Source organism: Micromonospora sp. NPDC048868, from assembly GCF_043198195.1.
Classification (GTDB): Bacteria; Actinomycetota; Actinomycetes; order Mycobacteriales; family Micromonosporaceae; genus Micromonospora; species Micromonospora reichwaldensis.
Map to the genome: position 1 here is coordinate 112,612 of NZ_JBICUN010000006.1, position 114,408 is coordinate 227,019.

The window sequence follows — 114,408 nt, forward strand, 5'->3', positions numbered from 1 at the left end:
GCGCGCCCCCCAACGCCCGGGAACGCGACGCCGTGGCCGCGTTCGGCGACGCGCTCGCCGCCGCGCTGCACGACGCCGCGACCCACCGCGAGCTGCGCCTGGTCACCGCCCGCTCGTCGTACGAGGCGGTGCACGACCAGCTCACCGGGCTGGTGAACCGGTCGGCCCTGCTCAGCAAGGGCGACCAGGCGCTGCGCCAGCTCGCCCACGACCACCCGGTGGCGCTGCTGCTGCTCGACATCGACCAGTTCAAGGAGGTCAACGACACCCTCGGGCACGCGGCCGGCGACCAGCTGCTGCGGTTGACCGCCAACCGGCTGGGCGCCCTCGCCCGCCCCGGGGACCTGCTCGCCCGCCTCGGCGGCGACGAGTTCGCGCTGCTGCTGACGTCGGTCCCGGTGATCGGCGACCGGGCCGCCCCGATGGCGTACGCGCTGCGGCAGGCCCGCGAGATCGCCGAGCGGCTCGCCGCGCCGACCGAGGTGGCCGGGGTGCGGATGTCCGTCGAGGTCTCCGTCGGGGTGGTGGTCGCCGACGCCGGCACCGCCGACCTGACCGAGCTGCTGCGCCGGGCCGACATCGCCATGTACCAGGCCAAGGAGGGCGGCGGCAGCGTCGCCGCGTACGACTTCGCCCGGGACGCCGCCAGCACCGACCAGCTGGCCCTGCTGGCGGAGCTGCGCGAGGCGCTGAAGACCGACGACCAGCTCGTGCTGGCGTTGCAGCCGGCGGTCGACCTGACCACCGGCGCCCCGACGGGGGTGGAGGCGCTGATCCGCTGGCGGCACCCGCGCCGGGGCTGGCTCGGGCCGCACGACTTCATCCGCCCGGTGGAGAACAGCGAGCAGCTCGGCACCTTCACCCGCTACGTGCTGGACAAGGCGCTCGCCGTCGCCGCCGGCTGGGCCCGCGACGGGCTCGACGTGCCGATCTCGGTCAACCTGTCGGCGCGCAGCCTGCTCGACCCCCGCCTGCCCACCGAGATCGCCGACGCCCTGCGCCGGCACCAGGTGCCGGCGGACCGGCTGGTCCTGGAGATCACCGAGACGGTGGTGATGAGCGAGCTGGAGGTCATCGACGAGGTGCTCGCCACGCTGCGGTCGATGGGCGTGCAGCTCGCCGTCGACGACTTCGGTACGGGCTTCTCGTCGCTGACGTTCCTCACCCGGATCGCGGTGGACGAGCTGAAGGTGGACCGTTCCTTCGTGATCCGGATGGCCGACTCCCCGGAGGCGGCGGCGATCGTACGGACCACCGTCGGCCTCGCCCACGAGCTGGGGCTGCGGGTGGTCGCCGAGGGCGTGGAGACCGCCGAGCAGCGCCTCGCGCTGGCCGAGCTGGGCTGCACGGCCGCCCAGGGCTACCACTTCTTCAAGCCGATGCCGGCCGACAAGATCGGGGCGGTCCTCGGCACCCTGCTCGACGAGGCCCGTCCCAACGTCTTCCCGCTGCGCGCCGACGGGGCCTCCTGACCCGAGCCCGCCGCACGGCCCGGGGAGGACTGGTCCACGTCGGAGCGCGGGCGGGCGCGTCACCGGGTGGTTATGGTCGTCGGGTGAACCGACTCGCTGACGCCACGAGCCCGTACCTGCTCCAGCACGCCGACAACCCGGTCGACTGGTGGCCCTGGTGCGACGAGGCGTTCGCCGAGGCGAAGCGCCGGGACGTGCCGGTGCTCATCTCGGTCGGCTACGCCGCCTGTCACTGGTGCCACGTGATGGCCCACGAGTCGTTCGAGAACGAGCAGGTCGGCGCCCTGATGAACGACGACTTCGTCTGCGTGAAGGTGGACCGCGAGGAACGCCCCGACGTCGACGCCGTCTACATGACCGCCACCCAGGCGATGACCGGGCAGGGCGGGTGGCCGATGACCGTCTTCGCCACGCCCGACGGCACCCCGTTCTTCTGCGGCACCTACTTTCCCCGGGCGAACTTCGTCCGGCTGCTCCAGTCGGTCGCCGCAGCCTGGCGGGACCAGCGCGACGCCGTCGTCCAGCAGGGCGCCGCCGTGGTCGAGGCGATCGGCGGCGCGCAGGCCGTGGGCGGGCCCACCGCGCCGCTGGACGCCGCGCTGCTCGACGCCGCGGCCGACCAGCTCGCCAAGGAGTACGACGAGGTGAACGGCGGTTTCGGCGGTGCGCCGAAGTTCCCGCCGCACATGAACCTGCTCTTCCTGCTGCGGCACCACCAGCGCACCGGCTCGCCGCGCAGCCTGGAGATCGCCCGGCACACCTGCGAGGCGATGGCCCGGGGCGGCATCTACGACCAGCTCGCCGGCGGCTTCGCCCGCTACTCGGTCGACGGGCACTGGACGGTGCCGCACTTCGAGAAGATGCTCTACGACAACGCGCTGCTGCTGCGGGCGTACACCCAGCTCTGGCGCCTGACCGGCGATCCGCTGGCCCGCCGCGTCGCGCAGGACACCGCCTGGTTCCTCGCCGACGAGCTGAATATGCCGCGCGGCGGGTTCGCCTCGGCGCTGGACGCCGACACCGAGGGCGTCGAGGGGGCGACCTACGCCTGGACGCCGACCCAGCTCGTCGAGGTGCTGGGGGAGGAGGACGGCCGTTGGGCCACCGACCTCTTCGCCGTCACCGAGGCCGGCAGCTTCGAGCACGGCACCAGCGTGCTGCGGCTCGCCCGGGACGTGGACGACGCGGACCCGGCGGTGCGACAGCGCTGGCAGGACGTCGTCGGCCGGCTGCTCGAGGCGCGCCGGGCACGGCCGCAGCCCGCCCGGGACGACAAGGTCGTGGCCGCCTGGAACGGGCTGGCCATCACCGCGATCGCCGAGTTCAACCGGATGGCCGACACGCTCGGTCCGGCGGGCCCCGACGAGGGGTCGCAGACGCTGGAGAGCGTCGCCGACGGCACCTACGGCGCGATGCGCGACGCCGCCGAGTACCTGGCGAAGGTGCACATCGTCGACGGGCGGTTGCGCCGCGTCTCCCGCGACGGGGTGGTCGGCGATCCCGCCGGGGTACTGGAGGACTATGGCTGCGTCGCCGAGGCGTTCTGCGCGATGCACCAGCTCACCGGCGAGGGGCGCTGGCTGGAACTGGCCGGTGGACTGCTCGACGTCGCGCTGGAGCGGTTCGCCGCGCCGGGCGGCGCCTTCTACGACACCGCCGACGACGCGGAACGCCTGGTCAGCCGACCGGCCGACCCCACCGACAACGCCACCCCGTCGGGGCGCTCGGCGATCGTCGCGGCGCTTGTCGCGTACGCGGCGCTGACCGGGGAGACCCGCTACCGGGAGGCCGCCGAGGCCGCCCTGTCGACCGTGGCGCCCATCGTCGGCCGGCACGCCCGGTTCACCGGCTACGCGGCCACCGTCGGCGAGGCGCTGCTCTCCGGGCCGTACGAGATCGCGGTGGTCACCGACGAGCCGGCCGGGGACCCGCTGGTCGCGGCGGCACACCGGCACGCCCCGCCCGGCGCGGTGATCGTGGCGGGCCGCCCGGGCCAGCCCGGGGTGCCGCTGCTCGCCGACCGGCCGATGGTCGACGGGCGGCCCACCGCGTACGCCTGCCGGGGTTTCGTCTGTGAGCGCCCGGTGACGACGGTGGACGACCTGGTCGGCCAGCTCGGCCGGCGCTGACGCCTCCGGTCCGTGCGGGTGCTCACGGCCAGAGTTGCTCGCGTTCCCAGCCCGTGCCGGTGCGGCGGTAGCGCAGCCGGACGTGCCGGCGCTGCGCGTCCGCCTGCCAGAACTCGACGCTGTGCGGCGCGACCGCGTAGACGGTGTGCGTCTCGGCGACCAGATCGGGATCGGCGGCCAGCCGCTTCCGGATCCGGGCCAGCTCGCGGTCCAACTCGGCGCGCTCGGTGAGCACGTCGCTCTGCCGGCCGGCCAGTCCGGCCATCCGTGACCCGTCGGGCCGTGCCAGGAAGTCGGCCCGGGAGACGTCGGGGTCCGCCGGGGAGGCGATTCCCCGCACCCGGACCTGGCGGCCCTGCTCGCGCCAGTGGAAGCTGAGCGCGGTCCGGGGGTTCCCGGCGAGCTGACGGCCCTTGGCGCTGGCCGAACTGGTGGCGAAGTGCCAGCCGGCCTCGTCGAGGTCCTTAAGGATCAGCACCCGGACGTCCGGCATGCCGTCGGCGTCGACGGTGGAAACGGTCATCGCGTGCGGCTCGTCGACGCCCGTGTCGATCGCAGCGGCCATCCACTCGACGAAGAGGGCCAGCGGCTCGGCCGGGGCGGCGGCAGGATCGAACGACGGCATGTCGTGCGCGAGCACCGGCAGGCCACGGAGCAGACTGCGAATCGTCATGCCATGATCCTTTCAGCAGCGGCGGTGGGTGTTCGATGCGCCATCCGGCGGCGCAGGTGGCGGGGCGTCCCGATAGGCTGGCGCCGCTATGGATTCCCGTACCGGTCTGCCCGTTGTCGGCATGGTGGGCGGTGGCCAGCTGGCCCGGATGACCCACCAGTCCGCGATCGCCCTCGGCCAGTCGCTGCGCGTGCTCGCGCTGGCCCCCGACGACGGCGCCGCGCTGGTCGCCGCCGACGTCCAGTACGGCGACCACACCGACCTCGCCGCGCTGCGCACCTTCGCCAAGGCCTGCGACGTGGTCACCTTCGACCACGAGCACGTCCCCACCGAGCACATCCGCACGTTGGCCGCCGAGGGCGTGAAGCTCTTCCCGCCGGCCGACGCGCTGCTGCACGCCCAGGACAAGCGGGTCATGCGGGAGCGGCTCGGCGAGCTGGGCGCGCCGAACCCGGCGTGGCGAGGAGTCGCCGAGCCCGCCGACCTGGTGGCGTTCGGCGACGAGATCGGCTGGCCGGTCGTGCTCAAGGCGGCCCGCGGCGGGTACGACGGCCGGGGCGTGTGGATGGTCGACGACGCGGCGCAGGCCGGGGAGCTGGCCACGACCCTGCTGGCCGGCGGCACCCGGCTGATCGTCGAGGAGCGGGTGCCGCTGCGCCGGGAGCTCGCCGTGCAGGTGGCGCGCTCGCCGTTCGGGCAGGTCGCCGCGTACCCGGTGGTCGAGACGGTGCAGCGCGACGGCATCTGCGTCGAGGTGCTCGCCCCCGCACCGGGCCTGCCGGAGGAGCTGGCGGTCGCCGCCCAGGAGCTCGCCATCGACCTGGCCACCGCGCTCGGCGTGGTCGGCCTGCTCGCCGTGGAGCTGTTCGAGGTCGCCGACCCGGCCGCGCCCGGGGGCAGCCGGATCGTCGTGAACGAGCTGGCGATGCGGCCGCACAACTCGGGGCACTGGACCATCGAGGGCGCACGCACGTCGCAGTTCGAGCAGCACCTGCGGGCGGTGCTCGACTACCCGATGGGCGACACCTCGCTGGCCGCTCCCGTGGTGGTGATGGCGAACGTCCTCGGTGGCGAGCCGGGCGGCATGTCGATCGACGAGCGGCTGCACCACCTCTTCGCGGCCGAGCCGGGCGCCAAGGTGCACCTCTACGGCAAGCAGGTGCGGCCCGGCCGCAAGATCGGGCACGTCACGGTGCTCGGTGACGACCTGGACGACGTACGGACGCGGGCCGCGCGAGCCGCCCGCTGGTTGCGGGAGGGGCGGGCGTGAGCGTCGTTGGGCTGATCATGGGCAGCGACTCGGACTGGCCGACGATGAAGGCCGCCGCCGAGGTGCTGGACGAGTTCGAGGTGCCGTACGAGGTCGAGGTCGTCTCGGCGCACCGTACGCCGATCAAGATGATCGACTACGGGCGCGCCGCAGCCGACCGGGGACTGAAGGTCATCATCGCCGGGGCGGGTGGCGCCGCCGCCCTGCCCGGGATGGTCGCCTCGGTCACCCCGCTGCCCGTGATCGGCGTCCCGGTGCCGTTGAAGCACCTCGACGGGATGGACTCGCTGCTCTCCATCGTGCAGATGCCGGCCGGCGTGCCGGTGGCCACCGTGTCGATCGGCAACGCCCGCAACGCCGGGCTGCTCGCCGTCCGCATCCTGGCCGCCGCCGACCGCGCCCTGCTCGACCGGATGTCGGCCTACCAGGCCGACCTGGAGCAGTTGGTCGCCGAGAAGGACGCGGCCCTGCGCGCCTCCCTCGCCTGACGTTTCCGCGTCGGCCGGACTCTGGGGCTCGTCGCTGTGGGTGACGGATGCCGGGGTTGCGCAGGGTTACGGTGACGGCTCGGGGTGTCAACCCCTTCTTCGCCCCTTTGCTCTGCATACCTCCGCGCACCAGCGTCCTGAACTGGCGTTTTCGCAAAGCCGCAGTGGTTGACGCCTCAAGCATTCGCTACGCGCGGTGACTGTTGCATCAATGGGTGCAGAGCAAAGGGGAGACGGGGCATACGCCCGGTCGAGCCGAGAAGTCACGCTACGTGTTCTCCGGATCGGTGATCCAACGGTCGGCCTCTCGACGGTGCCAACCAGCAGTGGCAACTGACCGCCGGGGGACGGGCCCCGCCGGTCTCATCGCATGCCGCGCAGGGCCGTCTGGAGCCGTTCCTGGGCCCGGCGCCGGCGCTCGTTGCTCGCGCCGAGCGCCAGCAGCAGGATGCCGACGGGGATCAGGGCCAGCCACGGGCCCAGGCTGAACAGCGCGTGCACCGCCGCGATCGCCGTCACGGCGGCGCCCACGATCACCGGCGCCTGCTGCTGGCTCATCGACCCGAAGACGAGGACGGCCACGGCGCCGAGCAGCAGCAGCACCTGGCGCAGCGTGCTGGAGTCGGTGGCCAGCACGATCGCCAGGGTCGGCACGAACGCGGCGACCAGCGCGGGCCCGTACGCGACCCAGCTGCTCAGGTCGGGCCGGTGCCGCAACTCCAGCACGCCGACGAGCAGGGCGAGCGCCGCGAAGGGCAGCGTGTAGGCCTCCGGCAGCGCCACGTCGGCCACCCGCATCAGGATCCACCACGCGGCGATCTCGCAGACCACCACCGCCCAGAACAGGATGCGCCGCTCCACCGGCCGGCGGCCCGGTCGGGTCGCCGCCACGCCCAGCACCGCACCCCAGGCGGCCAGCAGCGCCGCGATGTGCCGGGGCGAGTCGAAGGCCAACGCCAGGGCGATCAGGGCGGCGGCGTACCCGCTCCACTCGACGGTGGCCGCCTCCCGCTGGGCCTCGGGGCGACGCAGCCGGGGCAGGGTCGCGGCGAACACCTGGAGGGCCGCGCCGACCGCCAGTACGCCGAACGCGGACCAGACGGCCGCGAGGCCGGCCACCAGGCCGGCGGTGAGCACGAAGAGCTGCGCCATCAGCGAGGCGAACAGCCAGCCGAGGATGCGCGCCCGCTGGGTGGTGCCAAAGATCGCGGCCACCGCGCCGACGCCGACCGCGCCGCCCAGGGTGAACAGGGTCAGCTCCCGCGTCGCCAGGCCGCCGACCAGGCCCGCGCTCCCGGCGGCCAGGCCGATGGCGAAGACGAGCACCCTGGCCAGCCGCAGTGAGCGGGCCCGCTCGGCCAGCGGCGGGGGCGGGGTGAGCGCCAGGCCCAGCATCGAGATGGTGAACACGGACAGCGCCGCCAGGGTGCTCGCCGGCCAGCCGTTGCCGAGCGAGACCGGGGTGATCAGCAGGGTGACGGCGGCACCGGGCAGCACCACCGGCACGGCCCGGGAGCGCCGCCCGCCGCTGAAGCCGGTGGCGGCCAGCGCGGCGGTCGCGGTCAGCAGCAGCGCGGTCAGCACGTGGGTCGCGTCGACCGCGTCGGGTGGCGGGGTGAGCAGCTCCGGCGGCGGCCCCTGCCACACCCGGCCCAGACTGCGGTGCGGGTCGACCAGGGCGACGACCAGGGACGGCGCGATCGACACCAGCGCCAGGGCGGTGGGCAGCGCGGCGGCGGCGAGCGCACCGGCGGCGGGGCTGACCCGCCAGCGGCGCCGCGTGCCGTCGTCCGGCAGCCGCCGCAGCGCGCCGTCCAGCAGCACCGACCAGCGCCGGACCGGCTGGGCCGCGCCGACCGGCGGTTCCGTCGCGCCCCGCACCAGCTCGGCGAGCACCCCGAGCAGGGCCGCCGCGGCGGCGTAGACGCCGACGGGCATGCCGGCGGGGACGGCGGCCAGGGCGCTCACCGTGGCGCCGCCGACCACCGCCGCGCTGGCCCAGGGCAGGTACTGCGGGATCCGTCGCCGGGCGGCGGCCACCGCCGCCAGGCCCAGGCTCGACGCGGCCAACGCGGCGGTGAGCAGCACCTCCGGCGGGCGCCCGAACTCGGCCGCCAGCGCCGCGACGGCGCCCGGGAACGCGAGCAGTGCGGCACCGGCCGCGGCGCCCCCGATCTGGGCGAGGTGCGGCGGCATCCCCTCGGTCTCGATGTCCTCCACCAGCGGCACGGCCAGCGACCGGGCCAGCGCCGCCACCACGATGCCGATCAGCGCGATGCTGCCCAGCGCCAGCGCGGTGGTCCACGGCCGGACCAGTCCCGCCCCGGCGGCGTGCAGGGCGACGACACCGGCCACGACCGCCCGGGACAGGCCAGCGCGGGGGTCGACCGCGGCCACGGCGGCGGCCCCGAAGACGGTGGCGACCATGCCGCCGACCAGGACGGGCGACCACCACGGCAGGTCGAAGGCGGCCGGCGCGCCGATCGTGGCGAGCACGGCCGCCGCGCCCGACACGTCGTACTTCCACGGTGGCGGCAGCAGGACGGCGGCGGCGACGCCGAGCAGGGCCAGCGCGACCGGGGCCTGCCACATCGACCCACCGGTCGGCCCGGCCGGCCAACCGGTCAGGTCACCGGCCCAGATCGGGCCCGGGGTGGCGAGCACCCCCAGGCCGCCCCGCAGCGCGCTCCAGCCGGCCAGCAGCCCGATCAGCACGCCGCCGACGGCGAGGCCGACGATCGGCCCCCGTCGCCACTCCTCCGGCATGGCCCGGGCGGCCACGGCCACCACCAGCACCAGCGCGGCGGCGACGGCGAGCTGCCCGCCGGGGGCGAGTACGGCCGCGATCCGGGCCAGGGTGGCGATCAGGGCGGCGGTCACCGCCGCGGCGGCCAGGTCGGAGCCGTCCAGGGTGAGATCGGAGCGCCGGCCGGCGTCGATGGGACCGGCGAACACCACCATCGCGGCGGCGACGAGCAGCAGGCCGCCGACCCAGGCGTCGGCGGCGGTGGCGCCCGGGGCCCCGAACGCGGCGGCGGTGACCGTGACCGCGCCGAGGGCGGTGCCCACCGCCAGCGGCGTCGGGATGCGACGCTGGGAGACCTGCACGATGGCGGCGTGCCCGAGGGTGACGCAGACCGCCAGGAAGCTGGCCGCGAGCACCGGGACGGTGACCTCGCGCAGGCTCGCCGGGGTCGGCGTCGGGTCGACCGGCACGGTCGCGGCGACGAAGGCGGCCACCGCGCCCGGCAGCGCGAACGCCGCGCCCCCGGCGGCCCACGCGGATACGGTGTCGGCCGCCGCCGGGGCGAGCCGCATCCGGGGCGCCACGGCGACCAGGACTCCGGCGGCGAACAGGGTGAGCAGGACCGCGGTGGTCAGCGCCGGCCGGGCCAGTCCCGCGCCCGCGCCGAACAGGCCGACGCCGGCGGCGGTCGCCGCGTGCGCCAGCGCCGCGCGTTCGGTGCGGGCGGAGAGCCCGACCACCCCGATGCCGACCGCCGTCAGCACCATCGGCCAGGGCGCCACCGCCCAGCCGAGACCGAACGACGCCGGTACGGCGAGCGCGGTCAGCGCCGCGCCGACCACGGCGAACTCCCGGCGGATCTCGGGCGGCAGGGCCAGCACCGCGGCGACGGTCAGCAGGAAGGCGCTCGCGGCGAGCTGCCAGGCCGCCGGTCCCACGGCTGCCGACAGCTCGGCCGGGTAGCGGCCCAGGTCGGCCGCCCAGGCCGGCAGCGCGGCCCGGACGGGGGCGACCCCGGCGCGCAGGGCGCCCCCGGCGACCACCACCCCGCTGACGGTGAGCGCCACCGCCGAGGCGAGCTGCGGCCCGCGTCGGGCCGCCTCCGGCACCGCCCGCACGGCCAGCCCGGTCAGCGTGATGACCGCCGTGATCAGCAGCAGCGCCCGCCCGGGGAACGCCACCGAGGCGATCCGGCTCAGCGCGCCGATCACGGCGAGGGTGAAGATCCCGGCGCCGAGGTCGGGCAGCGGCGGCCGGCGCAGCACCAGCGTCCCGGCCAGCCCCACCGCGGCGGCCAGCAGCAGCACCACGCCGGTCCCGGTGGCGGCCGGCACGGTGCTCGCGCGGAGCAGGGCGGAGACGGCGTACGCGAGGGCGAGGGCGACCGCCACCCCGTGCAGCACCCAGGTCAGCTCGCGCAGCCACGGCACCGGGCGGGCGGCCGGCACCCGTTCCTGCGCCGGCAGCCCGCCGTCGACCACCTCGCCGGCCTCCTCGGGCGCCCCCTCGGGCCGGCTGTCGGCGCGGCGCTGCCGGGGCGTCGCCGGGGACCCGGCGGGTGTCGCCGAGGGCCCGGGCAGGTCCCGGCGGACCGGCCGCTCCACGGTGACCGCGGACCGGGCCAGCCAGAGGTCGAGCAGGGCCACCGCAGTCAGCACGAGGGCCCAGCCGGCCGGGCCGGTGATCCGGTCGGATGCCAGCAGCGGCAGCACCGGCTGCGCGGCCAGCACCGTGGCGAACCGGGGCGCGCGCAGCCCCGTCCAGCCGGCGTAGCCGAAGGAGACGCCGGCGGTGACGGCGAAGATGACGCCGGCGAAGATCGCGCCCGAGGCGCCACCGTTGCCGATTTGGTCCACCGCCCACAGCGCGTAGCCGGCGAGCGGCACCAGGAGCAGGCCGACCGCCGAGATGGTCTCGGCGGTCGAGGTGAGCCCGCGTCGGGCCAGCACCGGCGGGGCGAGCAGCATCAGCACCGTCGCGAGGAGCAGGATGCCCAGCCGGGCCAGCGCGTCCATCGAGCTGGTGGCCACGGCGGCGAAGACCACGGCGGCGACCCCGAGCAGCAGCGCGCCGAGCCCGAGGGGGATGTTCTGCACCTCGCGGGAGGACGCCTCCGGCGGGTGCTCCGGGTCGTCGGCGTCGAGCCAGGTGGCGGTCGACGGCGGGGGCGGCGGCGGGTCCTCGGGGCCGGCCGGGGTGCCCTGCCGGGGGACCCGGGGCGGGGCGCCGGTGGCGGCCGTGGGCGGCCGGCGGCCCGGCCTGCGGCGCAGCACCCGACGGGGGCGGGTGGCCTGCTTGAGACGTTCCTCACCGGCGTGGGCGAGGATGTCCCGCTGGAAGAGCGCGGCCTGCATCTTGGCGGCGATCTGCCGCTGCTCGCTGGCGATGGCGGCCTCGCGGGCCTTCATCTCCGCGATCGAGCGCTCGATCTCCGCCAGGTGCTCGACCCACTGTGGCTGGTGCGCACCGCAGTGCGGGCAGCTGGCGGCCGGTTTGATCTCCCGGCCGCACGAGGAGCACTGAAAGCTCGCCACGACACCCCTCCACCCGCACTGTGGACTCCCACCTTGGCAGCATGCCCAATGTGGGCGCGGATTTCGACAGTTGTCGGCGGGTCCGGGGCAAAGATCGTCCACGCGTACGGCGAACGGCCGGTCGCGGAGCGTGCTCCGCGACCGGCCGTCGGTCGTCGATCGTCAGGGGCGGCCCATGCCGCGGTACTCCCAGCCGGCCTGCGTCCACAGTGCCGAATCCAGGCAGTTGCGGCCGTCGACCACCTTGCGTCCGGCGGCCAGCTCGCCGAGGGCCACCGGGTCGGCGTTGCGGAAGTCGGCCCACTCGGTGAGTACGCAGACCAGGTCCGCCCCGGTCACGGCCTCGTTGATGCCGGGCTCGTAGACCAGCTCGGGTGCCACGGCGCGCGCCCGCTCCATGCCCTGCGGGTCGTAGACGTGCACGTCGGCGCCCGCCTTGCGCAGCAGCGAGGCGACGGAGAGCGCCGGCGCGTCGCGTACGTCGTCGGTGTTGGGCTTGAAGGTCGCGCCGAGCACGGCCACGCGCGTGCCGGAGAGGTCCGGACCGGCGGGCCCGGAGCGGCGGCCGAGCAGCTCGGCGGCGAGCTGGACCACCCGGGTCCGGCGGCGCAGGTTGATCAGGTCGACCTCGTGCAAAAAGCGCAGCGCCTCCCCGGCGCCCAGCTCCTGGGCGCGGGCCTGGAACGCGCGGATGTCCTTGGGCAGGCAGGCGCCGCCGAAGCCGAGCCCGGCCTGGAGGAACCGGTTGCCGATGCGCGGGTCGAAGCCGATGGCCCGGGCGAGGTGGGTGACGTCGCCGCCGGAGGCCTCGCAGACCTCGGCCATCGCGTTGATGAAGGAGATCTTGGTGGCGAGGAAGGCGTTCGCGGCGACCTTGACCAGCTCGGCGGTGGCGAAGTCGGTGACCACCAGCGGCACCTCGCGGTCCTCGGTGGCGGCCAGGTCGAAGACGCCCTTGTGGGCGGCGTAGAGCATGCCGTTGGCCCACTCGCTCTTGACGCCGACGACGATCCGGTTGGGCCGCAGCACGTCGTCGACGGCGAAGCCCTCCTGGAGGAACTCGGGGCTCCACGCCACCTCGACGCCCAGGTCGGCGGGGCTGTGCTTGCTGACCAGCTGCTCCACCCACTCGGCGGTGCCGACCGGCACTGTCGACTTGCCGACGATCAGCGCCTTGCGGGTCAGGTGCTGGGCCAGGCTGGTGACCGACGCCTCGACGTACGACAGGTCGGCGCCCATCCCGTCGGCGCGCTGCGGCGTGCCGACGCAGATGAAGTGCACGTCACCGAAGTCGGCGACCTCGGAGATGTCCGTGCTGAACCGCAGCCGCCCGGCCGCCAGGTTGCGCTTGAGCAGCTCGTCGAGCCCGGGCTCGTGGATCGGCACCTCGCCCGCGTTGAGCATGGCGATCTTGTCGGCGTCGACGTCGAAGCCGAGGACCTCGTAGCCGAGTTCCGCGTAGCAGATGGCGTAGGTCGCGCCGAGATAGCCGGTGCCCAGGAAGGTCACCCGCGGTCGCTGCGCGCCGGAGGGGGGCGTCACCGCGGCGATGGCGGGCATCGGCTGGGTGTTGGGGTACGGGATCGTCACGCCTGTCTTCTCCGCTCGCGCTGGCGTCGCGTCGTCGCGTCGCGTTCTGCTGCGGCGCCTGGGCGGGCACCGGAGGGACTCTAACGTCTGCCTGTTCCTTCGTCGCTGGGCGGCGTCGGCGCTCCGCCACGTCCAAGGCTACGCGGCGGTAACATGACCCCGAACCGGGCCGCTATCCTTCAGTCTGCGCCGTCGGCGGTCAGGAGACGCTACAGACTGCGCATGATAGCGGTGAAGGGGAGGGGCCGACATGGCCGCAGAGCAGTCGTTCGACGTCTACCGGTTGCCCGAGGAACACGAGGCGATCCGGGAGGCGGTCCGTGAGGTCTGTGCGGCCAAGGTGGCGCCGCACGCCGCCGAGGCGGACGAGACCGGCGAGTTCCCGAAGGCGTCATACGACGCGCTGCGGGCCGCCGACTTCCACGCACCGCACGTCCCCGTCGAGTACGGCGGCGCGGGCGCGGACGCCCTGGCCACGGCCATCGTGATCGAGGAGGTGGCGCGGGCCTGCGCCTCGTCCTCGCTGATCCCGGCGGTCAACAAGCTCGGCACCATGCCGCTGCTGCTGGCCGGTTCCGAGGAGCTCAAGCAGCGCTACCTGACCCCGGTGGCGGCGGGCGAGGCGATGTTCTCGTACTGCCTCTCCGAGCCGGAGGCCGGCAGCGACGCGGCGTCGATGACCACCCGCGCGGTGCGTGACGGCGATCACTGGGTGCTCAACGGCGTGAAGCGCTGGATCACCAACGCCGGGGTGTCGGAGTTCTACACCGTCTTCGCGGTCACCGATCCGTCGGCCCGCTCCCGGGGCATCTCCGCCTTCGTGGTCGAGAAGTCCGACGCCGGGGTCAGCTTCGGCGCACCGGAGAAGAAGCTCGGCGTCAAGGGCTCGCCGACCCGCGAGGTCTACCTGGACAACGTCCGGATCCCCGCGGACCGCATGATCGGCGCCGAGGGCACCGGCTTCGGCACCGCGATGAAGACCCTGGACCACACCCGGGTCACCATCGCCGCGCAGGCCATCGGCATCGCCCAGGGCGCGCTCGACTACGCCAAGGGGTACGTCCAGGAGCGCAAGCAGTTCGGCAAGGCGGTCGCCGAGTTCCAGGGCGTGCAGTTCATGCTCGCCGACATGGGTATGAAGCTGGAGGCGGCCCGGCAGTTGACGTACGCCGCGGCCGGCAAGTCCGAGCGGGGCGACGCCGACCTGACCTACTTCGGCGCGGCGGCCAAGTGCTTCGCCTCGGACGCGGCCATGGAGATCACCACCGACGCCGTGCAGCTGCTCGGCGGCTACGGCTACACGCGGGACTACCCGGTCGAGCGGATGATGCGGGACGCCAAGATCACGCAGATCTACGAGGGCACCAACCAGGTGCAGCGCATCGTGATGGCCCGTCAGCTCCTGAAGGGCCTGGCCTAGCGGGTCAGTACACCTAGCGGAGCTTCCACAGCGTGTAGCGGAACTCGACCCGGGCCGAGGCGGCGGACGGGGATCGCTGCACGGTGAGCATTGCCAGGTTCTCCTCCTGGGTGCGTACGCACACGTCGCGGCCCTGGCTGAGCAGCTCGCGCAGGTTGGTGTAGAGGCCGTCGACGTACTCCTCGGAGGCGAGGCAGCGGTCGACGGCGGCCTCGCCGGGCGTGTCGAGCACCGCCACCCGGGCCGGCCCCAGCGCGATCAGGCGGCTGGCGTCGTGGGAGAGGGCGAGGTCCATGCCCGGTAGGTTGCCCACGCCGTCGATGTCGTAGTCGGCGGTGTCCCCGGTCTCCAGGTCCAGGGTGCGCCAGTCCGCCAGCCGGACGCCGCTCCCGCTGCGGGCCGGCGCCCAGGTGCCGGTGCTCGTGTCGACCGGTTCGTCGGGTCCGTCGCCGCGCCGCACGACGGTGCTGACGCCCAGGTAGAGCAGGATCGCCACCGCAGCCACGGCCGCGGCGGAGAGGAACTGCGGGAGCCGGCGGGCGCGCTCCGGCCGCGAGGTGCCGGGGGCGCGCGCCGTGGACAGCGCCTGCTCGGTGGACGGGGCCCGCTCGGTGGACGCCGGGGCAGTGGTCCGCGTGTCTCCCTGGCCGTCGGCGACCCGGGGCGTACCGCCGACGGCCCGCGCCAGTGCCACCGCGAAGCCGGCGGCGTTCGCGGCGGCCCGGTGCTGCCAGCCCGCCGTGTCGGCGCGGCGCTTGCCGCCGTCGGCGGCGTCGCTGACGCCGCGGATCGTGATGACCTGGTGGAAGTCCGAGCGGTGGGCGGCCTCGGCCACGCCGGCGCTCTCCATGTCGATGGCGGTCGCGTCGCTGTAGTGCCGGGCGATCAGCCGGGCGACCGGGGCCTCCCGCGAGTCGAGCACCACGTCGCCGGAGACGATCGGCTTGAAGTGCACCCGGGGTGCGGGCGCGTCGCCGCACCACCCGCCGTCCCGGGCCACGGCGCGGGCGAGCTGTTCCAGGCCGTGCGAGACCGGCCAGCCCCGTGGCCGGGGCCGGAACCGCCTGGCCTCCTGCCGGCCGCCCTGGTAGGCATGGATCCGGGTGGCGACGACCACGTCGCCGAGCACCGCGTCGGAGGTGAGCCCACCGGCGACGCCGACGAGCAGGAGCGCCCGGGGCCGGAACCCGCGGATCGCCCGGCCGGCGAGCGCGGCCGCCGCGAGGTTTCCCTCGCCGACCAGCGCCAGCGCGACTGTCGTACGCGGCGCGGGGCCCCGTCCGGGCAGGTCGCCGAGGGTGTAGTGGGTGCCGTCGGAGTCGACGCGCGGCCGGGCGTCAACCAGGTGGGCGAGGAGCGCGTCGTGTTCGAGGCCGAGGGCCGTGAGGAACACCACGTCCACGCCGTGCCCGCCGGGGGAGTCGGGGCGCGACGGCATGACCCTGAAGATACAAGCTAGTCGCTGTCTGTGGTGATCCTCGCCCGGAGCATCGGCGGGTAGAGGGCCGTCGCGGGGCCACGCCGGTACACCGCCGCCGGTCGACCCGTCGCTGGCTGCCGCTTCTGGCCGGTCGGCACGACGAAGCCCTCGGTGCCGGTGACCTTCCGGTTGAAGTTGCGCGGGTCGAGGGGCATCCCCCACACCGTCTCGTAGACCCGGCGCAGCTCGCCGATTGTGAAGGTCTCCCCGCACAGGGCAGTGGCCAGGGTCGTGTACTCCAGCTTGCCGCGGACCCGTTCGAGCCCCGCCCGGAGGATCTCGTCGTGGTCGAAGGCGAGCTGTGCCGGCGTGACCGTGACCACGTCGACCGGTTCCCACCGGGCGTGCCGGGCGTCGGTGCCGGCGACCGGTGCCGGCAGGCTGGGCGCGATGGCCAGGTAGGCGACGGTGACCACCCGGCCGCGCGGGTCCCGGTCCGGCTCGCTGTAGGTGCCGAGCTGTTCGAGGTGCAGGCGGTCCGCGTCCAGGCCGGTCTCCTCCAGCAGCTCCCGTCTGGCGGCGTCGCGCAGGCTCTCCCGGTCGCGCAGGAAGCCGCCGGGTAGCGCCAGCCGCCCCCGGTGCGGCTCGTTTCCCCGCTCCACCAGCAGGACGTGCAGGGCGCCGTGGCGAACGGTCATGATCACCAGGTCGACGGTGATCTGGAGGGTCGCGTGCCGACGGTCGACGCGGGGCGCGATGTCCGGGCCGGCGGGTGCCATGGCCGCAGCCTAGCAAGAAAATGTCAGATTGACGCGAACTGTCGCCTCGCTTATCGTCGGTCTGACATGAAGTCACCCTTCGGTGAGCGGAGGCGGACGTGGAGATCCGGCTGCTCGGCCCGGTGGAGGCGTGCTGCGGCGGCGTCCGGCTCGAACTCGGGCCCCGCCAACAGCGTTTCCTGCTCGCGGTGCTCGCCCTGGAGACGAACCGGCTGGTCCCGACGGACCGGCTGATCGACCTCACCTGGCCCGCCGGGCCGCCGCGAACCGCCCGGCACGCGGTGCAGGTGAGCGTCTCCCGCCTGCGCGCGGCCCCGACCGGCGGATCGGTCGAGGTGCTGAGCCGCGCGGACGGCTACCTGCTCGCCGCGCACCCGCACCTCGTCGACGCCCACCTGTTCCGGGCCCTGGTGCGGCAGGCGCACACCACCCCCGGCGGCGAGGCCCGGGCCCGGCTCCTGCGCCGGGCGCTGTCGCTGTGGCGGGGCCCGGCGCTGGCCGGAACGGGGCCGCCGGAGACGGTCGACGGGCTGGTGCGCGGGCTGACCGAGGAACGGCTGACCGCCCAGGAGGAACGCATGGACGCGGAGCTGGACGCCGGCAACCACATCCAGGTGCTGGGTGGCCTGCTGGAACTGGTGGCACGACACCCGTACCGGCAGCGCTTCGTGGCGCAACTGATGATCGCCCAGCACCGATGCGGGCTCACGGCGGACGCGCTGGCCACGTACCGGCGGACCCGGTCGGCGCTGGCGCGCGAGATGGGGCTCGACCCCGGTGTCCGGCTGCGCCGGCTCGAACAGGCCATCCTGCGCGGCGACCCGGAACTGGAACCCGCCACCCGCACAGCCGCCGTGCGGTAGGCCCTTCCTTACACCACCGCCCCCAACTCGTCGCGCTGGTACAGCCGGCGCGCCTCGGCCCGCCGCAGCTTGCCCGAGGTGGTCTTCGGCAGCCGACGCGGCGGCACGGCGCACACGTCCGCCGGGGTGACGCCGACCCGGTCGACGACGGCGGCCCGCACCGCGTGGCACAGCACCTCCGGCCGGGCGTCCGTGGTCTCCACCGCCACGACCAGGCGCTCGCCGCCCGGGGACGGTACGCCGAACGCGGCCACCCCGCCGGCCCGGACACCCGGCACCACCGCCGCCGCGGCCTCCACGTCGGCGGGATGGACGTTGCGTCCGGCCACGATGACCAGGTCCTTCTCCCGCCCACAGACCACCAGCTCGCCGTCGACGAGATAGCCCAGGTCACCGGTGCGCAGCCAGTCGCCGGGAGCCGCCGCCGGCTCACCCCAGTACCGCCCGACCACCGACGGCCCGGCGACCTCGACGTGGCCCACCCGGCGCTCGCCGAGCTCGGCGCCCGTACGCCGGTCCACGATCCGCACCGACGCCCCCGGAACCGGGCGGCCGAGGCGGACCAGCGCCCGCTGCCGGCCGCCCCCGGGCGCGGGCACGGCGACTCCCTGCTCCGCCAGCACGTCCGGATCCACCCGGTCCACCCGCAGCCCTCGCCCCCGGGGCGGGCAGGTCACGGCGAGGGTGGACTCGGCCAGCCCGTAAGCGGGCGTGAACACGCGCGGATCGAGACCGTGCAGCGCGGCCTCGTCCAGGAACGCGGCCACGGTCGACGCGTCGACCGGTTCGCCCCCCGACACCAGGTGCCGCAGCGAACCGAGATCCGTCTCCGGCGACCGGCGCAGCAGCCGGGTCAGTAGTCCGTACGCGAAGTTCGGTCCGCCGGACCAGGTCGGCCGGTAGGTCCGTACGGCGGCCAGCCACACCGCCGGCTGGCGGACGAACGCCGCCGGTGAGATCAGCACCGCGGCGCAGCCACACGTCATCGTCATCGTCAGCGCGCCGACCAGACCCATGTCGTGGTAGAGCGGCAACCAGCTCAGCAGCGGCCCCGGGTGGTCCCGCTCGTGGCCGGTGGCGTGCCGGATGGCCGTCAGGTTGGCCGCCAGGTGCGCGTGGCTGACGGGCACGCCGCGCGGCTGCCGGGTGGAGCCGCTCGTGTACTGCACGACGGCCAGATCGGCGGGGTCCGGACGGGTCACGGCCGCCGGTGCCGCGTCGGCCGCCCGGCGGATCAGGGTCGCCAGCGAGACCAGCGGCGTACCGGGTGGGACGGCTCCGGGAGGCAGCTCGTCGGCGGCCACCACGAGATGGAACCCGGCGTCCGCCGCCACGGCCCGGGTCAGCTCGTGCCGGCCGGGCCCGCCCCTCGGTGGCAGGGGCAGCACGGTCACCGCGCCGCCGATCAGCCACACCGCCTGGAGCGCCGCGACCAGCTCGACCCCGGTGTCCGCCAGCAGTCCCACCCGGCAGCCCGCGCCCAGCCCGTCCCGGCGCAGCACCCCGGCGATCCGGCGAGCCGACAGGTGCACCTCCGCCCAGGTCCGCCGCGTCGTCTCCCCGTTCGCGGCGAGCACGGTCAGGGTGCCGTCGCCGGGGCGGTCCACGATCGAGTCGACCACAGTCCTCATGCCCCGCACGCTGCCCGAGGCCGGTCAGCGGCGGATCAGAGGCGGCTCTGACAGTGGTGTGAGGCGGCGCTGACCGGCCGGGGCCAGCGTCTGCGGTGCACTCCGGGAGAAGGGACGCAGCAGATGACGGTCGACACCCTCGTTACCAACCGCCGGGAGGCGTACCGCGAACAGCTCGCTGACCTGCTCGACCGCGACGTCGCGGAACTCGCCGACGGCGCCCGACTGGCCGACCAGCTGCACCTCGACAGCCTGGCGATGATGAGCCTGCTGGCCTGGCTCGACGAACACGGCGTGGCGCTCGACGCCGGCCACCCGCCGGCCAGCGTGGGGGACGTGCTCACCCTGGTCGAGCGGGCCACCGGCTTTCCCGGCCTGTCGATCCAGGTCGTTGACGCGCGGGCGGCCGCCGCTGTCGGCGCGACGGCACCGGGACCGCCGCGCCCGCGACCGGCGGCCGACCCGCTGGTGCCGGTGCTCGCGGACCGGCTCGTCCGGCTGACCGCTGTCGTACCCGACGACATCGGCTTCCTCTACTCGCTGGCGACGACGCCGGAGACCTGCTTCCGGTGGCGTTACCGGGGCGCGCCGCCGTCGCTCGACCGGTTCGTCGAGGACCTGTGGCGGCAGGTGCTCGTGCAGTTCGTCGCGCGCCGCGCCGAGGACGGCCAGCCGATCGGCCAGGTCGTCGCCTACGCCGCCGACCCGGCCATGCGTCACCTCTACGTCGGTGCCGTCTTCCACCCGGGGCACACCGGGGCGGGGCTGGCCGCCCGGTCAGTCGAGCGTTTCGTGCGCTACCTGTTCCACACGTTCCCGCTGCACAAGATCTATTTCGAGGTTCCCGGCTTCAACTGGCCTCAGGTGAGCAGCGGCCAGGACCGGTTCTTCCGGGTGGAGGGCATGCTGCGCGACCACGACTACCACGCGGGCCGTCACTGGGACCAGTACCTCTGCGCCGTCTACCGCGACGAGCCCGGCGCCCCGGGCTCGTGACCGTGTCACCGGCAACACCGCACCACGCATAGCCCGGCACCATCCGTCAACAGATCGGAGCCCACCATGCACACCCAGTCCCGCCGTCGGACCCTGCTCGCCCTGGCCGGGGCGACCACCGGCCTCGCCGCCCTGCTCGCCCCGACGGCCGCGCACGCCGCACCCGCCCCCGAGCCGGTCGCCCCCGAGCGGACCGCGCCCGAGCGGGTCGCCCCGCAGCCCGGAGCGGCCGACGGTGACCTGGTGGCCACCGCCGCCGTCTGCCAGAGCTGGACGGACTACGTCACCGGGCCCGGCACCCCGTTCAACGTCGCCATCCCGAGCACCACCCGCAACGGCAACCAGCCGGGCTGCATCCTGGCCCAGGGCCACTCCACCGACGGCGTCTACAAACTCCAGGACGCGTTGATCCGCTGCTACGGCCAGAGCATCGGCAAGGACGGCATCTACGGCGCGCAGACCGCCGCAGCCGTACGGAACGCGCAGCGCATCCACGGGCTCAGCGCGGACGGCGTCTACGGGCCGAACACCCGGGCCGCGATGATCTGGCCGAAGTACTACAACGGGAACTTCAACCACTGCTGACGGGGGTAGGCCTCGGGCCCCCGCCCCGCCAGGGCGGGGGCCCGAGGTCCGTGCGGTCAACGCAGGTCGGTGGTGGTCTCCTCCGGTCGGTTGGTGCCACGCGGCGGCGCCGACCACGGCGATTCGCCAGCGGTGCGGCGCGGCAGCGGCTCCGTCGGCGTCGGGTCCGGGTAGCCGAGGCTCGGCGGGGCGGTGTCCCGGTCGGTCGGCTCGGCCGGCGGCCAGTCCGTCAGCGTGAAGTCGTTGCGCTCCGGCCCCTCGGCGGGCGCCGGCGTCGGCTCGACCGCCGGTCGGGGCCAGCGCCGCCAGCGCTGCCCGCTGAAGGTGGCCACGACCAGCAGCAGGCCGATCAGGAAGAGCGTGCCGTTCTCCACCGGCAGGTGCAGCGGCAGGGGGTCGCCGAAGACCTTCCAGCCGTCCGGGATGCGGTCCCGCACCTCGAAGGGCGCGACGAACATCGCCACGTACGGGGTGGCGAGCAGCAGCCCGGCCACGAGCGGGCCGAGCGGTGACGTGCGCAGCGTGCCGAGCAGGCCGAGCAGGACCCCGCCGACGGCGAGGTAGACGGCGGGCTCGATGAGATTGGCCGAGTTCGACGTGCCGATCTCGACCCAACGGTCGACGGTGCCCGCCGACCCGTCCTGCCCGAGGGTGACCAGCACCCACGTGACGGGCGCCACCACCAACCCCGCGAGGAAGCTCCAGAGATGTCGCATCCGCGCACCGTACCGTTTCCGACATGACCGAGCACCCCTCCACCGCGCCGGCCGGCAAGCCGACCTCCTACTCCCGGGTCACCCTGAGCCGGATCATGACCGCGGTCGACGTCAACCTCTACGGCACCGTGCACGGCGGGGTGCTCATGAAGTTCATCGACGACGTGGCGGGGGCCGCCGCGGCCCGGCACAGCGGCGGTACGGCGGTCACCGCGGCGATCGACGAGATCGTCTTCACCGAGGCGGTCCGGGTCGGTGACCTGCTGCACGCGCACGCCCAGGTGAACTGGACGGGGCAGACCTCGATGGAGGTCGGCGTCCGGGTGGTGGCCGAGCGGTGGGACTCGGCCGAGGACGAGCCGGTGCGGGTGGCCACGGCGTACCTCGTCTTCGTGGGCGTCGACCTCGGCGGCGCGCCACGGGCGGTCCGGCCGGTGCTGCCGGAGGGCCCGGAGGACGAGCGCCGGTTCCGGGAGGCGGAGATCCGCCGCGCCCACCGGCTGGCCCGCCGTCGCGCCATCCAGGCCCACCGCGCCGGCTGACCGGGTGTCAGGAAGGGCACCTTCCGCTACGAAAAACGTCAGGAAGGTGCCCTTCCTGACGCGGCACACACAGCACGGCGGTAGGGCATGTGGGCTCGGCACGTGCGCCGACGGAGGTCGGGTGCGGAGAATGGCGCTCTGAGGTAGGGCAAGATGGCGCCACGGCCCACTTCACAGTGTCGTGCGGGGCCAGGGAAGGGTGGAGCTGTGGGTGACGTGCTGTGGACGCCGCCGGCGGACGTACGCGAGCGGTCCCGGATCGGAAGCTACCTGCGCTGGCTGCGTGAGCACCGGGGGCTGGACTTCGCCGACTACGACGAGTTGTGGCGCTGGTCGGTCACGGACCTGGACGCGTTCTGGCGGTCGGTCTGGGACCACTTCGAGGTGGTCGCGCACACCCCGCCGACCGCCACGCTGAGCGGCCGGGGGATGCCCGGGACCAGGTGGTTCCCCGGCGCCACCCTCAACTACGCCGAGAACGTGCTGCGGATGCCGGGCCTGGCCGACGACGACCCGGTGGTCATCGCGCACGGCCAGACGCGGGCGCCGGTCACCCTCACCGCCGCCGAGCTGCGCGAGCAGGTCCGCCGGGTGGCCGCCGGGCTGCGCCGGCTCGGCGTCACCGCCGGCGACCGGGTCGCCGCCTACGCGCCCAACATCCCCGAGACGTACGTGCTGCTGCTCGCCACGAGCAGCCTGGGCGCGATCTTCTCCTCCTGCGCGCCGGAGTTCGGCACCCGCAGCGTCACCGACCGGTGGCAGCAGATCGAGCCGAAGGTCCTCGTCGCGGTGGACGGCTACCGCTACGGCGACAAGCCGGTCGACCGGCGCGGCGAGGTGGCCGCGATCCGGGCCGCCCTGCCGTCGGTGAAGCACACCGTCGGCATCGCCTACCTCGACCCGGCCGGGGACCCGGCCACCGCGCCGTCCGGCGACGCTCCGGACCGGCCGGCGGGCGCGTTCGAGGGCGCGCTGGCCTGGTCGGAGCTGGCCGCCGACACCGACGAGCCGCTGACCTTCACGCCGGTCCCCTTCGACCACCCGCTCTACGTGCTCTACTCCTCCGGCACCACGGGGCTGCCGAAGCCGATCGTGCACGGCCACGGCGGCATCCTGCTGGAGCACCTGAAGATGCTCGCCCTGCACCACGACCTGGGCCCGGCGGACCGGTTCTTCTGGTTCACCACCACCGGCTGGATGATGTGGAACTTCCTGGTCTCCGGGCCGGCGGTGGGTGCGGCGATCGTGCTCTTCGACGGCAACCCGGGCCACCCCGACCTGGGCGCCCTGTGGCGGCTGGCCGGGGAGACCGGCACCACGTACTTCGGCACGTCCGCGCCGTTCCTGCTGGCCTGCCGCAAGGCCGGGCTGGTGCCGAAGGAGACCGCCGACCTCTCCGCGCTGCGCGGGGTCGGCTCGACCGGCGCGCCGCTGCCCGCCGAGGGCTTCACCTGGGTGTACGAGACGGTCGGCGACGACCTCCAACTCCAGTCGCTCTCCGGCGGCACGGACGTCTGCACCGGCTTCGTCGGCGGCGTGCCGCTGCTGGCGGTGCACGCGGGTGAGATCACCTGCCGGGCGCTCGGCGCCAAGGTGGAGGCCCGTTCGGCCGACGGCACGCCAGTCGTCGGCGAGCTGGGCGAGCTGGTGATCACCGAGCCGATGCCGAGCATGCCGGTCGGCTTCTGGAACGACGCGGACGGCACCCGCTACCGCGAGGCGTACTTCGACCTCTACCCGGGCGTCTGGCGGCACGGCGACTGGATCACCATCAACGACCGGGGCGGCTGCGTGATCACGGGCCGCTCCGACGCCACCCTGAACCGGGGCGGCGTGCGGCTCGGCACCGCCGAGTTCTACTCGGTGGTCGAGGGGCTCGACGAGGTCGTCGACTCGGTGGTCGTGCACCTGGAGGACGACGAGGGCGGCGCCGGTGAGCTGCTGCTGTTCGTGGTGCTCGCCGAGGGCCTGGAGCTGGACGACGCGATGCGGAAGAAGATCTGCCGCGAGCTGCGTACGGCGCTGTCGCCCCGGCACGTCCCGGACGAGATCCACCAGGTGCGGGCCGTGCCGCGCACCCTGTCGGCCAAGAAGCTGGAGGTGCCGGTGAAGAAGATCCTCACGGGCACCCCGGTGGACTCGGCGGCGGCCAGGGGCGCCCTGGCCAACCCGGAGTCCCTCACGGCCTTCGCCACCCTCGCCCAGACCCGCACCCCCCGCCCCTGACCCGCACCCCTCCCACCCACTCCTCCCGCCCCTGACCGGCCGCGCGTGGCCGTCAGGGGAGGGGGCGGGTCACCCGTTCCGTGGTGGTGCGGGTGGGGAGGGTGGACGGGTCCAGGTTGGCGCAGAGGACCGTGGTGGCGGTGGCCGTCAACGGGGCGAGCAGCCAGTCGACCGGATCGGGATACCTCCCCGTGTCGATCAGGACCCGGTCGCCGGACGCGATGCCCAGTTCCGTGGCGCGGGCGGTCGCGCGGCCCAGCAGCGCCGCCTCGCCCGGGCCGCCGGGGGCGTACGGGCTGAAGTGGTCGCCGTGGGCGCGTACCTCCGACACGTAGTCGGCGAAGCCGGGCGGCACCTGGCGCATCGGCAGGGCGAACGGGTCGAGGGCGAGGACGTACCGCTCGCCCGCCGACCAGGCGTCCGCCTCGGCCACCCGGGTCGCGGCGGTGAAGAGCACGTCCACGTCGCCCGGCGTGTCGGCGACGGTCAGCCCCGCCGACCAGCAGCCGAGCAGCACCGCGGCGGTCTGCCAGTGCGGGGGCAGCGACACCCCGGCGACGTCGCCGGGGCCCACGGCCACCTCGTCGACGAGCAGGTTGGCCGTCTTGGCCACCCAGTTCGCCAGCGTGGCTCCGGAGAGCTCGGTCCGTTCGCCCGTGGCGTCGTCGTACCAGGTCAGCAGCGGTCGGGTCGGGTCGGTCGCGATCGCGTCGGCGAAGACCCGGGCAATGTTGTCGGCCATCGGCGCGAACGATACGCCCCCGGTGGCCGTAGTCGATGACAGCGAGAAGTCGGCGTACCGTCGGGTCGCAGTCAGCGTCCGCGCCGGGCTCCGGCGTAGGCTTGCCGGAGTGTTGTTCCCCACAGTTCCGTCAGTTCAAGGAGTCGCCCCGTGACCGCCGGCCGCCCGCCCCGCGTGCTCATCGACGCCACGAGTGTCCCCGTCGACCGTGGTGGTGTCGGTCGATACGTCGACGGCCTGCTCGGCGCCCTCGGCAAGGTGTGCGGATCGGGGGTGGAGTTGGCCGTCGTCTGCCTGCGTACCGACCTGGAGCGCTACACTCGGATGCTGCCCGGTGCGGAGATCGTCCCGGCCCCGGCGGCCGTCGCGCACCGCCCCGCCCGGCTCGCCTGGGAGCAGACCGGCCTGCCGCTGCTCGCCCAGCAGGTGGGCGCGCAGGTGCTGCACTCGCCCTTCTACACCTGTCCGCTGCGCGCCGGCTGCCCCGTCACGGTGACCGTGCACGACGCGACGTTCTTCACCGAGCCGGAGCACTACGACAAGTCGCGGCGCACCTTCTTCCGCAGCGCGATCAAGACGTCGCTGCGCCGCGCCAACCGGGTGATCGTGCCGAGCAAGGCCACCCGGGACGAGCTGATCCGGCTGCTCGACGCGGACCCCACCCGGATCGACGTGGCCTACCACGGCGTCGACCACGCGGCCTTCCACGCGCCCAGCGACGAGGAGAAGGCCCGGGTCCGGGCCCGGCTGGGGCTCGGCGGCACCAATTACGTGGCCTTCCTCGGGGCCAAGGAGCCGCGCAAGAACGTGCCGAACCTGATCCGCGGCTGGGCCCGCGCGGTGGCCGAGCGGGCGGATCCGCCGGCCCTGGTGATCGCCGGCGGCCAGGGGCACGACGACGACATCGACCGTGCGGTGGCGGAGGTCCCGTCGCACCTGCGGCTGCTCCGCCCCGGCTATCTCCGCTACGCGGACCTGCCCGGCTTCCTCGGCGGGGCGCTGGTGGCCGCCTACCCGTCCTACGGGGAGGGTTTCGGCCTGCCGATCCTGGAGGCGATGGCGTGCGCCGCCCCGGTGCTCACCACGCCCCGGCTGTCGCTGCCGGAGGTGGGCGGCGACGCGGTCGCGTACACCAGCGAGGCGCCCGACCAGATCGCCACGGACCTGGCCGCGCTGCTCGACGACGAGCAGCGGCGGTTGTCCCTGGCCAAGGCCGGGTTCGACCGGGCCAAGGAGTTCACCTGGGAGTCCAGCGCCGAGGTGCACATCGCCGCCTGGAGCCGGGCCCGGGCCTGACCGCCCTGGCGGGCGGCGCGAGAATGCGTCCCCGGTCAGGCGAATCGGGCATGATGTGCGGGTGATCTACGCCGTGATCCCGGCGGGTGGCAGTGGCACGAGATTGTGGCCACTGTCCCGCGCCGGCCATCCCAAGTTCCTCCACCCGCTGACCGGCTCCGCCGCCTCGCTGCTCCAGGCGACGGTGGACCGGCTGGGTCCGCTGACCACCGCCGAACGCACCCTGGTGGTCACCGGGACCGCGCACGTGACGGCGGTGGCGCGCCAGCTCGCCGGGCTGCCGGAAGAGAACATCCTGGTCGAGCCCTCGCCCCGGGACTCGTGCGCGGCGATCGCCCTGGCCGCCGCGGTCATCGCGCGGCGCGACCCGGAGGCGGTGATGGGTTCCTTCGCCGCGGACCACCTGATCGGTGACCCGGAGCGCTGGCGGGAGGTCGTCCGGGAGGCGGTACGCGGCGCCGAGCAGGGCCTGCTGATGACGGTCGGCATCACCCCGACCCGGGCCGAGACCGGCTACGGCTACCTCCAGACCGGCGACCCGGTCGACGGTGGCCCGCTGCGGCCGGTGGCCGAGTTCAAGGAGAAGCCGAGCGCCGAGGTGGCCGAGGCGTACCTCCGCTCCGGGCGGCACCTCTGGAACGCCAGCATGTTCGTCTGGCGGGTCGACGTGTTCCTCGCCGAGCTGGCCCGCCAGCAGCCCGCCCTGCACGCCGGGATCGTTGCGATCGCCGAGGCGTGGGGCACCGAGGAGCAGGACGACGTGCTCGGCACGGTCTGGCCGACGCTGCCGAAGATCTCCGTCGACTACGCGGTGATGGAGGGCGCGGCGACCGCCGGCCGGGTGGCGACCGTGCCGGGCGACTTCGGCTGGAACGACGTCGGCGACTTCCACACCCTGGGCGAGGTGCTGCCCGCCGACGCGGACGGCAACGTGGTGCTCGGTGCCGACGCCAAGCCGGGGGTGCTGCTGCGGGACAGCGCCGGACTGGTGGTGGTGCCCCACTCCGGGCGGCTGGTGGCTGCCGTCGGCGTGCGCGACCTGGTCATCGTCGACACCCCGGACGCGCTGCTGGTCTGCCCCCGCGACCGGGCGCAGGACGTGAAGAAGGTCGTCGACGAGCTCAAGGAACGGGGCGAAGAGGGGCTCGTCTGAGCGTCGCCAGGGCTGGGGCGACCAGGTGCGCCGTCCCGCCGGCCAGCGGCTCCGGCAGCCGGTCCGGCGGGAACCAGCCCAGCGCCTCGGACTCCTCGCTGACCCGCTCCACGGCCCCGGCCGGGGCGAGCACGGCGAAGCGCACGTCGTAATGCAGCGAGCCGCCCTGGCAGCTCACGGGGTGGATGTCGACGTCGATCGGGACGGGGTCGATCCGCAGGCCGGCGATGCCGGACTCCTCGCCGGCCTCGCGCAGGGCGGCGGCGGCGAGGGTCCGGTCGGCCGGCTCGCAGTGGCCGCCGAGCTGCACCCACCGCCGGAACTTGCCGTGCAGGCAGAGCAGCACCCGCGACCCGGTGGCGTCGAGCACCAGCGCGCTCGCCGTGACGTGCCCGGGCCGGTGCGCCCGGCTCATCGCCACCGGCCCGGCGGCCAGCAGCGCGACCGTACGGTCGCGGGCTTCGGCGGCGGCCGGGCCGGTCGGCTCCCACCGGCTCAGCGTCGCGACGGCGTCGGCGTGCAGGGCCGCGTACACCTCGGCGTGCCGCGCCTCGTCCGGCTCGGCGGGCGCGGCCGCGTGCGGCTCCGCGTCCGACGGTCGGGAGGCGGCGGTGGGGAAGTCGGCCATGTCGACACTGTACGAGCCGACGCTTCGTACCCTGGCGCGGTGACCCTGCGACTGTTGGAGTTCGTCGTGGCCGGCAACGAGGCCAGCGACCTGCTGCCGGTTCGCTCCGTGCCGCTGCTGCGGGCGCACGGTGCCCGGCGGGGCTTCTGGACCGTGCTCGACGAGGGGCCGGTGGAGCACTGCCTGGCCCTGCTGCTGGAGCTGGACGACGGCCGCTGGGTCGCCCACCACGTGGCCGCCGACGCCGGGGCCGAGAACGGCCGCACGGAGGACGGCGAGGCGCTCGCCCACCACGACGGCTGGGTGTACGTCTTCGGGTCCCACTTCGGTTCGAAGGCGGGGCCGCTGCGCCCGCGACGCGCCTTCGTGGCCCGGTTCCGCGAGGACGACGCGGCGGCGGGCCCCCTGCCGGTGCAGGTGGTCCGCAACCGGTTCCGGCTGCACCGGGCGGTCAACGACGCCCTGCTCGCGGCGGCGTTCACCCCGTTGCCGCCGGGCGAGCGGGTGCGGGCCCGGTTCATCGGGGAGACCGTCGCCCGGGGCACCGCCCGGTCGAAGGGCTGGGTCAGCCGGCTCGTCCCCGACGACCTGCCGCTGAACGTGGAGGCGGCGGCCTTCACGCCGGCCGGCGGGGTCCTGCTCGGACTGCGGTTCCCGGTCACCGCCGACGGCGAGCCGATCCTGGTCGAGCTGACCGGTGTGCCGGAGATGTTCGACCCGGCGCCCAGCTGGCCACGGGCGGCAGGGGCGTACGTCCTGACGGGGGTGACGCCGCCCGGCGCGCTGGCCGGCTTCCGGGCGATCACGCCCACGGACGACGGCGGCTACGCGGCGATCGTCGGGTCGATCGACGCGCTGGGCAAGGGTTCGGTGCTGCTCGACGACCATCCGGCCGGCGGCGAGGTCACCTCCCGGCACGTGCGGTTTCCCGCACCCGGCGACAAGCATCTGGTCCCCGGCGAGCTGGTGGCGGACCTGGCGCCGTTCCACCACGTGGAGGGGGTGGCCGAGTGGGACGGGCAGAGCTTCTACGTCACCGACGAGGACCATCGGGTGGCGCTCTGGGTCGCCTGAGCTGTGGTGGACCGGCGGCCGGACGACACCTCCGCGGAACACGGCCGCAGACCCTCGTGGTGCCGCCCGGTCGCCGGTCTCTCCCCGTCCCCCGGGTGCCCGTTTCCAGGCGCGTCGGGTGACGTGCCCGCCCCCGTGTACGGGCAGTGAGAGCATGCCGAACGGCCCCCGGAGGCGTCGAGGTCTTTCAGTCCACGCTTAAAGACGGAGATAAGTGCCGGCCAGGTACAGTGCAAACGGTTGCCAGGCATCCCCTCTGCCGGGCGACGCGGGAGCCGTCCATGCTGAAGATCTACTTTTCCGCCGAGGACATCCTCCGGACCCGGGTGGCTCCGGCGGCGGATCCGGTGTGGGAGCTGGTTCTCAGCCTGCACCTGCTGCCCGGCCGTGGCCGGGATCCGCTGCTGGCGGGCTGGCGGCGTAGCGTCACGCAGGGGCTGCGCGAGGTCAGTGACTCGGCGGGGCTGCGCCTCCTGCTGACGCTCAACCCGCCCCGCGGCTACTTCCCCGACTTCCTCACCCCGTACGAGAGCGTGTCGGGGTTCGACGCCGGCATGGAGGCGGTCCGCAGCACCCCCACGGCCCTGCTGCAACGCGACCTGGCGCTGCTCGCCGCCAACAGTGCCCTGCCCGTCGGCGCCGGGGCGCTGGCCCGGGGGGAGCCGGACATCCTGCGCGGTCTGACCGGCGCCATGGAGCGCTACCGGGGCCTGGCGATCGACCCGTACTGGACCCGGATCCAGGCCGCGGTGGAGGCCGACCGGGCCCGGCGGGCCCGCGCCCTGCTCGACGGCGGGGTGGAGGGGCTGCTGGCCAGCATGCGGCCCGCCATGCGCTGGGAGGACGGCGTGCTGGAGATCCGCGACTACCCGCACAGCCGGGAGCTGCACCTGGGCGGGCGCGGCCTGCTGCTGGTGCCGTCGTTCTTCTGCGCGGCCACGCCGGTCGCCCTCCTCGATCCGGCGCTGCGCCCGGTCCTCGTCTATCCGGTGGACCGGCTCGGCGGCCTGCTGACGGCCTCCGGCGAGGGCGGCGGCCCCGGTGCGTCGGATCCGGGGCGGGAGGCGTTGGCGGCGCTGCTCGGCCGGACCCGGGCCGCAGTGCTGGCGGCCAGCGACGACGGCTGCACCACCGGCGAGGTGGCCCGCCGGCTCAACATCTCGGCCGCCGCCGCGAGCCAGCACACCACCGTGCTGCGCAACGCCGGCCTGCTGGTCAGCCAGCGCGACCGCAACACCGTCCTGCACACCCTGACCCCGTTGGGGCGGGCGATGCTCAACTCCTGAGCGCGCCCGGTGCCGTCAGCCGGGTCCCGGTCGAGGGACGGCTTCCTGTCCGCCGGGGTGCCCTCAGAGGGCGAGCGCGGCGCTGGCGGTGGTGCCCGGGGGCGGGGGGAGCAGCAGGGAGGCGACACCCTCGGCCGCCAGGGCGGCGCGGAGGCGTTGCAGGTCGGCGCCGAAGCGGACCAGGTCGACCGGGCCGGCCGGGGTGGCCGGGGAACCGAGCACCAGCGTCGTCGCCTCCGCCGGCCAGCCGGGCACCCGGGAGGTCAGCCCGGCGCGGGCCTCCTCGTCGGAGACCAGGCTGAAGACCGTCCCGGGCGCGACCACGCCCGCGACCGTGCCGATCGCCCGGCGTACGGCCTCCGGGTCGGGCGGGCTCGGGTTGGGGCCGTCCGGCAGGGTGGCGGCGGCGGCCAGCCCGGCGGCCCTCGCCTCGGCGGTGCCCAGCGAGAAGAGGTCCATCGACGCGTCCCGGACCAGCGCCGACGCGCCGACGCCGTCGTCGGGCCGGGGCGCGGTGAGGTAGCCGCGCACCACCGCGACGGGCATCTGGTCACACTTGCCCTTGATCAGCTCGCCCGCGCCGGCCAGCTCGTCCACCACCGCCATCTGGGTGAGCTGGAGCTCGTTGCCGTACGGGTCGACCTCGCCCCGGTGGTCGCGGATCGCGTCCATCCCGGCGACGCCGAGCGCCACGTCGGTGAGCCCGTTGCGCCAGGGCCGGCCCATCGTGTCGCTGACGATCACCGCGACGTCCACGCCGTGGCGCTCGTGCAGGGCGGCGCGCAGCGCCCGGGCGGAGGCGTCCGGGTCCTCGGGGAGCAGCACCAGCCGGGTCTTGTCGACGTTCGAGGCGTCGATGCCGGCCGACGCCATCACGAAGCCGTGGTGGGTCTGCACGATCCGGGTCGCGCCCCGGGTGGCCACCACCCGCGCCGTCTCGGCGGCCAGCACCTCGTCCCGCGCGGCGAGCCGCTCGGGCCCGTCCGCCGGGACGTCGACGAGGCGCCCCTCCGCCTTCGAGACGATCTTGCTGGTCACCACCAGCACGTCGCCGTCGCGCAACCAGGGCGCGGCGGTGGCGATCAGGGCCGCCAGGTCGTCGCCCTCGGACACGTGGCCGATGCCCGGCACCGGCAGGATCTCAAGCCTCACGTCAGCTCCAGCGCGGCGCGGACCATGGCCGCCGTCGCCGCCTCGTCGGTCATCCGCAGCGGTGCCGCGCGGACCGTCACCTCCGGCACCACCGTGCCGGCGTCCTCCTCGGCGACCAGCCAGCCGTCGAGCAGCCCGCCGGCCGACCGGCCGCCGTAGAGCCGGCCCACGCCGGCCGCGCTGCACTCCACCCCGAGCACCGCCAGGCAGCGGTCGGCCATGCCGCGCACCGGCGCGCCGCCGATGATCGGCGACACGCCGACCACCGGCACGGGGCCGTCGGAGACCGCCTCGCGCAGCCCGGGCACGGCCAGGATCGGGGCGACGCTCACGACCGGGTTGCTCGGCGCGATCAGCACCACGTCGGCCCCGGCGACGGCCTCCAGCACGCCGGGCGCCGGCCGGGCGGCCTCCGCGCCGACGAAGACGAACCGGTGGGTGGGGACGTCGCCGCGGTGGCGTACCCACCACTCCTGGAAGTGGATCGCCCGCTGGCCGCCGTCGAGATCCACCACCACGTGCGTCTCCAGCCGGTCGTCGGTCGCCGGCAGCATGCGTACGCCGGGCTGCCAGCGGGCGGCGAGCGCCTCGGTGACGGCGTGCAGCGGGTAGCCGGCGTTGACCATCGTGGTCCGCACCAGGTGGGTGGCGATGTCCTTGTCGCCGAGCCCGAACCAGCTCGGCTCGGCGCCGTACGCGGCCAGTTCCTGCTTGACCGTCCAGCTCTCGCCGACGCGCCCCCAGCCCCGCTCCGGATCCGCGCCGCCACCCAGCGTGTACATCACGCTGTCCAGGTCGGGGCAGACCTTGAGCCCGTGCAGGAGCAGATCGTCGCCGACGTTGACCACGGCGGTCACCTCGGCACCGACCTCGCGGGCGTACGCCCGCACGCCGACCAGGAAGCGAGCACCTCCGATGCCGCCCGTCAGAACCACGATGCGCATGCGCCCATCCTCGCGTACGGGCCGCCTCCGGTCCGCGCGTGGGCCGGGAGACTAGGCTCACGTCGGCAACTGTCCGCATTCGCCCCGAGGGGGATCCCGTGACCAGCCCCGCCGAGCCCGCGTCCACCGACGCGACGCAGGCCAGCCAACTGACCAAGCCGCTGCGTGAACTCGCCGCGTTCGTGCTCCTCGGCGCGAACGCCGTGTTCCTCTTCGTCGGCCTGATCCGGCTGGTGACGCCCACCGAGTACAGCACGATCGGCGGGCGGGCGGGCAGCGCCTTCTTCGCCTTCGTCGGCGTGGAGTCGGTGTTCCTGCCGCTGCTGGCCGTGCTGCTCGCCACGCACGTGAAGCCCCCGGTGCCGAAGGCGAAGCTGATCACCCAGGTCGCCCTGGGCGAGTACGCCGTCAGCGCGCTGTTCGGCGGGCTGACCTTCCTCTTCTGGACGGTCGACCGGCTGGCCGAGGGCGAGATCCTCGACGCCTTCCTGGGCCTGCTGAGCCGCGTGGCCTGGCTGGCGCTGTTCGCCGTCGCCGCGTACGTCGTGTTCAAGGTCTGGCGCACCCTCTACTACGTGCCGAAGCCGAAGCCGCAGCCCGGCGTGTACGGCCAGCCGCAGCCCGGCTGGCCCCAGCAGCAGGGCGGCTACCCCGCCCCGGGCCAGCAGGCCCCGGGTCAGCAGGTTCCCGGTCAGCAGGTTCCCGGTCAGCAGGTTCCCGGGCAGCAGGGCGGCTGGCAGGCGCCGGGCCCCTACGGCGCCCCGTACGGTCAGCAGCCCGCGCCGTACGCCGGCGGCCCGCAGCCGGGCTCGCCGTTCGCCCCGGCCCCGCAGTCGGCGCCCCCGGCCCCGCAGTCCGCGCCCCCGTTCGGCCAGCCGCAGAGCGCCCCGCCGTTCGGCCAGCCGCCCTCGGCCGACCCCACGCAGGCGATCCCGCGCCAGCCCGTCGAGCCGGCGGAGCCCACCCAGGCGATTCCGCGTCCCGCCGCCGACGAGACCGACCGGACCCAGCACATCAACCCCGGCGAGAGCCCCGACGCCCCGCGCTGACCGCGACCCCGCCCCACCCGAGAGCCCCGACGCCCCGCACGGCTCCCCGTGCGGGGCGCTCGCCGTCCCACCCCGACTGCCCCCTCCCACCCCAACTGGGCGTGGGTAGGAGTGCGCTGGGTCACCGTGTGGGCCGGGTGGGTGAGGTGGGACGGGGCGGATGAGCGCCTAGGCTGGGCGGATGGTTGATCGCACCGTGCCCGGCCCGACCGATGCGAGCGTGCGGCGGGCACTGCACCGGGCCGCGAGTGGGCGGGCGCTCGACGTCGACGAGGCCGCCGCGCTGCTGGCCGCCCGGGGCGGGGCGCTGGACGAACTGCTCGACGTGGCGGGCGCCGTGCGCGACGCCGGGCTGCGCGAGGCCGGGCGGCCGGGCGTGGTCACGTACTCGAAGAAGGTCTTCATTCCTCTCACCCGGCTGTGCCGGGACCGGTGCCACTACTGCACCTTCGCGACCGTGCCGCACCGGCTGCCGGCGGCCTTCCTCGACCGGGACGAGGTCCTCGCCATCGCGCGGGCGGGCGCGGCGCAGGGCTGCAAGGAGGCCCTGTTCACGCTCGGCGACCGGCCGGAGGAGCGCTGGCCGGCGGCCCGGCAGTGGCTGGACGAGCGCGGCTACGACTCGACCCTCGACTACCTGCGCGCCTGCGCGGTGGCGGTGCTGGAGGAGACCGGGCTGCTGCCGCACCTGAACCCGGGCGTGCTCTCCTGGTCGGAGTTGCAGCGGCTCAAGCCCGTCGCGCCCAGCATGGGGATGATGCTGGAGACCACGGCGACGCGGCTGTGGTCGGAGCCGGGCGGCCCGCACTTCGGCTCCCCGGACAAGGAGCCGGCGGTACGGCTGCGGGTGCTCGACGACGCGGGCCGGGTCGGCGTGCCGTTCACCACCGGCATCCTGATCGGCATCGGCGAGACGCCCGCCGAGCGGGTCGACGCGATCTTCGCGATCCGCCGGGCGCACCGCGAGTACGGCCACCTCCAGGAGGTGATCGTGCAGAACTTCCGCGCGAAGCCGGACACGGCGATGCGCGGGATGCCCGACGCGGAGCTGCACGACCTGGCCGCCACGGTGGCGGTGGCCCGGGTGCTGCTCGGGCCGAAGGCCCGGATCCAGGCCCCGCCGAACCTCATCGCGGGCGAGTACGACCTGCTGCTGCGCGCCGGCATCGACGACTGGGGCGGGGTCTCGCCGCTGACGCCGGACCACGTGAACCCGGAGCGTCCCTGGCCGCAGATCGACGAGCTGGCCCGGCACACGGAGAAGTCCGGCTTCACCCTGCGCGAGCGGCTGACGATCTACCCCGAGTACGTGCGGGCCGGCGACCCGTGGCTGGATCCGCGCCTGCTGCCGCACGTCGGCGCGCTGGCCGACCCGGCGACGGGGCTGGCCGTGGAGGAGGCCCGACCGGTGGGCCGGCCCTGGCAGGAGCCCGACGAGACGTACGGCGGCCGGACCGACCTGCACGCCACCATCGACACCACCGGGCGCACCGGCGACCGGCGCGGCGACTTCGACCACGTCTACGGCGACTGGTCGGAGGTGGCCGGCAAGGTCACCGCCGGGGTCGGGGGCGGGACCGACGGCGACCTGCGGGCGGGGCTGCGGCTGGCGGCCGACGACCCGGCGGCGCTGCTGGAGCCCCGGCACGCCGACGCCGCGCTGGCGCTGTTCGCCGCCGACGGGCCGGCGCTCGACGAGCTGTGCCGGCTCGCCGACGACGTCCGCCGGGCGGCGGTCGGCGACGACGTGACGTACGTGGTCAACCGCAACATCAACTTCAGCAACGTCTGCTACGTCGGCTGCCGCTTCTGCGCCTTCGCCCAGCGGGAGCGCGACGCCGACGCGTACCGCCTCTCCGTCGACCAGGTCGCCGACCGGGCCGAGGAGGCGTGGGCGGCCGGCGCCAGCGAGGTCTGCCTCCAGGGCGGGATCGACCCGAAGCTGCCGGTGACCGTCTACGCCGACCTGGTCCGGGCGATCAAGGCGCGGGTGCCGGGGATGCACGTGCACGCATTCTCGCCGATGGAGATCGTCACCGCCGCCGCAAAGGCCGGCGTGTCGGTGCGGGAGTGGCTGACCGGGCTGCGTGAGGCCGGGCTGGACACCATCCCGGGCACCGCCGCCGAGATCCTCGACGACGACGTGCGCTGGGTGCTCACCAAGGGCAAACTGCCGGCCGCCGCCTGGGTCGACGTGGTCGGCACGGCCCACGAGCTCGGCATCCGGTCCAGCTCCACCATGATGTACGGCCACGTGGACCACCCCGGACAGTGGCTCGCGCACTTCCGGGTGCTGGCCGGGCTGCAGGACCGTACGGGCGGGTTCACCGAGTTCGTGGCGCTGCCGTTCGTGCACACGAACGCGCCGATCTACCTGGCCGGCATCGCCCGCCCGGGGCCGACGTGGCGGGAGAACCGGGTCGTGCACGCGATGGCCCGGCTGCTGCTGCACGGCCGGATCGACAACATCCAGTGCTCGTGGGTGAAGCTCGGCGACGAGGGCACGGCGGCGATGCTGCGGGGCGGCTGCAACGACCTGGGCGGCACGCTGATGGAGGAGACGATCTCCCGGATGGCCGGCTCCGGCAACGGCTCGGCCCGTACCGAGGAGCAGTTGATCGCCATCGCGACGGCCGCCGGACGGCCGGCCCGCAGGCGCACGACGGCGTACGGCAGCCCTCGTCCATAGCGGACGTCGTGCGGCACGCCGCCGGCCTGACTCGTCCGCCTCGCCTGTACCGCCTGGTGGGACGAACGGCCATCGGTGGGTGGGATTTCTGTCGCAAGTGGAGGGACGGCCGGATCCGTCCGGCACAGCAGCGTGTCGGCGGCCCGCCGCGATCCGCGGTACGCGGTCGCCCCGCCGCGCCGCGTCCACATCGTGGGCTCAGCGCCGTCGACGTTCCCGGCTCGACGGGCGGTCCGGGCCAACTCGGGTTAACCTGTGCCCCACCAAGATCAACGAATCGTGGTTGGTCACTTCCGAGGGTCCTCATCGGCCTTCCCAGTCGGGTCGGCGGGGAGGCGCCACGGGAGAAAACTCGGGCAACTCGCCGGAGAGGGCGTTACTCGGCCGGGGTCTGAATCGATAGGGCAGGTTGCGAGGCCGGGTGGCCGGGTGGCCGTCCGGAGTGTTGTCGGGAGGACGACTCCATTATCAAGTTCGGCTTGACGGCGCACGCATTACACGCGTGTAATTTGAATGGGGTTGTTCGCACGGAACGCAACAAATCGGGACCGTACGGACAAGCACGCCTTCCGCGTGGGGGGTTGCAGCGGCGATGACGCCGGTGCGCGACAAGGAGGCATCTGATGGACGGCCAGCTTGAGGTGGCCGACCTGCTCGGAAACGCGCCGGAGTGGCAGGAGCGGGCGCTTTGCTCCCAGACCGATCCGGAGGCGTTCTTTCCCGAGAAGGGCGGCTCGACCCGCGAGGCGAAGCGGATCTGCTCGCGCTGCGAGGTGAAGACGGAGTGCCTCGAATACGCTCTCGGCCACGACGAGCGGTTCGGGATCTGGGGCGGGCTCTCCGAGCGGGAGCGGCGCAAGCTCAAGCGGCGGGTCGCCTGAGCGTTGCCGGGCCGGGGCGGTGGGGGCCGCCCGGCTCAGGCCAACTCGTCGGGGTCCACCCCGAGCAGATTGGCCACCTGTTCGATGATCACGTCGTGCACGAGATCCGCGAGGTCCTCGCGATCCATTGCACGGAACTCCAGCGGCCGGCGGTAGAGCACGATCCGCGGGGGCACCTCCTGCCGGCCGGGGCGACCCGGCAGCAGCCGGGCGAGCGGCACCTCGCCGTCCTCCAGCACATCGGAGTCGTAGACGTTGAGGTCCGGCGGAACGTCCTCCACAGCGAACTCGACCCCGGCCAGTTCCTTGGCGAACCGCCGTTCGAGGGTCTCGACCGTGTCCAGCACCAGGTCGTCGAAGATCTCCGCCTTCGTACGCGCCAACGGCACCGTCGCCGGCACCAGCCGCCCGCGCAGGCCGCGCCCGTGCCGGTCGCGGTGGGCGCGCCGGCCGGGGCCGGGGCGGCGGTGTTCCGGGCTCGTCATGAGGAAAGGTTAGCGCCCGCACCGACCTGGCCTGCGGCAGCGCCGCTGGCGCGGCGCGGCGCGGTCGACATCCACCGGGTGGCGCCCGCCCGCCCGGCGGCCGGCCGGGGCGCAACCGGCCGAATTGTGATCACCGTGACGGGCGTGTCGCAACGCGAAGCAGTGCGCCGGACCCGGTAATGGAGATACCCTGCCGCCGTGAGGTCACCACGGCGCTGCTCCCGTAACGGCTGCCCCCGGCAAGCGGTCGCCACGCTGACCTATGTCTACAACGAGTCGACAGCGGTGGTCGGCCCCCTGGCGGCGTTCGCCGAGCCGCACACGTACGACCTCTGTGAACCGCACGCCCGGAGCCTGACGGCGCCGCGCGGCTGGGACGTGGTCCGGCACGAGGGTGAGTTCGAGCCCCCGCCGCCCACCACCGACGATCTGGTCGCCCTCGCCGAGGCCGTCCGCGAGGCCGCCCGCCCGGTGGCTCCGCGCCCGCCCGAGGACGACCAGACGGTCAACTCGACCCCCCAGACGGGCCGCCGGGGCCACCTCCGCGTCATCCCCCCGAACCACTGACCCGCCGCTCGGCACCCACCTCCTCCGCCTCGATGCGTCCGGCCGCAGCCGGAGATCGCGGCGGAAGCCGTGGGCGCCGGGGAGGGAACTCCGTGGACCTAGCGGTTTGCCCGGGGCCCGAGGGGCACGCCGGGCACTGTCGAGCTGAATCGTCTACGACATCGCGGCGCTCCGCTGAGGGCTGAGTCGTTCGCGACATCAGTTCGACAGCGCAGGCGAGGTGGTCGGGCGCGGCCGGCACGCGGCCCATCCGAGGTGCGATCCCGCTCGGTCTGGTGCCTGGCCCGACGCTGCGGCGGGGCATGTCCAGGGCCTTTTCCGGGCGGTCGTCGGCCACCTCGGATGCGCGAAACAGATCCCGCCGCGACACGCCGGCAGCGCCACGACAAGGGCACGCAGCGTGGCTACCGTGCGCCCCAGTGTGATCGCGGGCGCGGGAGGTCGGACGGTGAACGAGGTACTTCGGGTGGCGATGGCCGAGAAGGGCGAGACCGCCGAGTCGCTGGCGGAGAAGGTGGGCGTCGACCCGAAGACGGCGGGGCGGTGGCTCGCCTCGGGGCGGATCCCGCACCCCAGGACCCGGATCGCCGTCGCCGAGGTCCTCGGGCGCGACGCCGCCGAGCTGTGGCCCGAGCCGTTCCGCCGCCGCGACCTGCCATGGTTCCGTCCGTGGGCCGAGCTGGAGCAGGACGCCGTCTCGATCAGGTCCTACCAGCCATCGCTGGTGCCGGGCCTGCTCCAGACCGAGGGGTATCCCCGCCGGGACGCCGTGGCACACCGGTCTCGCCGGGCCGTTCGTGCTGATCCGCCTCCCCGACGGTGCCGAGACGGCCTATGTGGACAACCAGCTTCGCGGTCAGGTGGTGACCGAGAGTGCCGACGTTGCTAGCCTGGGCGCGAGATGGGAGAGCGTCGCGGGCGAGGCGCTGCCGCGACGGCAGTCGATCGAGCTGATCGGGGAAGTGGCGACGACATGGACATGACCGACGCCCGCTGGCGCACCGCGACCCGCAGCAGCAACAACGGTGGCGACTGCGTCGAGGTGGCCGACAACCTGCCCGGTCGGGTGCTCGTGCGGGACAGCAAGGACCGCGCCGGGGGCGTGCTCGCCTTCGCGCCGGACGCCTGGCGGGCGTTCGTCGGGTCGGCCGGCCGGCGCGGGCGCGCCGGCTGATCGGGGCGGTGCCCCAGGCGTACGCCTGCCGGCGCAGCGTGCGGCGGACGGACGCCGCACCGGCGGGACAGGGCCGCCACCGCGACGGTCCGCACCGCTGCCGCGACGGTCCGCACCGCTGCCGCGGTCGAGCGGGATGTGGTCGCGTCATCGCCCTTCGCGCACGCTGACACCCGCCGTCCGTCGTCGCCGTCGGCCCATGCCAATATCTGTCGTTCACCGCACCTGACGTTCCGTCGGCGCGCCACTCCCACCTGCCCGCCGACGATGACCCAGAGGAGTCGTCACATGCGAACTCCCCTCCGGCCCCTCACCCGGCGTGGGCTGCTGACCGGCGCCCTCGGCTCGGCGGCACTGCTGGCGGCGGGCGGCTCCCTGGCCGGCTGCGGCACCACGGCCGCCACCCAGACGGAGGCCGGCTGCGTCAGCGAGGACCTGTCCGGCACCGAGAAGACGCTCACGTTCTCCAACTGGCCGCAGTACATGGACGTGGACGACGCCGACACCGCCAAGCGGCCCACCCTGGACGCGTTCGTCAAGAAGAGCGGCATCCGGGTCACCTACACCGAGGACATCAACGACAACAGGGAGTTCTTCGGCAAGGTGCAGCACCAGCTCGCGGGGTGCCAGCCCACCGGGCGGGACATCATGGTCCTCAGCGACTGGCTCGCGGCGCGGATGGTCCGGCTCGGCTGGGTCCAGAAGCTGGACAAGTCGAAGCTGCCCAACGTCCAGGCCAACCTGCTGCCCTCGCTGCGCAACCGGCCCTTCGACCCCGCGGACCACGTCGCCGTCCCGTGGCAGTCCGGCCTGGCCGGCCTCGCCTACAACGGCCGGGTCGCCAAGGAGATCCGTACGGTCGACGAGCTGCTCACCCGCCCCGACCTCCGGGGCAGGGTGACCGCGCTGGCCGAGATGAACGACACCATGGGCCTGCTGCTCCAGTCGAACGGCCACGATCCGGCGTACTTCAGCGACGCCCAGTTCGACGAAGCGCTCGCCAAGCTGAAGAAGGCCGTGGACTCGGGCCAGATCCGCCGGTTCACCGGCAACGACTACGCACCGGCACTCGCCAAGGGCGACATCGCCGCCTGCATCGGCTGGTCCGGCGACGTCATCCAGCTCGGCTTGGAGGATGACAAGATCAAATTTGTGGTGCCCGAGTCCGGGGCGATGCTCTTTTCGGACAACATGCTGGTGCCGAACAGGGCCACCCACAAGGGCAACGCCGAGCAACTTATCGACTACTACTACCAACCGGCGGTGGCCGCCCGGCTCGCGGCGTACGTCAACTACATCTGCCCCGTCCAGGGCGCGCAGGCCGAGATGGAGAAGATCGACCCAGAGCTGGCCGCCAACCCGCTCATCTTCCCCGATGACGCCATGTTCGCCAGGACGGCGGTCTTCATGGCGCTGGACGAGAAGCAGGAACGCGAGTACGAGAGCAAGTTCCAGCGGGTCATCGGGGCGTGAGCGGGATGGGTGCGACGACTGCGGGACGCGGGACCCCGGCCGGCGACCTGCGGCTGGCGCACCTCACCAAGCGGTTCGGCGGCGTCACCGCGGTGGACGACCTCAGCCTGACCGTCCCGCAGGGCTCGTTCTTCGCACTGCTCGGCCCGTCCGGCTGCGGCAAGACCACCACGCTGCGGATGATCGCCGGCCTGGAGGAGCCAACCGGCGGGCAGGTGCTGCTGGGCGAACGGGACGTCACCCGGCTGCGCCCGTACAAGCGGCCGGTGAACACCGTCTTCCAGAGCTACGCGCTCTTCCCGCACCTGGACGTCTTCGAGAACGTGGCGTTCGGCCTGCGCCGGCGGGGCATCCGCTCCGTCGACGACGAGGTCATGGGCATGCTCGCGCTGGTGCAGCTCGACGACCACGGCCACCGCCGGCCCGCCGAGCTCTCCGGCGGGCAGCAGCAGCGGGTCGCGCTGGCCCGCGCCCTCGTCAACCGCCCGCAGGTGCTGCTGCTGGACGAGCCGCTCGGCGCCCTCGACCTGAAGCTGCGCCGGCGGATGCAGCTCGAACTCAAGCGGATCCAGACCGAGGTCGGCATCACGTTCGTGCACGTCACCCACGACCAGGAGGAGGCCATGACGATGGCCGACACCGTCGCGGTGCTGAACGCCGGGCGGATCGAGCAGCTCGGCGCCCCCGCCGACCTCTACGAGTACCCGGCCACGGCGTTCGTGGCGAACTTCCTCGGCCAGTCCAACCTGCTCGCCGGCGAGGCGGCCGGCGCGGCCGGGGACGAGGTGGCGGTGTCGGCGCACGGCCGTCGCTTCTCGGTGCCCGCCGGCCGTGCGCGGGTCGACCGGGGGCCGGTCCACCTGGGCGTACGCCCGGAAAAGCTGCACCTGGTCGACTCCGTCGACCAGGTCCCCGCCGGATGCCAGCACGTCACCGGGATCGTCACCGACGCCTCCTACGTGGGGGTGAGCACCCAGTACCTGCTGCGCACCGGCTGGGGCGGCGAGCTGACCGCGTTCGTGGCCAACAGCGGCACGGCCCGTCCGCTGCCGGTGGGCGCGGAGGCGGCGGCGTACTGGGAGCCACGGCACGCCTTCCTGCTGCCCCGGGAAGCCGGTGGGCAGGACCGGAGCGCTCCGGCGCGGGACGAGCCGGTCGGCGCACCCTCGTGAGCGCTCCCGCGCGCCTGCCCGCCGGTGCCGCCCAGCCGGCGGCTCCCGGGCCACCCCGCCCGCCCGGGCGGCACCCGCTCCTGCCCTACCTGCTGCTGCTGCCCGCGGCGGCGTGGCTGCTCGTCTTCTTCGCGGTGCCGCTGCTCCAACTCGCCGCCGCCAGCCTCTACGACCCCGCCGGCTCGCTCGCCACCGGGTACGCCATGACGTGGGCCTTCGGCAACTACCCGGACGCGCTCGCCGCGTACTGGCCGCAGTTCGGGCGGTCCTTCGGCTACGCGGGCGCCGCGCTGGTGCTGGCGCTGCTGGCCGGCTACCCCCTCGCGTACGCCATCGCGCGCAAGGCCGGTCGGTGGAGGAACCTGCTGCTGGTCTGCGTGGTCGCGCCGATGTTCACCAGCTTCCTGGTGCGCACGCTGGCGTGGAAGACCATCCTGTCGGACAACGGCTGGCTCGTCGGGCTGCTGCGCGACGTGCACCTGCTCGCCCCCGACGGCCGGCTGCTGGCCACCCCCGTCGCGGTGGTGCTCGGCCTGACGTACAACTTCCTGCCCTTCCTGGTGCTGCCCCTCTACGCGAGCCTGGAGCGGCTGGACCCCCGGCTGCTGGAGGCGGCCGGCGACCTCTACGCCGGCCCGCTGCGGACCTTCCACCGGGTCACCCTGCCGCTGTCCATGCCCGGCCTGGTCGCCGGCACGCTGCTGTTCTTCATCCCGGCCAGCGGCGACTACATCAACGCCGAACTGCTCGGCACCCCCAACGAGTACATGATCGGCAACGTCATCGACTCGGCGTTCCTGGTCCGGCTGGACTACCCGCAGGGCGCGGCGCTGTCGTTCCTCCTGATGGCGGCGATCCTCGCGGTGGTCTTCGGCTACCTGCGCCGGACGGGTCCGGAGACGGTCCTGTGAGTGCGAGGAGTGCAGCGCAGCGGAGCCCCGCAGTCGCGAACGAGAGGTTGGCACTGTGAGTGCGCGGATCTCCCGCTGGCTGGCCGATCGTTGGGTGGCGGGCGTGGCGCTGCTGGTGCTCGGCTACCTGCTCCTGCCGATCGCCGTGGTCGCCGCGCTCTCCTTCAACCGCCCCTCCAGCCGCCTGTCGTACGACTTCGACGAGTTCACCCTCGACAACTGGCGCAACCCGTGCGCCACCTCCGACATGTGCGACGCGGTGGTGCGCAGCGTCCAGATCGGCTTCATCGCGACCGTGGTCGCCACGGTGCTCGGCACCCTGATGGCGTTCGCGCTGGCGCGGCACCGCTTCCGTGGCCGTTCCGCGATCGACGTGCTGATCTTCCTGCCGATGGCCACCCCCGAACTGGTGATGGGCACCTCGCTGCTGGCCCTCTTCGTCTCCGCCGGGGTGCCGCAGGGCTTCTGGACCGTCGTCGTCGCGCACGTCATGTTCTGCCTGTCGTTCGTGGTGGTCACCGTCAGGGCGCGGCTGGCCGGAATGGACCCCCGGCTGGAGGAGGCCGCGATGGACCTCTACGCGAGCGAGTGGCAGACCTTCCGGCGGGTCACCCTGCCGCTGGCGCTGCCCGGCATCGTGGCCGCCGCGCTGCTCGCGTTCTCGCTCTCCTTCGACGACTTCATCGTCACGAACTTCAACGCCGGCACCACCGTCACGTTCCCCATGTACGTCTGGGGCGCCGCCCAGCGGGGCATCCCGCCGCAGGTCAACGTCATCGGCACCGCCATGTTCCTGCTCGCGCTGCTCCTGGTGCTCCCCGGCACCCTACGAACGCGGAGAGCCCCTCGCCGCCCGTGAACGGTGGCGAGGGGCCCTTCGGTGCGGCCGTGCCTGGAGCTGACGGTCCCTAGAGGGTCAGGGTCCAGCCGTCGATGTAGCCGGTGTCGCCGGAGGCGGCGTCCTGGACGCGCAGGTTCCAGGTGCCGTTACGGGTCTCCGTGGAGAGGTTGACCGTGTAGGTCTGGTTGATGTTGTCGGCGGAGCCGCCGGTGCGGTTGTGCAGGGTGTAGGCGCTGCCGTCGGGGGCGACCAGGCTGACGACGAGGTCACCGACGTAGGTGTGCACGATCTGCACGGCGACCTTGCTGGTCGACGAGGCGGTACCGGTGCAGCCGGCGATCGCGATGCTGCTGGTGACCGTCGCGTTGTCGTTGACGGTGACGTTGTTGGCGTTGGTGCCGGTGCAGTTCGTCGTGCCGGAGCCGCCCAGGTTGAGCGTCCAGCTGTTCACGTAGCCGGTGTCGCCGCTGGCGGCGTCCTGGACCCGCAGCTTCCAGGTGCCGTTGGCGACCTCGGAGGAGAGGTTGACCGTGTAGGTCTGGTTGATGTTGTCGGCGGATCCGCCGGTGCGGTTGTGCAGGGTGTAGGCGCTGCCGTCGGGGGCGACGAGGCTGACGGCGAGGTCACCGATGTAGGTGTGCACGATCTGCACGGCGACGGTGCTGGCGGAGCCTGCGGTGCCGGTGCAGCCCGCGATGGTGATGGTGCTCTCCACCGTGGCGTTGTCGCTGATCGTCACGTCGGTGCCGTTGGTCTGGGTGCAGCCGGTGGGCGGCGGGGGCGGCGGGGGCGTGGTGCCGCCGTCGCCGACGTACAGCAGCTTGTTGGGCGAGCCGGTGCCGGGGCTGGTCACCGCGTTGCTGGTGGCGTCGGCGACGAGCTTGTCGCGTACCTGCTGCGGGGTGAACGTCGGGTTGGCGGCGAGCACGAGCGCGGCGGCGCCGACCACGTGCGGGGTCGCCATCGAGGTGCCGCTGATGCTGTTCGTGGCCGTGTTGCTGGTGTGCCAGGCCGAGGTGATCGAGCTGCCGGGCGCGAAGATGTCCAGGCAGGTGCCGATGTTGGAGAACGACGAGCGGGCGTCGGTGTTGGTGGTCGAGCCGACGGTGATGCCGGCGAGGAGGCTGGCCGGCGAGCTGTTGCAGGCGTTCGCGCCGTAGTCGTTGCCGGCCGCCAGGCCGTAGGTGACGCCGTCGGCGATGGAGCGGGCCACCGCGTCGTTGAGGGCCTGGCTGAAGCCGCCGCCGAGGCTCATGTTCGCCACCGCGAGCTGGCCGGCGGCGTGGTCGCCGGTCACCCAGTCGACGCCCTGGATGACGCCGGCGTCGGTGCCGCTGCCCTCGCAGTCGAGCACCCGGACACCGACCAGCGTGACGCCCTTGGCCACCCCGTAGGCGGTGCCGCCGACCGTGCCGGCCACGTGCGTGCCGTGCCCGTTGCAGTCGTCCGCGCTGCCGCCATCGATGGAGTCGAAGCCGGTGACGGCACGACCGCCGAAGTCGCTGTGGCCGAACCGGATGCCGGTGTCGATGATGTACGCCTTCACGCCCGAGCCGGTGTTCGGGTAGGTGTACGAGTTGTTCAGCGGCAGTGCGCGCTGGTCGAGCCGGTCCAGGCCCCAGGACGGGGTGGGGCTCTGCGTACCGCTGATCCGCATGGTGTGGTTCTGCTGGACGTAGCGCACCGAGGGGTCGGCGGCGAGCCGCTTGGCCTCCGCCTCGGACATCCGGGCCTCGAACCCGCGCAGCGCGTTCTGGTACGTCCGGTTGACCGCGCCCCGGTGCCGGCCGGCGAGGTCACGCGCCTTCTTGGTGACGTCGGTCCGGCCCACCGAGGTGTCCTTGAAGACCACGATGTACGAGTCGTCGACGGCGGTGGCGCCGCCCGCCATGAGGATCTGTCCCTCGGCGGGGGCAGCCGTCGCGGGGGCGCCGAACGCCACGGCGGTGGCGACGGCGGCGGTCAACACGCCGACGCGCCAGCGGCGCGCGGCGGGGTAGGGGAGTGTCATCCCTCGGGTGTTCCTCTCGTTACACGACGGCGGGTCCCGCCATCGATCGCAATTGATCAAAGTGAGCAAGAGCGTAGGGCCTCCACGGCGAAAAGTGGAGACGTGAGAGCACCTTGTGTTTAGAGGTCGAACTGCGGTAATGCATCGACGCGTCGCGAAGTTCCGGCCGTCGCCCGCTCGTGCGGATCAGCTCCCGGTGGAGGGGCTACGTTGCTGCGTGTGGACCCGGTCGCCTTTCATGTCGCCTCCCGCCCCGCCCACGGCGAGGGCGAGCTGACTGTCCACCACCCGTACGACGGGCGCGCCGTCGGTCGTACCACCCTCGCCACCGCCGGCCAGGTCGAAGCGGCCGTCGCGGCAGCCGCCGGGGTGGCCGCGGAGGTCGCGGCACTGCCCGCGCACGCCCGCGCGGCGGCCCTGGACCACGTGTCCCGGCGGCTCGCCGAGCGGGCCGAGGAGTTCGCGCGGCTCATCACCGCCGAGAACGGCAAGCCGCTGAAGTGGGCCCGCGCCGAGGTCGGGCGGGCCGTCTCGACCTTCCGCTGGGCCGCCGAGGAGGCCCGGCGCTTCTCGGGCGAGCTGCAACGCCTCGACACCGACCCCGCCGCCACCGGGCGGATCGCCCTGGTCCGGCGGGCGCCGAAGGGGCCGGTGCTCGGCATCGCGCCGTTCAACTTCCCGCTGAACCTCGTCGCGCACAAGGTCGCCCCGGCCATCGCGGTCGGCGCCCCGATCATCGTCAAGCCCGCCCCCGCAACCCCGCTGTCGGCGCTGCTGCTGGGCGAGCTGCTCGCCGAGACCGACCTGCCGGAGGGGGCGTTCTCGGTCCTGCCACTACCGAACGAGCGCGCCGCCGAGCTGGTCGCCGACCCCCGGCTGCCGGTGGTCTCGTTCACCGGCTCCGGGCCGGTAGGCGCGGCGATCCGCCGCTCGGTGCCCGAGAAGCACGTCACCCTGGAGCTGGGCGGCAACGCCGCCGCCGTGATCTGCGAGGACTGGAACACCGCCGAGGACCTGACCTTCGCCGCGCACCGCATCGCGACGTTCTCCAACTACCAGGCCGGCCAGTCGTGCATCGCCGTGCAGCGGGTCTACGCGCACGAATGGCTCTACGACGCGTTCCTGCCCCGCCTCGTCGCGGCGGTGCAGGAACTGCGGGTCGGCGACCCGTCCGACCCCCTCACCGACGTCGGGCCGCTGATCTCCGCCGACGCCGCCCGCCGGGTCGAGGCGTGGGTGGACGAGGCCGTCACCGCCGGCGCCACCATCGAGCTGGGCGGCCGGCGCGACGGCGCGACGTACCCGCCGACCGTGCTCTCCGGCGTGCCGGCGGACGCCAGGGTCTGCGCCGAGGAGGTCTTCGGGCCCGTGCTGGTGGTCGCCCGCGTCGCGCACGACCAGGCCGCGTTCGCCGCCGTCAACGACTCGGCGTACGGGTTGCAGGCGGGGGTCTTCACCCACCGCCTCGACACGGCCTTCGCGGCGCACCGCGCCTTGGAGGTGGGCGGGGTGATCGTCGGCGACGTGCCGTCGTACCGGGCCGACCAGATGCCGTACGGCGGGGTGAAGGGCAGCGGCGTCGGGCGGGAGGGTGTGCGCAGCGCCATGGAGGACTACACGGAGCCCCGGGTCATGGTGCTGACCGGCCTGTCGCTGTAGCGCCGCCCGCTCACCAGGTGCCGTCGTCGCGTACGCGGGCCGGCGCCCGGCCGAGCAGCAGGGTGGTCAGCGCGGCGTCGATGTCCTCGCCGAGGAACCACTCGCCGGCCTGGTCCAGCGCGAAGACCCGCCCCCGCTCGTCGACGGCGAGGATGCTCTCCTGCCGCTCGGTGCCGATGGGGAAGAGCCGTACGCCGAGCACGGCCGCGAAGTCGGCCAGCGTGTCGGCGGTGTGCGCGACCTGTCGTGGACGGATGTCGAAGCGGGAGATCCACACCTGTTTGCCGGGACCGCGCCGCGCGCCCACCAGGCTCGGGAAGGCGGTGAGCGTCGACAGGACCGCGGGGAAGTCGGGATGTGCGGACGTCTCACCCCGGACGGCACCGACGTCCCTGATGGCGGACAGGGCGACGATCTCGTCCCCGAAGTGCGGCCGCCAGCCAGCCGCGACGAGTGCCTGCGCGACGTCCGGGTGGAACCGGCCCGGGACCGGGTCGGGCTGCGGGTCCGGCTGCCACGGCATCGTGAAGGCCCGGTCGGACCAGGGCAGGACGTGGAAGTCCACAAGCGTGTCCACACAGGAGTCGCACGGGCGGTCGGCGAGGCCGCCGTTCGGATCGCCCGGCTCGCGCACCCGGTGGACCTCGAACCGGGCGGTCTCCAGGATGTCCTGCGCGTCGGCCATGCCGAGTGGCGCGATGCCCTCGGCGGCGCGGTGGTGGTCGTAGTGGTGCAGGACGTCGGAGACGACGATCAGCTCGGCGTGCCGGTCGCCGCCGCGTACGAGGTGGCCGGCGGGTTGCTCGTCCAGGTAGGAGCGCACGAGTGGGTGGTGGTTGAGGGTGAGGTCGCCCTTGGCGCCCTGGGCGCGGAAGAGTCGTCCCCCGACCGTGAGGTGGGCCGCCGTGTTGGGGGTCGGTAGGCGGCGGATCTCGCGGAGCAGTTGGCTGGCGGGATCGACGGTGCGGGGCACGCCGGGGCCCTGCGGGCGGCTGCGGCGGTACATCTGCGCGACCGCGTCGGTCGGCACGCGCGGCCAGGTGGTCGTCTCGCCGGTGACCTTGTCGATGACGGTGGTGGGCAGGTCGCCGGGCATCGTGCTCGCCTCGATGGGCACGGTGGACGTGATGACGTAGCCGAGTTCGAACTCGTCGACATGGGGGTGGCAGTCGTGTCCCAGTCGTTGTGACTCGCGGCGGGCCCACACGGCGGCGAGTTGCTCGGCCTGCTGGCGATCGATCACGGCTTGAAAGTACCGGACCCCACGGATTCGTGGCGCCCGGTATGGTTCGCCCTACCGACGGTAACCGGGGGGAGGGTGGCGTTGGCCGAGAGTGTGGACCGGGACGCCAATCGCGCGCTGCGGGCGCGGTTCGACGAGGTGTACGGGGACTACCAGCGACTGAGGTCCGGTCTGGACGAGCTGCAGGGCCGGCTCGCCGAGCTGCGGGTGACCGAGCGCTCCGAGGACGGTCAGGTGACCGCCACCGCCGGTGCCCGTGGCGAGCTGATCTCGGTCGAGCTGCACCCCGCCGTCTTTCAGGACCGGGACGCGAAGGCGTTGAGCCGGAAGATCACGGCCACCGTCCACCAGGCCGGCGCTGCGGCGGTCGCCGCCACCCAGGAACTCGTGGCCGGCTACCTGCCCGCCGGCTCCGGGGCGACGGACTTCCTGCGTACGGGTGACTTCGGTTCCTTACTGGGCCGGGCCGACGCCGTACTGCGCCGGGGCGAGTGATGGACGGTCAGCTCTGGCTCGACCCGCAGCGCGCCCGACGCGGGGGCGTCGACCTCGCGCTGTCCGGCGAGGCCGTCACGGCACGCCGTCGCCAGCTGGGCGGCGCCATCGCGGCGGCGAGCGACCGCTCGCCGTGGGGCAAGGACGACATCGGGGCCGCGTTCGAGCAGAAGTACCGCAGCTTCGAGGAGCTGGTCCTGCGCGCGTGGGAGGGCGTGGGTCGGCACCTGGAGGGCCTCGGCGCCGATGTGGTCCGGTCGGTGGACGCCAACCTGCGGACGGATGCGGCGAGTGCGGGGCGGCTCGGCCGCGTCGGCGACCGGCACCAGCAGCGCTGATCCGCTGAGGAGACCCGGATGAGCGTGTTGCCGAGCCCCATCCCGCACCCGCTGGACTACTCGCCCTGGCAGTTGCCTGGCTGGGTCTACGAGGCCCTCGACTGGGTGATCGGTGTCGAGTGGCCGGAGGGCAACGAGCGGGCGGTCTGGGAGCTGGCGGATCAGTGGTATGCGGTGGCCGCCGCGTTGGCGGGGCCGCGTGCCGGCGCCGTTGCCGCCGCTGGTGAGGTGCGAGGCGGGTACGGCGGCGTCGGGGCGGTCGCGGCGGCCTTCGACGCCGCCTGGCGTCGGGTGGCGGAGGGCGACGAGGCGCCGCTGCCGGTGCTGCTGGCTGTCAGCACGGAGCTGGGTCGGTTGGTGGAGGAGTGCGGCTGCGACATCGAGGGCGCGAAGCTCGAGGTGTGGATCGAGCTGGGCATCCTGGTGGTCGAGTTGCTGTCGCTGGCGGTGGCGACGGTGCTCACCGCCGGTGCGGCCTCGCCCGCCGCCGGGGCAGCGATCGCGGCCACCAGGATGGTCGTGCAGCAGATCTTCAAGCGGCTGATGGCGCAGCTCGCCCGCAAGTCGATCAAGCAGGGGCTCAAGGAGGCCGGTGAGCGGGCGGCGAAGGAGGTCACCAAGGGCGGCATGCGGGGGTTCAGCCGTCGGGCGGCGCTGAGTGGTGTGTCGGAGGCGGCCGAGGAGGGCGGCATCAACCTCGCCACGCAGGCGTACCAGAACTCGACGGGCCGCCGGCACGGGCTGGACGTGACGGAGTTGGGGACCACGGCGCTCGGCGGTATGGCCGGCGGGGCGGTGGCGCCGCTGGCGGGTCTGGGGCGACACGCCACCGGCCGGGGTGCCCGAGTCGGGGAGCACTTCGGCCGCGAGATGGCCGGCGAGGTGATGGCCGACCAGGCCGCGCGCCTGGCCACCGGCCAGGGGTTGACCTCGGTGGAGGACGCGGCCCGCGCGGCGGCGTCCGGTGCCCGTGGTTCCGCCACCGCGCAGGCCGACGCGGCCTTGCAGGCACGGCTCAACGGCCAGCTGAGCGCCCTGGCCGGGATGCCGCTGACGTCGACGGGAGCCGGCGGGCTCCCGACGCCTCCCGCAGCGCCGGCAGCGGACGGGCCATCCGTGGCCACGCCCAGCGCGGGGGTTGGGCAGCCCGGTGCCGTGCCTGGCGCGGGAGCGGAGCCGCCGGCCCACGGATCAGCGGCAGCGGTCAGCGGGCCGGGGGAGGGCCAACGAGGTGTGACCGGTGCTGAGCCGGCACCGTCGGCCCGGCCATCGCCGGAGGCCCGGCCGGAACCGGCCGGCCCCACGGCGAACACCGCCGCCCGAGCGGATGACACGACGACCCCCGCGCCCGTGGCTGCTGCCGGAGTCGAACGGACCGGCGCGACCGTCGAGGCCACGTTGTCCGCGTTGCCGGAGTCCGCACTCAGCCCGACGCTCTCCTCCGCCACGACGGCAGCGCCCGTCCTCGGCGCCGGGGGCATCTCGACCGGCGTGGAGAGCCAGGCGACCATTTCCGGGCACGCCGCGAGCGGCGCCGCTTCCGTCAACGCCGCGAGCGCTGCCAACCCGTCGGTCGCGCCGACAGCGGCCCCGGTGAACGGGCCCGGCGCAGGCCTGGGCACCGCGACCATCGGGCCGGCCTCTGCCTCACTTCCCGAGCCGAGAGCGGTTGCGTCCGTCCCAGGCGCGGCCCACGTCCCGCCGGTCGCCAGTGCCGAGCCCGCAGTCGCACGAGGAACTACCGGGACGGCGCCGGCACCGCCGCAGCCGGCACCACCGACGATGCTGCCTTCGCCCGGTGCGCCGGCAGCCGAGCAGAGCCGGCCCGTCAGCAGCGACACATCGACAGCGGCCGGCCGGGAGGATGCGGCGGGTCCCCGGGTCAGGAGCCCCGAGTGGTACGCGGCCAAGTGGGCCCTCGACCGGGACGCGTTCGAGAGGCGTCGCTACCGCGGCTACTACGAGTCGCAGCGGGCGTGGTTCGAGGACAAGCGCCGTTCTGATGAAGCCGCGCGCCTGCGGACCCGCGCCGACGAGCACCACCAGCGGGCGCGGGACTTTGCCGCCCACGCCTTCCACCTGCACCGCACGGGCCAGGCCCGCCAGGCTGACGCATGGCAGTGGGCGGCGAACGACGAGATGCGGACGTACGGGCAGTACCTGGACCACGCGGAGGCCGTACTGGCCGGCGGCGTCGTGCCGTCCGTCGTGGGCGTCGTCGATCCCGCGGACTTCCGTCGGGTCAACGACGACGTCGGGGACCTGGCGTACGGCGCCGTGGAGACCGTCGACCGTTCGGCGTTGACGGGCGACGACTACCCGCCGCCGATCGACCGGTCACGCGACTACGGCCGGCCCGGCGGTCTGCGTCCGCCGCTGGCCCTGCACCAGACCGACATCGAGCGGCAGGTGCCCCGAGAACCCGACGGAAGCGTCCGCCGCAATGCCGACCCCCGGCAGGGCGGCTGGTTCGGGCTGGTCAACGACGGCGGACCGCAGGCCGACCCGACCCGCGGCATCAACTGCATCGACTGCACCCTGTCGATGTTCGACACCTGGATGCACGGCCGCCCCCGGGTCGCCGCCCCCCGCACCTTCGACGCCTACGTGGCAGGCGACGTCACACGCCCCATCAACGGCGAACGAGACGGCATCGGACGGGTGGAGGACATCACCGGAGGCCGCTTCCAACGCCTCTGCCAGCCCACCCAGGACATCCAGGGCACCCAGCGACAGCACGCCATCGACACCGGATACCGCAACCTCCACGCCCAACTACGCCTCGGCGGCCCCGGCAGCTTCGCCTTCGTCATCAACAACTGGGAACAGGGCGGCGCCCACATCTGGGTCGCCCTCAACCAGAACGGCACCATCCTCTACCTCGACCCACAGACCGGCGCCGTGTCGACCACACCCCTCTACCGGCACCACGGCGTCGCGCACCCCCACAACGCCGTCGACACCGAAGTCCTGATACTCGGCTCCGACGGCAGACCCATGCCACTGGGCGGACTACGACGAGGACGATTCAGCCAACGACCAGACCTACCGCAGTACCCACCCGCCGACACCGACCAGGGATACGGCGAACTGCACCTCAACCGCATGTATCTCCTGGACGGACCGGGCTCGGCTCCTCAGGGAGCGGAACAGGCGGGCTTGTCTGAGGGCCCGGCGACTCATGAGGTGGACGGGCCCGAGCCGGACTGGAAACGGGCTGAGGCTTTGCTGCCATCCGATGACTCCGGTTACAGGATTCAACGTCGAGACTGTGAGTTCCTGGGGATAACGCCTGATGCGGTAGTTGCGTGGGCGGAACGACGTGCTCCACTCGGCCTGACACCTGAGACTTTCGAGCAGATGACGGCAGCATTGTTTGACGCGCTCGAGGCAGATGGCGTCAGCAGCGATCAGGTCGATGTCAGACTTCAAGGTTCCTCATCGAACTTCTTCTCCGGGGCACACAAGACTCTTCCCGCAGAGGATCAGATTTCTGAGTATCCAGAATCGGTCGAGCGGATGAGGGCGTGGCGAGAGGGTGGTGCGCTGCCAGTGCGTCGACCCTTCGACTCAATGCACAAGTTGGGATTGGAGGAGCCGAGTGATTTAGACTTGCAGATATCGTCGGACGTGATGGTTGAAAGAGCTGTGGCGGTCGGCGCGCGCGAGTTTCCGGACCTCCGCGTGGTGAACAAGAAATTCGGATTCGTAACCAGGAAGGTCGCGAGGCTGTGTTTTCCTGCCATCTTTGACTGGGCGGATAGATGTAGCGGAGTTCTGGGGCGCGACGTGGTCCCGGCGATATTTCCGAAGGTGGGCCCGCCAGATCGATCTTCAGACGGTGTATCGTCCCACTTCAAGCCGGAGGACTGGATGATTGAGGACAATCGTGACCGATAGCTGGGTGTTGAGATTGGCCGGGGCGGTTGACGCCCACGCTCTTGAACGGTTGCGGGCGGAGCTTGGCCTCAGTCGACTCGGTCGGCTGGCGGACGATTGGGATGAGCTCTTCGGGGAAGCGGCGTGGGAAGTTCAGGGGCAGATGGTCCGGGTCGAATTATGGCGCGATGTCGACTCGTTGGAGTGGCGCCTTGACGTGGAAGGTATGGCCCCACTGCCGGAGGCCGAGAGGGTGAGCGTGTTGGCGCGAGTTCAGGCGGCACTGCGCTCGACAGGGCTGACGCCATCTTCGATCATGAAGCGTCCATGAGCGCCAGCCTGCTTCGCCGCTCGCGAGTGCTGTGTGGCAGCAGGCTATTGGCTTGTGTGCAAAGGGTCTTGACGCAACGTGATCGCCGAAGTGCAGGGCCGGCCACTGAACTCAACGAAGCAGGCCGTACGGAACGGGCTGAGCCGTGAGGGGCAAGAGGCCTACTGGCAGGCTGTGAGCGATGACCGGAGGGTGAATTGACTGTGGTGGAGATTCCTTCAGGCAACGTCCTTCCCGCTTTCTACAGCTACTACGAATCCCCGGTAAAGATCGTTTCGGCGGGCGACGGTAGCGTCGCCGTCTGGCGATTGTCCAAGGACACGGGTGGTTGGGATTCGGCGAATCATCTCATTGGCAAGCTGCTCGCTGCCGATGATGATGAAATCGAGGAACTTACTCGCGAAAGATTCATCTGTCTCGCTGAGCACGACCGCGGCTACTATCTTCGCGGTGAGGGCCCCGTCTATGCCCTCTACGAGACGGTTCGGGCGATCCAGGACGGGGTGGCTTGCGAGAGGCGGTACCCGAATCCCACCGAACTCGCCCTGATCGCCGGAATTCAACGCAGGACTTTCGTCATGTTCGAGGAACAACTCCAGCAGTCGGGCGATCCGGCCGCAGACCCAAGCCTGGGTTCGGAAGAGCAGGCGTAGGGCAACTTCTGAAGGGCAGTCGCACCAGAGTGTTCGCCAGAACCCCGACGCCGTTGTGGCTCTGGCTGGTCGGTAGTCCACCCAGGTGGGACGCCTGTTTCCGGCGGACGGTCACCGGCCGGGACGTGCCGAGGCGCTACCGCTCGGAGTCCGGCCAGTAGGCGTCCGCCGCCTGGAGGTCGCGGGTTCGGGGGCGGGTTGTCGTGCCGGAATACCATGACGAAATGGCTGAATCAGACAATGGGCAGAAGTCGCCCGGCCCTGGTGGGTGGCAGTCCAACGCCTGGGCGTGGCCGGTCGGCCTCATGCTCGGTCTGGTCATCGGCCTGGCCGCACTGGACGGAGCCGCCGGTGTGGGCGTCGGCATCGGTATGGGGGTGGCCTTCGCCGTCGCCCTCGGAGCCGGCAGTACCCGGGACACCGACGGCGAGGACACCGACGGCAAGGGCGACGACATGAAGGGCGACGACGGGTGGGACGCTCACGAGCAGGGCGCCGAGCGGCAGACGGTCGGCCCGGAGGGCGCCGGGACGCCGGGTGCCGACGGACAGGGCGTCGACAGGCCGCGCACCGACGGGCCGTCATGACGCCGGGCAAACCCGGAGCCGCGCGGGTGGAGACGACCGGGACGTCGGACCCCCGGATCGACAGGCCGGGCAGCGTGGCGGAGGCGCTGGCCGTACAGGAGCGGTTGCGGCCGCTGGTGGACCTGGTCGGGCCCGGTCCGGCCGAGCCCGCGACGGTGGCCGGGCTGGACGTGGCGTACGCCGAGAGCGGTGACCGGCTGGCGGCGGCCGTGACCGTGCTGGACGCCCGGACCCTCGCGGTGGTCGACTCGGCGGTGAGCGTGGGCCGGCCCGCGTTCAGGTACGTCCCGGGGCTCTTCGCCTTCCGCGAGCTGCCCGCGCTGCTCGACGCGCTCGACCGGCTGACCGTGCTTCCCGAGCTGCTGGTCTGTGACGGGCACGGGCTGGCCCACCCGCGCCGGTTCGGGCTCGCCTGCCACCTGGGCGTGGTGACCGGCCTGCCCGCCATCGGGGTGGGCAAGACGCCCCTGCTGGGGGAGTGGACGCCGCCGGCCCAGCGTCGGGGCGCGTGGACGCCGTTGCGCGACGGGGGCGAGACCGTGGGTCGGGTGCTGCGTACCCGGGACGGCGTGAAGCCGGTCTTCGTCAGCGTCGGCCACCGGATGAGCCTCGACGACGCGACCGCGCGGGTGCTGGCGTTGACGCCGCGCTACCGGCTGCCGGAGACCACCCGTACCGCCGACCGGCTCTGCCGCGACGCCCTGGCCGCTGCCGAGGCGACCGCCCGCGCCACCTGAGGCCGCCGCCGAGGCGAGGGCCCGCGCCACCTGAGGCCGCCGCCGAGGCGAGGGCCCGCGCCACCTGACGCCGCCGCCGAGGCGACGGCCCGCGCGATCTGGGGCCGCCGCCGGTTTCGGCAGGCCCGGACCGACGGACGCGCGAGCGTCCCGCCGCCGGCCAGGGTGCGTGGACCCGGTCGCGGGGTAATACGGCGCACATCCGGAGCGCTCAATGACCGGGCCCCGACGGGGCCCGGTAGTAGCCTGACCGGCGGACCCCCGTCGGGGGAGGAACGGCGAGGTGATCATGGCGGTACGTCGGCACGCGGCGCGGCTCGCGACGGTCTGCGCGTTGCTGGGCGGCCTGGTGGCGCTCGGCGCGACGCCGGCGCTCGCCGCAGGCGACTCGGTCCGGGTGCGTTCGGCCGGCAGCTTCACCGCCGGCGGTTCCGCCGGGGGCGTCTCGATCGAGGTGCGCAAGCGCAGCGATGGCTGCGTGCTGCTGCGTACCGCACTGGGGTTGCGCCTGGCCGGCCTGCGCGCCGACCAGGTCAGCGCGCAGGTCAACGTGGGCGGACGCTGGTTCCCGGTGCCGCTCTCCGGAAACGGTGGCAGCGCGGCCACGTCGGCCACCTCGCCCCTGAAGCCGAGGCTCTGCAAGGGCAAGACCATCACGGTGCGCTACCGGGTGGCGTTCGACGCGGAGGTGCCGGGCGGCCGGCTGACCGTCAGCGGCGCGGCCAGCGACGCGCTCGGGCGGGCCCTGGGCCGGGGCGCGGTGGCGTCCCGGGTGGTCGGCGACCGGGCCACGCCCTCGCCGACGCCGAAGCCGTCGAAGAAGCCGTCGCCCACCCCGAGCGCGGTCGCCACGGAGGTGCGGGCCGGCGCGGCGGATCCGAGCCTGGCCGCCGGCCAGGGCGCGGGCGCCGTCAGCAACGCGGCTGAGGAGGAATCCTCCGGCGGCTCGGTGGTCATGTTCTTCGGGATCGCCATGGTCGCCGTCGGGATCCTGCTCATCGTCCTGCTGTTCCGCCGCTCGCGGGCGGACAAGGAGCCGGCCGACCCGGGCCACGTCCCGCTGCCCCGCAACCCCGGCGGCACCACCTACCGCTCCGGGCAGGGCCCGGCCGCCGCCCCCGGCCCACCCGGCCAGGTGTACGGGCAGCAGCCGCCCGCCCCCGGCCTGTACGGTGGCGCGCCCGCCCCGCGCCCGGCTGGCGGCGCGCCCGCCCCACGTCCCGCCGGCGGCGTGTACGGCAGCCGTCCGGCGCCGGCCCCGGAGGCCACGCAGGTGGTGCCCGGCGCGCCGGCCGCCCCGCCCGTGTCGGCCCCGCCGGCGCCCCCGGTGCCGGGGCAGTACGGGGCGCCGCCGCCCGTGCCGCCCGCCCAGGGCAAGCCCGGTGACCCGCCGCCGGAGACCGGCGGTGGCGACCACACGGTGTTCATGCCCCGGCTCCCCGGCTGAGCCGGGCCGCGCCGCGCCGCTCCGATACGCTCAGGCCGTTGAGGACCTGCGGCGCGAGGAGCGAGACCGGTGTCTGATCTGTCCCAGATCGTGAAGGCCTACGACGTCCGTGGGACGGTGCCGGACCAGTGGGACGAGCAGGCCGCCGAGGCCCTCGGCACGGCCTTCGCGCAGGTGCTGGACGGCTTCGGCGAGCGGGACGGGGCGGCGCTCGTCGCGCACGACATGCGGGCCACCGGTCCTGCTCTGGCCGCCGCCTTCGCCGCTGGCGTGCGCGCCGAGGGGCGCGCCGTCATCGAGCTGGGCCTCGCCTCCACCGACATGCTCTACTACGCCTCCGGCGCGCTGGGGCTGCCCGGCGCGATGTTCACCGCCAGCCACAACCCGGCGCAGTACAACGGCATCAAGATGTGCCGCTCCGGGGCGCGCCCGATCGGGCAGGACAGCGGGCTGGCCGAGATCCGCGAGCGGGCGCAGGCCCTGCTGGACAAGGGCGAGCGCCCGACCGCCACGCCGGCCGCGCCGGCCGAGCGCCGCGACCTGCTGGCCGACTACGCGGCGTACCTGCGGCAGCTGGTCGACCTCTCGGACATCCGTCCGCTGAAGGTGGTCGTCGACGCCGGCAACGGCATGGCCGGCTACACCGTCCCGGCCGTGCTCGGCGACGCCGTCCTGCCGGCCCTGCCGCTGGAGATCGTGCCGCTCTACTTCGAACTCGACGGCACCTTCCCCAACCACGAGGCCAACCCGCTGGACCCGGCCAACCTGGTCGACCTCCAGCGCGCGGTGATCGAGCACGGCGCCGAGATCGGCCTGGCGTTCGACGGCGACGCCGACCGCTGCTTCGTGGTCGACGAGCGCGGCGAGCCGGTCTCGCCGTCGGCGGTCACGGCCCTGGTGGCGGCCCGCGAGCTGGCCAAGCACCCCGGCTCGACGGTGATCCACGGTCTGATCACCTCCCGGGCGGTGCCGGAGATCATCCGCGAGCACGGCGGCGAGCCGGTCGTCGCCCGGGTCGGGCACTCCTTCATCAAGGCGGAGATGGCCCGGACGAACGCGATCTTCGGCGGCGAGCACTCCGCCCACTACTACTTCCGCGACTTCTGGTTCGCCGACACCGGCATGCTCGCCGCGCTGCACACCCTGGCCGCCCTGGGTGAGCAGTCGCTGCCGCTGTCCGTGCTGGCCGGCGAGTACGAGCGGTACGTGGCCTCCGGCGAGATCAACTCGACGGTGGCCGACCAGGCCGCCAAGGTGGCCGAGGTGCGGGCCGCGTACCCGCAGGCCGACGTCGACGAGATGGACGGGCTGACCCTGCGCTTCCCGGACGGCGCGTGGTTCAATCTGCGCGCCTCCAACACCGAGCCGCTGCTGCGGCTCAACGTCGAGGCCCCGACGCGGGAGCGGATGACCGCCCTCCGTGACGAGGTGCTCGACCGCGTTCGCCGATAAGATCGCCTGCGCCGGTCGGCACCGTCGATCGGTGAGACCGCATACGTGGAAGGAGCCGCGCCGTGGCCCTGGACCCGCAGTTGCTGGAAATCCTCGCCTGTCCGGACACGCATCACGCCCCGCTCGACTACGACGCGCAGGCGCAGACGCTGACCTGCACCGAGTGCGGCCGGATCTTCGAGGTCCGCGACGACGTGCCGGTGCTGCTGCTGGACGAGGCGCGCGGCCCCGCGGAGCAGTCGTGATCGACGGCACGGCCGGGGTCAGCGGCCGGCGCGAGCCCGACGAGGCACTGCTCGACGACCCGGCCGCGCTGGCCGAGCACGACCCGGGCGGCATGCTGCGGCACACCGCCTCCGCCGGGGCGCAGGTCCGCGAGACGGCCGCGCTGGCCGCCGAGGCCAACCTCCAGGTGCTCGCCGACGAGGGCCGCCCCCGGGCGGTCGTCATCGCCGGCATCGGCACCGCCGGGCGTACCGGTGACGTGCTGGCCACCGTCGCCGGGCCGCGCTGTCCGGTGCCGGTCATCCCGCACCGCAGCGCCGGCGTGCCCGGCTGGGTGGGCGCCGCCGACGTGGTCATCGCCGTCAGCGCGTCCGGCCGCAGCCCCGAGGCGCTGGGCGCCGCCGAGGCCGCGCACCGGCGGGGCGCCCGGCTGGTCGCCGTCGGCGCGCCCGACTCGCAGTTGCAGTCCGTGGCCGAGCGGGCCCGGGCGCCGTTCATCCCGGTGCCCCGGCGCGCCCCGGCCCGGGCCAGCCTCTGGGCGCTCACCGTGCCGGTCCTGCTCGCCGCCCGTACGCTCGGGCTCGTGAAGGTCAACGAGGCGGATCTGGCGGAGACCGCGGCCCGGCTGGACGCGGACGCCGACCGCTGCCGCCCGACGGCCGAGTCCTTCGTCAACCCCGCGAAGTCGCTGGCCCTGGGCCTCGCCGGCTCGGTGCCGATCGTCTGGGGCTCGTCGCCGCTGGCGACGGTCGCGGCCCGTCGGTTCGGCGACACCCTGTCCGCCAACGCCCGCTACCCCGTGGTCAGCGGGGCGCTCGGCGAGGCGGGGCGCGGTCGGGTCGGCCTGCTCGACGGCGTGTTCGGCGGTCTGGCCGAGGGGGAGCGCGACATCTTCGCCGATCCCGACGCGGAGGCGCCGTCGGGCACCCGGCTGCGGTTGGTCCTGCTGCGCGACGGCGGGCTGAACCCGGAGGACGACGCCGACGAGCCGCTCGACGTCGAGGAGCGCCGCGCGGACGCCGTGCAGACCCTCGCCGAGCGGCGCGGCGTGCGCTGCGACGTGGTGACCGCCGAGGGCGGCTCCGCGCTGGAGCGGCTCGCCTCGCTGGTCGCCGTGCCGGACTTCGCCTCGATCTACCTCGCCCTGGCACACGGACTGGACCCGATGGCCGTGCCGGCCATCACCGAAATGAAGGAGCTGGCAAACCAGTGAGCGATAGCAGGGAACGGGTCGAGCGGCGCGTCGCGCCGATGCCCGGCGGTGCCGCGCGACACGACGGAGCGACCGCGTGAGCGCCAACGGTGGTACGAAGGCGATCGTCGCCGCCCTGCTGGCCAACGCCGGCATCGCCGTCACCAAGTTCGTCGCGTTCCTGCTGACCGGGTCGTCGTCGATGCTGGCCGAGTCGATCCACTCGGTCGCCGACTCCGGCAACCAGGCCCTGCTGCTGCTCGGCGGGCGGCGGGCCAAGCGTGCGGCCACCCCGCAGCACCCGTTCGGCTACGGCCGGGAGCGCTACATCTACGCGTTCATCGTCTCCATCGTGCTGTTCAGCGTCGGTGGTCTGTTCGCCCTCTACGAGGCGTACCACAAGTGGTCGCACGAGGAGGGCATCACCTCGTGGCACTGGGTGCCGGTCGTGGTGCTGGTGGCCGCGATCATCATGGAGACGTTCTCCTTCCGTACCGCGATCGTCGAGTCCAACCTCGTCCGGGGCAACCAGTCGTGGGTCAAGTTCGTCCGGCGCGCCAAGGCGCCCGAGCTGCCCGTGGTGCTGCTGGAGGACCTGGGCGCGCTGGTCGGCCTGGTCTTCGCGCTCTTCGGCGTGGGCATGACGCTGATCACCGGCAACGGCCGGTGGGACGCGGTGGGCACCGCGATGATCGGTGTGCTGCTGGTGGTCATCGCGATCATCCTGGCCATCGAGACCAAGAGCCTGCTGCTCGGTGAGGGTGCCGAGGCGCACGACGTCGCCGCGCTGGAGAGGGCGGTCACCGACGGCCCCGAGTTCGAGCGGATCATCCACATGAAGACGCTCTACCTCGGGCCCGAGGAGTTGATGGTGGCCGCCAAGGTCGCCGTGCCGGCCGGCGTCACCGCCGAGGTGCTGGCGCGGAGCATCAACACCGTCGAGGGTCGGATCCGCGCCGCCGTGCCGACCGCCCGGGTGATCTACCTGGAGCCGGACATCTACCGCGCCACCGCCGATCAGGCGGTCGCCGGGAGCGCGTCGCCCGCCGAGCCGGGTGAGGTCGCCGGGCGGCCCGGGAGCTGACCGGTGGAACTGCTGCACGGACCGATCCGCGACTACGCCTGGGGGTCCCGCTCGGCGATCGCCGAGTTGCAGGGGCGGCCGGCGCCGAGCGACGGCCCGGAGGCCGAACTGTGGCTGGGCGCCCACCCGGGCGGCCCGGCCCTGGTCGACCGCGACGGCGGCCGGGTGAGCCTGACCCACCTGCTGCTCGCCGAGCCGCACCACTGGCTCGGCGAGCGGCTGGTCGGCCGGTTCGGCACCCGGCTGCCGTTCCTGCTCAAGGTGCTCGCCGCGGATGCCCCGCTGAGCCTCCAGGCGCACCCGGACGCCGAGCAGGCCCGCGCCGGGCACGCCGCCGACGCCGCCCGCCCCGACGGGCAGCGCAACTACGTCGATCCGTACCACAAGCCGGAGCTGCTGGTCGCGCTCTCGCCGATGGAGGCGCTCTGCGGTTTCCGGGACCCGGCGGCCTCGGCGGCGGCGCTGGCCGGCTTCGGCGTACCCGCGCTGGAGCCGGTGCTGGCGGCGCTGCGGACCGGGCCGGTGGGCCTGCGTGACGCCGTACGACTGCTGCTGACCTGGCCCGCCGACGGGCGCGACGCGCTGGTGGCGGCCGTGGCGTCGGCGCCGGTCGCGGGGCCGGACGCGGAGCTGGCCCGGGACCTGGCCGCCGCCTACCCGGGCGACCCCGGGGTGCTGGTGGCGATGCTGCTCAACAGGGTGCGGCTGGCCCCCGGCGAGGCGATCTGGATGCCGGCGGGCAACCTGCACGCCTACCTGCGTGGCACCGGCGTGGAGATCATGGCGGCCAGCGACAACGTGCTGCGCGGCGGGCTGACGCCGAAGCGGGTGGACGTCGAGGAGCTGCTGCGGGTGCTGCGCTTCGAGGTGCTGCGCGACCCGGTGGTGCCGCCGCTGGAGATCGCCCCGGGCGTGGTCACGTGGCCGGTGCCGGTGGAGGACTTCGCGCTGCACCGGGTGACGGTGGGCGCGGGACTGCCGGCGGTGTCGGTCGAGGTGCCCGGGCCCCGGGTGGTGCTCTGCCGCTCCGGCGAGGTCTCGGTCGACGACGGGGCCGGCGCGGTGACGCTGGCGCCCGGGCGGGCGGCCGTCGGCAGCGCCGCCGCCGGGCCGCTGCGCCTGGGCGGCGCCGGGGAGGCGTACGTCGCGAGCTGCGGCCTGCGCTGAAAGGCGGGCCGGCGGGCGTGCAGGTGGGGCGCCTGGCGGCGCGCAAGTCCGACTTTTCCGGAATAGCTTGACGCGGCCCTGGCCGAGTGTGACTCTATGAGTACGCAGCGTTATCGCGACGAAGGTCCGAGAACGCGCGGGGGAACCAAACCGGGGGGATGCACGGGGCGGGCGGCCGAGGGACGGGACACCGTTCACGACCGACCGCCCCGTGCGCTGTCCGCTGATGTCTTCGTGCTCACTTCACCCGACCGGTCCTCCCGTCGGCGGCTCGCGCGCGTAAGGTGAATGGTCGCGCAGCACATCGTCCGACAGGAGATTTCATGACCAGCACCCTCCCGGCGTCCGCCAGCGGCACGCCGTCCGAGGCCCGGCCGAGCACTCTCGCCGAGGGCGACTACAAGGTGGCGGATCTGTCGCTCGCCGAGTTCGGGCGTAAGGAGATCCAGCTCGCCGAGCACGAGATGCCCGGCCTGATGGCGATCCGTCGTGAGTTCGCCGACGCCCAGCCGCTCGCCGGTGCCCGGATCACCGGGTCGCTGCACATGACCATCCAGACCGCCGTCCTCATCGAGACCCTGGTCGCGCTCGGCGCGCAGGTCCGCTGGGCGTCCTGCAACATCTTCTCCACCCAGGACCACGCCGCCGCCGCGATCGTCGTCGGCGCCGAGGGCACCCCCGAGGCCCCGGCCGGCGTCCCGGTCTACGCCTGGAAGGGCGAGAGCCTGGAGGAGTACTGGTGGTGCACCGAGCAGGTGCTCGCCTGGCCCGACGGGCAGGGCCCCAACATGATCCTCGACGACGGCGGCGACGCCACCCTGCTGGTGCACAAGGGCGCCGAGTTCGAGAAGGCCGGCGCCGTGCCGCCGGTCGAGTCCGCCGACTCCGAGGAGTACGCGGTCATCCTCGGCGTGCTGCACCGTTCGCTCGCCGAGGACAACCAGCGGTGGACCCGGATCGCCGCCGGCATCAAGGGCGTGACCGAGGAGACCACCACCGGCGTGCACCGGCTCTACGAGATGCACCGCGCCGGCACCCTGCTCTTCCCCGCCATCAACGTCAACGACTCGGTGACGAAGAGCAAGTTCGACAACAAGTACGGCTGCCGCCACTCGCTGATCGACGGCATCAACCGGGCCACCGACGTGCTGATCGGCGGCAAGATGGCGGTCGTGCTCGGCTACGGCGACGTCGGCAAGGGCTGCGCCGAGTCGCTGCGCGGCCAGGGCGCCCGGGTCGTGGTGACCGAGGTCGACCCGATCTGCGCGCTCCAGGCCGCGATGGACGGCTACCAGGTCGCCACCCTGGAGGACGTGGTCGAGCAGGCCGACATCTTCATCACCGCCACCGGCTGCTTCGACGTCATCACCAACGAGCACATGGCCCGGATGAAGCACCAGGCCATCGTCGGCAACATCGGCCACTTCGACAACGAGATCGACATGGCCGGCCTGGCGAAGCGTTCCGACGTCGAGCGGGTCAACATCAAGCCGCAGGTCGACCTCTGGAAGTTCGCCGACGGGCACGCCATCATCGTGCTGTCGGAGGGCCGCCTGCTCAACCTGGGCAACGCCACCGGCCACCCGAGCTTCGTGATGTCGAACTCGTTCGCCAACCAGACGATCGCCCAGATCGAGCTGTTCACGAAGACCGAGGAATACCCGATCGGCGTCTACGTGCTGCCCAAGCACCTCGACGAGAAGGTCGCCCGGCTGCACCTGGAGGCGCTCGGCGCCAAGCTGAGCACCCTGACCAAGGAGCAGGCGTCCTACCTCGGCATCTCCGTGGAGGGCCCGTTCAAGCCGGAGCACTACCGCTACTGACACCGACCGCGCCGACCGGGCCGACCGCTCCCTCCCGAGCGGCCGGCCCGGTCGGCGTTTCCGGGTCGGGCGCGCCGCCACGGGTCGAGCCGGCCGGCGCCAGCGCGGGCGGTCGCCTGCCGCCGGGCGGTCAGTCCCGGCGGGAGCGGCGACGGGCGGGGCGGACCCAGCTCCACACGCACCAGACGAGCCACGCCACCGAGACCACGGCGGCCAGCGCGCGCAGCCGCAGCGCGTCGAGCAGCAGCACCAGGGCGAGGACGGCCAGCCACGGCCCGAACGCCCTCACGACCGCCACCGGCCGAGCACCATCCGGCGGACCAGCGGCGGAGCGATCCACGACCAGACGCAGAAGAGCATCCAGGCCACGGCGAACAGGCCGGCGAGCACGTCCAGACCGACGACGTTCAGCAGCACGATGACGCCGACCGCGAGCAGCCAGGTGCGGAAGATCCCCAGCCGGTGCAGCGGGCGTAGCGGCAGCAGCAGCGGGTGCGCGTGCACCTGCGCCTCCCAGGCCGCCTCGGCGTAGTCGGCATCGGTCGGGTCGTGCGCCACCGCCTGGCCGAACGCGCGGCGCGCGGCACCCAACCGGCCACGCCGGGCCGAGGTGGCGCCGTGCAGGGCGAGCGCCGCCGGATTGTCCGGCCACGCCCCGAGGAACTCCCTGGCGATCCGGTCGGCCTCCCGGTCGTCCCCCCGGGCGTACGCGAGCTGGACGCGGCACGCGAAGACGGCCGGTTCCTGCGGGCTGATCGCGGCGGCCCGGGCGACCAGGCGTTCCGCCTTGTCGAGCTGCCCCACGGCCGAGCAGAGCTGCGCGTACTGGCACAGCAGCCACGGGTCCTCCGGCTCGATGGCGAGCGCGTCGAGCAGTGCCCGCTCGGCGGCGGGGTACTCGCGGCGGTGGCGCAGCGCGACGCCGAGCCGGCCGAGCAGTTCGGGGTCCGGGCCGGCCTCGGCTAGCCCTCGACGGGCGACGGCGGCCAGGTCGTCCCAGCGGCTCAGCGAGGTCAGCGCGTACGCCCGCAGCCGGAACGCCGCCGGGCTGAGGGCCAGGGCGGCCGGGAGCCGGTCGACCTCGTCGAGGGCCTGCTCCGCGCGGTTCAGCTCCAGCAGGTGCGCCACCCGGGCGAGCTGGGCCTCCGGGGCGGTCATACGGCGGCCACCAGCAGGAACAGCAGGGCCTCGACGACCCCGAACAGGAGCACCGCGCCGAGGCCGGGCAGCCACAGCGACGCCGGCTCGTCGCCACGCAGCTCGTAGGCCCGGAACGGACGTTTCTGCGTGGTGGAGGCGGCGAGCCAGACCCCGGCGCCGGCCAGCGCCGCGATCAGCCGGACGGGACGGTCCCCCCAGTCGTCGAGGAAGGCGAGCGTGAGCGCCAACCGGGCCGTCAGCGCGGCCAGCCCGACGCCGAGCACCATCAGGTTCGTCCGACGGGGCAGGCCCAGCCGGTGCCCGTTGACCAGGGCCAGCACGGTGGCGGCCAGCGGACCGGCGAAGACGGCGGGGAAGATCAGCGACTGCGGTCGCCACGGCCGGCGTCGCGTCCCGTACGCCGCCGGCGCGATGGTGGGGGTGAACAGATCGTCGGCCACGATGTTCCCGTCTCGGTAGGGGCGAGCGAGCCGGATCCTGCCACAGCCGGGTGACCGACGGCGCTCCCGGAGGGAGTGGATTCCAGGTCGCGACGTGTGCGCGGCCCCCGCCCGCCGGTCAGGTGCCGGCGTCGGGCACGGGCACGCCGCCCGCCGGTGCCGCCGGGGCGACCGCCGGCCGTACCCCCGGAACGGGCTGGGCCGGCACGGCGGCCGGCGCCCCGACGGGCACCGCCGGACGGACCGTGCCGGGCGGCACGGCGCCCGCAGGCCCGGCGGTGCCTTCAGACGTGGCGACGCCCGCGGGCCCGGCGGTGAGGTCGGGTCCGGCGGCGCCTTCAGACGTGGCGACGCCTGCGGGCCCGGCAGCGGACGGGGCCGCGCGGGGTGGTGCGGGCGGGTGGAGAGTCAGCTCCGGCCAGAGCGTCGCGGCGGCCGACCGGCCGAGCCCCAGCCGGTACCTCGCCCGCCGGTGCCGCTCGCCGAGGACCGCGGCCAGGTAGACCGACTCGGGCATGCCCGGAGGCGGGGGCGGCGTGATCACCGCCGAGACCTCGGTCCACAATCCGTGCCCCAACCGCCCCCGCGCCGGCTCCGCCAGCTGGTGCACCCGGGCCAGGTACTGGCGGGCGGCCAACGCCAGGCCGTCGTCGAGCCGGCTCAGGTCCGCCGCGCCCGCCCAACCGGCCAGTGCGGGAACCGCCGTGGGGACGGGCCGCCAGGCGGTCGCCGTGCGGGTGTGCACGACCAGCGTGCCCGCCACCAGGTCGCCCAGCCGACGCCCGCGCCGGTCGGTCACCATCACCGTCACCCCGGCCACCCAGCTCACCAGCGGCAGCACCAGGCCGGGCCACTCCACAGCCACGCCGACCAGCGCCCGGATCAGCGACTGCCGCGCCGCGACCGGAGCACCGTCGGCGCTGACCACGCGCAGCCCGACCGCCATCTTGCCCAGCGTCCGGCCGTGGTTGAACCGCTCGCACAGCACCGGGTAGCCGACCAGCACCAGGATCAGGCCCACCGTGGCGATCCCGCCGGCCAGGGCGCCGTCGACCAGCCCGTCCGGCAGGTTGAGCAGCGCGACGCCGACGCTCATGGACAGCACCAGCATGAGGGCCGCCTGCGCCAGGACGTCGAGCAGCAGCGCGAGCACCCGGGAACCGATCCGGGCGGCCCGGACGTCCAGCTCCACGGCCTCCCCGCTGACCAGCCCGGCGTCACCCCACGGGGCGGGTCGGGCCGGCGGTCGAGGTTGTGCTCTCACCCCGACAGTGAACACTATGATCGCCGGACGGGGGTGACGGTGGATCTCGACGCGTACGTCGCGGAACACGGCGGGCAGTGGCAACGGCTGGAGGAACTCTCCGGGCGCGGCCGGCTCGACGCCGCCGAGGTCGACGAGCTGGTCGCCCTCTACCAGCGGGCGACCACCCAGCTGTCGGTGCTGCGCAGCCGCTCACCCGACCCGGCGCTGGTCAGCCAGCTCTCCCAGGTGGTGCTGCGCGCCCGGGCCCGGCTCACCGGGCGCCCGCGCCCGTCGTGGGCGGCGGTCGGGCGGTTCTTCGTGGCCGGCTTCCCCGCCGCGGTCTACCGCGCCTGGCCCTGGTGGTGCGGGGTGGCGACCGGGTTCAGCCTGCTCAGCCTCTTCCTCATCTGGTTCGTCGCGGGCAACCCGCAGACGGCGGCGGCCTTCATCGGCGAGGCGGCGGCCGCCGACCTGGTCGAGTCCGGCTTCGCCGGCTACTACACCGAGTTCTCCGCGCCGACGTTCGCCTTCCACCTGTGGACGCACAACGCCTGGCTCGCCGCCCAGTGCCTCGCCGCCGGGGTGCTGATCGTCCCGGTGCTCTACCTGCTCTGGCAGAACGCGCTCAACATCGGCGTGGTCGGCGGGGTGATGGTCGCCTACGGCCGCGCGGACGTCTTCTTCGGCCTGATCACCCCGCACGGGCTGCTGGAACTCACCGGCGTCTTCGTGGCCGCCGGGGTGGGCCTGCGCATCGGGTGGGCGTGGATCGCGCCGCCCACGCAGCTCACCCGGGGCCAGTCGGTGGCCCGGGCGGGACGCGAGGGCGTCCTGGTCGCCGTCGGGCTGGTGGGGCTCTTCGCGGTCTCCGCCGTCATCGAGGCGTTCGTGACCCCCGCGCCCGTGCCCATTCCGCTCCGCGTGGCCGTCGGCGCCGCCGTCTGGCTCGCCTTCCTGGCGTACGTGGTGCTCCTCGGCCGCCGCGCCACCCACCCAGATCCCGTTGATCATGAAGTTGTTGCCGTGACACGCCGAGCGGACGGGCAATAACTTCATGATCAACGGGATCTGGCGGTGGGGCGCCGGACGAACCCGGTCAGAGGTGGCCCAGGGCCTTTAGGCGGAGGTAGGTGTCGGCCAGGGTGGGGGCCAGGCGGCCGGCCGGGGCGTCCACTACCGTCACGCCGTGGCGGGCCAGGGCGACGCGGACCCGGTCGCGTTCTGCGAGCGTGCGCCAGGCCGCCGCTGCGGCGTAGGCGTCCGCCGGGCGCTGCGGGACGGTGGTGGTGAGGGCGGTCAGCACCGGGTCGTGCGTCGCCGCGACCACCACCCTGTGCCGGGCGGCCAGCCGGGGGAGCACCGGCAGCAGCCCCTCGCCGAGGGCGCCGGCCTCCAACGCGGTGAAGAGCACCACCAGGCTGCGCTGGCGCTGCCGGCGCAGCAGCTCGCCCGCGATCAGGTCGAAGTCCGTCTCCACAAGCGTCGGCTGGAGCGGGGCGAGGGCGTGCACCACCCGGGGGAGCAGGGCCGGGCCGCCGGTGCCGGTGACCGTGGCCCGTACCGCCGCGTCGGCCGCGAGCAGGTCGACCCGGTCGCCTGCGCGGGCGGCGAGGGCGGTGAGCAGCAGCGCGGCGTCGATCGCGGTGTCCAGCCGGGGTTCGTCGCCGACCCGCACCGCCGACGTCCGCCCGGTGTCGAGCACGCACAGCAGCCGGCGGTCCCGCTCCGGCCGCCACGTGCGCACCAGCACGTCGGCGCGGCGCGCGCTCGCCCGCCAGTCGATCGAGCGCACGTCGTCGCCGACCACGTACTCGCGGAGGGTGTCGAACTCGGTGCCCTGCCCCCGCCCCCGGCTCACCTGGGTGCCGTCGATGACCCGCAGCCGGGACAGCTTCTCCGGCAGGTGCCGGCGGGAGTCGAATCGGGGTAGCACGCGCAGCGTCCACGGTGGGGTCGCCGGCCGCCCGGAGCGCTGCCGGAACCCGAGCCCCAGCGGCCCGAACGAGCGCACGGTCAGCGCCACCGCCGGCCGGTCGCCCCGCCGCAGCGGGGTCAGCCGGCTGGGCAGCGCCACCGTCGCGCCCGGCTCGACGCGCACGAGCTGTCCCGGCGGCACGTCGGGGCGGGCGCCGGCGGAGGGCACCCAGGCGTCGCGGACGCGCGCCCGCAGCGTACGGCCGGAGGGGTTGTGCAGCAGCAGCGCGACGGTGGCGGTGCCGCCGAGGCGGACCGCGCGGTCCCCCTGCCGGGCGGCCGTGAGCGCTCCCGGCGGCGCGGCCAGCGCCCGGTCGAGCAGCACCAGCAGCAGCACCGCCCCGGTCATCACCAGCAGCCCGGCGAACGGCGACGGCCAGGCCGGCAGGGTCAGCGCGCCGACCGCCAGCAGGAGCGCCGCCCGCCAGGTCATCGCGGCGTCGGCACGGTGGCGAGCACCGTGTCCAGCACCTGGTCCACGCCGACGCCCTCCAGCTCCACCTCGGGGCGCAGCCGCAGCCGGTGCCGCAGCGTCGGCCGGGTGACCGCCTTCACGTCGTCCGGTACGACGTGGTCGCGGCCGGCCAGCCAGGCCCACGCCTTGGCCGTGTTGAGCAGCGCGGTGGCGCCCCGGGGCGAGGCGCCCAGCTCCAGCGCCGGGGTGTTGCGGGTGGCCCGGCAGAGGTCGACGACGTAGCCGAAGAGTGGCTCGGCCACGTGCACCCGGCCGACCGCCGCCCGGGCCGCCGCCAGGTCGGCCGCGTCGGCCACCGGCCGTACGCCGGCAGCGGTCAGGTCGCGCGGGTCGAAGCCGGCGTGGTGCGCGCGGAGCACGCCCAGCTCCTCGTCCCGGTTGGGCAGCGGCACGGTGAGCTTGAGCAGGAACCGGTCGAGCTGCGCCTCCGGCAGCGGGTAGGTGCCCTCGTACTCGATGGGGTTCTGGGTGGCGGCGACGATGAACGGGTCGGGCAGCGGCCGCCGTTCGCCCTCCACCGAGACCTGCCGCTCCTCCATCACCTCCAGCAGCGCCGACTGGGTCTTCGGCGGCGTCCGGTTGATCTCGTCGGCGAGCAGCAGGTTGGTGAAGACCGGCCCCTCGCGGAAGGTGAAGGCGGCGGTGCGCGGGTCGAAGATCAGCGAGCCGGTGACGTCGCCCGGCATCAGGTCCGGGGTGAACTGCACCCGCTTGGACCCCAGGTCGAGGGCGGTGGCGACGGTGCGGATCAGCAGGGTCTTGGCCACGCCCGGCACGCCCTCCAGCAGCACGTGCCCGCGGCAGAGCAGGGCGATGACCAGGCCGGTGACGACCGCGTCCTGCCCGACGACCGCCTTGGCGACCTCGGCGCGCAGCCGGTGCAGGGCGGCGCGGGGGTCGACGGGGTCGATGGTCGGCGGCTCGGCGGTACCGGCGGGTCGGGTCACCGGGGGTCTCCTTCGGCTCGGTGCGGGTGCGGTGCGGCTGGCGGGGGCGGCCCCACGGCGGGCGATGCGGCGGGCGGTGGCGGCCCGTAGGCGGCCGGTGGCGGCGTCTCGGCGGGTGGGGGCGGTCCGTCGGGGGCGTGCGGGGCGGCGACGCGGGTCAGCCGGTCCAGCGCGCGGGCCAGGTCCAGCAGGTCCTGGTCGGTCTCGGGCCCGGCGCCGTGCAGCACCTCGTCGGTCCACCGGGGGTCGTCGCCGGTGCGGGCGGCGACCGCGGCGGCCACGTCGGCCGGCGGCGCGGTCGGCGGCAGGTGCAGCCGGGGGGTCAGGCGGTCCAGGGCGGCGCTCCGCAGTGTCCGCGCGGCCGCGTCCCGGGCGCCCGCCTTCTCGTAGAGCCGCGCCCGGCCGAGCACCGTCTCCGCCGAGCGGACCGTGACCGGCAGCGGCTCCACCGCCGGCGGGCCGAGGCGGCGGGCCCGCCAGAGCGCGGCCAGCAGGGCGGCAAGGGCGAGCTGGGCCAGCAACGCCCACAGCCAGCCGGGGAAGGCCGACCAGAGCGGGTTCGGCGGGTCGGGCCTGCCGGCCCGGTCCTCGCCCCGGCCCTCGCTGTCGTCGTCGGTCTCCCCGCCCGGGTCGCCGGGCCGCCCGTCCCCGTCCCCGTCCCCGTCCCCGGTGCCGGTGCCGCCGCCCGGGCCGTCGTACCCGGTGGAGCCGCCCGGCGTCGGCGACCAGGCCGGGCTGCCGCTGCTGCCGTCGCCGAAGACCGGCGGGGGTTCGGGGCCGTCCAGGTCGAGCCACACCACCCGGCCGGTCCCGCCGAGCAGCGCGGTGGCGAACGCCCGGTTGTCCCACTCGTCGATCCGGTCGTTGCGGAACGGATCGCTGGCGCCCACCGCCACGGTGCTCTCGGGGACCCGGGGCAGCAGGGCGAGCCCGTCGGCGAAGCAGAACCCGACGGGCGCCGACGCGCCCGGGGCGAGCGCGTAGCGTTGCAGCCCGACCGCCACGCGTCCGAGCTGCCGCAACTCGGGCAGCGGGCAGGGCAGGCCCCGCGCGTCCGGCCCCACCGCCTGCGCGGCCCACCGGCGACCGGCCGGTTGCACCGGCAGCAGCCTGACCGCCTCCAGCACCCGTCGCGACGGGTCCACAAGCACCAGCCTGGTGGTCGAGGGCAGCGAGTCCAACGCGCCGACCGTGTCCGGGTGCAGCAGCGTCGGCGCGGGCACGAAGAGCGTGGCCGCCCCGCCGCGGGCGGCCAGCAGGGCGCGCAGCGTGTCCGTCTCCCGCTGCACGGTCACGCCCTGCCCGCGCAGCGCGTCGGCGAGCCGGCTGCCGCCGTCGTCCCCCGTCGCGACCGGCGAGAGGAAGCCCTGGTCGCCGGGGTCGGGCTGGTCGACCGCGTGGGTGATCAGGGTGGTGGCCAGCAGCGCAGCGGCCAGGCCCAGCGGGATCAGCAGCCGGTGCCAGCGGCGCCGCCGCCGGGGGGCGACGTCCGCGCGGGGCGCCGGTGGTACGGCGGTGGCCTGTGCGCTCATGGTCGTGGCCCGTCCTCGGGTCGCCCGGTCAGCAGCCGCTCCAGGTCGGCGGCGTGCTCCCGCATCCGGTGGTCGTGCTCGACGGAGGCGGGGCGCTGGCCGTACCAGAGCTCGGAGAAGATCGCGCCGGCGGCGCTCAGCGGTGGACCCACCTGGGGTCGGGTGTCCGTCGCGGCCCGCACCAGCTCGGCGACGGTCATGCCGGGCTGCGGCTGCACCACGTGCCGGGCGGCCAGCTCCCGGACCATCGCGCGCAGCCGCTCCCGGACGGCTTCGGCGTACCGGCCCTCGGCGGCGAACCGGTCCGCGAGGGAGACGTACGCGGCGGCGGGCAGCTCGGGCTCGCGGGGAGCGGGGACGACCGGCGGCGGGGCGTCCGACGGCGCGGTCTCCCTGCGGCGTCGACGCAGCCGGGGCAGCCGCCGGGGGACCCAGGCCGGGAACGTGTACCAGCCGACCGCGACCAGCACCGCGGCGAGCACCAGCAGCAGGGCGGCCAGGGGCAGCGGCACCCGGTCGCCGAGCGCCGCCGTGGTCTCGGTCCACCACCGGCTGAGGCTCATCGCCCGGCCGCCAGCAGGACGGTCTCCGGCGTGCCCGGCCGGGCCCGGGACAGCCGGATGTCCAGCCCCTCGGTACGCATCCGGGTCTCCAGGTGCAGCACCGCGTCCAGGCAGGCCAGGGTCGGGTAGGCGACGCTGTTCACGCCCGCCCAGACAGCCAGCGACAGCCACCCGGCCCAGGCGCGGTCGACGAGGTCGAACGAGTCCAGCCCGACGTAGACGCCGACGCCGAGGCCGACGCGCACGATCCACCACACGAGGTAGCCGAGCAGCCGGATCCAGCCGGCCCGGCCGGCGCCGCGGACGGCCAGGGCGGCGGCGCGCAGCGGGGCGCGCAGCGGATGCACCCGGTCGACGACCAGCGCCGGCGCCACGGCGCCGAGCAGGGCGAACCCGACGATCCACGCCGGCCCGAACAGCGCCACCCCGCACATCACCACGCCAACGAGCACGGCGAGCAGCGCGGTGGCGCCCCAGCGCGCGCCGGCCGGGCGGAGCAGTTCCCGCGGGCCCGGCGCGCGGCCGAACAGGGCGGCCCCGGCGGCCCGGGCGGCCGGATTTCCGAGCAGCAGGACGATCACCGCCTCGGTCGCCGCCCCCACCGCCAGCAGCAGCCAGTACGCGCCGAACCGCCCGAACTCCGGCAGCCAGGCGGGTGGCGCCGTGTCGGCGGCGAGCCGCAGCGGGTGCAGCAGGAGCTGCTCGGCCACGGCCAGCACGAGGGCGACCGGCACCAGCACCCGGGCCTGGCCCCGCAGCAGCAGGACCGCGGAGTCCAGCAGTTCGCCGACCGTGAGGGGACGGCGCGGGAGCACGGCGGTCGGGCCGGCGTCGGGCACGCGTACTCCTGGGGACGGACGGCGGTGGCGCGTGACGGCGCACGCGGGGATCATGGTGACACGCCCGTTCCGATCGGGTGGACCCGCACGTCGGGGCGGCGACGCCGGGCACCTGTTGCTGGGCGGCGACGGCCCACGGCAGTACCGTGCCGGGTGACGGGGATCCCACCAAACTGAAGGGGATGGAAACATTAACCCCATGAGAGCCCGGGTACTGGTGGTCGACGACGACCCCGCGCTCGCCGAGATGCTCGGCATCGTCCTGCGCAGCGAGGGATTCCTGCCCTCCTTCGTCGCCGACGGGGAGCGGGCGCTGGCCGCGTTCCGCGAGAACCGCCCCGACATCGTCCTGCTCGACCTCATGCTCCCCGGCATGAGCGGCATCGACGTGGCGCGGTCGATCCGGGCCGAGTCGGGCGTGCCGATCGTCATGCTGACCGCCAAGAGCGACACCGTCGACGTGGTGCTCGGCCTGGAGTCCGGCGCCGACGACTACGTGGTCAAGCCGTTCAAGCCCAAGGAGCTGGTCGCCCGGATGCGGGCGCGGCTGCGCCGGGGCGAGGACGTCGCCCCGGAGATGCTGACCATCGGGCCGCCCGGCAACCAGATCACCATCGACGTGCCGGCGCACACCGTCAGCCGCAACGGCGAGGAGGTGAAGCTGACGCCGCTGGAGTTCGACCTGCTGGTCGCGCTCGCCCGCAAGCCGCGCCAGGTCTTCACCCGCGAGGTGCTGCTGGAGCAGGTCTGGGGCTACCGGCACGCGGCGGACACGCGGCTGGTCAACGTGCACGTGCAGCGGCTGCGGGCCAAGATCGAACCGGATCCGGAGCGGCCGGAAATCATCCTCACCGTGCGGGGCGTGGGCTACAAGGCGGGCACCGGATAGCCTGGTCACACTGTGGCCACCTCCCCGATTCCGGACCCCCCGACGGCAGCTCCGCGCCGGCGTGTCGCCGCGCGGGAGCTGTGGCGTGGCGTGAGCGGCCGGGCCGCGCGCCTGCTCGCCGGGTTGCACCAGAGCTGGCGCCGGTCGCTCCAGCTGCGGGTGGTGACCATCACACTGGTCGCGTCGAGCCTGCTGGTGGGCGGTTTCGCCTACCTGATCGCCGACAAGATCACCGGCATCCTGGTGGAGAACGTCGAGACCGACGTACGGCTACGGCTGGGCAGCGGCGCGGACTACGCGGCGAAGCAGTTCGGGCTCTACAACCAGCCGCAGGAGGGGCAGCTCCAGGAGACCATCGACGGCACGGTCAACTACCTGGCCGGCGGTGATCCGCAGCAGACCACCGGCGTCATCGTGGCGCTCACCGCCGACAACCACACCGGGGCCATCCAGCCCCGGTCCTCGCCCGCGGTCAACGTCCGCCCGCTGATCAGCCGGGAGCTGCGCGAGACCGTCGCCGGGGGCAAGGTCGCCAGCCAGATCCGCACCGGGCGCCTCGGCGAGGAGCGCACGAAATACCTGGTCTACGGCTCGCCGGTGCCCACCCGGTTCGGCCAGGTGGAGCTCTACTACCTCGTGCCGCTGGCCCGGCAGGACGCCACGGCCGCCGACGTACGGGGCACCGTGGCCGCCACCGGAGCGGCCCTGGTGCTCCTGCTCGCCCTGCTCGCCGGCCTGGTCACCCGGCTGGTGGTGACCCCGGTACGGGTGGCCGCCCGCACGGCCCAGCGGCTCTCCGCCGGCCTGCTCGACCAGCGGATGGTGGTCAACGGCGAGGACGACCTCGCCCTGCTGGCGGCGTCGTTCAACCAGATGGCGACCAACCTGCAACGGCAGATCCTGCGGCTGGAGGAGATGTCCCGGCTGCAACGCCGCTTCACCTCTGACGTCTCGCACGAGCTGCGCACGCCGCTGACCACGGTCCGGATGGCCGCCGACCTGATCTTCGCCGAGCGGGACGAGTTCGACCCGGCGGTGGCCCGCAGCGCCGAGCTGCTCCAGGCCGAGCTGGACCGGTTCGAGGAGCTGCTCACCGACCTGCTGGAGATCAGCCGCTTCGACGCCGGCTTCGCCATGCTCGACTCGGAGCCGACCGACCTGGTGCCGGTCGTGCACCGGGTGGCCGACCGACTGGCCGGCCTCGCCGAGCGCGTCGGGGTGGCCATCGAGTTGGACGTCCCCGGCACCTCGGTGATCGCCGAGGTGGACCCCCGGCGGGTGGAGCGGGTGCTGCGCAACCTGGTCGGCAACGCCGTCGAGCACGGCGAGGCCAAGCCGGTGCTGATCACGCTCGGGGTGGACGACACGGCGGTGGCGATCACCGTCCGCGACCACGGGGTGGGCCTCAAGCCGGGTGAGGAGAAGCTGGTGTTCAACCGCTTCTGGCGGGCCGACCCGTCCCGGGCCCGGCAGACCGGCGGCACCGGGCTCGGCCTGTCGATCAGCCTGGAGGACGCCCGGCTGCACGGCGGCTGGCTGGAGGCGTGGGGCGCGCCCGGGCAGGGCGCCCAGTTCCGGCTCACCCTGCCGTCGCGCGCCGGCGACCGGCTGACCACCTCGCCGCTGCGGCTGGTCCCGGCCGACGCCACGCTGCCCTTCGGCGGGCCCCGCCCGGGCGGGCGGCTGGCCATCGGCCCCGGCACCGGAGGCGCCCTCGCGATCGGCCCGGGCGCCGACGACGCGCTGGCCGTCGGTCCGGGGCGGCCGGGCAACGGCGGGCACGCGGAGGTGGGGTCGTGAGGCGTCGGCTGCTCGCCGGCCTGCTCGGCGGCGCGCTGCTGCTGGGCGGCGTGGCCGGCTGCGGCATTCCGGAGAACACCGAGGTCCGGGTGGACGGGCCGGGGCCGGCGGCGGAGGGCGCCTCGACCAGCGGCAGCCGGGGCGAGCCCCCGAGCCGCACCGCGGCCGGCACCGACGCCGAGCAGTTCGTCCAGAACTTCCTCTCCGCCGCGGCCGGCGAACCGGACGGGGCGTACCAGCGGGTCCGGCAGTTCATCGTGCCGGCCGACCGCGAACGCCTCCAGACCAAGCAGGGCAGCGAGGTCACGCTGGCCGTCGTCCGGCTCACCGAGGAGCCGGTACCCGTCTACGCCCCGGACCGCACCGAGGTCACCCTCAAGGTGCAGCAGGTCGGGCAGTTGCGTACGGACGGCACGCTGGCCCCGCCGGAGACGAGCACCACGACCTACACCTTCGAGCTGCGCAGCCAGGCCGGGCAGGACGGCCTGACGGACGGCGGGCTGTACGTGGCGAACCCGCCGACGGCGCTGCTGCTCAGCGTCGAGGCGCTGGAGACGTACTACCAGAGCCGGACGATCTACTTCTGGAACAACGACCGCACCCGCCTCGTCCCCGACCAGCGCTACCTGCCGCTCGCCGTGCCGGACGAGCGGCGGGTCAGCGAGGTGGTCAAGTGGCTGACCGCCGGCCCCTCGGCCTGGCTCGGCACGGCCGTACGCCGGCTGCCGGACGGCACCCGCCTGATCAACAACGCCACCCGGACGGACGGCCGCTGGGAGGTCGACCTGGAGATGCCGGAGGACAAGGCCCGGCTGGAGCAGCTCGGCACGCAGCTCGCCTGGTCGCTGTCGGACCTCGACGGGCCGCTCGACATCAAGATCCGCAACCAGTCCCAGGAGTTGATCCCCGACCTGGAGCGGCGCCGCCGGGACCGCCCGGTGCACCAGCTCCCGGAGAGCTTCCAGCGGTTCTGCGTCTACGAGGGCGCCGTCCACCCGCTGGCCTACCCGGGAGAGCCGACCGGTCCGGTGCCCGTGGACGCCAAGGCGAACCGTAACGTCGTCTCCGCCGGGCTCAGCCGCGCCGACAACCAGATCCTGGCGGCGCTGGTGGTCTCCGACGCAAACCGCCAGTGGCTCTCCGTCGGCACCGGCACCGACCCGGTGGCCGCCTTCACCCGCAGCGCCAAGGGGTACGCCGCCATGGGCCAGCCGGTCTGGCTGCGCTCCACGTACCGGGGGCAGCCGGCCGGGCTCGTGGTTGCCGACGGCAGCCTCTACCGCTTCGACGCCCAGGCGCAGCTCACCGCCGTGCCGCTGGGCGTGCCCGGCCCGGTTACCGCGGTGGCGGCCTCGCTGGACGGGCACCGGATCGCCGTCATCGCCGGGGGCACGCTCTACGTCGCCGCCCTCAGCCCCGACGGCGCGGGGGCGACGCCCGGCCCGGCCCGTCGGCTGCACACCCGGCTGACCAGCCTGTCGGCCGTCGACTGGTACGGCGAGAACACCCTGGTCCTCGCGGGTGCGGTCGGCCGCCCGGCGGTCTACGAGGTCAGCGTGGACGGCGCGCGGGAGAGCCGGCTGGAGGACAAGATCGGCGCCCGGGTGACGCACCTGGCCGCGTACCCGGCGAACGCCGTGGGGCGCGTCGGCGCCGCGATGTACGAGGCGAACGGGGTGGCGTACCGCAGCGGCCCGTTCGAGCGGATCCAGCCCGAGCAGGTGCAGGAGGTCGCGCCGCCCTCGGCCGGGGCGCGCGCCGGCAACCCGACCGCCCCCTTCTTCCTCTACTGATCTCCGTGCGGGATCTCGGCGGGCTCTGGGCGGACCTCACCGACCTGGTGCTGCCCGTGGAGTGCGCCGGTTGCCGCGAGCGCCGGCCGGGGCTTCGGCACGGCGTCTGCCCGGAGTGCGTGGCGGCGCTCGGCGCGCTGCGCCCCCGGGCCGTACGACCCACTCCTGCCCCGCCCGACCTGCCGCCCTGCGTCGCCCTCGGCCCGTACGCGGGCCCGCTGCGGGAGGCGTTGCTGGCGTACAAGGACCACGGCCGGCACGGGCTGGCCCGGCCGCTGGGGGCGCTGCTAGCCGAGGTCGTGGCGGCGGCGGTGGGCGGGGTCCGCCCGGTGACGCTGGTGCCGGTGCCGGACACCGCGGCGGCGGCCCGCGCCCGGTACGGCGACCACCTCGGCCGGCTGACCCGGCACTGCGCGGACCGGCTGCGCCGGGCGGGCTGGCCGGTGCGGGTACGGCGGCCGCTGCGGGCCCTGCCCCGCCCCGACTCGGTGACGCTGGACAGCGCCGGCAGGGCGGCGGCGGCCGAGGCGGCCTTCCGGGTCCGCCCACGGGTCCCGTCCGCGCCCGACGGGGCGGCGGTGGTGGTGCTCGACGACATCCTGACCACCGGGTCCACCCTCGCGTCCGTGGGGCGGGCGCTGACCGCGAGCGGGCTGTCACCGACGGTCGCCGCGGTGCTCGCCGCGACCGAGCGACGGCGCACTTTGTGACGGTGCGTGTTTCCGTTTCACCCGTTGGTGTATGAGCTGTGAAAAATTGTTGGCTGTCCCGGCGACCGGGGGTGACTGTCGAGGGAACAGGAGTTAGCGTTTTCGTGTCGGGGGTAGGAGGTGTTTCCATCCGCCCCCGGTGGTGAAAGGAGGCGTAGCCGCACTGACCGGTCGACGCCGAGTGGGGCCTCCCCCAGGGCGCGCGACCGGATGCCGGAACGAACGACCGTCCGAACTAGGGAGGTCACATGGACATCGTGGTCAAGGGCCGTAACGTCGAAGTGCCGGATCATTACCGGGTGCACGTGGCGGACAAACTCGCGAAGATCGAACGCTACGACCATAAACTTATTCGTGTCGATGTGGAGCTGTTCCACGAGCGCAATCCGCGCCAGGCCGACCACTGCCAGCGCGTCGAAATCACCTGCGTTTCCCGTGGCCCGGTGATCCGGGCGGAGGCCTGCACGAACGACTTCTACAGCGCGCTCGACGCGGCCATCGCCAAGCTGGACACCCGGTTGCGCCGGGCGGCCGACCGCCGCCGCGTCCACCGGGGCCGGCACGCGCCGCTCTCCGTCGCCGCAGCCACCGCCGGCCTGCCGGTGGCCGGCCTCGACGCGCCGCTGGGCGCGTCCCCCGACGGCGTCGGGACGGCCACCGCCGTCGCCGAACGGGTCGAGGAGGAGGAACACGACCAGCCCTGGCACATCGCGCGGGAGAAGGTGCACCCCGCCGAGCCGATGACCGTCGACGAAGCCCTGTTCCAGATGGAACTCGTCGGCCACGACTTCTACCTGTTCCAGGACAAGGAGTCCGGCCGCCCGAGCGTCGTCTACCGGCGGCACGCCTACGACTACGGAATCATCTCCCTCGCCGTCTGACCCTCCGGCGCCGTGGTGGCGGCCCACCCGCCAACCACGGCCGCCGAGGGCGGGCGGGTCAGCGGAGTTCGTCGGGGAGCAGCCCGAAGACCAGGTCGTCGATGCGGCTGCCGGCCAGTCCCGGCAGCCGCCCGAGCAGCAGACCCTCCCGGCGGAATCCCACCCGCTCCAGCACCCCGTGCGAGGCGGTGTTGGCGGGCACGGTGCCGGCGACCAGCCGGGCGATCCCGGCCGGACCGAACGCCCAGCCGGCCAGGAGCCGTACCGCCCTGGTGGCCAGCCCGCGTCCCCGCTGGTCGGGCAGCAGCGCGTAGCCGACCGAGCCCTCGCCGGCCGCCGGGTCGGAGAGGCTGAGCCCGCAACTGCCCGCCGGCTCGCCGGTGACCGCGTCGACGATCAGCAGCCGGGCGATGCTGCCGGTGAGCCATGCGCTCTCGGCCAGCAGGCAACGCCGCTCGACGGCCGCCCGGGTCGGCGGCACCGGCGGGGCCTGGTTCGCCACCACCTCCGGACGCGTGTGCAGGCGGTACATCACGTCGACGTCGTCCGGGCCGAGCCGGCGCAGGGTCACCACGCCGTCGGTGAGCCGGCCGTCGGGCAGGTCCGGCAGGAGCCGGGGGGCGGGACCGGGTGGGTCGTCGGCGAGGCGTACCCACGCGAGCAGGTCCGTCCGGCCGCCGCCCCGCAGTTGGCCGGCCGCCCGGCGTACCCCCTCGTGGGTGAAGCCGGCGGCGAGCGCCACCCGCTGGCTGGCCGGGTTCTCGGCGTGGGTCATCAGCTCCAGCCGGTGGAGACCGTGCCGGAGCGCGGAGTCGGCCAGGGCCCGCGTCGCGGCGCTGGCGATCCCGCGCCGCCGCGCCCACGGCGCGACCCAGTAGCCCACCTCCGCCTGCCGGCGCGGCGGCACGACCTGGCCGATGCCCGCGCCGCCGACCAGCCGGTCGGTGGTCCGGTCGGCGATGGCGTACGCGGCCCCGCCGGTGGCCCAGGCCGCCGGGGCGCCCTCGGTGATCCACCAGCGGGCGTCGGCCTCGGTGTACGGCTGCGGCATGCCGGGGTTGAACCGCAGGTTGACCGGGTCGCCGCAGCCGGCGGCCAGGTCGGCGGCGTCGGCGGGGCGGAACTGCCGCAGCCGCACCCCGTCGGCCTCGATCACCTCGGGCGTCACGTCAGGTCCCCGGCGAGCAGTGCGCCGACCCAGACGTCCACCCGCTCGTCGCGGTGGGTGAGCCCGCCCCGGGCGACGCCCTCGACCGTGAAGCCGGCCTTCTCGGCGACCCGACGGGAGGCGGTGTTGCCGACGTTTGCCTTCCATTCGATCCGGGCCAGGCCCAGCGTGGTGAAGCCCCAGGCGCTGAGCGCGGTCAGCGCGGCCGACAGGTAGCCCCGGCCCCGGGCCGCGGGGGCGGCCATGAAGCCGACGTCGGCCAGCAGCGGGTCGGCGGGGGAGAGCCGCAGGTCGATCGTGCCGACGTACCGGTCCTCGGCGTCGGCGACCACGAAGCAGGCGCTGGTGCCGCCGGCCCAGGTGCCCCGGCCGAAGTGCAGGTACGACTCGGCGTCCGCCCGCTCGTACGGGTCGGGCACGGTGGTCCACCGGATGCTCTCCGGGTCCCGGCAGGTGTCGACGACCGCGTCCAGGTCGCGCTCCTCCATCGGGCGCAGCCGCAGCTCGGTGGCGCCGGCGGTGGCGAAGAGGACGGGCTGGGGCCCGCCGAAGACGGCGGCGCGACGGGCCTCCAGGGTGCCCGATCCGGCCGGACCGGTCTCCCCGGGGGCGGGCACCTCGCCGGGGAGCAGGGAGCCGATCCAGCCCTCCGCACTGCCGCCGGGGGCGGGGTCGGCGAGCCGCAGCCGGCCCTCGACGCGGAAGCCCGCCCGGAGCGCGACCAGGCGGGAGGCGTGGTTGCCCACCTCGGCCTGCCAGATCAGCCGGCGCAGCTCCAGCGCGTCGAACGCCCAGCGGGCGACGGCCCGGCTGGCCCGGACGGCCACGCCCGCGCCCCGGGCCCACGGCGCGGTCCAGTAGCCGATCTCGCCGGAACGCAGGCCGGTGTCGATCGAGACGAGCCCGCAGGAGGCGAGCAGTTCGCCGGTGGCGGCGTCGCAGACCGCGAACGGCGCCCCGGCGCCCGTCGCCCAGTCCGCCGGGGTCACCTCGGTCACGAACCGGTGCGCGTGTTCGGGCAGGTACGGGCGCGGTACGGTGGTCCAGCGCTGGATGTCCGGGTCCTGGCACGCCCGGTGCACCGCGTCGGCGTCGGTCGCCCGCCAGGGTCGCAGCAACAGGCCGTCCTCGGTGATCTCGACAGGTTCCACCCGAGCCATCGTGCCGGACCGTTCGCGGACGGCGTAACCGGATTTCGGCGGGGCGGCGCGAGTCGGGCGTGTTATGTCGGTTTCGCCGGCTCGGAGGGCCGCCACCAGTGACCATCGCGCCGATGGAGCGCCTACGATGGTTCGAGACTGTCTAGGGGAGCGTTGATCCGTGTCGATTCTGGAAAAGGTCCTCCGCGCGGGCGAGGGCCGTATGGTGCGCCGGCTCAAGGCCATCGCCGCCGCCGTCAACTCGATCGAGGACGACTACGTCAACCTCACCGACGAAGAGTTGCGCGGCATGACCGACCAGTTCAAGGAGCGGCTCGCCGACGGCGAGACCCTCGACGACCTGCTGCCGGAGGCGTTCGCGGTCTGCCGCGAGGCGGCCGCCCGGGTGCTCGGCCAGCGGCCCTACGACGTCCAGGTCATGGGCGGCGCGGCGCTGCACTTCGGCAACATCGCCGAGATGAAGACCGGTGAGGGCAAGACCCTGACCTCGGTCATGCCGGTCTACCTCAACGCGCTCTCCGGCAACGGCGTGCACGTCATCACGGTCAACGACTACCTGGCCCAGCGGGACGCCGCCTGGATGGGCCAGGTGCACGAGTTCCTCGGCCTCACCGTCGGCGTGGTGCTGCCCAACCGGCCGGCCACCGAGCACCGGGCCGCCTACGAGTGCGACATCACCTACGGCACCAACAACGAGTTCGGCTTCGACTACCTGCGCGACAACATGGCGTGGTCGAAGGAAGAGCTGGTCCAGCGCGGCCACAACTTCGCGGTGGTCGACGAGGTCGACTCGATCCTCATCGACGAGGCCCGCACCCCGCTGATCATCTCCGGCCCGGCCGAGCACTCCGCCCGCTGGTACGGCGAGTTCGCGGGCGTCGTGGCCCGGCTCCAGGCCGGCAAGGACGGCGAGGGCGACTACGAGGTCGACCACTCCAAGCGCACCATCGCCGTCACCGAGCGCGGCGTGGCCAAGGTCGAGGACCGGCTGGGCATCGACAACCTCTACGAGTCGGTCAACACCCCGCTGGTGGGCTACCTCAACAACGCCATCAAGGCCAAGGAGCTCTACAAGCGCGACAAGGACTACATCGTCAGCGACGGCGAGGTCCTGATCGTCGACGAGTTCACCGGGCGCATCCTGCACGGCCGCCGCTACAACGAGGGCATGCACCAGGCGATCGAGGCCAAGGAGGGGGTGGAGATCAAGCAGGAGAACCAGACCCTGGCCACCATCACCCTCCAGAACTACTTCCGCCTCTACGAGAAGCTCTCCGGCATGACCGGTACCGCCCAGACCGAGGCGGGCGAGTTCAACAAGGTCTACAAGGTCGGTGTGGTGACGATCCCGACCCACCGGCCGATGGTCCGCCAGGACCGGCCGGACGTGATCTACAAGACCGAGAAGGCCAAGTTCAACGCCGTGGTGGAGGACATCGCCGAGCGGCACGCGATGGGTCAGCCGGTGCTCGTCGGCACCGTCTCGGTGGAGAATTCCGAGATCATCTCCCAGCTGCTGCGCCGGCGCGGCATCCCGCACTCCGTGCTGAACGCCAAGTTCCACGCCCGTGAGGCCGAGATCGTCGCCCAGGCCGGCCGCAAGGGCGCCGTCACCGTCGCCACCAACATGGCCGGTCGTGGCACCGACATCCTGCTCGGCGGCAACGCCGAGTTCCTCGCCGCCAACGAGCTGCGCCAGCGCGGCCTCGACCCGGCCGAGCAGGAGGAGGAGTACGCCAAGGCGATGGAGGAGGTCCTGCCCCAGTGGAAGCAGGCCTGCGACGCCGAGGCGGAGGAGGTCGCCGCCGCCGGTGGCCTCTACGTGCTGGGCACCGAGCGGCACGAGTCCCGGCGCATCGACAACCAGCTGCGCGGTCGGTCGGGCCGGCAGGGTGACCCGGGCGAGTCCCGCTTCTACCTCTCGCTCCAGGACGAGCTGATGAAGCGCTTCCGCTCCGGCGCCGTCGAGGCGGTCATGGAGCGCTTCAACATCCCGGAGGACGTGCCCATCGAGTCGAAGATGGTCACCAAGCAGATCAAGAGCGCGCAGGCCCAGATCGAGGGCCAGAACGCCGAGATCCGCAAGAACGTCCTCAAGTACGACGAGGTCATGAACAAGCAGCGCCAGGTGATCTACGCCGAGCGGCTGCGGGTGCTCAACGGCGAGGACCTCTCCGACCAGGTCCGCAACATGATCGACGACGTCGTCGACGCGTACGTGCGGGGGGCCACCGCCGACGGCTACGGCGAGGACTGGGACCTGGAGCAGCTCTGGGCCAGCCTGAAGCAGCTCTACCCGGTGGGCATCACGATCGAGGAGCTGGAGGAGGAGGCCGGCGGCTCGCGGGCCGGCATCGACGCGGACTTCCTGCTCTCCCGCCTCAAGGAGGACGCGCACGCCGCGTACGACCGGCGTGAGGAGCAGCTCGGCGAGGAGGGCACCCGCCAGCTGGAGCGGATGGTCCTGCTCCAGGTCATCGACCGCAAGTGGCGCGAGCACCTCTACGAGATGGACTACCTCCAGGAGGGCATCAGCCTGCGGGCGTACGCCCAGCGCGACCCGGTGGTGGAATACCAGCGCGAGGGCTTCGACATGTTCGCGACGATGATGGACGGCATCAAGGAGGAGACGGTCGGCTTCCTCTACAACCTCGAGGTCCAGGTCAACGAGCCGGAGCCCGAGGCCGAGGAGGTCCAGCTGCTCGACAAGCCGGTCGAGATCCGGGCCAAGGGCCTGGGTCGGGCCCCGCAGCAGCAGGGCCTGCAATACTCCGCGCCGACCATCGACGGCGAGGCCGGCGCCGGTGCGGTGGCCGTCGAGCACGCCGAGCAGCAGGCGCCCGCGCTGGGCGTCGGTCGTCCGGCACCGGCCGCCCCGGCCGCGCCGGGCACGACCGCCCCGGCGGCGCCGCAGCGTCCGGCGTCGGGTCTGCGTGGCCCGGGCGTCCCGGCCGGCAACAACCGGCGGGCGGCGTCGGGGCAGGCGGAGGCCGGCAACGGCCCGTCCCGCAACGCGCCGTGCCCGTGCGGGTCCGGCCGGAAGTACAAGCGCTGCCACGGCGCCCCCAACGGCGGCGCGTGACAGGCAGCTGAGCGGGCCAGCGCCCGCCGGAGCAGTCGAGCCGTGGTCCTCGTGGACCACGGCTCGCTTCCGTCTCGGCCACCGTCCGGGCGGCTGGTCACCCGGGCCGGGGGGTGCGCACCTCGGCGACCGCCGGGTCGGCGCGCACCAGGTCCACCCCGGGATCGTGGGTGAGCACCGTGCGCGCCTGGCCGGAGCCCGATGGCTCAGAGCACCTGGAGGGCCGTGCAGAGCCAGCTGCCCCGGCGGTGCTCCAGGCGCAACGCCATCGCCCAGGTACGCCCGCCCGTGCTGGTGAGCACCGCGGCCACCTCGACGGCGGCGGTGCGCGGCTCGCAGACCCGCAGCCGGAGCAGGCGTACGGCCGGGCGGGTCGACCGGCGGCGGAGCGGGCCGGAGCGGGCGGTGGCGCGGGCCAGCTCGGGCAGCAGCCCGGCTGCCCGCGCCGGGTCGAGCAGCGGCCTGAGCTGCCCGGGCGAGCGGTAGCCGTTGAGCACCTCCAGGCAGGTGCGGACGAACCGGTGCGCGGCCCGGGTCGCCTCGGGGGTGGCGGTCACCAGCGCGTCCAGTGGCAGCGGGGCGGCGGGCCGACGGCCGGGGCCGGTCGGTACCGGCCGCTGTCGTCGGCCGGGCGGCCGGTCGGCCTCGCGCCGGGACGGCTCGAACAGGTCGAGGACGAGCTGGGCGTGGCCCGGGGCCGGCCAGTGGGCGGCGTCGTCGTCGGTGAACGGCGGCTCGAACGAGGGGGCGGGGCGTAGCCGCACGGGAGGGCGCGCCGGCCCGGGTCGGCGGTGATCGGTCATCCGGGAACCTCCCACGATCTTGCGTTTGCCTTCGTTTGCCTTCGACAAGCTTCATTCTCGGGCACGGCAGAGCTCGCGGTCAATGCCCCTGCGGAGTGGTCCAGCTACTCCGGGTCGCGGTCGGCCAGCGGGTTGCTCCGCACCCAGTCGGCCGTCTCGGCGTACTTGCGCTCGATGTACTCCTCCAGCCGGGCGCGTTCCACCCGCCACTGGCCGCGCCCGCCGATCTTGATCGCGGGCAGCTCGCCGCTGCGCACCATGTGGTAGACCTGCGAGTCCGACACGTTCAGCTCGGTGGCCACGTCGGAGAGCAGCAGGAACCTCGGCTCCACGGAAACCCCCGGGGTTGGCGTCGTTTGCTTCAGTTTGCCACCGACGGCCGACATGGCCCAGCCGCCCGGCCGCGACCTGCGCCGAGCCGCCCCGGGACACACCGGTGGGACGCTTCCACCGCAGAAGGTGCGCGGTGTATGACGGTCACGGCGATAGGGCATGATCGGCCGGGGCCGGCGGAAGCCGGCGCAGGGACCTGAGCGGGGGAGACGAGCGGTGACCGAGGAGCTTGTCCGGGTGTACGTGCCGGCGACCGTCCCGATGCTGACCCTCCTGCGCGGCGCCGGGCTGCCGGTGGCCGCCGCGCACGCGGTGACCCCCACCCTGCGGGAGTGGTACGCCGAGGGCGACGAGGAGGAGCTGGAGTACGTCGCCTTCACCCGGGCCGCTCAGGACGCGTTGCAGCTGCTCCGGGCCGACCCCGACGCGCCCCGCCGCCGGATCGTCGTCTCGGTCGACCTGCCCGCCTCGGCCGTGGGCCGGGGCGACGGGGAGCTGGGCTCCAGCGCGGTCGAGCTGAGTGCCCCCGTGCCGGTGGGCGCCGTCGCGGCCGTCCACATGGACGGCGCCGACGCGGTCGAGGACGTCTCCGCCGCGGCGGAGGCGGTCACCGAGGCCCTGGCCGGCGACCCGGACGCGCAGTTCACGGTCGACGGCGCCGAGGACCACGAGCTGGAGTGGTACGACGTCACCGAGCTGGACCTGCTGCTCCGCGCCACCTCCTGACCTCCCGCGCGCCGCCTGCGCCGCCCGACGGGCGGAATGTCGGCCGGTGCCGGGTGCCGCGAGGTCAGCGGGTGGGGGCGGCCTCGACCGGCTCGTCGTCGTCGGCGTGGGCCGGCCCGAGGGTGCGGCCGAAGGCGATCATCGCGGTCAGGGCGCCGACGAAGAGCACCCAGATGGCGTTGTCGATCCGGGAGGTGCCCAGCGAAGTCTGGGCCACCGCGTCCGCCTCGCTCAGCGCCCCGGCCAGGTCGAGCAGGGACCGCCCGCCGACCCGGATGATCACCTCGGCGACGATCAGGAGCAGGCCCGGGCCGGCGCCGGCCAGCAGGTAGGCGGGCCAGCGGGGCGCGGGCGCCGCCGCGTCGAGCCGGGCGGACCGGCGGCGGGCCAGGGTCAGGTACCCGAAGGCCAGCAGCCCGGCCACCAGGCCGGCGAGCAGGGACTCGGTGCGGGACACCCACTTGGCCGCGCTCAGCAGCGACTCCTGGCCGTCGCCGCCGCCGAACAGGTCGAAGAGCGGGTCGCGGGCCCGGCTGAAGGCCACCACGAAGATCAGCGTGCCGAGGGCGGCGGCCACCACGGCCCCGACCACGGACCCGCTACGCGCGCCGGCGACGGCCCCGCCGACGGTCGCCGCTGCGGCGGTGGTGGCGGCGATCACGTTGGTGGTCGCGTTGTCGGCGTACGTCAGATTGATCGCGAACGCGGCGGCGAGCCCGACGAGCAGGCCGGTGCCGATCGCCGCCACGAAGCGCAGGGTGACCCGCTCGCTGCCCCGGCGGGCGAGCAGGTCGACACCGAAGAGGGCGAAGCCGGCGCCGGCGACCAGCGCCGCCGAGATCACCCCCGGCAGGGCGAACGCGGAGAGGCTGATGGCGGTGAGCCCGGCCGCCGCGGAGCTGATCACCTCGCGGGTCGACCAGAGCATCGCGGCCAGCCACCCGAGCGCCAGGAGCGCCAGCACCGGCGCACCGGGCGCGAGCGGCAGCGCCGTCCCGCCCCGCGGGTCGACGGAGGGGCCGGCCCCGGTCGCGTCGGTCTCGTCCACCGGTGCGGCGCCGGTGGCGTCCCGCGCTTCGGCGGCGGTGTCCCCGGCGGCGTCCGTCGCGGCGGCGGCGGTTTTCCCGACGGCGTCCGTCGTCTCGGGAACGGCGTCGCCGGCCGGCGCCGACCGGTCCGACTCCGCGGCTGCGGAGCTGCCGGGCTGCTTGGTCATCGTGTTCCCTCCGACGGACGCCCGGCCCCGGTGGGCCGGCAGTTCACCGGCCACCCAGCGTACGCGTCCACCACGCCCGCCCCCGTCGCCCGCCCCGCGCAGGGTGGAAGGGCCGGGGGTGGGGCGTGGAAGAATCGGGGAGAGGTCCCGCTGCCGTGACCGGTCAACCCGGCACGGCGTCGGCGCCGGTCACCCGGCCGGTGCCCGCGGGTCCGGTTTCGCCACCGCTGTCGAGATCGCCAGGAGCCTTGATGGACGCTGTGTTCTCCGTACCCGAGCCGCGCAACGAGCCGGTCCGCAACTACGAGCCGGGCGGTGCCGACCGGGAACGGCTCCAGCGGCGGCTGACCGAGCTGGCCGCCGAGCGGATCGACCTGCCGATGACCATCGCCGGTGAGCAGCGGATGGCCGGCGGCGAGTCGATCAACGTCGTGCAGCCGCACAAGCACGCGCACGTGCTCGGCGTCACCGCACACGCCACCCACGACGACGCCCGCGCCGCCGTGAAGGCCGCCAAGGACGCCGCCGGGATGTGGCGGGCCCTGCCGTTCGAGGAACGGGCCGCGATCTTCCTGCGCGCCGCCGAGCTGCTCGCCGGCCCGTGGCGCGACACGCTGAACGCGGCCACCATGCTCGGCCAGTCGAAGACCGTCATCCAGGCCGAGATCGACGCGGCCTGCGAGTTCATCGACTTCCTCCGCTTCAACGTGCACTTCGCCCGGGAGCTGCTCGAGGCGCAGCCGATGTCGTCGCCGGGGGTGTGGAACCGCTTCGACCACCGCCCGCTGGAGGGCTTCGTCTACGCGGTCACCCCGTTCAACTTCACGGCCATCGCCGGCAACCTGCCCTCGGCGCCGGCCCTGCTGGGCAACACCGTGGTCTGGAAGCCGGGCCCGACCCAGCAGTTCGCCGCGCACTTCACCATGCGGCTGTTCGAGGCGGCCGGCCTGCCCCCCGGCGTGATCAACATGGTCACCGGGCGCGGCGAGGAGGTCTCCGACGTGGTGCTCGCCGACCCGGACCTGGCCGGCATCCACTTCACCGGCTCCACGAAGGTCTTCCAGCACCTGTGGCGGACCGTCGGCGAGAACATCTCCCGCTACCGGGGCTACCCCCGGCTGGTCGGCGAGACCGGCGGCAAGGACTTCGTCGTCGCGCACACCAGCGCCGACGTCGACGCCCTGCACACCGCCCTGATCCGTGGCGCCTTCGAATACCAGGGCCAGAAGTGCTCGGCGGCGTCCCGGGCGTACGTCCCGCGGTCGCTGTGGGAGGGCGGGCTGCGCGACCGGCTGGCCGCCACCGCGGAGTCCCTCACCTACGGCGACGTCACCGACTTCGGCAACTTCGGCGGCGCCGTGATCGACGCCAAGGCGTTCGACCGGCACCGCGCCGCGCTGGAGCTGATCTCCGGCGACGACGCCTGCCGGGTCCTCGCCGGCGGCACCGCCGACGACTCCGTCGGCTGGTTCGTCCGGCCCACGCTGTTCGAGTGCACCGACGCGGCGCACGAGACGTTCACCACCGAGTACTTCGGGCCGATCCTCGGCGTGCACGTCTTCGACGACGGCCGCTTCGACGACGTGGTCAACCAGGCCGAGTCGATCGCGCCGTACGCCCTGACCGGGTCGATCTTCGCGACGGACCGCCGGGTGGTCGACGCGGTCGCCGAGAAGATGCGGTACGCGGCCGGCAACTTCTACATCAACGACAAGCCGACCGGCGCCGTGGTCGGGCAGCAGCCCTTCGGCGGCGCCCGGGCCAGCGGCACCAACGACAAGGCCGGCTCCTGGCACAACCTCGTCCGGTGGATGTCGCCCCGGACGATCAAGGAGACCTTCGTCGCGCCGACCGACCACACCTACCCCCACATGGGCTGAGGTCGAGGTGTAAGGAAGGGCCCTTTCTCCACGCCTCGTGCACAGGAAGGGGCCCTTCCTTGCCAGCGGGCGGGGGTGGGGCGGCGGCGGTACCGTGGCCGCTGTGACCCACCCCACCCCCGCGCAGGATCCCCACTTCGGCGAGCAGGGTGGCCTGCTCACCTACACCGACTACCTGCGGCTGGCCGACCTGCTGGCCGCCCAGGTGCCGGAGTCCGACCCGGCCTCCCACGACGAGCTGCTCTTCATCACCATTCACCAGGTCTACGAGCTGTGGTTCAAACTGCTGCTCTCCGAGCTGACCGACGCCCGGGACCGGATGCTGGACGGCGAGACCTACCTGCCCCGGGTGCGGCTGGAGCGCTGCCACGTGGTGGAACGGGTCCTGATCGGTCAGGTCGACGTGATCGACACGATGACCCCGCAGGACTTCCTGGCCTTCCGCACCAAGCTCGCCCCGGCCTCGGGCTTCCAGTCCGCCCAGTTCCGGGAGATCGAGTTCCTCTCCGGCCTCAAGGACCCGGACTACCTGCGCCGCTTCCGGGGGCTTCCCGACGTCGAGCGGGAGCGCCTGGAGCGGCGGCTGGCCGAGCCGAGCCTCTGGGACGGCTTCCTGGCGGTGCTGGGCAGGGCCGGTTTCGACGTCACCGAGGAGGAGTCGCGCTTCGCCGCGTACGCCACGATCGCCGGGGACCGGGAGCGGTTCGGGCCGCTGTGGGACCTCGCGGAGGCGCTTGTCGCCCACGACCAGGCGTTCTCGCTGTGGCGGGCCCGGCACGTGCTGATGGCCGAGCGGCAGATCGGCACGAAGCCCGGCACCGGGGGCTCGGCCGGCGGGGCTTATCTGCGCTCCCGGGTGGAGACCCGGTTCTACCCGGAGCTGTGGGAGCTGCGTAGCCGACTGTGACCGTTCCGCGCCTCCTCGACGCACTGTCTCGCGCCGACAGTGCACATAGGAACCCGACCGGGTGGCGAAAATGCCAAATCCTGGACGCCGCGTCGGCAAAGTGGCAGCGTGAGGGGCATGGCGGATTCCGGAGTCAACCCCACGGCGGCGGCCCTGCTCGGGCTGCTCCACGAGGGCCCCATGACAGGTGGCCAGTTGATGGCCGCCGCCGAGCGCCGACTGGCGCCGTACTGGTCGATGACGCGTAGTCAGGTCTACCGGGAGCTGCCGGTGCTGGCCGAGCGGGGCCTGGTCCGGATGGGCAAGCCCGGCCCGCGCTCAAGCCAGCCGTACGCGATCACCGCAGCGGGAAAACGGACATTCTCCCGCTGGTTGGCCGAGGAGCCGGGGCGGGACACCATCCGTAACCCGATCGCCCTGCGGATCGCCTTCGGCGAGCTGCACTCGGCCAGCCAGCTCAAGAACCTCCAGGCCGCGGCCAACGAATACCACACCGAGGCCCTGGCCAAGGTCCGGGAACAGGTCAAGAACGCCAAGAAGGAGGGCGACGCGTACGACGCCAGCGCGCTGGAGTTCGCCGTCGCCTACCACAAGGCCGCCCTGTCCTGGCTGAAGAGCGCCCCGGTCGCCTGACCACAGGGCATCCCACCGGAACCTTTTTGGCTCGTGACTGCGGGGCTCGCAAGCTCACTCCTCGCACGAGCTGGGTCTTTTTGGCTCGTGACTGCGGGGCTCGCAGGCCCGCTGCTCGCACGAGCTGGGTCTTTTTGGCTCGTGACTGCGGGGCTCGCAAGCTCACTCCTCGCACGAGCAGTACCCTTGTCTGTCGTGACCGCTGCCGATTACGCCGAACAGCTCAAGGGCCTCGACGCCACCCTGCGCAACATCGAGGCGGTGCTCGACATCGACCGGCTGCGCGCGGACAAGGACCGCCTGGAGCAGGAGGCCTCCGCGCCCGACCTGTGGGACGACCAGGCGAAGGCCCAGCAGGTGACCTCCCAGTTGTCGTACGTCAACGGCGAGATCAGCAAGCTCGGCAGCCTCCGCTCCGGGCTCGACGACGCCAAGGTGCTGCTGGAGCTGGCCGAGGCGGAGTCCGACCCGGGAGTGCTCACCGAGGTCGAGGCGGAGATCGCCTCACTGGGCAAGGCCATCGAGGAGATGGAGGTCCGCACCCTGCTCTCCGGCGAGTACGACTCCCGGGAGGCGCTGGTCGCCATCCGGGCCGGCGCCGGCGGCGTGGACGCGGCGGACTTCGCCGAGATGCTGCTGCGGATGTACCTGCGCTGGGCGGAGCGGCACGGCTACCCGACGGAGGTCTACGAGACCTCCTACGCCGAGGAGGCGGGCCTGAAGTCGGCCACCTTCACGGTCAAGGTGCCCTACGCGTACGGCACGCTCAGCGTCGAGTCGGGCACCCACCGGCTGGTGCGGATCAGCCCCTTCGACAACCAGGGGCGCCGGCAGACCAGCTTCGCCGGCGTCGAGGTGCTGCCGGTGGTCGAGCAGACCGACAGCATCGAGATCCCCGAGAACGAGATGCGGGTCGACGTCTACCGCTCCTCCGGCCCGGGCGGGCAGAGCGTCAACACCACCGACTCCGCCGTGCGGCTCACGCACATCCCGACCGGCATCGTGGTCACCTGTCAGAACGAGAAGTCCCAGCTGCAGAACAAGGCGTCCGCGCTGCGGGTGCTCCAGGCCCGCCTGCTGGAGCGCAAGCGCCAGGAGGAGCAGGCCAAGCTCCAGGGCCTCAAGACGGACGCCGCCGGCTCGTGGGGCGACCAGATGCGGTCGTACGTCCTGCACCCGTACCAGATGGTGAAGGACCTCCGGACGGAGCAGGAGACCGGCAACCCGACCGCGGTCTTCGACGGCGACCTGGACAAGTTCCTCGAGGCGGGCATCCGGTGGCGCAAGCAGCAGCAGCTCGCCGGCGACGCTGCGTGATCAACCGTGGGCGGAGCGCGTCGTCGATCTTCCCGGTACGCCCGAATTGGATGACGCGACTCGCAACGGCGGGGCGTGGGGCTTGGCTCCTCGGTTACACCGCGTAGACTCACGACCCGTGATTCAGCTTGAGCAAGTGACGAAGACGTACCCGAAGGCGTCCCGGCCTTCGCTCGACAACGTGTCCGTCTCGATCGAGAAGGGTGAGTTCGTCTTCTTCATCGGTCCATCCGGCTCCGGCAAGTCCACCATCATCAAGTTGCTGCTGCACGAGGTCTCGCCCAACAAGGGCCGGGTCGTCGTCAACAGCAAGGACGTCACGTCGATGCGTTCCTGGAAGCGACCTCACTTCCGGCGTTCCATCGGCTGCGTGTTCCAGGACTTCCGGCTGCTGCCGAACCGCACCGCGTACGAGAACGTGGCGTTCGCCCTCGAGGTGATCGGCAAGACCAAGGCGGTCGCCCGCCGGGTCGTGCCCGAGGTTCTGGAGCTGGTCGGACTCGGTGGCAAGGAGCACCGTTACCCGCACGAGCTCTCCGGTGGTGAGCAGCAGCGGGTCGCCGTCGCCCGGGCGTTCGTGAACCGTCCGCTGATCCTGCTCGCGGACGAGCCGACCGGAAACCTGGACCCGGACACCTCGATCGAGATCATGCGCCTGCTGGACCGGATCAACCGCACCGGCACGACCGTCGTGATGGTCACGCACGACTCCAACATCGTGAACCAGATGCGCCGCCGGGTCATCGAGATCGAGAGCGGCCGCATCGTGCGCGACCAGGCCCGCGGCGTCTACGGCTGAGTCGACGCCACCCCTGCGCAGCCTGACGACGAACACCTCATGCCGGAGACCCGGAGGAAATCCCGATGCGCGTGAAATACGTCCTGTCCGAGGTACTGGTCGGACTGTGGCGCAACGTGACCATGACCATCGCGATGATCATCACGATGGCGGTCTCGCTGACCATGCTCGGCGCCAGCGGTCTCATGTACCGCCAGGTCGACGACATGAAGGACCTCTACTACAAGAACATCGAGGTCTCGATCTTCCTCACCCAGGAGGTGAGCCCTGAGCAGCGCGGCGCGTTGGAAACCCAGCTGAAGGGCGACCCGCTGGTCAAGGAGGTCCTCTACGTCAACAAGGACGAGGCGTACAAGCGCTTCCAGGAGATGTTCCAGGACGCTCCGGACCTGCTCAGCGCCGTCAAGGCGGACAGCCTGCCCGAGTCGTTCCGGCTGAAGCTGAACAACCCGGAGCAGTACAAGAACATCTACGACCAGTACAAGGAAGTCGAGGGCGTCGACGAGATCGTCGACCAGAGCCGGCTGCTGGACAAGATCTTCGACATCCTCACCGCGATCCAGAACATCGCCCTGGCCGCCGCGATCGTGATGGCCGTCGCCGCCCTGCTCCTGGTCGCCAACACGATCCAGGTGGCCGCGTACAGCAAGCGGCGTGAGGTCGCGGTCATGAAACTGGTCGGCGCGTCGAACTGGTTCATCCAGGCGCCGTTCGTACTGGAGGCCGTGGTCGCCGGCCTGATCGGCTCGTTGCTCGGCCTGGTGGCCCTCATCGCGGCCAAGTACCTGCTCTTCGACGGGTCGCTCCAGGCGCTGCAGGGCCTGCTCTCGCCGATCAGCTGGGGCGACATCCTGTTCATGTTCCCGCTGATGGCCGGCGTCGGTGGCCTGGTCAGCGCGATCACCGCCTGGGTCACGCTCCGCTTCTACCTGCGGGTCTGACGCCCGTACGGCTCGACGACGGCCCTCCCGCGCCAGGAACAAACGGCGCGGGAGGGCCGTTGCCGTTCGGGTAGCATGATCTCCGCCCCGCGGCCGGTCACGTCCGGCGCGGATCACCGGAAGGGGGTGGCGCCGATGCCACGGGAAAAGGGACGCAAGGTCGTCGCCTCCAACAAGAAGGCCCGGCACGACTACGCGATCCTCGACACCTACGAGGCGGGCATGGCGTTGACCGGCACCGAGGTCAAGTCGCTGCGGGCCGGGCGCGCGTCGCTGGTCGACGCGTTCGCGCAGGAGCGCAACGGCGAGCTCTACCTGCACGGGATGCACATTCCCGAGTACACGCAGGGCACCTGGACCAACCACGAGCCCCGGCGGACCCGCAAGCTGCTGCTCAACCGGCTGGAGATCGACCGGCTGATCGGCAAGACCCGCGAGGGCGGCCTGACCATGGTGCCGTTGCAGGTCTACTTCTCCGACGGCTGGGCCAAGGTGGAGATCGCCCTGGCGAAGGGCAAGAAGTCGTACGACAAGCGGCAGGACCTCGCCAAGCGGGACGCGGACCGGGAGATCGCCCGGGTCGCCGGCCGGCGTGGCAAGGGCATGGACGACTGAGATGTCCGTCCTGTCCGGTCCGGCGCGCCCGCCGGGGGCTCGGGATGAAACCCGTTGCGGGAGGCGTTACGCTTGTCAGTGCCGCCACATTGGCGGCCTGTCGAGGGGGTGACTGGTTTCGACTTCGTACGCAGCGACAGGGGAAGCGAGCCGAGGAAGCCGACGTCGTCTCGAGAATCGGTCGTCGGAAACCAATAAGCGCCAAGAACAATCGCGCTGACTTCGCTCTCGCCGCCTGAGGCGAGTAGTGAGTCTGTCGGCCTGGGAGCGCCTTCGACCCAGTTAGCCGGCATCAGCTAGAAGGCTGGCCAATCGGACCCGGTCGCGGGGTCCGTGCGGCGAGATCAATCAGCGACTGGGCCCGTCACACCAACTTGCTCGCGTGAGCGGTGGGGCCGAGTAGAGGCACAGCGAGCTGCGCTCGGAGAAGCCCTGACAAACCGGCGAAGGACCCGGGTTCGATTCCCGGCACCTCCACCACCAGACGATGCGCCCCGGTCCACCGGACCGGGGCGCATCGTCGTGTCCGGACCGGTCGGCCCTGGGGCGGCCGGGTCGCACGGGACAGGAGGGGCGGATGGGACCGATGAGGTCCGTCCCGCCTCTGGACAGGGCGGACGCGCGGGTCCACCATCGCTGTACGCGGTCAGACGCGACGCGGGAGGTGCCCATGGTCACCGGTCCGATCCAGCAGCCGCCCACCCCGCCCGGAGGGCTCCGGCCGCGCGCCGCGCGCCGGCTCCCCGGCACCCCGCCCGGGGACCTGCACCCGCTCGCCCGGGCGCTGGCCGTCGCGCCGGCCGGGCCGCGCTGGCGGGAACGTTTCCTCGTGGGGCTCGGCCCCGTGCGGCGGGGCTTCACGGAGCACGTCCGGGTCACCGAGGGGCCCGCCGGCCTCTACGCCGAGGTGCTCGGCCAAGCGCCCCGGCTGGAACGCGGGGTGCGCCTGCTGGCCCGGGAGCACGTCGCCATCACCGCCGGGCTGAGCGCCCTCCAGCAGGCGGCGGAGCTGCCGGACGCCTCGCTCGACGACCTCCTCAACCGGGCCGCGCACCTGCTGCGGGCCCTCGCCCGGCATCGGCAGCGCGGCGCGGACCTGCTCTGGGAGGCGTACGAGACGGATCTCGGCGGAGAGACCTGACCAGGGGGAACCGGTGTGGGCGTACCCACGTCCAACCCACATGCGCCGTACCGCCGCCCTGCTGGGCCTTCCGCTGTTGATGATCGTCGCCGGGTGCGCGCCGGCCGGCTCCGACCCGGCCGTCGACCCGGTCGACTCCGACCCCCGTCGCGACGCCTTCGCCCAGCGGGCCACCGAGGTGGCCGACTCGTGGCGACCGCTTCCGGCGTGGAAGTCCGGTTACGTGCCGATGCAGGACCCGACGGTGCTCGTCGGCGACCCGGGCTTCACCGGGGAGACCAAGATCGCCTTTCTCAACGGCTGGTACCGCGACCAGGTCGACATGCCCGTCGCGCAGCCCGCCGACGGCACCATCACGTTCCCGGACGGCACGCTTACCGTCCCGCTGGTCAGCGCCGCCACCGCGTACGGGCAGCTGGACCAGGGCGACCCGCCGCCGTGCGACGGCCGCCCCAAGGACCCCGGGACGAAGCTCCCCGGTGGCGGCCCCACCATCGAGCCGGGCCCGGACGGCCCGGTGAGCAGCAACTCGCAGACCGCCTGCGTCCCGCTGACGGTCACGGCCGTGAAGCTGGGCACCGCGCCGGTGCGCACCAGCCGGGGCGAGGCGCAGGTGCCGGCGTGGCTGTTCACCGTCGAGGAGATCACCGCGCCGGTGGCCCGACTCGCCGTGGCGCCGCAGGCCGTCACCGCCCCGCCCGAGCCCGCCCCGCCCGCCCAACCGGCCCCGGAGGGGCTGGTCGGCGCACAGGACGTCCAGTCCGTCAACGGCACCGAGCTGACCTGGCGGCTCGGCGTGGGCAGCTGCGACACCGCAATCACCCCGATGGTGCAGGAGCGCGACGACGTCGTGGTGGTGGGCGGCAGCGTGATCCGCGCCACCGGCGTGTGCAACGCGATGCTGAAGATGGAACCGGTCACCGCCACGCTGAAGGCGCCGCTGGGCGACCGGCCGATCCTCGACGTGCTCACCGGCGCGCCGCTGCGCCTCGCGACGCGCTGACGGGGGCTACCGGGTGGCGGCTCACAGGAGGCGGGGCACCTCGGTGCTGACCGGCACCGGCAGCACCGTCGGGCCGTCGGCGCGCAGGCCGGCGGCCAGGGCGTCGCCGAGCTGCTCCGGGGTCTCCACGACGGTGGCCGTGCAGCCGTAGCCCCGGGCGATCGCGGTGATGTCCAGCCCCGGCAGGTCCAGCCCGGGCACCCCCGGGGTGTCCTTGAATTCGGCGAAGGCCTTCAGGATCGCGTACTGCTGGTTGACCGGCACCACCACGACCAGCGGCAGGCGCAGCCGCGCGGCGGTCCAGAGCGCCTGCACCGAGTAGTGGAACGAGCCGTCCCCGATCACCGCGACCACCGGCCGTCCCCGGCCGGTGTCGCGCTGCGCGAGCGCGATGCCGACCGCCGCCGGCAGGCCGTACCCGAGGCCGCCGCTGGCCATCGTGAAGTACGACCCGGGGCGGGTGGCGCGCAGCCGGCGGCGCAGCGCCGGCAGGCTGGACGGCGACTCCTGGACCAGGATCCCGTCGGCCGGCCAGTGCCGGGCCAGGGCCGCGAAGAGGGCGTCCGGGGCCAACGGCAGCCCGTCCGCCGGCGGGGGCGGATCGGGGCGCGCCGGCGGCGCCGGCCGGTCCACCGCCGGGAGCAGGTCGACCAGGGCGGCCAGGGCCAGCCCGGCGTCGGCGAGCAGGCTGTCGCCCACCGGCGCGCGGGCGGCCTCGTCCGGGTCGTCGGTGACGTGCAGCAGGCGGGCCCCGGCGGGCAGGTGGTCGCCCGGCACGTGCGGGTAGTAGCGGAACACCGGAGCGCCGACCACCAGCACCGTGTCGTGCCCGTCCAGCGCCTCCGAGAGCGGCCCCATCGCGAACGGGAGCACCCCCCGGAAGTGCGGGTGGTCCTCGGGAAAGGCGGCCCGCTCCGGCGCGGGCGCCGACCAGACCGGCGCGGCGAGCCGCTCCGCCAGCGCCACGGCGGCGGGCCAGCCGTCGGCCCGGTCCACGGCCGCGCCGAGCACCAGCGCGGGCGCGCGGCTGGCGGCCAGCACGGCGGCGAACTCGCGCAGCCGGCGCGGGTCGGGCGCGAACCGGGTCGCCACCGTCCGCACCGGCGGTGGCGGGTCGGCCGGCTGCGCCCAGTCGTCGAGGGGCAGCGAGAGGAAGACCGGCCCGGCGGGCGGCTGCACCGCCGTCGCGTACGCCCGCATCAACGCCGCCGGGACGTCCTGCGCGCGGACCGGCTCGTGGCTCCACTTCACGTACGGCTGGGGCAGTTCGGTGGCCCGCCGGCTGGCCAGCCGGGGCTCGATCAGCAGCATCTCCCGGGTCTGCTGGCCGGCGGTGACGATCAGCGGGGTGCGGTTGTGCCACGCGGTGACCAGGTTGCCCATGCCGTTGCCCGTGCCGGGGGCGGTGTGCAGGTTGACGTGCGCCGCCCCGCCGGTGGCCTGCGCGTAGCCGTCCGCCATGCCGACGGCCGACGCCTCGTGCAGGGCGAGCACGTAGTGGAAGTCGTCCGGGAAGTCGCGCAGGAACGGCTCCTCCGTGGAGCCGGGGTTGCCGAAGACCGTGGTCAGGCCGAGGGCCCGGAGCAGGTCGTACGTGGTGTCGCGGACCGTAGCCATCGCCTCTGAATCTATCCGGACGACTCAGGCGACTAGGGCTTTTCGCCGCTGCTCCAGGTGTAAGGAAGGTGCCCTTCCTTCACCTCAGGGGAGCGCGAAGGGGAGGGTGATGCCGTCCAGCGCGTGCCCGCAGGCGCAGTCCCGCTCGGCCGGCAGTGCGGCGACGGCCGCCAGCAGCAGGCCCCGCAGCCGGTCGGTGTTCTCCCCGAAGACCCGGAACACCTCCTCCTGCGTCACCGCGCCGCCGCCCTCCACGCCCGCGTCGAGGTCGGTGACCAGGGCGATCGAGGAGTAGCACAGGGCCAGCTCGCGGGCCAGCACCGCCTCCGGGTGGCCGGTCATGTTGACCACCGTGCCGCCGATCGAGGCGTACCACCGCGACTCGGCACGGGTGGAGAAGCGCGGGCCCTCGACCACCACCACCGTCCCGCCGTCCACCGCGGGCACGTCCCGGCCGGCCGCGGCGGCCAGCAGCGTACGCCGGCCCGAGGGGCAGTACGGGTCGGCGAAGGAGACGTGCACCGCGCCCCGGTCGTAGTAGGTCTGCGGCCGTCCGCTGGTGCGGTCGATCAGCTGGTCGGGCACCACGAACGTGCCCGGCCCGAGATCCGGCCGCAGGCCGCCCACGGCGCAGGGGGCGAGCACCTGGCGTACGCCGAGGGAGCGCAGCGCCCAGAGGTTGGCCCGGTAGGGGATCAGGTGCGGCGGGTGGCGGTGGTCCCGGCCGTGGCGGGGCAGGAACGCCACCCGCCGGCCGCTGACCTCGGCGATCGTCACGGCGTCGGACGGCGGCCCGAAGGGCGTCTCCACCACGTGCTCGGTCGCGTTGTCGAGCAACGCGTAGAGCCCCGAACCGCCGATCACCGCGAGTTCAACCGTGGGACCCATCGGCCCTCCCTCGTGTCCGCCGATCTACCGCACGTCAGACCTTAGCCACCGCCCCGGGGGCAGGCTATGGTGCCAGGCATGGCGTTCACAGCGCGGATGACACCGGTGCCCCCGGGCGTCCCGGTCCGGTCGGTCTGACGGGTGTCCGGCATGCAGGGAGAGGGGCAGGCGATCGGCGGGCGGGCGACGGGGTCGATGACCGGGCGGCTGCTGGTCGCGACGCCGGCGCTGAAGGACCCGAACTTCGACCGTACGGTGGTGCTGCTGGTGGCGCACGAGCCCGGCGGCGCCCTCGGCGTGGTGCTCAACCGGGCCACCGAGGTGCCGGTCGCCGACGTGCTCGGCGACTGGAGCGACCTGGCCCGCGACCCGGCGGTGCTCTTCGAGGGTGGCCCCGTGCAGCCCGACTCGGCGATCTGCCTGGCCCGGATGCGCCACCCGGTGCAGCGGCTCAGGGGATTCCACCAGGTCTCCGGGGCGGTCGGGACCCTCGACCTCTCCGTCGACCCGGGGCCGCTGCGGGAGGGCATCACCGGCATCCGGGTCTTCGCCGGCTACTCCGGCTGGGGCACGGGGCAGTTGGAGCAGGAGATCGAGGACGGCTCCTGGTTCGTGCTGGACGCGCTGCCCGGCGACGCCTTCGTGGACCGGCCGGACGACCTGTGGCCGATGGTGCTGCGCCGCCAGGGCGGCATGATGGCGGCGGTCGCGCACTTCCCGCCGGACGTGGCGCTCAACTGAGCCGCGTGGGGTGGGCCCCCGCGAGATGACCATGCGGCGGTCGCTGTGTATAGTTCTCTCGTGCCCGGGTGACCGGGACGAGGCAAGGGGCCGTGGCGCAGCTGGTAGCGCACCACACTGGCAGTGTGGGGGTCAGGGGTTCGAGTCCCCTCGGCTCCACCCTTGTTTTACAGGTCAGCGGCCTGGTCGAGAGCGATTCGACCAGGCCGCTGATTCGTTCTCCGGCCGGTCAGGCGGCGCGCCGGGCGCGGCGGCGGGCCTGCATGAAGGCGGTGTCTCCGCGTACGCGGTCCCACCAGGCCCACGGAACGCCTGTCACGTACCGGCCGATCGAGGCGAAGACCGGCGCGGCGTCGGCGTCGCGGCCGGTGCGCGCCAACCCGTACGCCAGGATGTTCGCGTCGTTCAGCCAGTCGGCGTGCCGGGTGGCCGGCTGGTGGAACCACCGGGACAGCGCGTTGTCGAGATCCGACTGCATGACCGGGTCCTGCCGCCACCGCTCGCTGACCTCACCGGCGGCGCTGCCCTGGGATGCGCGCTCCTGCTCCCACAGCGCCCACTCGGCGGCGGCCTGTACCGGCAGCACGTGCAGCGGCGAGCCCGCAGGGGCCGCGGCGGCGACCGACCGGGCGAAGCCGAACATCGCCTCGTGCGAGCCGCTCCACTTCCTGCAGTGGTAGGTCAGCTTGAGCATGTGCCCCTCCCGATGCCAGGGGTCGCGCCGGGTCAGCTCACGCCACGTCTCCTCGACGTCCTCCCGGGGCGTGCTCTGGCCGATCATCAGGTCCAACAGGTTCACGTACGGCGTGGGGTCCTCGGGGGCGAGCCGCATCGCCAGATCGTTCACCTGCCGGGCCAGTTGCAGCAGGCGGTTGAACTCGGTCCACTGCGCCGGGCGGACGCTGGCGGCCCAGTCCCCGCCGCGCACCTCCCAGGCTCGTGCCACCAGGGACCGGGCACGTACGAGTTGCGCATCCGGACTGGTGGGCGTGCGCGCCGCCCAGCGGTCGGTCCAGGCGGCCGAGGTGTCGACCCGGCCGGTCGCGGGGTCGACCCGGGAGCCAAGCCCACCGGCGGTCGACTCGGCCATGACGCGGACGTACCGCGCCCGACGGTCGTGGTCACCGCGGGTGGCAGCCAGAGCCTTCCGGGCGGATTCGCTGTCGGAGCCGTACCGCGCCTGCGTGCACGCCTCGCGCAGCACGGCGTCGTCCTGGGCCGGGTTCGTATCGATCTGGCGGGTGAGCAGCCGCCACACGGTCGAGATCACAATCCTGGATGGTAGGCGTCGGCTGGCGTCCTCCTCGGGCCCGGACCTGGTCCCCCTCGGAATAGGGGTCCCGTCGCACAAGTGAGGCGTTGTCGCGCACCGTGCCTTCTGTCACGATCGCCCCACTGGAGGCCTTTCCCCCGCCGGGTGGTTGGGCTCGATCCCGTGCGGCCAGCGAAGGAGCCGATGGTGGACCACCCCCACGCGTTGACAGCCGAGCAACTGGACCAGTTCCGGCGCGACGGGCACCTGATCCTGCGGGGCGTGCTCCCGACCGGGACGCTGGACGCGCTGCACGGCTCGTTCAGCCGCGTCGTGGACCACCTCGCCCGGCAGTGGCAGGAGCGCGGGGTGATCACGGAGACCTTCGCCGACCTGCCGTACGACCAGCGCTACCTGCGCCTGATCGAGTCCAGCCAGGTCCGCGTGCCGGCCGCCTGGCGGCGGATCCTGGTGGGCCGGCCGGTGTACGACCTGTGGCGTACCCCCGAGCTGCTCGGCCCGGTGCGCAGCCTGCTCGGCGACGAGGTCTACGCGCACGGCGTCTGGAACGCCCGGCCGCGCGACCCCCACGGCCGCACCCAGCAGGTCGCCTGGCACCAGGACGCCTACTACTACAAGGGTTGGGACGCCTCGGTCGGGCCGCTGCTGTCGGTGTGGATCCCGCTGGTGCCCGTCGACGAGGACACCGCCTGCCTCCAGTTCGTCACCGGCTCGCACACCCGGGGCTGGATCTCCCGCGATCGCCTGCCCAACGGTGAGTACGGCACGTCGGACGAGGCTGTCGGGGACGGCCCCGTCAGCACCGCCCGGATGGAGCCCGGCGACGTGGTGATCTTCACGGACACCACGCTGCACCGCTCGACGCCCAACGTGTCGGACCGCATCCGGTGGAACATCGACATCCGGTTCGCCCCGGCCGTCGACGAGGTGATCCGGAACTCGCCGCGCGGCTACCGCTGCTTCAGCGCCGCCGACCCGGCACAGGTCGAGTCGTTCGAGACCTGGGCCGGGCGGTACCGGTACGAGCCGGAGGACCTGCTGACGGAGCTGACGAACTTCGAGGAGGGCTACGACCTGGACGTGCTCAGGGCGTTCTCCCGGGCGTCGCCGTACGCCGACATCTACTGAGGCCGCCGCGGCTCAGCCGAGGTGGCGCTCGATCTCGGCCAGCTCGTCGGCGCCGAGGTCCAGGTCGTCCAGGGCGGCGACGTTCGCCTCCAGCTGCGGCACGCTGCTCGCCCCGATGATCACGCTGGTCATCCGCGGGTCGCGCAGCGCCCAGGCGAGCGCGAGCTGGGCGAGTGACTGGCCGCGCCGCTCGGCGATCGCGCCGAGCGCCCGGATGGTGGCCATCTTCTCCTCGCCGAGGTCGCTCTCGCTGAGGAAGACGCTGGTGCGCACCCGGGAGTCCGCCGGAATGCCGCCCAGGTAGCGGTCGGTGAGCAGGCCCTGGGCGAGCGGGCTGTACGCGATGCAGCCCGCGCCGACGCGCTCCAGCGTGTCCAGCAGGCCGTCGTTCTCCGTCCAGCGGTTGAGCATCGAGTACGACGGCTGGTTGACCAGCAGCGGCGTACCCAGGTCGCGCAGGATCGCGGCGGCCCGCTCGGTCTGCGCGGAGTCGTAGTTGGAGACGCCGACGTAGAGCGCCTTGCCGGCCCGGACGACGGCGTCGAGGGCGCCCATCGTCTCCTCCAGCGGGGTGTCCGGGTCGAAGCGGTGCGAGTAGAAGATGTCGACGTGGTCCAGCCCGAGGCGGCGCAGCGACTGGTCCAGCGAGGAGACCAGGTACTTGCGGGAGCCCCACTCGCCGTACGGGCCGGGCCACATCAGATAGCCGGCCTTCGTGGAGACGACGAGTTCGTCCCGGTACGGCCGCAGGTCGGTGGCGAGCATGCGGCCGAAGTTCTCCTCGGCGGAGCCCGGCGGCGGCCCGTAGTTGTTGGCCAGGTCGAAGTGGGTCACGCCCAGGTCGAAGGCGCGGCGGACGACGTCGCGCTGCCGCTCGTACGGCCGGTCGGGGCCGAAGTTGTGCCACAGCCCGAGCGAGATGGCGGGCAGCCGCAGTCCGCTGCGCCCGCTGCGCCGGTAGGTCATCTGGTCGTAGCGCTCATCCGCGGCGAGGTAGGTCACGGTCACCGACCCTATCCCCGCCGGTGGCGGGCGTGCGCGGCGAACGGGCCTGCGACAACGGACTCCGGGGTAGTTTCGGGACCATGCGTTTCGTCCCGCTCGACACCCCCAAGCCCCTGTCCAAGATCGGCCTCGGCACCTGGCAGTTCGGGTCCCGGGAGTGGGGCTACGGCCCCGAGTACGAGCGCCGGGCCGCCGACATCGTCCGGCGCGCCGTCGACCTCGGCATCACCGTCTTCGACACCGCCGAGCTGTACGGCTTCGGCCGCAGCGAGCGGATCCTCGGCGAGGCGCTCGGCGACGACCGGCCGAAGGTCGTACTCGCGACCAAGATCTTCCCGATCCTGCCGGTCGCCCCGGTGGTGCAGCAGCGGGCGGTCGCCTCGGCCGCCCGGCTCGGCGTCACCCACCTCGACCTCTACCAGGTGCACCAGGCCAACCCGCTGGTCGCCGACCACACCACCATGCGCGGCATGCGCGCGTTGCAGGACGTCGGGCTGGTCGGCGAGGTCGGCGTCAGCAACTACGGCCTGCGCCGCTGGCAGGTCGCGGAGGCGGCGCTCGGCCGGCGGGTGCTCAGCAACCAGGTCCGCTACAGCATGGTCGACCGCGGGCCGGAGCACGACCTGCTGCCGTACGCGAAGCAGGCCGGCCGTGTCGTCATCGCGTACAGCCCGCTGGCCCAGGGCTTCCTCTCCGGCCGGTACGACGCGAAGAACCCGCCGAGCGGGGCGGTACGCCGGGCCAACCCGTACTTCCTGCCGGAGAACCTGGAGCGCGGCGCGACGCTGATCGAGACCCTGCGGCAGGTGGCCGACGCGCACGACGCCACGCCCAGCCAGATCGCCCTCGCCTACCTGCTGCGCCACCCGAACGTGCTGGCCATCCCCGGCGCGTCCGGCGTGGAACAGGTCGAACGCAACGCGGCTGCCGCCGACATCGACCTGACCGACGACGAACACGCCGCGCTGGCCCGCGCGGCGAAGGAGTTCCGCCCGATCACCGGCCTGGCGGCGGCACCCCGCCTGCTGCGGGCCCGAGCCGGAAGGTGAGCCGATGGACGACATCACCGCGCTGATCCTCGACGACCACGCGGCCTTCCGCCGGGGCTTCGCCCGCCTCGACGACGCCCGCGACGAGCACGAGCTGCTGGCGATCTGGGACGCGCTCGCCCTGCACCTGGACGTGCACGCCGAGGCGGAGGAGGCGATCCTCTACCCGCACCTGGTGCGCCACGGCGACGACGGCGAGGCCGAGACCGTCGACGCGATCGGCGACCACAACAAGATCCGCGACGCCGTCGCCGAGTCCAAGCTGCACCCGGTGGGCTCCGACGAGTGGTGGGCGGCGGTGCGTACCGCCCGCCGGGAGAACAGCGAGCACCTCGCCGAGGAGGAGGACGAGGCGCTGCCCGACTTCCGCCGGCACGCGAGCGTCGAGCTGCGGGCCGAGCTGGGCCGCCGCTGGCTGACCTTCCACGGCGAGCACAAGTTCGGCCGCGACCTGGCCTTTGCCGACAAGGACCCGCAGCGCTACGTCGACGAACACCGCCACTGACCGGACGCCGGCGCGGACGCCGATCTCCCCGACGCGGGGGAGTCGGCCCGGGGCGTGACCGGGACAGAATGGGCGGGTGAAGCCCCGCACGGTCCTCGCCCCGCTGACGGCCGGCAGCACTTGGCGGCGCGGCGTGTTCCTGCTGCTCGGCGGGGTGCTCGCGCTGCCGTACGCGCTGCTGGCGGTGGCCTTCGCCCAGCTGCTGACCCGGTCGGACATCCCCCGGCCGCTGGTGCTGGCGCTGCTCGGCGTCGCGGCGATCATCGCGGCGGTCCCGGTCTTCCTCGACGGCCCCCGGGCACTGGAGATCGCCGCCGCGCGGACCCTGCTCGGCGTCGACCTGCCGGACCCGGCCCCCGGGCACGTCGCCGACCGGGAGACCCGGCTGCGCTCGGCGCTCTGGATCGGGCTGCACCTGGTCAGCGGCGGGCTGGTGGTGGCCGCCCTGTTCAGCGCCGTGCCGATGGCGCTCGCCTTCATCGGGCAGCAGTTCGGGCTCGACACCGGCGTGACCGGCGGCGACCGGTTCGGGCCGCTCGACGGGCGGGACACCGGCTGGCTGACCCTCGCCGGCGTCGTCGTGCTGGTGGCGCTCGGCTACGCCGTGGCCGGGCTGGGCGCGCTGGCGGTGTCGATGGCCCCGGTGCTGCTCGGTCCGGCCCAGGCGGAACGGATCGCGGCCCTGGAGGCGCGCAGCGCCCGGCTCGCCGAACGCAACCGGCTGGCCCGGGAACTGCACGACTCGGTGGGCCACGCCCTCACCGTCGCCACCCTCCAGGCCGGGGCCGCCCGCGAGCTGCTCGACCGGGACCCGGAGTTCGTCCGGCGCGCGCTGGGCGCGATCGAGGAGGCCGGGCGGACCGCCATGGACGACCTCGACCACGTGCTGGGGCTGCTCCGGGAGCCCGACGGCCGGCGGGCCGCGCCGGCGCCGCAGCGTACGCTGGCCGACCTGGACCGGCTGGTGGCCGACACCCGCGCGGCCGGCCTGCCGGTCGAGGCCCGGCGCACCGGCGACCCGGCCGACCTGCCGGCGGCGGTCTCCCGGGAGGGCTACCGGATCGTCCAGGAGGGGCTGACCAACGCGGCCCGGTACGGGCGGGGACCGGTCACGCTGCGCCTCGACGTGCACGCCGACGCGCTGGAGCTGGAACTGGACAACGCGGTCAGCCGGCGCCGCCGGGCCGACCCGGGGCGGGGCGGCCGGGGCCTGGACGGGATGCGGGAGCGGGTGCTGCTGCTCGGCGGCCGGCTGACCGTCGGGCCGGACGGCGACCGCTGGCGCATCCGGGTGCGACTGCCGTTCGAGGGGACCCCATGACGACCGGAACCGCGACGACCACCGGCGTGTTGATCGTCGACGACGACGAGCTGATCCGGGTCGGGCTGCGGGCCATCCTCGACGCCCAGCCCGACCTGCGGGTGCTCGGCGAGGCCGCCGACGGCGCGGAGGTACCGCCGCTGGTCGCCCGGCTGCGCCCCCGGGTGGTGCTGATGGACGTGCGGATGCCCGGCATCGACGGCATCCAGGCCACCCGGCGGCTGCTCGCCACCTCCGCCGACCCGCCCCGGGTGCTGGTGGTGACGACGTTCGCCAACGACGAGTACGTCTACGACGCGCTCCGCGCCGGAGCGAGCGGGTTCCTGCTCAAGCGGGCCCGGCCCGCCGAGGTGGTGGAGGCGGTCCGGGTCGTCGCGCGGGGCGAGTCGCTGCTCTTCCCCGCCGCCATCCGCCGCCTCGCCGGGGCGTACGGGGGGCGGGGCGCCGACCGGCTGGCGGCCGCCCGGCTCACCGAACGGGAGGCCGAGGTGCTGCGGCTGATGACCACCGGGCTGTCCAACCCGGAGATCGCCGCGCACCTGGTGGTCGGGGTGGAGACGGTGAAGACCCACGTCGGCAACGTGCTGGCCAAGCTCGGCGTCCGCGACCGCACCCAGGCGGTGATCGCCGCGTACGAGTCGGGGTTCGTCACCCCGTCGGGCTGAGCGTTCCCTCCCGAGGGGGAGCCGGTTCACCGCCGCTCGGGAGGGCGTACGCGGCCCGTCGGCCGAGGCTGGGAAGCATGACGACGACCGAAGTTCCCACCCATCGCCCGGCCCCGAGCCGGCTGGACCGGCTCGCCCCGCTGGCCGCCGGCTGGCTCGGCCTCTGGGGGCTGCTCGCCCTGGTCTCCGCCGTCACCGGTGCCGGCTACCCGTTCGGGGCGAACGATCCGGTCGACGGCGAGGCCAACCTGCTCCGGCTGGTCCCCACCGACGTCGGCGCGCCGCTGTTCGCCGTGCTGCTGCTCGGCGCCGCGGTGGCCGCGCTCGCCATGGCCGGCCCGGCCCGCCGCCGGGCCCGACCGCTGAACACGCTGCTGTCGGCGTACGCCTGGACTGTCGCGTTCCTGCTCGCCGTCGTCGTGCCGGACGTGAAGGTGCTGGTCATCCTCGGCTACCTCCCGATCCTGATCGTCGGCGCGCCGTTCGGCTGGCCGCCGGTGGATTACGCCGACGTGTTCACCTGGGCGCTGTTCGCGCGGTGCGCGGCCATGGTCGGCGGGGTGCTGCTGGCCGGGGCGGTGCTGCGCTGGCAGCGGCGCACCGCGGGCGCCTGCCCGACGTGCGGACGCGACGGCGCCGACCACGGCTGGGCCTCACCCGACTCTGCCGCCCGCTGGGGGCGCGTGGCGGCCTGGACCGCGGCCACCGTCCCCGCCCTGTACGCGGTCACCCGGCTCGCCTGGGCGGTCGGCGTCCCGCTCGGCGTCGAGCGGTCGTTCCTCGACGAGATGCGCGACTCCGGGCTGGTCTGGGCGGGCGCCGGGCTGGGCGCGTTCGCCCTGGTGGGCGCGGTCCTCACCCTCGGGCTGGTGCAGCGGTGGGGCGAGCGGTTCCCGCGCTGGATGATCGGCCTGGCCGGGCGCCCGGTGCCGGTCCGGCTGGCCGTCGTCCCGGCGACGCTGGTGGCGGTGGCGGTCACCGCGGCGAGTCTCGGCCTGCTCGCCACCCCCGCCTTCTGGGACTTCTCCGGCGGGTTCAGCCTCGCCACCGCGCCGATGCTGCTCTGGCCGTTCTGGGGCGTCGCGCTCGGCGTCGCCACGTACGCGTACCACCTGCGCCGCCGGGGCACCTGCCGGAGCTGCGGACGCGGCTGAGGCGGGGGTGCCCGGTCGGCGGACCGGGCACCCCCGCTCCCGTGAGCTAGCGTTGGTCGGGTGACTGCGCCTTCCCCGGTTACCCCGGCACCTCCGGCCGACCTGCCCGGCACGCTCGGCGCGCTGCGGGCGGCCGGCCACGCGTACCGCACGGTCAAGCAGGAACTCCGCGACAACCTCCTGGCCCGGATGCGTTCCGGCGCCGACCGCTTTCCCGGCATCGTCGGCTACGACGACACGGTGCTGCCCGAGGTCGAGCGGGCACTGCTCGCCGGGCACGACATGGTGCTGCTCGGCGAGCGGGGCCAGGGCAAGACCCGGCTCATCCGCTCGCTCGTCGGCCTGCTCGACGAGTGGACCCCGGTGATCGCCGGCTCGGTGCTCAACGAGCACCCGCTGCACCCGCTCACCCCCGGCTCCCGGGCGCTTGTCGCCGAGGCCGGCGACGACCTGCCGGTGGCGTGGCTGCACCGCTCGATGCGCTACGGCGAGAAGCTGGCCACCCCGGACACCAGCGTCGGCGACCTGATCGGCGACGTCGACCCGATCCGGATCGCCCAGGGGCGTACCCTCGGCGACCCGGAGACGATCCACTTCGGCCTCGTCCCGCGTACCAACCGGGGCATCTTCGCCGTCAACGAGCTGCCCGACCTGGCCGAGCGGATCCAGGTGGCGCTGCTCAACGTGCTGGAGGAGCGGGACATCCAGGTCCGCGGCTACCAGCTGCGGCTGCCGCTGGACCTGTTCCTGGTGGCCAGCGCCAACCCGGAGGACTACACCAACCGGGGCCGGATCATCACCCCGCTGAAGGACCGCTTCGGCGCCGAGGTGCGTACCCACTACCCGGTCGACCTCGACCTGGAGCTGGCCCTGATCCGGCAGGAGGCCGACCTGGTCGCCGAGGTGCCGGAGCACGTGCTGGAGGTGCTGGCGCGGTTCGCCCGCGCGGTGCGCGAGTCGCCGTCGGTGGACCCGCGTTCGGGAGTCTCCGCCCGGTTCGCCATCGCCGCCGCCGAGACGGTCGCCGCCACCGCGCTGCGCCGCGCCGGCCTGCTGGCGGCCACGGAGCCGGCTGACGGGGTACGCCCGGAGGCGGCGGTCGCGCGGGTGGGGGACGCGGTTTCCGTGACCAGCACCCTGCGCGGCAAGGTCGAGTTCGAGAGCGGCGAGGAGGGCCGGGAGGTCGAGATCCTCGGCCACCTGCTGCGCACCGCGACCGCCGAGACGTTCCGGGCCCGGCTGGCCGGCCTGGACCTCTCCGGCTTCACCGCCCTCGTCGACGAGGACGCCGTCATCGAGACCGGCGAGCTGGTCGGCTCCGCCGAGCTGCTGCGCCAGGTGGGCACCGTGCCCGGCCTGGCCAAGGCGCTGGACCGGCTCGGGCTGGGCGACGCGCCCACCCCGGAGCAGGTCGCGGCCGGCGTGGAGTTCGTCCTGGAGGGGCTGCACCTGACCCGCCGGCTCGGCAAGGACGTCACCGACTCCGGCCGGACCCGCTACGGCGGCCGGGCCTGAGCATGGCCGGCGACCGGTTCCGGTACGGGCAGTGGCGGGGCGGCCCCGACCCGCTCGCGCCCCCGTACGACGTGCGGGGGGCGGTGGACGCAGTCGGCGCCGAGGTGCTGGCCGGCGGCAGTCTCCGGGAGGCGCTGCGGGACCTGCTGCGGCAGGGGCCCCAGGGGCGCGGCGGACTCGACGACCTCGCCGCCCGGGCCAGGCGGCTGCGCCGGGAGGCGTTGCGCCGGGGCGACCTGGACGGGGCGGTCACCCGGGCCCGGGCCCTGCTCGACCAGGCGCTCGCCGCCGAGCGGGACGAGCTGCGCGGGCGCGACGGCGACGACGCGCGGTTCGCCGAGGCGGTGTTGGACAACCTGCCCCGCTCGACGGCCCGCGCCGTGGAGGAGCTGACCGGCTACCGGTGGAGCAGCGACGAGGCCCGCCGGACGTACCAGCGGATCCTCGACGGGCTGCGCGACGACGTGCTCGGCCAGCGCTTCGCCGGGCTGCGTGACGCGGTGCGCGCCTCGGCGGACCCGGCCGCGCAGCAGCGGCTGGCCGAGATGATGCGCGACCTGAACGACCTGCTGGCCCGGCACGCCCGGTCGGAGGACACCACCGACGCCTTCGCCGAGTTCATGCGCCGGCACGGCGCGTTCTTCCCCGAGCAGCCGGCCGACGTCGACGAGTTGGTCGACGTGCTGGCCCGGCGCTCGGCCGCCGGTGAGCGGCTGATGCGCTCGCTCTCCGACCGCCAGCGTGAGGAGCTGGCCGGCCTGATGCGGCAGTCGCTCGGCGACCGGCTCGCCGGCGAGCTGTCCGCGCTGGACGCCAACCTCCGGGCGCTCCGCCCCGACCTGCACCGGGGCCCGGGCGAGCGGGTGCGGGGCGAGCGGCCGCTCGGCTACGGCGAGGCCGCCGGCGCGCTCGGCGAGATCGCCGAGCTGGACGAGCTGCTGGACCAGCTCGACCAGGAGCATGCGGGCGCCACCCTGGACGACGTCGACGTCGACGCGGTGGCCCGGACGCTGGGCCGCGACGCCGCCGACGACGTACGCCGGCTGCGGGAGCTGGAGCGGGAGCTGCGCCGGCAGGGTTGGGTGAGCCGGGACGCCGACGGGCTGACCCTGAGCCCGAAGGCGCTGCGCCGGCTCGGCGGCACGGCGCTGCGGCGGGTATTCGCGGACCTGACGGCCGGGCCGCGCGGCCAGCACGACCTGCGCTCGGCGGGCGCCGCCGGCGAGGTCAGCGGCGGATCGAGGCCATGGGAGTACGGCGACGAGCAGCCCCTGGACGTGGTGCGGACGCTGACCCGGGCGGTCCGCCGCACCGGCTCCGGTGTGCCGGTCCAGCTGGCCGTCGAGGACTTCGAGGTGGTGGAGACCGAGCGGCGGGCCTCGGCGGCGGTGGTGCTCTGCGTCGACCTCTCCTACTCGATGATCTCCCAGGGCCGGTGGGGCCCGATGAAGCAGACGGCGCTGGCGCTGGCGCACCTGATGGCCACCCGGTTCCCCCAGGACGCGTTGCAGATCGTCGGCTTCGGCCTGGAGGCGCTGCCGCTGACCCAGCAGGAGCTGGCCGCCGTCGAGCCGGACCTGCGGCAGGGCACGAACCTCCAGCACGCGCTGCGGCTGGCCGCCCGGCACCTGCGGCGGCACCCGGACGCCGAGCCGGTGGTGCTGGTGGTCACCGACGGGGAGCCGACCGCCCACCTGGACCCGGACGACGGGGAGGCGCTGTTCCACTGGCCGCCGCTGCCGGAGACGATCGCGGCGACCGTGGGCGAGGTGGACCGGCTCACCCGCTACGGGGCCACGCTCAACCTGTTCATGCTCGGTGACGATCCCGGCCTGCGCCGCTTCGTCGACGCCGTGGCCCGCCGCTCGAAGGGCCGGATGTTCACCCCCGACCTGGAGGATCTCGGCGAGTACGTCGTCTCCGACTACCTCCGCACCCGGCAACCACGCCGTCGCTGACCTGGCGGATTCGACGGGCCCGGGCGGCTGCGCCCCGTGTCCAGCCCTTCGGCGTTCCGGCACGCGTTTCCGGCCGGTCCCTTCCGGGTGAACCGTCCGCGGGAACGCCGGGCCGGACAGCGCGGGCCGGGATTGACTGGGGACATGGACAGCGGGGCGTTGCGGGGGGCGTACGCGGAGGTGCTCGCGGAGGTCGACGCGGGCGGGTTCGGGCCGCCGCCGGCCGGGCAGTTGAGCGCCGAGCAGATCGTCGCGCACCTTGCCGCCAACGACGAGTTGATGACGGAGGCCACCGAGGCGGTCCTCGCCGGTGCGCCGTTCGCGTACTACGACCTGGAGACCATCCACCGTCCCCAGGTGGACGCGCTGGTCGCCGAGTGCGGTGGGCTGGACGGGCTGGCCACCCTGCTGCGGGCCACCAGTCAGAAGCTCTGTGCCCTGACCGATCGGCTCGGCCCGGCGGCAGCCCAGACCCCGGTGGAGACCCATCTGCGCGAGGGCTTCGACCTGGTCGTGGACGAGCCGCTGCCCTGGGCCCGCACGTTGGACCTGCACACCCGGGTGCACCTGCCGAAACACCTGGCCCAGTTGCGCATGCTGCGTACCGGGTGACCGGACGGGTCACGCCGTGCCGGCAGCGGTGGCCGTGGCGGCGGCCACCTACCCTCGCGACGTGACGCGGTTGCGGCGGGCGGTGATGCGGCGGGTCGATCACGTGTGGGATCTCGGTTGGGCCAACCTGTTCGGGGCGGCGCTGGTCGGCTTCTTCCTCTGGCTGGCCCTGATGCCGCTCGGCGACGGCATCGACCAGCTGCGGGCCGAGAGGTGGGGAATCGGCGGAACCGTCAGCCTCTCCCGGTGCGCGATCGACGACTGGGCCAGGGGTGACCCGTGGCGGTGCGGGGGCACGTTCGTCTCGGCCGATGCCACCGTACGGATCGACGGTGTCGCGTACGAGGAGAGGTTCGACGACGACCCGCGGATCGCGGGGGAGCCGGTGAGCCGCGCCGCCCGGGTGAGCGGGTCGGGCGCGTCGAGGGCGTGGCCGCCGGGGGACGGGTGGCAGGCGTCCCTGATCGGCGGGATCTTCTGCCTCTTCCTGACGGCGATGGTCCTCGGGTGGTGGGTCCACCCGGGCGGGGGCCGACCGGCTCCGGCCCCGACGACCCGTCGGGGGCCCCGGTCGGCCAAGCCGCCCGCCCGGCTGCGAATGCGGCGGCGGCGTCGGTGAGCCGGCTGTCGTCGACCGATGACGCGAGGTCCGCGCGTCCCCGTCGGCAGGCGCGTCAGTCGACGACCCGGACGTCCTTCCAGAAGGCGACCCGGTCGCGGACCATCTCCGCCTCCGGCTTCGGCTCGGGGTAGTACCAGACCGCGTCGACGCTGGTCCGGCCGTCGTGCTCCAGCGTGTAGTAGGACGCGGTGCCCTTCCACGGGCAGACGGTGTGCGTGTCGGACTCGCGGAGCAGGTCGTCGCGCAGGGCGGCGCGCGGGAAGTAGTGGTTCCCCTCGACCAGCACGGTGTCGTCGCTCTCGGCCACGACCAGGTCGTTCCAGACGGCTCTCGGCATGGCTCCCACGCTATGTCGCCGGCCCGGCGGCGGCCAGTGCTCCGATCACGTCGCGGACGCACCAGTGGACGTCCCCCGTCACGGGGGTTTCAGCGCGTACAGTGACCGCATGTGTGCGGTCCGTGTGGATCATCATCCGGTCGACCACGACGGTGCGGTGGCCCAGTTGCGACGGTCCTACGCGGCGGTGCCCGCGGGCGCGCCGGTGCGGCTGGCCAAGCGCACCTCCAACCTGTTCCGTCCCCGGTCCGCCCCCCGCGCGCCGGGCCTGGACGTCACCGGGCTCACGGGCGTGCTCGCCGTGGACCCGGTCGCCCGCACGGCCGACGTGCAGGGCATGTGCACCTACGAGGACCTGGTCGACGCGACCCTGCCGCACGGGCTGATGCCGCTGGTCGTGCCGCAGTTGCGCACCATCACCCTCGGCGGGGCGGTGACCGGTCTCGGCATCGAGTCGACCTCGTTCCGCAATGGCCTGCCGCACGAGTCGGTGGTCGAGATGGACGTGCTCACCGGGGCCGGCGAGATCGTCACCGCCCGCCCGGAGGGGGAGCACGCCGACCTCTTCGCGGCGTTCCCCAACTCGCTGGGCAGCCTCGGCTACGCCACCCGGCTGCGCATCGAACTCCAGCCGGTACGCCGCTTCGTGGCCCTGCGCAACGTCCGGTTCACCCGGCTGGAGGCGCTCGCCGACGCGATCGCCGAGGTCACCGCGACCCGGTCCTGGGCGGGGGAGGCGGTGGACGCGATGGACGGGGTGATGTTCAGCCCCGGCGAGGCGTACCTGGTGCTGGGCGCCTTCACCGACGACGCGCCGCCGCCCAGTGACTACACGGGACAGGACATCTACTACCGCTCGCTGCGCCGGCGCACGCACGACGCACTGACCACGTACGACTATCTGTGGCGCTGGGACACCGACTGGTTCTGGTGTTCGGCGGCGTTCGGGGTGCAGCACCCGGTGCTCCGGCGGGTCTGGCCGGCGCGGTGGCGGCGCAGCGACGTCTACCACCGGCTGGTCCGGTGGGAGCACCGGCACGGCGTGGCCGCCCGGATCGACCGCCTGCGGGGCCAGCCGGCGCGCGAGCGGGTGGTGCAGGACGTGGAGATCCCGCTGGAGCGGA

At 73.8% G+C, this 114,408-nt stretch carries 98 protein-coding genes, 1 tRNA gene, 1 other RNA gene and 3 pseudogenes (2 of these 103 cut by a window edge); 70 read left to right on the top strand and 33 right to left on the bottom strand.

All coding sequences use genetic code 11. From position 1 onward, the window contains the following. From ACGFNF_RS11835 to ACGFNF_RS11845, 3 genes and pseudogenes are all read left to right on the top strand, one after another. On the top strand, positions 1-1,472 hold the 3' portion of the coding sequence (locus ACGFNF_RS11835) for a putative bifunctional diguanylate cyclase/phosphodiesterase (RefSeq protein ID WP_393167800.1). The gene continues 997 nt to the left of window position 1, outside the view; the window shows 1,472 of its 2,469 coding nt (coding positions 998-2,469); the start codon falls outside the window, past its left edge; its stop codon occupies positions 1,470-1,472. A gap of 83 nt (positions 1,473-1,555) precedes the next feature. Then, positions 1,556-2,804 (top strand): annotated as a pseudogene (locus ACGFNF_RS11840) (thioredoxin domain-containing protein); the annotation flags it as partial. Between the two features lie 71 nt (positions 2,805-2,875). Continuing rightward, positions 2,876-3,601, top strand: a pseudogene (locus ACGFNF_RS11845) (hypothetical protein); the annotation flags it as partial. Between the two features lie 22 nt (positions 3,602-3,623). On the opposite strand, the gene ACGFNF_RS11850 reads toward ACGFNF_RS11845, so the two are convergent. Beyond that, positions 3,624-4,274, bottom strand: a complete 651-nt coding sequence (locus tag ACGFNF_RS11850) for a pyridoxal 5'-phosphate synthase (protein ID WP_357579076.1) — start codon at positions 4,272-4,274, stop codon at positions 3,624-3,626. Between the two features lie 88 nt (positions 4,275-4,362). Between ACGFNF_RS11850 and ACGFNF_RS11855 the strand changes: the two genes are divergently transcribed. Both ACGFNF_RS11855 and purE read left to right on the top strand, forming a co-directional pair. Continuing rightward, positions 4,363-5,544, top strand: a complete 1,182-nt coding sequence (locus ACGFNF_RS11855) for a 5-(carboxyamino)imidazole ribonucleotide synthase (RefSeq protein WP_393167502.1) — start codon at positions 4,363-4,365, stop codon at positions 5,542-5,544. Beyond that, positions 5,541-6,032 (top strand): 5-(carboxyamino)imidazole ribonucleotide mutase, encoded by a 492-nt coding sequence (gene purE / locus ACGFNF_RS11860; protein WP_311414331.1) that lies wholly within the window; start codon positions 5,541-5,543, stop codon positions 6,030-6,032. Before ACGFNF_RS11855 ends, purE begins: the two co-directional genes overlap by 4 nt. A 363-nt stretch (positions 6,033-6,395) precedes the next feature. Here purE and ACGFNF_RS11865 read toward each other — a convergent pair whose 3' ends face one another. Continuing rightward, positions 6,396-11,312 (bottom strand): SCO7613 C-terminal domain-containing membrane protein, encoded by a 4,917-nt coding sequence (locus ACGFNF_RS11865; protein WP_357579078.1) that lies wholly within the window; start codon positions 11,310-11,312, stop codon positions 6,396-6,398. 162 nt (positions 11,313-11,474) lie between these two features. Continuing rightward, positions 11,475-12,902 carry a UDP-glucose/GDP-mannose dehydrogenase family protein gene (locus ACGFNF_RS11870; protein WP_151457237.1) on the bottom strand — a complete coding sequence of 476 codons (1,428 nt, stop codon included), beginning with the start codon at positions 12,900-12,902 and terminating at the stop codon, positions 11,475-11,477. Positions 12,903-13,152: 250 nt separating this feature from the next. Between ACGFNF_RS11870 and ACGFNF_RS11875 the strand changes: the two genes are divergently transcribed. Further along, entirely contained in the window at positions 13,153-14,322 is a 1,170-nt protein-coding gene (locus ACGFNF_RS11875; protein WP_357576412.1) for an acyl-CoA dehydrogenase family protein, read from the top strand. 13 nt (positions 14,323-14,335) lie between these two features. On the opposite strand, the gene ACGFNF_RS11880 is transcribed toward ACGFNF_RS11875, so the two are convergent. Next, positions 14,336-15,760 carry a 5'-methylthioadenosine/S-adenosylhomocysteine nucleosidase gene (locus ACGFNF_RS11880; protein WP_357576413.1) on the bottom strand — a complete coding sequence of 475 codons (1,425 nt, stop codon included), beginning with the start codon at positions 15,758-15,760 and terminating at the stop codon, positions 14,336-14,338. 17 nt (positions 15,761-15,777) lie between these two features. Next, a complete protein-coding gene (locus ACGFNF_RS11885; RefSeq protein ID WP_357576414.1) occupies positions 15,778-16,521 on the bottom strand; it encodes an NUDIX domain-containing protein in 744 nt (247 codons plus the stop codon). A 98-nt stretch (positions 16,522-16,619) separates the two neighbouring features. On the opposite strand from ACGFNF_RS11885, the gene ACGFNF_RS11890 reads away from it, so the two are divergent. After that, complete coding sequence (locus ACGFNF_RS11890) at positions 16,620-17,384, top strand: BTAD domain-containing putative transcriptional regulator (RefSeq protein WP_393167506.1); 765 nt, start codon at positions 16,620-16,622, stop codon at positions 17,382-17,384. 8 nt (positions 17,385-17,392) lie between these two features. On the opposite strand, the gene ACGFNF_RS11895 is transcribed toward ACGFNF_RS11890, so the two are convergent. Beyond that, a complete protein-coding gene (locus ACGFNF_RS11895) occupies positions 17,393-19,015 on the bottom strand; it encodes an AMP-binding protein (RefSeq protein WP_357576416.1) in 1,623 nt (540 codons plus the stop codon). Positions 19,016-19,138: 123 nt separating this feature from the next. Between ACGFNF_RS11895 and ACGFNF_RS11900 the strand changes: the two genes are divergently transcribed. Together ACGFNF_RS11900 and ACGFNF_RS11905 are read left to right on the top strand one after the other, a co-directional pair. Next, positions 19,139-20,011 (top strand): GNAT family N-acetyltransferase, encoded by an 873-nt coding sequence (locus ACGFNF_RS11900; RefSeq protein ID WP_357576417.1) that lies wholly within the window; start codon positions 19,139-19,141, stop codon positions 20,009-20,011. A gap of 66 nt (positions 20,012-20,077) precedes the next feature. Continuing rightward, a complete protein-coding gene (locus tag ACGFNF_RS11905) occupies positions 20,078-20,596 on the top strand; it encodes a peptidoglycan-binding domain-containing protein (protein ID WP_357576418.1) in 519 nt (172 codons plus the stop codon). A 56-nt stretch (positions 20,597-20,652) separates the two neighbouring features. Here ACGFNF_RS11905 and ACGFNF_RS11910 read toward each other — a convergent pair whose 3' ends face one another. After that, positions 20,653-21,312, bottom strand: a complete 660-nt coding sequence (locus ACGFNF_RS11910; protein WP_357576419.1) for a hypothetical protein — start codon at positions 21,310-21,312, stop codon at positions 20,653-20,655. 23 nt (positions 21,313-21,335) lie between these two features. On the opposite strand from ACGFNF_RS11910, the gene ACGFNF_RS11915 reads away from it, so the two are divergent. Together ACGFNF_RS11915 and ACGFNF_RS11920 are read left to right on the top strand one after the other, a co-directional pair. Then, positions 21,336-21,854 carry an acyl-CoA thioesterase gene (locus ACGFNF_RS11915; RefSeq protein WP_132233514.1) on the top strand — a complete coding sequence of 173 codons (519 nt, stop codon included), beginning with the start codon at positions 21,336-21,338 and terminating at the stop codon, positions 21,852-21,854. A gap of 207 nt (positions 21,855-22,061) precedes the next feature. Next, a complete protein-coding gene (locus tag ACGFNF_RS11920; RefSeq protein ID WP_357576420.1) occupies positions 22,062-24,080 on the top strand; it encodes an acetoacetate--CoA ligase in 2,019 nt (672 codons plus the stop codon). 52 nt (positions 24,081-24,132) lie between these two features. Here ACGFNF_RS11920 and ACGFNF_RS11925 read toward each other — a convergent pair whose 3' ends face one another. Further along, complete coding sequence (locus tag ACGFNF_RS11925; RefSeq protein WP_357576421.1) at positions 24,133-24,822, bottom strand: TIGR03089 family protein; 690 nt, start codon at positions 24,820-24,822, stop codon at positions 24,133-24,135. Between the two features lie 150 nt (positions 24,823-24,972). Between ACGFNF_RS11925 and ACGFNF_RS11930 the strand changes: the two genes are divergently transcribed. Further along, the gene (locus ACGFNF_RS11930) at positions 24,973-26,118 is read left to right on the top strand and encodes a glycosyltransferase family 1 protein (RefSeq protein ID WP_311414325.1); all 1,146 of its coding nucleotides are present in this window, start codon (positions 24,973-24,975) and stop codon (positions 26,116-26,118) included. A 61-nt stretch (positions 26,119-26,179) separates the two neighbouring features. Further along, positions 26,180-27,271, top strand: a complete 1,092-nt coding sequence (locus ACGFNF_RS11935) for a mannose-1-phosphate guanylyltransferase (RefSeq protein ID WP_151456825.1) — start codon at positions 26,180-26,182, stop codon at positions 27,269-27,271. Here the strand turns inward: ACGFNF_RS11935 and ACGFNF_RS11940 are convergent. Continuing rightward, the gene (locus ACGFNF_RS11940) at positions 27,240-27,899 is read right to left on the bottom strand and encodes an NUDIX hydrolase (RefSeq protein ID WP_357576422.1); all 660 of its coding nucleotides are present in this window, start codon (positions 27,897-27,899) and stop codon (positions 27,240-27,242) included. The two genes, ACGFNF_RS11935 and ACGFNF_RS11940, sit on opposite strands and share 32 nt — an antisense overlap. A 39-nt stretch (positions 27,900-27,938) precedes the next feature. On the opposite strand from ACGFNF_RS11940, the gene ACGFNF_RS11945 reads away from it, so the two are divergent. Next, positions 27,939-28,973, top strand: coding sequence for a hypothetical protein (locus ACGFNF_RS11945; RefSeq protein WP_357576423.1), 1,035 nt, complete (start codon positions 27,939-27,941; stop codon positions 28,971-28,973). A gap of 281 nt (positions 28,974-29,254) precedes the next feature. Next, a complete protein-coding gene (locus ACGFNF_RS11950; protein ID WP_357576424.1) occupies positions 29,255-30,259 on the top strand; it encodes a winged helix-turn-helix domain-containing protein in 1,005 nt (334 codons plus the stop codon). Between the two features lie 63 nt (positions 30,260-30,322). On the opposite strand, the gene ACGFNF_RS11955 is transcribed toward ACGFNF_RS11950, so the two are convergent. Then, a complete protein-coding gene (locus ACGFNF_RS11955; RefSeq protein ID WP_357576425.1) occupies positions 30,323-31,411 on the bottom strand; it encodes a coenzyme F420-0:L-glutamate ligase in 1,089 nt (362 codons plus the stop codon). Continuing rightward, on the bottom strand, positions 31,408-32,355 hold the full coding sequence (gene cofD, locus ACGFNF_RS11960) for a 2-phospho-L-lactate transferase (protein WP_357576426.1): 948 nt from the start codon (positions 32,353-32,355) through the stop codon (positions 31,408-31,410). The genes ACGFNF_RS11955 and cofD overlap by 4 nt, the downstream gene beginning before the upstream one ends. Before the next feature lie 98 nt (positions 32,356-32,453). On the opposite strand from cofD, the gene ACGFNF_RS11965 reads away from it, so the two are divergent. From ACGFNF_RS11965 to ACGFNF_RS11975, 3 genes are all read left to right on the top strand, one after another. Beyond that, entirely contained in the window at positions 32,454-33,404 is a 951-nt protein-coding gene (locus tag ACGFNF_RS11965) for a hypothetical protein (protein WP_357576427.1), read from the top strand. Between the two features lie 181 nt (positions 33,405-33,585). Further along, complete coding sequence (locus ACGFNF_RS11970; RefSeq protein WP_357576428.1) at positions 33,586-36,093, top strand: bifunctional FO biosynthesis protein CofGH; 2,508 nt, start codon at positions 33,586-33,588, stop codon at positions 36,091-36,093. A gap of 623 nt (positions 36,094-36,716) precedes the next feature. After that, entirely contained in the window at positions 36,717-36,974 is a 258-nt protein-coding gene (locus tag ACGFNF_RS11975; protein WP_088980572.1) for a WhiB family transcriptional regulator, read from the top strand. 35 nt (positions 36,975-37,009) lie between these two features. On the opposite strand, the gene ACGFNF_RS11980 is transcribed toward ACGFNF_RS11975, so the two are convergent. Beyond that, positions 37,010-37,459, bottom strand: coding sequence for a metallopeptidase family protein (locus ACGFNF_RS11980; protein WP_089001916.1), 450 nt, complete (start codon positions 37,457-37,459; stop codon positions 37,010-37,012). 198 nt (positions 37,460-37,657) lie between these two features. Here ACGFNF_RS11980 and ACGFNF_RS11985 point away from each other — a divergent pair, with 198 nt between their 5' ends. The 7 genes and pseudogenes from ACGFNF_RS11985 (at position 37,658) to ACGFNF_RS12015 (ending at position 43,615) form a co-directional block, all read left to right on the top strand. Beyond that, positions 37,658-38,026: a DUF3499 domain-containing protein gene (locus ACGFNF_RS11985; RefSeq protein WP_132233538.1), complete on the top strand. Its 369-nt coding sequence runs from the start codon at positions 37,658-37,660 to the stop codon at positions 38,024-38,026. A 448-nt stretch (positions 38,027-38,474) separates the two neighbouring features. Continuing rightward, positions 38,475-39,009 (top strand): annotated as a pseudogene (locus ACGFNF_RS11990) (Scr1 family TA system antitoxin-like transcriptional regulator). Continuing rightward, complete coding sequence (locus ACGFNF_RS11995; RefSeq protein ID WP_357576429.1) at positions 39,000-39,200, top strand: DUF397 domain-containing protein; 201 nt, start codon at positions 39,000-39,002, stop codon at positions 39,198-39,200. Before ACGFNF_RS11990 ends, ACGFNF_RS11995 begins: the two are co-directional and overlap by 10 nt. A gap of 288 nt (positions 39,201-39,488) precedes the next feature. Next, positions 39,489-40,673, top strand: a complete 1,185-nt coding sequence (locus ACGFNF_RS12000; protein ID WP_357576430.1) for a spermidine/putrescine ABC transporter substrate-binding protein — start codon at positions 39,489-39,491, stop codon at positions 40,671-40,673. 5 nt (positions 40,674-40,678) lie between these two features. Continuing rightward, positions 40,679-41,845, top strand: coding sequence for an ABC transporter ATP-binding protein (locus ACGFNF_RS12005; protein WP_357576431.1), 1,167 nt, complete (start codon positions 40,679-40,681; stop codon positions 41,843-41,845). Then, entirely contained in the window at positions 41,842-42,756 is a 915-nt protein-coding gene (locus ACGFNF_RS12010; RefSeq protein WP_357576432.1) for an ABC transporter permease, read from the top strand. The genes ACGFNF_RS12005 and ACGFNF_RS12010 overlap by 4 nt, the downstream gene beginning before the upstream one ends. A 55-nt stretch (positions 42,757-42,811) precedes the next feature. Continuing rightward, positions 42,812-43,615, top strand: coding sequence for an ABC transporter permease (locus ACGFNF_RS12015; RefSeq protein ID WP_357576433.1), 804 nt, complete (start codon positions 42,812-42,814; stop codon positions 43,613-43,615). A 49-nt stretch (positions 43,616-43,664) separates the two neighbouring features. On the opposite strand, the gene ACGFNF_RS12020 is transcribed toward ACGFNF_RS12015, so the two are convergent. Then, positions 43,665-45,608: a proprotein convertase P-domain-containing protein gene (locus ACGFNF_RS12020; protein WP_357576434.1), complete on the bottom strand. Its 1,944-nt coding sequence runs from the start codon at positions 45,606-45,608 to the stop codon at positions 43,665-43,667. A 219-nt stretch (positions 45,609-45,827) separates the two neighbouring features. Between ACGFNF_RS12020 and ACGFNF_RS12025 the strand changes: the two genes are divergently transcribed. Continuing rightward, on the top strand, positions 45,828-47,267 hold the full coding sequence (locus ACGFNF_RS12025; protein WP_357576435.1) for an aldehyde dehydrogenase family protein: 1,440 nt from the start codon (positions 45,828-45,830) through the stop codon (positions 47,265-47,267). 10 nt (positions 47,268-47,277) lie between these two features. Here ACGFNF_RS12025 and ACGFNF_RS12030 read toward each other — a convergent pair whose 3' ends face one another. Beyond that, positions 47,278-48,510, bottom strand: coding sequence for an SUKH-3 domain-containing protein (locus ACGFNF_RS12030; protein ID WP_393167515.1), 1,233 nt, complete (start codon positions 48,508-48,510; stop codon positions 47,278-47,280). Between the two features lie 75 nt (positions 48,511-48,585). On the opposite strand from ACGFNF_RS12030, the gene ACGFNF_RS12035 reads away from it, so the two are divergent. From ACGFNF_RS12035 to ahcY, 13 genes are all read left to right on the top strand, one after another. Further along, a complete protein-coding gene (locus ACGFNF_RS12035) occupies positions 48,586-49,005 on the top strand; it encodes a YbaB/EbfC family nucleoid-associated protein (RefSeq protein ID WP_357576437.1) in 420 nt (139 codons plus the stop codon). Beyond that, entirely contained in the window at positions 49,005-49,343 is a 339-nt protein-coding gene (locus ACGFNF_RS12040) for a hypothetical protein (protein WP_357576438.1), read from the top strand. Before ACGFNF_RS12035 ends, ACGFNF_RS12040 begins: the two co-directional genes overlap by 1 nt. 18 nt (positions 49,344-49,361) lie before the next feature. Next, positions 49,362-53,243, top strand: coding sequence for a toxin glutamine deamidase domain-containing protein (locus tag ACGFNF_RS12045; protein ID WP_393167518.1), 3,882 nt, complete (start codon positions 49,362-49,364; stop codon positions 53,241-53,243). 513 nt (positions 53,244-53,756) lie between these two features. Continuing rightward, complete coding sequence (locus ACGFNF_RS12050) at positions 53,757-54,206, top strand: hypothetical protein (protein ID WP_393167520.1); 450 nt, start codon at positions 53,757-53,759, stop codon at positions 54,204-54,206. 224 nt (positions 54,207-54,430) lie between these two features. After that, a complete protein-coding gene (locus ACGFNF_RS12055) occupies positions 54,431-54,793 on the top strand; it encodes a hypothetical protein (RefSeq protein WP_393167522.1) in 363 nt (120 codons plus the stop codon). Positions 54,794-54,819: 26 nt separating this feature from the next. Continuing rightward, a complete protein-coding gene (locus ACGFNF_RS12060) occupies positions 54,820-55,530 on the top strand; it encodes an endonuclease V (protein WP_393167524.1) in 711 nt (236 codons plus the stop codon). Between the two features lie 289 nt (positions 55,531-55,819). Then, positions 55,820-56,977 (top strand): hypothetical protein, encoded by a 1,158-nt coding sequence (locus ACGFNF_RS12065; RefSeq protein ID WP_357576443.1) that lies wholly within the window; start codon positions 55,820-55,822, stop codon positions 56,975-56,977. A gap of 69 nt (positions 56,978-57,046) precedes the next feature. After that, positions 57,047-58,429: a phosphomannomutase/phosphoglucomutase gene (locus ACGFNF_RS12070; RefSeq protein WP_393167526.1), complete on the top strand. Its 1,383-nt coding sequence runs from the start codon at positions 57,047-57,049 to the stop codon at positions 58,427-58,429. Between the two features lie 62 nt (positions 58,430-58,491). After that, entirely contained in the window at positions 58,492-58,674 is a 183-nt protein-coding gene (locus tag ACGFNF_RS12075) for a Trm112 family protein (RefSeq protein WP_089001904.1), read from the top strand. After that, positions 58,671-59,867, top strand: coding sequence for an SIS domain-containing protein (locus ACGFNF_RS12080; RefSeq protein WP_311414196.1), 1,197 nt, complete (start codon positions 58,671-58,673; stop codon positions 59,865-59,867). The genes ACGFNF_RS12075 and ACGFNF_RS12080 overlap by 4 nt, the downstream gene beginning before the upstream one ends. 76 nt (positions 59,868-59,943) lie before the next feature. Then, on the top strand, positions 59,944-60,930 hold the full coding sequence (locus tag ACGFNF_RS12085; protein ID WP_357576445.1) for a cation diffusion facilitator family transporter: 987 nt from the start codon (positions 59,944-59,946) through the stop codon (positions 60,928-60,930). A 3-nt stretch (positions 60,931-60,933) separates the two neighbouring features. Next, the gene (manA, locus tag ACGFNF_RS12090; protein WP_357576446.1) at positions 60,934-62,097 is read left to right on the top strand and encodes a mannose-6-phosphate isomerase, class I; all 1,164 of its coding nucleotides are present in this window, start codon (positions 60,934-60,936) and stop codon (positions 62,095-62,097) included. Positions 62,098-62,420: 323 nt separating this feature from the next. Further along, positions 62,421-63,920 carry an adenosylhomocysteinase gene (gene ahcY, locus ACGFNF_RS12095; protein ID WP_357576447.1) on the top strand — a complete coding sequence of 500 codons (1,500 nt, stop codon included), beginning with the start codon at positions 62,421-62,423 and terminating at the stop codon, positions 63,918-63,920. Between the two features lie 130 nt (positions 63,921-64,050). Here the strand turns inward: ahcY and ACGFNF_RS12100 are convergent, their stop codons facing one another. The 4 genes from ACGFNF_RS12100 to ACGFNF_RS12115 all read right to left on the bottom strand — a co-directional run bounded on the left by ACGFNF_RS12100 (position 64,051) and on the right by ACGFNF_RS12115 (position 66,785). Next, entirely contained in the window at positions 64,051-64,218 is a 168-nt protein-coding gene (locus ACGFNF_RS12100; protein WP_357576448.1) for a hypothetical protein, read from the bottom strand. Next, positions 64,206-65,078 carry a tetratricopeptide repeat protein gene (locus ACGFNF_RS12105; RefSeq protein WP_357576449.1) on the bottom strand — a complete coding sequence of 291 codons (873 nt, stop codon included), beginning with the start codon at positions 65,076-65,078 and terminating at the stop codon, positions 64,206-64,208. Before ACGFNF_RS12105 ends, ACGFNF_RS12100 begins: the two co-directional genes overlap by 13 nt. Next, on the bottom strand, positions 65,075-65,521 hold the full coding sequence (locus ACGFNF_RS12110) for a hypothetical protein (protein ID WP_357576450.1): 447 nt from the start codon (positions 65,519-65,521) through the stop codon (positions 65,075-65,077). Before ACGFNF_RS12110 ends, ACGFNF_RS12105 begins: the two co-directional genes overlap by 4 nt. A gap of 118 nt (positions 65,522-65,639) precedes the next feature. After that, the gene (locus ACGFNF_RS12115; protein WP_357576451.1) at positions 65,640-66,785 is read right to left on the bottom strand and encodes an RDD family protein; all 1,146 of its coding nucleotides are present in this window, start codon (positions 66,783-66,785) and stop codon (positions 65,640-65,642) included. Positions 66,786-66,818: 33 nt separating this feature from the next. On the opposite strand from ACGFNF_RS12115, the gene ACGFNF_RS12120 reads away from it, so the two are divergent. Further along, complete coding sequence (locus ACGFNF_RS12120) at positions 66,819-67,817, top strand: stage II sporulation protein M (RefSeq protein WP_357576452.1); 999 nt, start codon at positions 66,819-66,821, stop codon at positions 67,815-67,817. A gap of 46 nt (positions 67,818-67,863) precedes the next feature. On the opposite strand, the gene ACGFNF_RS12125 is transcribed toward ACGFNF_RS12120, so the two are convergent. From ACGFNF_RS12125 to ACGFNF_RS12145, 5 genes are read right to left on the bottom strand one after another with little or no spacing between them, the layout of a single operon-like run. Beyond that, positions 67,864-69,174, bottom strand: a complete 1,311-nt coding sequence (locus ACGFNF_RS12125; protein WP_393167531.1) for a DUF58 domain-containing protein — start codon at positions 69,172-69,174, stop codon at positions 67,864-67,866. Beyond that, on the bottom strand, positions 69,171-70,163 hold the full coding sequence (locus ACGFNF_RS12130; protein ID WP_393167533.1) for an AAA family ATPase: 993 nt from the start codon (positions 70,161-70,163) through the stop codon (positions 69,171-69,173). The genes ACGFNF_RS12125 and ACGFNF_RS12130 overlap by 4 nt, the downstream gene beginning before the upstream one ends. Then, positions 70,160-71,695 carry a DUF4350 domain-containing protein gene (locus tag ACGFNF_RS12135; protein WP_393167535.1) on the bottom strand — a complete coding sequence of 512 codons (1,536 nt, stop codon included), beginning with the start codon at positions 71,693-71,695 and terminating at the stop codon, positions 70,160-70,162. Before ACGFNF_RS12135 ends, ACGFNF_RS12130 begins: the two co-directional genes overlap by 4 nt. Further along, a complete protein-coding gene (locus ACGFNF_RS12140; RefSeq protein WP_357576455.1) occupies positions 71,692-72,258 on the bottom strand; it encodes a DUF4129 domain-containing protein in 567 nt (188 codons plus the stop codon). Before ACGFNF_RS12140 ends, ACGFNF_RS12135 begins: the two co-directional genes overlap by 4 nt. Then, positions 72,255-73,097 (bottom strand): hypothetical protein, encoded by an 843-nt coding sequence (locus ACGFNF_RS12145; protein WP_357576456.1) that lies wholly within the window; start codon positions 73,095-73,097, stop codon positions 72,255-72,257. Before ACGFNF_RS12145 ends, ACGFNF_RS12140 begins: the two co-directional genes overlap by 4 nt. A 199-nt stretch (positions 73,098-73,296) precedes the next feature. Between ACGFNF_RS12145 and mtrA the strand changes: the two genes are divergently transcribed. From mtrA to hpf, 5 genes are all read left to right on the top strand, one after another. Continuing rightward, a complete protein-coding gene (mtrA, locus tag ACGFNF_RS12150; RefSeq protein WP_089001893.1) occupies positions 73,297-73,986 on the top strand; it encodes an MtrAB system response regulator MtrA in 690 nt (229 codons plus the stop codon). A 12-nt stretch (positions 73,987-73,998) separates the two neighbouring features. After that, complete coding sequence (mtrB, locus tag ACGFNF_RS12155) at positions 73,999-75,786, top strand: MtrAB system histidine kinase MtrB (RefSeq protein ID WP_357576457.1); 1,788 nt, start codon at positions 73,999-74,001, stop codon at positions 75,784-75,786. After that, positions 75,783-77,579, top strand: coding sequence for an LpqB family beta-propeller domain-containing protein (locus tag ACGFNF_RS12160; protein ID WP_393167538.1), 1,797 nt, complete (start codon positions 75,783-75,785; stop codon positions 77,577-77,579). Before mtrB ends, ACGFNF_RS12160 begins: the two co-directional genes overlap by 4 nt. Before the next feature lie 5 nt (positions 77,580-77,584). After that, positions 77,585-78,289, top strand: coding sequence for a ComF family protein (locus ACGFNF_RS12165; RefSeq protein WP_357576459.1), 705 nt, complete (start codon positions 77,585-77,587; stop codon positions 78,287-78,289). Between the two features lie 248 nt (positions 78,290-78,537). Next, positions 78,538-79,170, top strand: a complete 633-nt coding sequence (gene hpf, locus ACGFNF_RS12170; protein WP_357576460.1) for a ribosome hibernation-promoting factor, HPF/YfiA family — start codon at positions 78,538-78,540, stop codon at positions 79,168-79,170. A 58-nt stretch (positions 79,171-79,228) separates the two neighbouring features. Here hpf and ACGFNF_RS12175 read toward each other — a convergent pair whose 3' ends face one another. Both ACGFNF_RS12175 and ACGFNF_RS12180 read right to left on the bottom strand, forming a co-directional pair. Continuing rightward, the gene (locus tag ACGFNF_RS12175) at positions 79,229-80,338 is read right to left on the bottom strand and encodes a GNAT family N-acetyltransferase (protein WP_357576461.1); all 1,110 of its coding nucleotides are present in this window, start codon (positions 80,336-80,338) and stop codon (positions 79,229-79,231) included. After that, complete coding sequence (locus ACGFNF_RS12180; RefSeq protein WP_393167541.1) at positions 80,335-81,498, bottom strand: GNAT family N-acetyltransferase; 1,164 nt, start codon at positions 81,496-81,498, stop codon at positions 80,335-80,337. The genes ACGFNF_RS12175 and ACGFNF_RS12180 overlap by 4 nt, the downstream gene beginning before the upstream one ends. A 160-nt stretch (positions 81,499-81,658) precedes the next feature. On the opposite strand from ACGFNF_RS12180, the gene secA reads away from it, so the two are divergent. Further along, positions 81,659-84,580, top strand: coding sequence for a preprotein translocase subunit SecA (gene secA, locus ACGFNF_RS12185; protein ID WP_357576463.1), 2,922 nt, complete (start codon positions 81,659-81,661; stop codon positions 84,578-84,580). Between the two features lie 206 nt (positions 84,581-84,786). Here the strand turns inward: secA and ACGFNF_RS12190 are convergent, their stop codons facing one another. Further along, the gene (locus tag ACGFNF_RS12190; RefSeq protein ID WP_357576464.1) at positions 84,787-85,383 is read right to left on the bottom strand and encodes an Rv3235 family protein; all 597 of its coding nucleotides are present in this window, start codon (positions 85,381-85,383) and stop codon (positions 84,787-84,789) included. Between the two features lie 104 nt (positions 85,384-85,487). After that, positions 85,488-85,715 (bottom strand): helix-turn-helix domain-containing protein, encoded by a 228-nt coding sequence (locus ACGFNF_RS12195; protein ID WP_121396459.1) that lies wholly within the window; start codon positions 85,713-85,715, stop codon positions 85,488-85,490. 217 nt (positions 85,716-85,932) lie between these two features. Between ACGFNF_RS12195 and ACGFNF_RS12200 the strand changes: the two genes are divergently transcribed. After that, positions 85,933-86,442, top strand: a complete 510-nt coding sequence (locus ACGFNF_RS12200; protein WP_357576465.1) for a DUF6912 family protein — start codon at positions 85,933-85,935, stop codon at positions 86,440-86,442. 64 nt (positions 86,443-86,506) lie between these two features. On the opposite strand, the gene ACGFNF_RS12205 is transcribed toward ACGFNF_RS12200, so the two are convergent. Further along, on the bottom strand, positions 86,507-87,658 hold the full coding sequence (locus tag ACGFNF_RS12205; protein WP_357576466.1) for a hypothetical protein: 1,152 nt from the start codon (positions 87,656-87,658) through the stop codon (positions 86,507-86,509). Between the two features lie 251 nt (positions 87,659-87,909). Between ACGFNF_RS12205 and pruA the strand changes: the two genes are divergently transcribed. The 10 genes from pruA (at position 87,910) to ACGFNF_RS12255 (ending at position 96,894) form a co-directional block, all read left to right on the top strand. Further along, entirely contained in the window at positions 87,910-89,538 is a 1,629-nt protein-coding gene (gene pruA / locus ACGFNF_RS12210; protein WP_357576467.1) for an L-glutamate gamma-semialdehyde dehydrogenase, read from the top strand. A gap of 103 nt (positions 89,539-89,641) precedes the next feature. Continuing rightward, on the top strand, positions 89,642-90,445 hold the full coding sequence (locus tag ACGFNF_RS12215) for a tryptophan 2,3-dioxygenase (protein WP_151456887.1): 804 nt from the start codon (positions 89,642-89,644) through the stop codon (positions 90,443-90,445). A gap of 117 nt (positions 90,446-90,562) precedes the next feature. Beyond that, positions 90,563-91,078, top strand: coding sequence for a PadR family transcriptional regulator (locus ACGFNF_RS12220; RefSeq protein WP_357576468.1), 516 nt, complete (start codon positions 90,563-90,565; stop codon positions 91,076-91,078). Between the two features lie 195 nt (positions 91,079-91,273). Further along, a complete protein-coding gene (gene prfB, locus ACGFNF_RS12225; RefSeq protein ID WP_311414173.1) occupies positions 91,274-92,395 on the top strand; it encodes a peptide chain release factor 2 in 1,122 nt (373 codons plus the stop codon). A gap of 118 nt (positions 92,396-92,513) precedes the next feature. Continuing rightward, the gene (ftsE, locus tag ACGFNF_RS12230) at positions 92,514-93,194 is read left to right on the top strand and encodes a cell division ATP-binding protein FtsE (protein WP_089001878.1); all 681 of its coding nucleotides are present in this window, start codon (positions 92,514-92,516) and stop codon (positions 93,192-93,194) included. A 65-nt stretch (positions 93,195-93,259) separates the two neighbouring features. Then, positions 93,260-94,135: a permease-like cell division protein FtsX gene (gene ftsX / locus ACGFNF_RS12235; RefSeq protein WP_357576469.1), complete on the top strand. Its 876-nt coding sequence runs from the start codon at positions 93,260-93,262 to the stop codon at positions 94,133-94,135. 135 nt (positions 94,136-94,270) lie between these two features. Then, entirely contained in the window at positions 94,271-94,750 is a 480-nt protein-coding gene (smpB, locus tag ACGFNF_RS12240) for an SsrA-binding protein SmpB (protein WP_088964850.1), read from the top strand. Between the two features lie 104 nt (positions 94,751-94,854). After that, positions 94,855-95,230: a transfer-messenger RNA gene (ssrA, locus tag ACGFNF_RS12245) on the top strand. Positions 95,231-95,420: 190 nt separating this feature from the next. Beyond that, a complete protein-coding gene (locus ACGFNF_RS12250) occupies positions 95,421-95,891 on the top strand; it encodes a hypothetical protein (protein ID WP_357576470.1) in 471 nt (156 codons plus the stop codon). A 40-nt stretch (positions 95,892-95,931) separates the two neighbouring features. Continuing rightward, positions 95,932-96,894, top strand: coding sequence for a hypothetical protein (locus ACGFNF_RS12255; protein ID WP_357576471.1), 963 nt, complete (start codon positions 95,932-95,934; stop codon positions 96,892-96,894). Between the two features lie 21 nt (positions 96,895-96,915). Here ACGFNF_RS12255 and mdlC read toward each other — a convergent pair whose 3' ends face one another. After that, the gene (gene mdlC / locus ACGFNF_RS12260) at positions 96,916-98,511 is read right to left on the bottom strand and encodes a benzoylformate decarboxylase (protein WP_357576472.1); all 1,596 of its coding nucleotides are present in this window, start codon (positions 98,509-98,511) and stop codon (positions 96,916-96,918) included. Between the two features lie 84 nt (positions 98,512-98,595). Next, a complete protein-coding gene (locus tag ACGFNF_RS12265; RefSeq protein ID WP_357576473.1) occupies positions 98,596-99,399 on the bottom strand; it encodes an S-methyl-5'-thioadenosine phosphorylase in 804 nt (267 codons plus the stop codon). A gap of 150 nt (positions 99,400-99,549) precedes the next feature. Here ACGFNF_RS12265 and ACGFNF_RS12270 point away from each other — a divergent pair, with 150 nt between their 5' ends. Continuing rightward, a complete protein-coding gene (locus ACGFNF_RS12270) occupies positions 99,550-100,140 on the top strand; it encodes a YqgE/AlgH family protein (protein WP_089001872.1) in 591 nt (196 codons plus the stop codon). An 86-nt stretch (positions 100,141-100,226) separates the two neighbouring features. Continuing rightward, positions 100,227-100,299: transfer RNA gene (locus tag ACGFNF_RS12275), tRNA-Ala, on the top strand. A gap of 70 nt (positions 100,300-100,369) precedes the next feature. Here the strand turns inward: ACGFNF_RS12275 and ACGFNF_RS12280 are convergent. Further along, positions 100,370-101,410 (bottom strand): DUF4034 domain-containing protein, encoded by a 1,041-nt coding sequence (locus ACGFNF_RS12280; protein ID WP_357576474.1) that lies wholly within the window; start codon positions 101,408-101,410, stop codon positions 100,370-100,372. 189 nt (positions 101,411-101,599) lie between these two features. On the opposite strand from ACGFNF_RS12280, the gene ACGFNF_RS12285 reads away from it, so the two are divergent. Continuing rightward, positions 101,600-102,541: a phytanoyl-CoA dioxygenase family protein gene (locus ACGFNF_RS12285; protein WP_357576475.1), complete on the top strand. Its 942-nt coding sequence runs from the start codon at positions 101,600-101,602 to the stop codon at positions 102,539-102,541. 12 nt (positions 102,542-102,553) lie between these two features. Here the strand turns inward: ACGFNF_RS12285 and mgrA are convergent, their stop codons facing one another. Beyond that, entirely contained in the window at positions 102,554-103,549 is a 996-nt protein-coding gene (gene mgrA, locus ACGFNF_RS12290) for an L-glyceraldehyde 3-phosphate reductase (protein WP_393167549.1), read from the bottom strand. Between the two features lie 77 nt (positions 103,550-103,626). Between mgrA and ACGFNF_RS12295 the strand changes: the two genes are divergently transcribed. The 9 genes from ACGFNF_RS12295 to ACGFNF_RS12335 all read left to right on the top strand — a co-directional run bounded on the left by ACGFNF_RS12295 (position 103,627) and on the right by ACGFNF_RS12335 (position 112,944). After that, entirely contained in the window at positions 103,627-104,595 is a 969-nt protein-coding gene (locus ACGFNF_RS12295; protein WP_357576477.1) for an aldo/keto reductase, read from the top strand. 4 nt (positions 104,596-104,599) lie between these two features. Further along, positions 104,600-105,100: a hemerythrin domain-containing protein gene (locus tag ACGFNF_RS12300; protein ID WP_357576478.1), complete on the top strand. Its 501-nt coding sequence runs from the start codon at positions 104,600-104,602 to the stop codon at positions 105,098-105,100. A 76-nt stretch (positions 105,101-105,176) separates the two neighbouring features. Continuing rightward, positions 105,177-106,421, top strand: a complete 1,245-nt coding sequence (locus ACGFNF_RS12305; RefSeq protein WP_393167552.1) for a histidine kinase — start codon at positions 105,177-105,179, stop codon at positions 106,419-106,421. Further along, positions 106,418-107,086 carry a response regulator transcription factor gene (locus ACGFNF_RS12310; protein WP_393167554.1) on the top strand — a complete coding sequence of 223 codons (669 nt, stop codon included), beginning with the start codon at positions 106,418-106,420 and terminating at the stop codon, positions 107,084-107,086. The genes ACGFNF_RS12305 and ACGFNF_RS12310 overlap by 4 nt, the downstream gene beginning before the upstream one ends. Before the next feature lie 77 nt (positions 107,087-107,163). Beyond that, positions 107,164-108,240, top strand: a complete 1,077-nt coding sequence (locus tag ACGFNF_RS12315) for a hypothetical protein (RefSeq protein ID WP_393167556.1) — start codon at positions 107,164-107,166, stop codon at positions 108,238-108,240. Between the two features lie 60 nt (positions 108,241-108,300). Then, the gene (locus ACGFNF_RS12320; protein WP_393167558.1) at positions 108,301-109,755 is read left to right on the top strand and encodes a magnesium chelatase; all 1,455 of its coding nucleotides are present in this window, start codon (positions 108,301-108,303) and stop codon (positions 109,753-109,755) included. Between the two features lie 2 nt (positions 109,756-109,757). Then, a complete protein-coding gene (locus ACGFNF_RS12325) occupies positions 109,758-111,713 on the top strand; it encodes a VWA domain-containing protein (RefSeq protein ID WP_393167560.1) in 1,956 nt (651 codons plus the stop codon). 144 nt (positions 111,714-111,857) lie between these two features. Next, entirely contained in the window at positions 111,858-112,325 is a 468-nt protein-coding gene (locus tag ACGFNF_RS12330; RefSeq protein ID WP_357576483.1) for a hypothetical protein, read from the top strand. 61 nt (positions 112,326-112,386) lie between these two features. Next, positions 112,387-112,944, top strand: coding sequence for a hypothetical protein (locus tag ACGFNF_RS12335; protein WP_393167562.1), 558 nt, complete (start codon positions 112,387-112,389; stop codon positions 112,942-112,944). A gap of 55 nt (positions 112,945-112,999) precedes the next feature. Here ACGFNF_RS12335 and ACGFNF_RS12340 read toward each other — a convergent pair whose 3' ends face one another. Next, the gene (locus ACGFNF_RS12340; RefSeq protein WP_357576485.1) at positions 113,000-113,284 is read right to left on the bottom strand and encodes a DUF427 domain-containing protein; all 285 of its coding nucleotides are present in this window, start codon (positions 113,282-113,284) and stop codon (positions 113,000-113,002) included. Between the two features lie 109 nt (positions 113,285-113,393). On the opposite strand from ACGFNF_RS12340, the gene ACGFNF_RS12345 reads away from it, so the two are divergent. Beyond that, positions 113,394-114,408: the 5' portion of an FAD-binding oxidoreductase gene (locus ACGFNF_RS12345; RefSeq protein WP_357576486.1), read on the top strand. Its footprint extends 386 nt past the window's final position; only the first 1,015 of its 1,401 coding nucleotides appear in the window; its start codon is at positions 113,394-113,396; its stop codon lies beyond the right edge, outside the window.

What these genes read in the sequence shown, in the direction of transcription:
- ACGFNF_RS11850 (WP_357579076.1), bottom strand. Translation starts at nt 4,274, where the DNA reads ATGACGATTCGCAGTCTGCTCCGTGGCCTGCCGGTGCTCGCGCACGAC.
- ACGFNF_RS11855 (WP_393167502.1), top strand. Translation starts at nt 4,363, where the DNA reads ATGGATTCCCGTACCGGTCTGCCCGTTGTCGGCATGGTGGGCGGTGGC.
- ACGFNF_RS11875 (WP_357576412.1), top strand. Translation starts at nt 13,153, where the DNA reads ATGGCCGCAGAGCAGTCGTTCGACGTCTACCGGTTGCCCGAGGAACAC.
- ACGFNF_RS11880 (WP_357576413.1), bottom strand. Translation starts at nt 15,760, where the DNA reads ATGCCGTCGCGCCCCGACTCCCCCGGCGGGCACGGCGTGGACGTGGTG.
- ACGFNF_RS11885 (WP_357576414.1), bottom strand. Translation starts at nt 16,521, where the DNA reads ATGGCACCCGCCGGCCCGGACATCGCGCCCCGCGTCGACCGTCGGCAC.
- ACGFNF_RS11895 (WP_357576416.1), bottom strand. Translation starts at nt 19,015, where the DNA reads ATGAGGACTGTGGTCGACTCGATCGTGGACCGCCCCGGCGACGGCACC.
- ACGFNF_RS11900 (WP_357576417.1), top strand. Translation starts at nt 19,139, where the DNA reads ATGACGGTCGACACCCTCGTTACCAACCGCCGGGAGGCGTACCGCGAA.
- ACGFNF_RS11905 (WP_357576418.1), top strand. Translation starts at nt 20,078, where the DNA reads ATGCACACCCAGTCCCGCCGTCGGACCCTGCTCGCCCTGGCCGGGGCG.
- ACGFNF_RS11910 (WP_357576419.1), bottom strand. Translation starts at nt 21,312, where the DNA reads ATGCGACATCTCTGGAGCTTCCTCGCGGGGTTGGTGGTGGCGCCCGTC.
- ACGFNF_RS11915 (WP_132233514.1), top strand. Translation starts at nt 21,336, where the DNA reads ATGACCGAGCACCCCTCCACCGCGCCGGCCGGCAAGCCGACCTCCTAC.
- ACGFNF_RS11925 (WP_357576421.1), bottom strand. Translation starts at nt 24,822, where the DNA reads ATGGCCGACAACATTGCCCGGGTCTTCGCCGACGCGATCGCGACCGAC.
- ACGFNF_RS11940 (WP_357576422.1), bottom strand. Translation starts at nt 27,899, where the DNA reads ATGGCCGACTTCCCCACCGCCGCCTCCCGACCGTCGGACGCGGAGCCG.
- ACGFNF_RS11950 (WP_357576424.1), top strand. Translation starts at nt 29,255, where the DNA reads ATGCTGAAGATCTACTTTTCCGCCGAGGACATCCTCCGGACCCGGGTG.
- cofD (WP_357576426.1), bottom strand. Translation starts at nt 32,355, where the DNA reads ATGCGCATCGTGGTTCTGACGGGCGGCATCGGAGGTGCTCGCTTCCTG.
- ACGFNF_RS11970 (WP_357576428.1), top strand. Translation starts at nt 33,586, where the DNA reads ATGGTTGATCGCACCGTGCCCGGCCCGACCGATGCGAGCGTGCGGCGG.
- ACGFNF_RS11975 (WP_088980572.1), top strand. Translation starts at nt 36,717, where the DNA reads ATGGACGGCCAGCTTGAGGTGGCCGACCTGCTCGGAAACGCGCCGGAG.
- ACGFNF_RS11980 (WP_089001916.1), bottom strand. Translation starts at nt 37,459, where the DNA reads ATGACGAGCCCGGAACACCGCCGCCCCGGCCCCGGCCGGCGCGCCCAC.
- ACGFNF_RS11995 (WP_357576429.1), top strand. Translation starts at nt 39,000, where the DNA reads ATGGACATGACCGACGCCCGCTGGCGCACCGCGACCCGCAGCAGCAAC.
- ACGFNF_RS12000 (WP_357576430.1), top strand. Translation starts at nt 39,489, where the DNA reads ATGCGAACTCCCCTCCGGCCCCTCACCCGGCGTGGGCTGCTGACCGGC.
- ACGFNF_RS12005 (WP_357576431.1), top strand. Translation starts at nt 40,679, where the DNA reads ATGGGTGCGACGACTGCGGGACGCGGGACCCCGGCCGGCGACCTGCGG.
- ACGFNF_RS12020 (WP_357576434.1), bottom strand. Translation starts at nt 45,608, where the DNA reads ATGACACTCCCCTACCCCGCCGCGCGCCGCTGGCGCGTCGGCGTGTTG.
- ACGFNF_RS12040 (WP_357576438.1), top strand. Translation starts at nt 49,005, where the DNA reads ATGGACGGTCAGCTCTGGCTCGACCCGCAGCGCGCCCGACGCGGGGGC.
- ACGFNF_RS12045 (WP_393167518.1), top strand. Translation starts at nt 49,362, where the DNA reads ATGAGCGTGTTGCCGAGCCCCATCCCGCACCCGCTGGACTACTCGCCC.
- ACGFNF_RS12055 (WP_393167522.1), top strand. Translation starts at nt 54,431, where the DNA reads ATGGCTGAATCAGACAATGGGCAGAAGTCGCCCGGCCCTGGTGGGTGG.
- ACGFNF_RS12065 (WP_357576443.1), top strand. Translation starts at nt 55,820, where the DNA reads ATGGCGGTACGTCGGCACGCGGCGCGGCTCGCGACGGTCTGCGCGTTG.
- ahcY (WP_357576447.1), top strand. Translation starts at nt 62,421, where the DNA reads ATGACCAGCACCCTCCCGGCGTCCGCCAGCGGCACGCCGTCCGAGGCC.
- ACGFNF_RS12105 (WP_357576449.1), bottom strand. Translation starts at nt 65,078, where the DNA reads ATGACCGCCCCGGAGGCCCAGCTCGCCCGGGTGGCGCACCTGCTGGAG.
- ACGFNF_RS12125 (WP_393167531.1), bottom strand. Translation starts at nt 69,174, where the DNA reads ATGACCTGGCGGGCGGCGCTCCTGCTGGCGGTCGGCGCGCTGACCCTG.
- ACGFNF_RS12135 (WP_393167535.1), bottom strand. Translation starts at nt 71,695, where the DNA reads ATGAGCGCACAGGCCACCGCCGTACCACCGGCGCCCCGCGCGGACGTC.
- ACGFNF_RS12140 (WP_357576455.1), bottom strand. Translation starts at nt 72,258, where the DNA reads ATGAGCCTCAGCCGGTGGTGGACCGAGACCACGGCGGCGCTCGGCGAC.
- mtrA (WP_089001893.1), top strand. Translation starts at nt 73,297, where the DNA reads ATGAGAGCCCGGGTACTGGTGGTCGACGACGACCCCGCGCTCGCCGAG.
- hpf (WP_357576460.1), top strand. Translation starts at nt 78,538, where the DNA reads ATGGACATCGTGGTCAAGGGCCGTAACGTCGAAGTGCCGGATCATTAC.
- ACGFNF_RS12180 (WP_393167541.1), bottom strand. Translation starts at nt 81,498, where the DNA reads ATGGCTCGGGTGGAACCTGTCGAGATCACCGAGGACGGCCTGTTGCTG.
- ACGFNF_RS12190 (WP_357576464.1), bottom strand. Translation starts at nt 85,383, where the DNA reads ATGACCGATCACCGCCGACCCGGGCCGGCGCGCCCTCCCGTGCGGCTA.
- ACGFNF_RS12205 (WP_357576466.1), bottom strand. Translation starts at nt 87,658, where the DNA reads ATGACCAAGCAGCCCGGCAGCTCCGCAGCCGCGGAGTCGGACCGGTCG.
- pruA (WP_357576467.1), top strand. Translation starts at nt 87,910, where the DNA reads ATGGACGCTGTGTTCTCCGTACCCGAGCCGCGCAACGAGCCGGTCCGC.
- ACGFNF_RS12220 (WP_357576468.1), top strand. Translation starts at nt 90,563, where the DNA reads ATGGCGGATTCCGGAGTCAACCCCACGGCGGCGGCCCTGCTCGGGCTG.
- ftsX (WP_357576469.1), top strand. Translation starts at nt 93,260, where the DNA reads ATGCGCGTGAAATACGTCCTGTCCGAGGTACTGGTCGGACTGTGGCGC.
- smpB (WP_088964850.1), top strand. Translation starts at nt 94,271, where the DNA reads ATGCCACGGGAAAAGGGACGCAAGGTCGTCGCCTCCAACAAGAAGGCC.
- ACGFNF_RS12250 (WP_357576470.1), top strand. Translation starts at nt 95,421, where the DNA reads ATGGTCACCGGTCCGATCCAGCAGCCGCCCACCCCGCCCGGAGGGCTC.
- ACGFNF_RS12255 (WP_357576471.1), top strand. Translation starts at nt 95,932, where the DNA reads ATGCGCCGTACCGCCGCCCTGCTGGGCCTTCCGCTGTTGATGATCGTC.
- mdlC (WP_357576472.1), bottom strand. Translation starts at nt 98,511, where the DNA reads ATGGCTACGGTCCGCGACACCACGTACGACCTGCTCCGGGCCCTCGGC.
- ACGFNF_RS12265 (WP_357576473.1), bottom strand. Translation starts at nt 99,399, where the DNA reads ATGGGTCCCACGGTTGAACTCGCGGTGATCGGCGGTTCGGGGCTCTAC.
- ACGFNF_RS12270 (WP_089001872.1), top strand. Translation starts at nt 99,550, where the DNA reads ATGCAGGGAGAGGGGCAGGCGATCGGCGGGCGGGCGACGGGGTCGATG.
- ACGFNF_RS12295 (WP_357576477.1), top strand. Translation starts at nt 103,627, where the DNA reads ATGCGTTTCGTCCCGCTCGACACCCCCAAGCCCCTGTCCAAGATCGGC.
- ACGFNF_RS12300 (WP_357576478.1), top strand. Translation starts at nt 104,600, where the DNA reads ATGGACGACATCACCGCGCTGATCCTCGACGACCACGCGGCCTTCCGC.
- ACGFNF_RS12310 (WP_393167554.1), top strand. Translation starts at nt 106,418, where the DNA reads ATGACGACCGGAACCGCGACGACCACCGGCGTGTTGATCGTCGACGAC.
- ACGFNF_RS12315 (WP_393167556.1), top strand. Translation starts at nt 107,164, where the DNA reads ATGACGACGACCGAAGTTCCCACCCATCGCCCGGCCCCGAGCCGGCTG.
- ACGFNF_RS12325 (WP_393167560.1), top strand. Translation starts at nt 109,758, where the DNA reads ATGGCCGGCGACCGGTTCCGGTACGGGCAGTGGCGGGGCGGCCCCGAC.
- ACGFNF_RS12330 (WP_357576483.1), top strand. Translation starts at nt 111,858, where the DNA reads ATGGACAGCGGGGCGTTGCGGGGGGCGTACGCGGAGGTGCTCGCGGAG.
- ACGFNF_RS12340 (WP_357576485.1), bottom strand. Translation starts at nt 113,284, where the DNA reads ATGCCGAGAGCCGTCTGGAACGACCTGGTCGTGGCCGAGAGCGACGAC.